The organism is Blastococcus sp. SYSU DS1024, assembly GCF_054050795.1.
On the sequence record NZ_JBJHAA010000004.1, the window covers coordinates 1 to 114538 of the forward strand.

The window sequence follows — 114538 nt, forward strand, 5'->3', positions numbered from 1 at the left end:
CCCCACCCCACCGCCCCCCACGCCGGGGGGGCGGGGCGGGGGGGGGGGGGGCGCGGGGGCGGCGCCCCCCCCCCCCCCCCCCCCCCCCCCCCCCCCCCCCCCCCCCCCCCCCCCCCCCCCCCCCCCCCCCGGACCGTCAGACGGCGTTGTTCTCCTTGCCACCGGTGGTGGCGGGGACGTCCTCGACCGGGGCGACCTCGCCGACGGTGACCTCGGCCGGCTGCGCCGGGGTCTCCGGCAGCGGGGTGGCCGTGGCGTCGGCGTCGGCCGGCGCGGCAGCGGCAGCGGCGTCGCCACCGCCGGTGAGCAGCTCGCGCTCCCAGTCGGCCAGCGGCTCGCCGGCGCCGACGGCCGGCTCGCCGCCGTCCTCGCGACCGGCGTTGGCCTGCGCGGCCGACCGGGCCATGAGCCCCTCGGCGACGGCGTCGGCGATGACCCGGGTCAGCACCGTGATGCTGCGGATCGCGTCGTCGTTGCCCGGGATCTTGTAGTCGACCTCGTCGGGGTCGCAGTTGGTGTCGAGGATCGCGACGACCGGGATGTTCAGCTTGCGCGCCTCGCCGACGGCGATGTGCTCCTTCTTGGTGTCCACGATCCAGATGGCGCTGGGCACCTTCTGCATGTCGCGGATACCGCCGAGGCTGCGCTCGAGCTTGGCCTTCTCGCGGCTGAGGACCAGCTGCTCCTTCTTGGAGAGGCTGACCAGCACGCCGGTCTGCTCCTGGTCCTCGAGCTCCTTGAGGCGCTGGAGGCGCTTGTGCACGGTCTGGAAGTTGGTGAGCATGCCGCCCAGCCAGCGCTGGTTCACGTAGGGCATGCCGACGCGCGTGGCCTGCTCGGCGACGACCTCCTGCGCCTGGCGCTTGGTGCCGACGAAGAGGATCGAGCCGCCGTGCGCGACCGTCTGCTTGACGAACTCGTAGGCGTTGTCGATGTACCCGAGCGTCTGCTGCAGGTCGATGATGTAGATGCCGTTGCGCTCGGTGAAGATGAAGCGCTTCATCTTCGGGTTCCAGCGACGGGTCTGGTGCCCGAAGTGCACGCCGCTGTCGAGCAGCTGCTTCATGCTGACGACTGCCATATCGCAGCCTCTCTGCTTCCGCGCGCGACCGTGGTCGCGCGATTCCGGTTGTCGCGGGCACCGGGTGGTGCACCGCCCTGGCGTCCTGCGACGCCACTCACCCGGCTGGGCCGGGACCGAGGTGGCGACTGCCCCGCCGATCGGCGGGAAGAGGACGCGCGAAGTCGACCCGCTCGCACGGGCCGCACCGGACAGCATACTCGTCCACAGGCACTGCTCGTCCCGCCGGTCGGATCGCCGCCGGCATGCCACGCTGCCCCTCCGGAACCGGCCCGTCCCGCCGGTCGACGAGGAGGTTCACCCGTGAGCGTCGCCCCGGACAGCACGGAGCGCAGCCCCCGGTCCCAGACGCGGGTGCAGCGAGCTGCCCTGCTGGCGATCCTCGGGGTGCTGCCCGCCCTCGTGGCCGCCTCGATCCTGGACGACCGGCTGGCCCGCGCGCTCGCCGACGTCATGCCCTCGGACACCAGCGAGGCGCTGGGTGCCGCGGTGCTCCCGCTACTGGTCGCCCTCGCCACCGTGGCCGGCGAGCGGCGGCTGGCGCGGGGCCGCCCCTGTCCCCCGTGGCTGACCGGGCTGATCTGCGGCTTCGTCCTCGCCATGCTGGTGCTGGCGCCGCCGCCGGGACGCGGTGTCACGGAGAACTCGGTCGTGCACGACACCGTGCCGGTGTTCGTCACCGGCCAGTGGGTGGGCTACGCGGCGCTGGTCGCCGGCTGGTTCGTGACCATGCAGCTGCGCAGCGCACGCGAGGACCGGGACGTCCGGCGGGGCCGGCTCGACCTCGCGCTCCCACCCGCGCCGCCCGGCGGCCGGGGTGCGATCCTGCCCGGCCTCGCCGCGGCGTACGCCGTACCCGCCAGCGTGCTGGTGACGGTCCTCGCCGTCGGGTAGCGCGCGGCGGTGACCCCCCGCCCGTGCGCCGCCGTCCACAGCGCCGACGGTTGTCCACGGACGATGCCGGGCGCTCTCGGCCGGCCCGCGGGACGGCCAGCATCACGGGGTGCCCGTCCACGCCGTGCCGTTGGCCGTCCTGCTCCTCGTTCTGGTGACGCTGGCCGGTGTCGTCCCCGCAGCGGCCGCGCCCGAGCCGGTCGTGGGCACCCGGCCGGAGCCGATCTGGAGCCTTCCCCTGCCCGGCGAGCCCGTGGTCGGCCGCCCGTTCGAGCCGCCGCCGCACCGGTACGGGCCGGGGCACCGCGGGGTGGACCTCGAGGGGCAGCCCGGCTCCCCCGTCCTGGCTGCCGGGGACGGGGTGGTCGTCTTCGCCGGGTCCGTCGCCGGGCGGCCGGTGGTCAGTGTCGACCACCCCGGTGGGCTGCGGACGACGTACGAACCGGTGACGCCGTCGGTGGGCGCCGGCCAGTCGGTCGTGCGGGGGGCCGCGCTGGGCGTGCTGGCGGCCGGGCACACCGGCTGCCGGGCGCTCGCCTGCCTCCACTGGGGGCTGCGCCGCGGCGAGGACTACCTGGACCCGATGTCGCTCCTCCGGCCTCCGCAGATCCGGCTGCTGCCTCTCGGCGCGGAACGGCGGCCACGAGGGACGTCCGGGCAGCGGTCGGTGACGGAACGTGCACGGCGAGGAGGCGGAGGTCCCCGACGAGCCGATGCCCCGGCGCTACCGTCGGGGAGTGCGATTTGGACGCAAGCGGGGCGCGAAGTCCCGCGCGGGCGAACCGGCCGTCACGAACGAGCCGATCGAGGGTGGGCCCGTGCAGGACGGTCAGGACCCCGACCAGGTGCTCCGCGACCTGCGCCGGGTGATCGACACGTTCGGCTGGGCGGTGCTGCACGGTGGCGGCAACCCCGGCGAACCGCGCTACTCCTACACCGTGGGTCTCGCCGCCTGGCAGCACCCCGAGGTCGTCGTGGTCGGGCTGCCCTTCCCCGCCGCGGAGAAGTACCTGAATCTGGTCGGCGAGGCCGTCCGCGGCGGTGCGCGCTTCGCCCCCGGAGCGGCGACGACCGCGCTCACCGACGCCGACTCGCCCGTGGTGTTCCTCCGCGTCGAGGAGACCGAGCGGCTCACCGTGGTCGAGCAGCTCCACGGCTCCGTGGACGCGCTGCAGCTGGTGTGGCCGGACTCCACCGGCCGGCTCCCCTGGCAGGAAGGGCACCGCAACCCGCCGGGGACCCAGCCGCTGCTGGGCCCACGGCCGGACGACGCCCCGCCCCTCGGCTGAGGCGACCGGGGCGCGCCGCGATCGACCTCAGGCGATGTCGGCCAGCTTGGTCCGCAGGTGCAGGACCGCCTTGGTGTGCAGCTGGCAGATCCGGCTCTCGGTCACGCCGAGCACCCGGCCGATGTCGGCGAGCGTCAGGCCCTCGAAGTAGTAGAGCGAGACGACGACCTTCTCCCGCTCCGGCAGCTGCTCGACGGCCCGGGCCAGGAGCTGCCGGGCCTCGCCGTGCTCGGCCATCGCCTGCGGGTCCAGCGCGCTCGGGTCCCGGAGGGTGTCGCCCAGGCGCGGGGAGCCCCCGTCGTCGTCGGTGAGCAACTCGTCCAGCGCCACCACGTTGACCAGCGATAGCTGGCCCAGGAACTTCCGGATGTCCTCGACGTCCATGTCCATGGCGTCGGCGACCTCTTCGTCGCTCGGCGTCCGGTGCAGCTTGCTCTCCAGCTCGGCGACGGTGCGCTCGAAGGCGCGCGCCTTGACGCGGACCGACCGCGGGATCCAGTCGGTGTTGCGCAGCTCGTCGATGATCGCGCCACGGATGCGCGCCATCGCGTAGCTCTCGAACTTCACCTCGCGGGTCGGCTCGTAGCGGGTGATGGCGTCGATCAACCCGAACGTCCCGTAGGAGATGAGGTCGGCCTGCTCGACGTGCGCGGGCAGACCGCTGCCGACCCGGCCGGCGACGTACTTCACCAGCGGCGCGTAGTGGAGGATCAGCCGGTCGCGCAGGCCGGAGTCCCGGCCCTCGACGTACCGCGCCCACAGGTCGGCCAGCAGGGCATCGGCGTCCTCACCGGACTCGTCGATGCGATGGATGGTTGCCTCAGACACGGTCGCGCTCCTCGGTCGTGCTGCGCGGGCACCGTCCGTGGTCCCGCGTGGTCATGACTGCCGCCGCAGGTCCCGCCACCCGGCCGCCCGCCTCAGGCACGGGGATGCGCCTGGGCGTGGACCGCACGGAGCCGTTCGACCGTCACGTGCGTGTAGATCTGTGTCGTCGCGAGGCTAGCGTGGCCGAGCAGCTCCTGTACGGAACGCAGGTCCGCGCCGCCCTCGAGCACGTGCGTGGCGGCGGAGTGCCGCAACCCGTGCGGGCCGATGTCCGGCGCCCCCGGGACGCCGACCGTCGCGGCGTGCACGGTGCGACGGGCCTCGCGTGCGTCGAGCCGGCCCCCGCGCAGACCGAGCAGCAGCGCCGGGCCGGAGTCCGGGCGGGCCAGCGCCGGCCGCCCGCGGGTGAGCCAGGCGTCCAGCGCCCGCTCCGCGGGCACGCCGTAGGGCACGCTGCGCTCCTTGCGCCCCTTGCCCAGCACCCGCAGCAGCCGGCGGCCCCGGTCGACGTCGTCGACGTCGAGCCCCACGAGCTCGCTGACCCGGATGCCGCTGGCGTAGAGCAGCTCGAGGACGACGGCGTCGCGCAGCCGCGCCGGGTCGTCGGCCCCCGCCGCGGTCTCCACGAGCGCCCGGGCCTGGTCGGGGGCGAGCACGTCGGGCAGGGTGCGGAGCGCCTTCGGGCTCACCAGGCGCTGCCCGACGTCCTCGGGGGTCAGGCCGGCGCGGCGCAGCCAGGCGGTGAACGAGCGCGCCGCCGACGCGTGCCGGGCGGTGGTCGACCGGCTGTGCCCGCGGGTGCGCCCCTGGGCGAGCCAGCTGCGCAGGGCGGCGAGGTCGAGGTCGTGCGGCTGGGTGCCGCTGCGCCGGGCGAGGTGGTCCAGCAGCCGGGCGACGTCGCCGACGTAGCTGCGCACCGTGTTCGCCGACAGGTCGCGCTGCCCGGTCAGGTGCTCCTCGTAGCCGGCCAGCGCCTCGGCCAGCGCGGGCGGGAGCCCGGCGCGGACCTCATCGGTGCTGGGGGAGGCCACGAAACCACGGTCCGTCCGCGCCCGGCGCCGGTCAAGGCGCCGCGCCGGGGCGCTCGGGTGGTGGCGCGAGCCGCCAGCCGGTACCGGTCCACTCCACGAGGTCGGCGAGCTCCAGGGAGGGCAGCACCCGGAGCACCTCCAGCACGTCGCACCCCGCCGTCCGGGCCAGGCGTTCCGGGCTCACACCGGTGCGCACCGGGCAGGCGTCGAGCACCCGGGCGGCGAGGTCGGAGAGCCCGTCCCGCGGGGACGGCGGGCGCTCGACCGGGGGCGCCAGGTCGTCGCCGATGCGGCCGACCGCCTCGATGACCTGCGCGGCCGACGCGACCAGGACCGCCCGGGACTGCGCGTCCCGCAGCAGCTCGTGGCAGCCGACGGACAGCGCGCTGGTCACCGGCCCGGGCACCACCATGACCGGGCGGCCGAGCCGCCGCGCGCGCGTGGCCGTCGCCAGCGCACCCGAGCGGGCGGCCGCCTCCACGACGACCGTTCCGCAGGTCAGCGCCGCGATGAGCCGGTTGCGGACCAGGAAGCGGTGCCGCAGGGGGGCGCAGCCGGGCGGCCACTCGCTCACCAGCAGACCGGTCTCGGCGATCCGGTGGAACAGCGCCCCGTTGCCCGCCGGGTAGGGGCGGTCCACGCCGCAGGAGAGCACCGCGACCGTGGGCGCTCCCGCGGCCAGCGCTCCGCGGTGGGCGGCGCCGTCGATCCCGAAGGCACCGCCCGACACGACCATCCACCCCCGCGCGCCGAGCTGGTGGCCCAGTTCCGCGGCCACGTGCTCGCCGTAGGCGCTGGCGGCGCGGGCGCCCACCACGCCGACCGAGCGGGCCGTCACCTCGTCGAGCCGGGCCGGCCCGCGCACCCAGAGCGCGACGGGCGGGACGAGCGCCAGCGTGCGGTCGGTCTGGTGCCTCCGGTCGAGCGGTTCGTCCGCGACCGCGACCGTGAGCGCGTGGAGCGGGAGCGCCGGCCACTCGTCGTCCTCCGGTACGACCAGCCGGGCGTCGCACCGCTCGGCGCGGCGCAGGTCGGCCAGGCTGGCCTCCTCCTCCGCGCGGGCGCCGACGAGCGAGCGGATGCCGGCCGGTGCGACACCGCTCCGCAGCCGCCGCACCGCCTCGACCGGGCCGACGTCGTCGACGTAGCGCCAGAGGTCGACGGTGCCCGGTTCCACCGCCCGGGTCAGCCACGCCCGTGCCCGGCGGACCCCCGGGTGCACCACCCCGGCCACCGACGGTGCGGCGGCGGCGTCCTCCAGGTCCTCCTCGAGCGTGGTCACGCCGCCGCCCGCTGCAGCCGCATGCCGAGGGCCTCGGCGACGTCGTCGGCGTGCGGGACGGCCCGGCCGGCGAGGTCGGCGACCGTCCAGGCGACCCGCACCACCCGGTCGAAGCCCCGCACGGAGAGGGCGCCGCGCTCCAGCGCCCGCTCGGCCAGCCGCAGCGCCGGACGCGGGATCGCGAACCGCTCGCGCAGCAGGCGGCCGGGCACCTCGCTGTTGAGGGCGTGGCCGGTGCCGGCCAGCCGCTCCCGCGCCGTGGCACGCGCCCGGGCCACCCGCTGGGCGACGACGGCGGTCGGCTCCGGGGCGGGCAGCCCGTCCAGCCAGGCCGCCCGGGTGACCGGGGGGAGCTCGACCCGCAGGTCGACCCGGTCGAGCAGCGGACCCGACAGCCGCGACTGGTAGCGCCGCCGTTCCAGCGGGCTGCAGGTGCACGCGGTGTCACCGGCGGCGGTGGCGCACGGGCACGGGTTCGCGGCCAGCACGAGCTGCGCACGGCACGGGAACGTGGCGGCGCCCGCGGCCCGCTGGATGGTCACGTGCCCGCGCTCCAGCGGCTGGCGGAGGGTGTCCAGCACCGCGCGGGGGAACTCGGGCGCCTCGTCCAGGAAGAGCACGCCGCGATGGGCCCGGCAGAGCGCGCCGGGCCGGATCTGGCCGGAGCCGCCGCCGATGAGCGCCGCCATCGTCGCCGAGTGGTGCGGCGCCTCGAACGTCGGCCGGGTGACCAGCGGCGCGTCCGGCGGGAGGGTGCCGGCGATGGAGTGGATGGCGGTGACCTCGAGCGCCGCCTCCTCGTCCAGCGGCGGGAGAAGCCCGGGAAGGCGCTCGGCGAGCATGGTCTTGCCGGCGCCGGGCGGCCCGGACAGGAAGAGGTGGTGCCCGCCCGCCGCGGCGACCTCCACCGCCCGGCGGCCCGCGGCCTGCCCGACGACGTCCCCGAGGTCGGGCACCGGCGGCTGCGCAGGCACCGCGCCCCGGATGTGCGGCACCAGCCGCTCGGCACCCGTCAGGTGGGCGACGAGCTGGGTGAGCGTGCCGACGGCGAGCACCTCGACCCGCTCCACCAGGGCGGCCTCGGCGGCGTTCGCGGCGGGGACGACGACCTGGGCGTGCCCGGCCCGCGCGGCGGCCAGGACGGCAGGCAGGACTCCGCGGATGGCGCGCACCGATCCGTCCAGCCCCAGCTCGCCGAGGAGCACGAGCCGGTCCACGGCCCGCCGCCGCACCGCGCCGGCAGCGGCCAGCACCGCGGCGGCCAGCGCCAGGTCGAACCCGCTCCCCTGCTTGGGCATCGAGGCCGGGGACAGGCCGATGGTGACCCGGCGGGCGGGGAACTCACCCCCGGCGTTCGCGATCGCCGCGCGCACCCGGTCGACCGACTGGCGGACCACGGCGTCGGGCAGCCCGACCAGGACGACGCCGGGCAGCCCGGCGGCGATGTCCACCTCGACCTCGACCATCGCGCCGCGGACCCCGGCGAGCCCGACCGACCACGTGCGGGCGAGGGTCACGAGAACGCCCCGCGCAGATGGGTGACGACCGCCGGGCGCTCCCGGTGCGCCAGCACGCCCACGACGTCGAACCGCACCTCCGGCGCGTGCTCGTCGTGGGCCGCCAGCCAGCGCTGCGCCAGGACCCGCAGCCGCCGCTGCTTGGCCGGAGTCACCGCCTCGACGGGATGGCCGTAGCCGGTGCCGGCCCTGGTCTTCACCTCGCAGAAGACCAGGGCGTCGCCCTCCCGGGCGACGAGGTCGAGCTCGCCCTCGCGGCAGCGCCAGTTGCGGTCGAGCACGCGCAGGCCCGCGTCGGTCAGGTAGGCGACGGCGATCCGTTCACCGCGGGCGCCGAGTTCAGTGGTGGGAGGCACCCGTCGACCGTGCCGCTCCGGGGCCGGCGGGCGAGGAGACGACGGCGATCTGTGGACGGCGCCGCCGGGTGTGGACGGCTACGGCAGGCGTGGGCCGTCCGGCAGCTCGAGGTCGGGCTTGTCGAGCTCCTCGACGTTGACGTCCTTGAACGTCAGCACCCGCACGTTCCGCACGAACCGGGCGGGGCGGTACATGTCCCACACCCAGGCGTCGGAGAGCTTGAGCTCGAAGTAGACCTCTCCCCCGGCCTCCCGCACCTGCAGGTCCACGGAGTTGGCCAGGTAGAACCGGCGCTCGGTCTCCACCACGTAGGTGAACTGCCGGACGATGTCCCGGTACTCGCGATAGAGCTGCAGCTCCATCTCGGTCTCGTACTTCTCGAGGTCTTCGGTGCTCATCGGTCCTCGGTGCTCGTCAGGGCTCGGGACACAGGGCGCATGGCCCCATCATCGACCATGCCGGTGCGGCCGGTCAGGTGGGTGGTCCGCGCGGCGTGCAGGTCGCGGGCCCGGGCGACGTTGACGTACCGCATCCGGTGCTCCGGGCAGGGGCCGTGCCGCTCCAGCGCGGCGGTGTGCACGTCGGTGATGTAGCCCTTGTGACCGGCGAAGTCGTACTCGGGCCAGCGCTCGTGCAGGTCGGCCATGATCCGGTCGCGGGTGACCTTGGCGAGCACCGAGGCGGCGGCGACGCAGGCCGCCACCCGGTCGCCCTTCCACACCGCCAGCCCGGGGCGGGCGAGCCCGGGCACGGGGAAGCCGTCGGTCAGCACGTAGTCCGGTCCGGGGTCGAGCGTGCAGACCGCGCGGCGCAGCGCCTCGATGTTGGTGACGTGCATGCCGCGCGCGTCGAGGTCGTCGACCGGCAGGACGACGACCGACCACGCCACCGCCCGGTCGACGATCTCGTCGTAGGCGCGCTCCCGGGCGGCCGCGGTGAGCAGCTTGGAGTCCGCCAGCCCCGGCACCCGGCCCCGGCGTCCCGCGGGCAGGATGCAGGCCGCGGCGACCAGCGGGCCGGCGCAGGCGCCGCGGCCGGCCTCGTCGGCACCGGCGACGGTCTCGAAGCCGCGGCGGCGCAGCGCGCGCTCCATGTCCCACAACGCGTCGGGCCGGTCGTCGGCGACCGTCCTCCGGGCACGCACCGCCGGCGCGGATCGAGGGTGGGTGGGACGAGCGGTCATCGCGGCACGACAGTACGACGACGCGACGACGTCCTTCCCACCCCGGACGCCCCGCGGGCCGGCTCCCAGGGATCGGGAGCCGGCCCACGGAGCCGTCGGAGGATCGGTCAGAGGTCGGCGGTCGCCTCGGGGGCGGGCGCCGGCAGCGAATGGGCTCCACAGGTGCAGCCCGGTGTGCGGTTGGAGAGCACCAGCGAGACCGCGTGGGCCCGGTCGCGGGCACCCAGCTTGCGCAGGATGGCCTTGACGTGGGACTTGACGGTGTCCTCGCTGATGAAGAGGTTGCGGCCGATCTGCCGGTTGGACTGCCCCTGGAGCAGCTCGTCCAGGACGTCCTGCTCGCGGCGGGTCAGCGGCACCTCGGGGGCGAACGGCTTCGCCGCGGGCACGGCCGAGGGCTCCACCCGGCGGATCTGCGGGTCGACGACGACCCGGCCGGCGCGGGCAGCCAGGACCGCCCAGCCGAGCAGCGTCGGGGACGTGTTGATCATCAGGTAGCCGCGGATGCCGGCGGCCAGGGCCTCGTTGACCACGGCCGGGTCCTCCGAGGTCGCCAGGGCGATGATCGCGACGCGGGGGAAGCGGCGGCGCAGGTCGCGGCAGGCGTTCAGCGTGGCCGGGCGGCCGGAGCCCAGCTCCACCACGACCGCGTCGGGGCGGGCGGTCTCGACGAGGGTGAGGGCCCGCCGCAGCTCGCCGGGCGTGCCCACCGCCTGCATGCCGGCGGTCTCGTTGATCATGCTGACCAACCCGCGACGCAGGACGGGCGCGTCGGCGAGGAGGAGCACGCGGGTGATACCGCGCGCGGTGCTCGCCATGGGTGCGGACACGACTGACTCCGTTTCACTTCCGAGTAGGTGCAATCTCTGCATCGGAAGGGTGAAACGGTTGCTTGAATGCTTTTCCAACGATTTCTTCAACCGTTGTCGGCGCGCGAAAGGGTGCATGCGCGAGTCACGCCGGTAACGGCGCGACCATTACCGGGAGGGTGCGGCGCTCCGGGTCCGCCGACGCCAGCGCCAGGCGCTGCTCGGCGCGGCGCCCGCCAGCCCGGCCGCCCACGGCAGCACCGCCACCACCGCCGCCCCGGCCGGGGCCGGCGCACCGGCGGGCGCGGCAGGCGCGCCGGCCGACGCCTCGACGCCCTGGATGTCCGGGGAGGCCAGCAGCCCGAACCGGTCCAGCGGCCAGACGATCAGCGCCGCCTTGCCGATGACGTCGTCGACGGCGATGGTGCCGGCGTACTCGTCGCCCATGTGCGAGCGCGAGTCCGCCGACGCCGAGCGGTGGTCGCCCATCACCCACAGCCGCCCCTCGGGCACGGTCACCGGCCCGAACGCCCGGTTCTCGATGGGCGTGTCCTCGAAGATGTAGGGCTCCTCGAGCGGCTCGCCGTCCACGGTGATCCGGCCCTCGGGGTCGCAGCACTGCACCGTCTGACCCTCGGTGGCGATCACCCGCTTGACGAAGTCGTCCTCGCTGGGTGGCGCGACGCCGATGGTGCGGCCCACCCACAGCAGCGCGCCGGTGAACCAGTTGCCCGGCTCCTCCACCGAGATCTCCGGCGTCCAGGTGTCGGGACCGCGGAAGACGACGATGTCGCCGGGCTCGGGCTCGCCGAACCAGTACGGCACCTTGTTGACCAGCACCCGGTCACCGGTGCAGCCGGCGCAGCCGTGCAGGGTCTGCTCCATCGACCCGGAGGGGATGAAGAACGCCTGCACGAAGAAGGTCTTGACCACCAGGGCCAGCACGAAGGCGATCAGCAGCAGGACGGGCAGCTCCCGCAGGAGCGACCCCTTCTTCGCGCCCTCGTCCCGGCGCCGGCCGGGCTGCTCGGAGGCCGGAGCGCCGCCGGGCGTCTCGGCGGGCTCGTCGGGTTCGCCCGGAACGACGTCGGCGGGCCCCCCGGGCCGGTCGCTGCTCATCGAGAGCAAGCGTACGGCGCGGGGGACCCGCCGGAGATCCAGCCGGCCGGGCCGGCTGCAGGCGTGTCCTCGCGAGGAGGTCAGCGCGCGACGGGCTCGCGCTTCTCCTTGATCTTGGCGGCCTTGCCGCGCAGCTCGCGGAGGTAGTAGAGCTTGGCGCGGCGCACGTCACCGCGGGTGAGCACCTCGATCTTCTCGACGACCGGGGTGTGCACCGGGAAGGTGCGCTCCACGCCGACGCCGAAGCTCACCTTGCGCACGGTGAAGGTCTCGCGGATGCCACCGCCCTGACGGCGGATGACGACGCCCTGGAAGACCTGGATGCGGGAGCGGTTGCCCTCGATGACGCGGACGTGCACCTTGACGGTGTCACCCGGGCGGAACGAGGGGATGTCGTCGCGCAGCGAGTCGGCGTCGAGTGCGTCCAGGGTGTTCATCTCGGCAGTCCTCAGTCTCAGATGGCTCGTTCTCGGTTCGGACAGCGGAACGCCCCGGCTGTCCGTTCCGGGGTGCTGCGGCTCCGGTGCGGAGCTCCCGACAGCCCGGCCGTCGGTCAGCAGCGACTCTCTACTGTGCCACATCGTCACCCGACGGTGCGCGGCGGCCCCGTCCACGGGCCCGCCCGCAACTCGGTCACCAGCGCGGGCAGCTCGGCCGGCACGAGGTCCACGCCCGCCGCCAGTTCGTCGGTCGTCCACCACCGGTGCGGCTCGTCGGCCAGCACCTCGAGCTCGGTCAGCGCCCCGGGGACGACCTCGTGGACGACGTCGCGCAGCACGAAGAAGGTCTCGCGGGTGTCGTAGACCTGGTCGCCGAACGGGCCGACGTGCCGCCGCAGCCACACCGGTCCCTCCAGCGCGGCCGGATCGACGTGCAGCCCGATCTCCTCGGCCAGCTCCCGGGCTGCGGCCGCGCGGAGGGTCTCGCCGTCCTCCACCCCCCCACCGGGCGTGTACCAGAACAGCACCTCGCCGGGCGGGACGGAGGGGTCGGGGAGGCGCGCGCCGAGCAGCAGCACCCGGCCGGCCGGGTCGAGGACGACCACCCGCGCCGTCCTGCGCAGGACCGGCCGGTCAGTCACCGGCCAGCGCCGCCCGCTCGGCGTCGGTGAGCGCGTCGCCCGGCAGGGCGGCGAGCAGGTCGGGACGGCGGGTGGCGGTGCGGCGCAGCGATTCGGCCCGGCGCCAGCGGTCGATCTCGGCGTGGTTGCCCGACAGCAGGACCGGGGGCACCTCGTGGCCCCGCCAGGTGACCGGCCGGGTGTAGGACGGGCCCTCGAGGAGGCCGTCGGCGTGCGAGTCGAACTCCACGGACTCGCGGTTGCCCACGACACCGGGGATGAGCCGGGTGACGGCCTCGGTCATAACCAGCACCGCGGACTCCCCGCCGGCGAGCACGTAGTCGCCGATCGACACCTCGGAGACGGGGCCGGCGTCGGCGGCCCAGTCGGCGACCCGCTGGTCGATGCCCTCGTAGCGGCCGCAGGCGAAGATCAGCCCCGGCTCGGTGGCCCACTCCGCGGCCATGCGCTGGGTGAAGGGCCGCCCGGCGGGGGTGGGGACGACCAGCCGGGTGCCGGGCGGGCGGACGGCGTCCAGCGCGCGGCCCCACGGCTCGGGCTTCATGACCATGCCGGGGCCGCCACCGTAGGGGGCGTCGTCGACGGTGCGGTGCACGTCGTCGGTCCACTGCCTCAGGTCGTGCACGCCGACGGTGACCAGGCCGCGCTCGATGGCCTTGCCGAGCAGCGACTGGCGCAGCGGCGCCAGGTACTCGGGGAAGATCGTGACGACGTCGATGCGGAAGGCGTCACTCAGTGCACCCAGTTCGCTCCCGCGGGCCGCTCCGCTCCTCGCTCGTTCCTCGCTGCGATGCTCACGCCCCTGTCCGCTCACAGGTCGAGCAGCCCCTCCGGCGGATCGACCACCAGGAAGCCGCCGGCTACGTCGACGGTGGGCACGATCGCCGAGACGAACGGGATCAGCACCTCGCCCCCCTCGACACGGCGCACGACCAGCAGGTCCTGCGCCTCGTGCCGGACGGCGGTGACCTCGCCGAGCACCGAGTCGTCGGTCAGCCGCGCGGTCAGGCCGACCAGCTGGTGGTCGTAGAACGAGTCGGGCTCCTCGATCTCCGGCAGGTCGGCGACCCGGACCAGCAGGAGGGTGTTGCGCAGCTCGTCCACGGCCTCGCGGACGTCGTAGACCGCACCGGCCGGATCGGCCAGCTGCAGCAGCAGGGTGCCGCTGTGCCACCGCTTGTCGACGACGGTGAGCGGGCCCCGGTCGGCCGGGTCGGTGAGCAGCACCGCGCCGGGGGCGAAGCGGAGGTCGGGGTCGTCGGTGCGGACCTCGACGGTGGCAAGACCACGGACACCGTGGGGCCGGCCGATGCGGCCGACCACCACGGTGTCGGTGGGTTCGTCCTGTGTCACGTGCTCGCGCTCGAAGAGCTCGTGCTCAGCGCCCGTCGGTGTCGACGACGTCGACCCGCAGGCCCCGTCCGCCGACCCCGGTCATCACCTGGCGCAGCGCCTTGGCGGTGCGCCCGCCGCGACCGATGACCTTGCCGAGGTCGTCGGGGTGCACCCGGATCTCGAGGGTCTTGCCGCGGCGGTTGGTGAGCAGGTCCACGGTGACGTCGTCGGGGTTGTCGACGATGCCCTTGACCAGGTGCTCGAGCGCTTCTTCGAGCACGTCTTACTCGGCCGGCGTCTCGGCCGGAGCAGCCTCGGCCGCGGGGGCCTCGGCGGCGGGGGCCTCGGCGGCGTCTGCCTTGGGAGCGTCGGCCTTGGGGGCGGCCTTCTTCTTCGGGGTGGTGGCGCCGGCGGTCGGCTCGTCCATGCCGGAGCGGACGGCGGCCTCGTAGAGGGCCTTCTTGTCCGGCTTGGGCTCGGCGACCTTCATCGGGGCCGGGGCCGGCTCGCCCTTGAACTTCTGCCAGTCACCGGTGACCCGGAAGATGGCGGCGACGGCCTCGGTCGGCTGCGCGCCGACACCCAGCCAGTACTGCGCCCGCTCGGAGTCGACCTCGATGAAGGACGGGTCCTCCTTCGGGTGGTACTTGCCGATCGTCTCGATCGAGCGGCCGTCGCGCTTGGTGCGGGCGTCGGCGACGACGATGCGGTAGTACGGCGCGCGCATCTTGCCGAGGCGCATGAGCTTGATCTTGGTTGCCACGGTGTGTGGTGTTCTCCTCGAACGCGTTTCGGTGCTCGCCGGAACGACGTGTGGGGGTACGCCGGGGCGGAGCCAGGGACACGCACGTCACCGGTGAGAGGGCCGCCGACGCCGTGTTCGACCGACCATGATGCCAGACGGCCGGAGGGGGCGGGAACGCAGCCGGGTCGGGCCGGGCGAGCGCCCCGACCGCCGCCGCCGGCCGACGTCCTCCCTCACCGTGGAGCGTCCTCCCCCACCGCAGACCATGAGGGAGGACGCTCAACGATCAGGTTCCCTGATCGTGGCCGCGATCAGCCGCGGACGGCGGAGACCACCCGGGCGGCGGCGCCGTCGACCGGGATCTCCTCGCGCTCGCCGGACTTCCGGTCACGCAGCTCCAGGACGCCGTCGACCAGGCCGCGGCCGACGGTGACGATCGTCGGCATGCCGAGCAGCTCGGCGTCCTTGAACTTCACGCCGGGGCTGACCTTGGGCCGGTCGTCGTAGAGCACGGTGAGGCCCTGCCCCACCAGCTCGCGGGCCAGCGCCTCGGCGGCTTCGAAGATCGCGGCGTCCTTGCCGGTCGCCACGATGTGCACGTCGGCCGGGGCGACCTCGCGCGGCCAGACCAGGCCCAGCTGGTCGTGGGTGGACTCGGCGATCGCGGCGACGGCGCGGGAGACGCCGATGCCGTAGGAGCCCATGGTGACGGTGACGAGCTTGCCGTTCTCGTCGAGCACCTTGAGGTCCAGCGCCTCGGCGTACTTGCGGCCCAGCTGGAAGATGTGGCCGATCTCCACGCCTCGGGCGAGCTCCAGCGGCCCGGAGCCGTCTGGCGCGGGGTCGCCGGCGAGCACCTCGGCGGCCTCGATGACGCCGTCCCAGGTGAAGTCGCGCCCGGCCACCAGGTCGAACACGTGCTTGCCGGGCTGGTTGGCGCCGGTGACCCAGCGAGTGCCGGTCACCACGCGCGGGTCGACGAGGTAGCGGATCCCCGACTCGCTCTTGCTGCCGAGCGCCTGCGGGCCGATGTAGCCCTTGACCAGGGCGGGGTGCTTGTCGAAGTCGGCGAAGGGCTCGACCTCGGCGGGAGCGACCTGCGCCTCCAGCCGCTTGAGGTCGACCTCGCGGTCGCCGGGGATGCCGATGACCAGCGGCTCGCGGGTGCCGTCGGGGTGCACCAGCAGGACGACGACGTTCTTCAGCGTCGAGGCGGCGGTGTAGCCGGCGTCGGGGAACATCTCCTGCGCGACGGCGACCAGCGTCTCGATGGTCGGGGTGTCGGGGGTGTCCTCGACGTGCGCCTCGGGCAGGCCCTCGAGCGGGATCTCGTCGGGGACGACGGTGGTGACCGCCTCGACGTTGGCCGCGTAGCCGCCGGGCGAGCGGACGAAGGTGTCCTCACCGATCGCCGTCGGGTGCAGGAACTCCTCGCTCTTGGAGCCGCCCATGGCGCCCGACATCGCCGAGACGATGGCGTACTCCAGGCCCAGGCGGTCGAAGATGCGGATGTAGGCGTCCCGGTGCGCGGCGTAGGACTTGTCGAGCCCGGCGTCGTCGACGTCGAAGGAGTAGCTGTCCTTCATCGTGAACTCGCGGCCGCGCAGCAACCCGGCCCTCGGCCGTGCCTCGTCCCGGAACTTGGTCTGGATCTGGTACAGCGACAGCGGCAGGTCCTTGTACGACGAGTACAGGTCCTTCACCAGGAGGGTGAACATCTCCTCGTGCGTGGGGCCGAGCAGGTGGTCGACGCCGCGGCGGTCCTTGAGGCGGAACAGGTTGTCGCCGTACTCGGTCCAGCGGCCGGTGGCCTCGTAGGGCTCCTTGGGCAGCAGCGAGGGGAAGTGCACCTCCTGGGCGCCCATCCGTTCCATCTCCTCGCGGACGATGCGCTCGACGTTGCGGAAGACGCGGAAGCCCAGCGGCAGCCAGCTGAACCCGCCGGGGGCAGCCCGCCGGATGTAGCCGGCGCGCACGAGCAGGCGGTGGCTCGGGACCTCGGCGTCGGCCGGGTCGTCCCGAAGGGTCCGCAGGAACAGGGAGGACATCCGCAGCAGCACGGGAGAAGTCTCCCAGGCTGCGGTAGGCCGGCGTCCACGGGACCGGCTTCGCGCGGCCGACGGCCGGGTGGGACCCGTCAGGCGGGTTCGGGCACCCCGCCCGGGTCGCCGCCGGGGTCCTCGGGCGAGGGCTCGACCGGCGCGGGCGGCAGCGTGTCGGGCGTGTCGGGCAGGAGCTCGCCCGGGTCGTCGGGCGCGGGCTCGGTCGGGTCGATCGGGGGGCCCGGTTCCGGGAGTGGCGTGACCATGCGACGAGTCAACCAGCGTCGCCGCCCGGTCGGCACGTCGTGACGGAGCGCCGTCCCCGCCTGCCCGGCTGCCGTGGCCTGCGTCGCAGGCGCCGCCGGTGGGCGCGGCGTGGCTACGATCGAGCAGGTCAGAGGCGCGTCGACACACCCCCGCCGCGGGGCCGACCCGGGAGCGAGGAAGTCAGTGGGCCGAGACCGCCAGCAGGACGATCGTGCCGGCCGTCCGCTCCCCCCGCGGCTCGACCCGCGCGCCGGCGTCCCGCCGCGTTCCCGCGCCGGGGCGAGCTCTGCCGGCCTCCGGGCGCGGGGTGGCCGCCGCCGTCTCGTGGTCGGCAGCCGGATCGTCGCCGGGCTGCTCTCGGTGCTGCTCCTGGCCGGCTCCGGCTGGGGGTGGTACCTCGGTCAGGTCGCCGACGCGACGGTCAACCGGACCGACGCCATCCCCACCGACGGCAACGACGACAGCGGGGACGTCGGCGAGGCGATGAACCTGCTGCTGGTCGGCAACGACAGCCGAAGCGCGCTCACCGAGGAGCAGCTGGCCGAGCTGCAGGCCGGCACCGACTCCGGCATCAACACCGACACGATGATCCTGGTGCACGTCCCCGCCGACGGCTCGCGCGCCTCCTTCGTCTCCTTCCCCCGCGACTCCTGGGTGGAGATCCCCGGCCACGGCATGGACAAGCTCAACGCCGCCTACGCCTACGGCTACGCCGCCGCCGACGACGACGCCGGCGAGAGCGCCCGCCAGGCCGCCGGCGCCCAGCTGCTGGTGCGCACCATCAGCCGGCTGACCGGGCTGCAGATCGACCACTACGCCGAGGTGGACCTGCTCGGCTTCTTCGAGCTCAGCACGGTCGTGGGCGGCGTCGAGGTCAACCTCTGCGAGCCCGTGGACGACCGCGAGTGGTCCGGCGCGTACTTCCCCGCCGGCCCGCAGACGATCAGCGGCGCGGACGCGCTGAAGTTCGTCCGGCAGCGCCACGGGCTGCCCGGGGGCGACTTCGACCGCATCGTCCGCCAGCAGGTGTTCATCGCCGGGGTGCTGCGCAAGATGCTCTCCGAGGACGTGCTGCTCGACCTCGGCAAGCAGCGGGAGCTGGTCCAGGCCGCCGCCGAGTCCCTGACGGTGGACGAGGACCTGAACCTGCTGCAGCTCGCCGAGCAGATGCAGTCGGTCACGACGGGCAGCATCGAGTTCCAGACCGTGCCCAACCTCGGGATCGACCGGGAGGGCAGCGCGTCGATCGTCCGGCTCGCCGACGAGACCACCCTGCGCCAGTTCTTCGCGCAGCTGTCGGCCGAGCCCGAGGAGGCAGCGGCGGAGGGCGCCGACCCGCCGGAGCCCGTCGACCCCGCCGAGGTGGCGGTCGCCGTCTTCAACGGCTCCGGGACCAGCGGGCTGGCGGCCCAGGCGGAGACCCAGCTGGAGGCCGAGGGCTTCTCGGTGGGCTCCACCGGGAACGCGGACTCCTCCGACTACGAGCAGACCGAGATCAGGTACGCCGCCGGCGACGAAGCCCTCGCCGCCACCCTCTCGGCCGAGATCCCGGGCGCCCTCACCCGGGCCGTCGACGACGCCACCCCGGGCACCGTGCAACTGGTCCTCGGCTCGGACTTCAACGGCATCGGCCAGGCGACGGACGTCCCGCCGCAGGTGGCCGAGGCCGAGGAGGACGCCCGCACCGCCGCCGACACCGGCTGCATCAACTGACGCCCGCGCGGGCGCGCGCAACGACCGCCCGTCAGGCGACGACGCGGCCGCGCAGGACGGTTCGTTGCGGTCGCTGCAACGAGTCGAGGTCGGCGCGCGGGTCGGTCTCGTAGACGACGACGTCGGCGCTCGCCCCCTCCTCGATCCCGCGCAGCCCCAGCCACTCCCGCGCCCGCCACGAGCCCGCCGCCAGTGCCGCCTCGGCCGGGATGCCGGCCTGGCACAGCGCCCGGATCTCGTCGGCGATGACCCCGTGGTCGATGCCCCCGCCGGCGTCGGTGCCGGCGAACACCGGGACGCCCGCCTCGTAGGCGGCCCGCACCACCGCACCGGAGTTCGCGTACAGCCGCCGCATCGTGCTGGCGTAGCTGGGGAACTTCTTCTCCCCCGCCGCCGCGAACCCGGGGAAGTTCTCCACGTTCACCAGCGTCGGGACGACGGCGGTGCCGCGGCGGGCCATCTCGCCGATGAGCTCCTCGGTCAGCCCGGTGCCGTGCTCGATGCAGTCGATCCCGGCCTCGATCAGCGCCGGCAGCGCATCGGTGCCGAAGGTGTGCGCGGTGACCCGGGCCCCCTCCTCGTGCGCGGCCGCGATCGCCGCGGCGACGACGTCGGCCGGCCACTCGGGCGCGAGGTCACCGACCGACCGGTCGATCCAGTCGCCGACCAGCTTCACCCAGCCGTCGCCCCGGCGGGCCTGGATCCGCGTCTGCTCCACCAGGTCGTCGGGCTCGATCTCGATGCCGAGGCCCGGGATGTACCGGCGGGTGCGGGCGATGTGCCGCCCGGCCCGGATGATCGTCGGCAGCTCCGGGTCGCCGTCCAGCTCCCGGGTGTCGACCGGCGAGCCGCAGTCGCGCAGCGCCAGCACCCCGGCGTCCCGCTCGACCAGCGCCTGGGTGCGGGCGTGGGCGAGGTCCTCGACGTGCCCACCGCCGCGGGCGATGCCGACGTGGCAGTGCGCGTCGACCAGCCCGGGCAGCAGCCAGCCGCCGCGGCTGACCGTCTCCGCGCCCGGTACCGGCTCGAAGGTGAACCGCCCGTCGCGCACCCAGACGTCGCGGTGCTCCCCCTCGGGCAGCACCACACCGGACAGGTGCAGCGACGGCAGCGTGCTCACCGGCCGGGCCGCTCGTCCTTGAACTGGTCGAAGTTCAGCTTGGTGAGGTCGGGCAGCCCCTGCCCCGGGGGCAGCCCCGGCATCCCGGCACCGCCGAAGGGGTTGGCCCCGCCGGGGAAGCCCGCGCCGGGCGGGAGACCGGGAGCGCCCACCGGCCGCCGGGCCGGGCCACCCTTGCCCTTGCCCTTCTTCCCCTTGCCCTTCTTCGACTGCGCCTGCATCTGCCGTCCGCGGGCCTTCTTCGACATCGGGCCCATACCGGGCAGCCCCATGCTGCCGGCCATCTGGCCCATCATCTTCTGGGCCTGGGCGAACCGCTCCAGCAGGCCGTTGACCTCGGTGACGGTCACGCCCGAGCCGTTGGCGATGCGCACCCGGCGGGACGAGTTGATGATCTTCGAGTTGACCCGCTCCTCGGGCGTCATCGACTGGATGATCGCCGCCGTGCGGTCGAGGTCGCGGTCGTCGACCTGCTTGAGCTGTTCCTTCATCTGCCCCGCGCCCGGGAGCATGCCGAGCAGGTTGGCGATGGGCCCCATCTTGCGGATCGCCATCATCTGCTCGAGGAAGTCCTCGAGGGTGAAGCCCTCGCGGGAGGCCAGCTTGCCCGCCATCCGTTCGGCCTGCTCGGCGTCGAACGTCCGCTCGGCCTGCTCGATCAGCGTGAGCATGTCGCCCATGCCGAGGATGCGCGAGGCCATCCGCTCGGGGTGGAAGACGTCGAAGTCGCTGAGCTTCTCGCCGGTGGAGGCGAACATGATCGGCTGGCCGGTCACGTACCGGACCGACAGCGCGGCACCACCGCGGGCGTCGCCGTCGAGCTTGGTCAGGACGACGCCGCTGAAGCCGACGCCCTCCTGGAACGCCTGCGCGGTCGTGACGGCGTCCTGGCCGATCATCGCGTCGACCACGAACAGCGTCTCGTCCGGCCGCACGGCGTCGCGGATGTCGGCCGCCTGCTGCATCAGCTCGGCGTCGATGCCCAACCGGCCGGCGGTGTCGACGACGACGACGTCGTGCATGGTGCGGCGGGCGTGCTCGATCGAGTCGCGGGCCACCTGCACCGGGTCGCCGACCCCGTTGCCCGGCTCCGGCGCGAAGACGTCGACCCCGGCCTGACCGGCCACGATCGACAGCTGGTTCACCGCGTTCGGGCGCTGCAGGTCGGCGGCCACCAGCAGCGGCGTGTGCCCCTGCGACTTCAGCCAGCGCCCCAGCTTGCCGGCGAGGGTCGTCTTACCGGCACCCTGCAGACCGGCCAGCATGATCACCGTCGGCGACTGCTTGGCCAGCCGGATGCGTCGGGTCTCGCCGCCGAGGATCTGGATGAGCTCCTCGTTGACGATCTTGACGACCTGCTGCGCCGGGTTCAGCGCCTGGGAGACCTCCGCGCCCCGGGCGCGCTCCTTGACCGCGCCGATGAACGCCCGCACCGCGGGCAGCGCGACGTCGGCCTCCAGCAGCGCGATGCGGATCTCGCGCGCGGTCGAGTCGATGTCCGCGTCGGACAGCCGGCCCTTGCCGCGCAGGCCGGTGAACACCTTGTCCAGGCGGTCGGAGAGGGTCTCGAACACAGCACGTCCTCAGCAGTCACGGGCGCGGGCTCGCCGCGCCACCTGTCTCCCAGCGTATCGAGGGAGCGCCGGGGGCGTTCAGGCCGCGCGGGCGGAGCCGACCTCGATGCGCGGTACGGCCGTCTGACCGGTGACGATCGCGGTGCCGCAGTCGGCGCACGCCCACTCGGGGCACTCGCCGCCGTCCTCGGTGTGCCCGTCCACGCAGGGCGGCTGCACGAACTCACGGTCGTCCGCGCAGGACGGGCAGGGCCAGTGGCGGCTCTCCACGAATCGGCTCCTCTCGGCAGATGGGACCGGTCCTTCCCGATCCACCTCGACCGTCGCACGGACCTCCGACAGAACCGGGTAGCTCAGGACGGCGTGTTGGGCCCGATCGCCGCGGCCGGGGCCCGGGTGGCCGCGATCAGGGCCGCGTCCACCCGTTGCCGCTGCTCCGGGTCCACCGGGGAGCCGGCGGGATCGGCCACGTAGAAGCAGTCCACCGCGTCCCCGCCGAGCGTCTCGATCCGGGCCGACGTGACGTCCAGCCCCTCGGCCGCGATCGCCGCGGTCAGCCGGTACAGCAGCCCCGCCCGGTCCCCCGCACGCACCTCCACGATCCCGGTCGCCCGGCCGCTGACCTCGTGGTTGTGCCAGGAGATCCGTGGTGGCGCGGAGCGGGTCTCCTGGTGGTAGTCGACCTCCCGCTGCCGCAGCCGCTCGGGCAGCGAGAGCGTGCCCTCCAGGGCTGCGCGCACGCCGTCGGCGAGGATCTCCGGCACCGGCGCCCGCCCGAACCGGGGGCGCACCGCGAACACGCCGGTGCCGTAGCCGTCGGCCACGGTCATCTTCGCGGCCCGCACGTCGAGCTGGTTCAGCGCGAGCACGCCGGCGCAGGTGCTGAGCAGCCCCGGCCGGTCCGGGGCCCCGATCGTCACCTGCTGGCCGTCGGCCACCTCCTCGATGCCGACCGTCACGCCCCGCGTCGCGCCCGGGATGCCCGGCGCGAGCACGGTCACCTGCGCCCGCGTGGCCGGGTGCAGCACCGGCTCCGGCTCGCTCAGCGGCGCGCCCCCGAGCTGCGCCTGCACCCGGGCCACCAGCGCCGCGACCAGGTGCGCCTTCCACGGCGACCACGCCGACGCGCTGGTGGCCGCGCCGTCGGCCTGCGCCAGCGCGTGCAGCAGGTGCAGCACCGAGGCGTCGCGGCCGATGGTGTCGGCCACCCGCTCGACCGTCGCCGGGTCGTCGATGTCGCGCCGGGTCGCCGTCACCGGGAGGAGGAGGTGGTGGCGCACGAGCGTGCCGAGCGTGGCGACGTCGGCCTCGGCGAAGCCCATCCGCGCACCCATGGCGGCGGCGACCGGCTCACCCACCTCGCTGTGGTCACCCGGCCAGCCCTTGCCGATGTCGTGCAGCAGCGAGGCGACCAGCAGCAGGTCGGGCCGGTCGACGTCACGGGTCAGCTCGGCCGCCGCGGCCGCGGCCTCGATCAGGTGCCGGTCGACGGTGAAGCGGTGCCAGGGGTGGCGCTGCGGCAGCGACCGGATGCGGTCCCACTCCGGCAGCAGGCGGGCGAACAGGCCCTCCTGGTCCAGCTGCTCCAGCACCGGCACGGCGGACCGGCCGCTGGCCAGCAGCCGGAGGAAGGACCACCGGACCTCCGCCGGCCAGGGCTCCGGCACCGGCGGGCTGTGCACCGCGAGCACCTTGAGCGTGTACGGCGACAGGAGCAGGTCGGCCCGGGCGGCGGCCGCCGCGGCCCGCAGGAGCAGCCCGGGATCGGCGGCGGGGCGGGCGTCCCGGGCGAGCACCACCTCGTCGCCCTGCCGGACGACGCCGTCGGCCAGCGGCTCCCGCCGCACCCGGCGATAGCGGCCCCGCGGACGGCGGACCAGGCCGGCCTCCACCCGGCGCCACGTCTCGTCGGCGACGAACGCCAGCCGCCGTCCGGCCAGGCTCACCTCGCGCAGCAGCACGTCCTCGTCGGCCAGGCCGAGCGCGGCGGCCACCGCCCGCTGCTCCTGGCGCACGAGGACGTCGGCGGCCCGTCCGGACCGCCGGCGCAGCTCGTCACGCACGTCGAGCAGGAACGCGTAGGCCTGCTCGACCTCCGCGGCGGGCTCGTCGGCGAGCTGGGCGGCGGCCGCCGCGCGCAGCACCTGCCCCTCGCGCAGCCCGCCGTAGGCCTCCTTCAGGTCGGGTTCGAGCAGGAAGGCGAGCTCGCCGAGCCGGCGGCCGCGCTCACGCCGCAGATCGCGCAGCTGCGGCAGGAGGCGTGAGGCATGCTGCCGCCAGCTGGCCAGGGTCGCCGTCCGCAGCCGGGCGGCCAGCCCGGCGTCGCCGGCCACCAGCCGGGCGTCGAGCAGCCCGAGCCCGGCCTTCACGTCGGTGGAGGCGACGGCGACCGCCTCGGAGACCGAGCGCACCGAGTGGTCCAGCCGCAGGCCGGCGTCCCATACCGGGTACCAGAGGGCGTCGGCGAGGGCGGCGACCTCGGGCCGGTCCTCGTGCACGAGGACCAGGTCCAGATCGCCGTGCGGCGGGGGCTCCCGGCGGCCGAGGCTGCCGACGGCGACCAGCGCCACGCCGTCGGTGCCGGTCCGGGGCGGCGACCCCCCGCGGCGGGTGTGCGGCGGCGGGGTGCCGGCCACGGCGTCGTCCAGCAGCCCGGCGAGCCACCCGTCCAGGGCCGCCACGCGCTCGGCGCGGCTCAGGCCCGGCAGCGCCTCGGTGTCCAGCACGGCTCTCCCTCGGTACGGCCCGGATGGAAGGCGTCGGCCGGGGGGCAGGCGATCCCACCACCCCGGCCGACGGAAGAAGGACCCCCTGCTCCCCGCAGCTCGCACGCTCGCCGCGGGCCCCTGCAGGGGGCCGGGGCCCTCAGCTACAGGGCGTCGTCGCCGCGCTCCCCGGTGCGGACCCGGACGACCTCGTCGATCGTCGTCACCCACACCTTCCCGTCGCCGATCTGGCCGGTGGAGGCCGCCTCGACGACGGCGTCCACGACCCGGGCGGCGTCCAGCTCGCTGACGACCACCTCGATGCGGACCTTCGGCACGAAGTCCACCTGGTACTCGGCGCCGCGGTAGACCTCGGTGTGACCCCGCTGGCGGCCGAAGCCCTGGACCTCGCTGACGGTGAGCCCGGCGATGCCGATCAGCTCGAGGGCGTTCTTGACGTCGTCGAGCTTGAACGGCTTGACGATCGCGGTGACCAGCTTCATGCCCTGATCCCTTCCGTGTTCCGGGCCTCGGCGCGCGCCTGGCCGGCCATTGGGGCGGTGGAACCGCTGCTGCCGAGGGAGGCGAGGTCGTAGCCCGACTCGGCGTGCACGACGGTGTCGATGCCGGTGACCTCGTCGTCCTCGGTGAGGCGGAAGCCCATCGTCTTCTGGATGACGAATCCGATGACCAGCGTAAGGACGAAGGAGAAGACCAGGACGGCCACCGCCCCGACGACCTGCCGCCAGAGCTGGTCGACGCTGCCGCCGTAGAAGAGGCTCTCCACGCCGGCGGGGGCGTCGGGGTCGGCGAAGAAGCCGATGGCGATGGTGCCCCACAGGCCGCCGACCAGGTGGACGCCGACGACGTCGAGCGAGTCGTCGTAGCCGAGCTTGTACTTCAGGCCCACCGCCAGGGCGCAGAGCGCACCGGCGATCGCGCCGATGACGATCGCGCCGATCGGCGAGACCGCCGAGCACGCCGGCGTGATGGCGACCAGACCGGCGACCACACCGGAGGCGGCGCCCAGGGACGTGGAGTGCCCGTCCCGCATCTTCTCGACCAGCAGCCAGCCGAGGATCGCCGCACCCGTGGCGACGAGGGTATTGACCCAGACCACCGAGGCGGTGTTGTCGGCGGCCAGCGCGGAGCCGGCGTTGAAGCCGAACCAGCCGAACCACAGCAGCCCGGCGCCGATCATGACCAGCGGCAGGTTGTGCGGCCGCATGGCGTCCCGGCCGAAGCCGCGCCGCTTGCCCAGCACCAGCGCCAGCGCCAGGCCCGCCGCACCGGCGTTGATGTGCACCGCGGTGCCGCCGGCGAAGTCGATCGCGGCCAGGTCGTTGGCGATCCAGCCGCCGACCACGTCGTCACCGTCGAAGGCGAAGACCCAGTGCGCCACCGGGAAGTAGACGATGGTCGCCCAGATGCCGGCGAAGACCATCCAGGCACCGAACTTGGCGCGGTCGGCGATCGCACCGGAGATCAGCGCGACGGTGATGATGGCGAAGACGGACTGGAAGCCGACGAAGGCCATCGTCGGGAGCGCGGCGTCGGTGTCCTCCATCAGGCCGTCGAGCCCGAAGTACTCGAAGGGGCTGCCGAGGAGGCCCCCGCCGATGTCGTCCCCGAACGCGATCGAGTAGCCCCAGAGCACCCAGAGCACGCTGATCAGCGCCAGGGCCCCGAAGCTCATCATCATCATGTTGAGGACGCTCTTCGCGCGGACCATGCCGCCGTAGAACAGTGCGAGGCCTGGGGTCATCAGCAGCACGAGCGACGCACTGGTGAGGATCCAGGCGGTATTGCCGGTGTCGAGCACGGCAACCTCCTGTGTCGGGTCGTCGGCCGGGCGGCCGTATCGGTGAGCTCGCGACCTCCGTGCGAGGAGGGCGACGCGGCGTTCACCGTGCCGGGCCCGTGTTTCCGGCGACGTCGGCGCCACGTTTCGGGGTCGTGAACTCCGCGACGCGTGTCCCGGCCCCGCGTTGCGGGCGTGTTGCGCCGACCCGACCGTGTGACCCGTCGCACCCTCAGGGGGCGCGCGAACCCCTCCGGCTGCTCACCAGGCCCGCCCCGGGGTCACCCCTCGCCGACGAGGCCCTCGGCGAACGCCCTCGGCTCGAACGGCGCCAGGTCGTCGGGGCCCTCGCCGAGCCCGATCAGCTTCACCGGGATGCCCAGCTCCTGCTGCACCCGCACGACGATGCCGCCCTTCGCAGTGCCGTCGAGCTTGGTGAGCACCACGCCGGTGACCTCGACCGCCTCGGTGAACACCCGGGCCTGCACGACGCCGTTCTGCCCCGTGGTGGCGTCGAGCACCAGCAGCACCTCGGTGACCGGCGACTGCTTCTCCACGACCCGCTTCACCTTGCCCAGCTCGTCCATCAGCCCGGACTTCGTGTGCAGCCGCCCGGCGGTGTCGACCACGACGGTGTCCACCTCGGCCTCCATGCCGGTGCGCACCGCCTCGAAGGCGACGGCGGCGGGGTCGCCGCCCTCGCGGCCGCGGACGGTGAGCACGCCCACCCGCTCGCCCCACGTCTCCAGCTGGTCGGCGGCCGCGGCCCGGAAGGTGTCGGCCGCACCGAGGACGACGCTCTTGCCGTCACCGACCAGCACGCGCGCGAGCTTGCCGACCGTGGTCGTCTTCCCGGCGCCGTTGACCCCCACGACCAGCACCACGCCGGGCCGGCCCTCGTGCCGGGCGGTGCCGAGCGTCCGGTCGAGGTCCGGGCCCAGCACCGCGGTGAGGTTGTCGACCAGGAGCTCGCGGAGCTCGGCCCCGGAGGCGGTGGCCAGCACCATCGACTGGGTGCGCAGCCGCTCGACGATCTGGGTCGTGGCCGCGACGCCGACGTCGGCGGCCAGCAGGGTCTCCTCGATCTCCTCCCAGTCGTCCTCGGTCAGCTTCTCGCGGGCCAGCACGGTGAGCAGGCCCCGCCCCAGCGAGGACTGCGAGCGGGCCAGCCGCGAGCGCAGCCGCACCAGCCGTCCCGCCGAGGGCGCCGGGGTCTCGAACACCAGCCCCGGCTCGGGCTCGGCCGGGGGCAGCTCCACGGCCGGCGGAGCCTCGGGGACCACCGCGTCGGGCTGGTCCTGCAGGCCCAGCCCCGACGCGGTGGCACCGGTCGGCCGAGGCTGGTCGACCGGCGGAGCGGGGGGCCGGGGGCGGGTCAGCGTCGTGCCGCTGGCGGCGTCGTCGTCGAGCCGCGTCGTCCGCCGCCCACGGCCGACGAGCAGGCTGACCCCGGCGATGAGGGCGACCAGCAGGATCGCGATCGCGATCAGCACGAATTCCATGCCCCGAGTCTTCCAGCCGCCGCCCGGCCGGCACCTCCGGGACACCGGGTGCCCGCACCTGGGGACGTAGGCCAGGCTGTCCCCATGCCGCCCTCCGTTCCCAGCGCCCCCGCCCTCGTGCTGGGCCCCCTCCTGCGGCACGTCGACCCCGTCTCCGCCACCGTCTGGGTCGAGACGGACCGGCCGTGCGAGGTCGACGTGCTGGGGCGGCGGGCCCGCACCTTCGCGGTGAGCGGCCACCACTTCGCGCTGGTGCTGGTGGAGGGGCTCGCGCCCGGCAGCACCACGCCCTACGAGGTGCGGCTCGACGACGTCGTCGTCTGGCCACCGGTGGAGAGCGGCTTCCCGCCCAGCCGCATCCGCACCCCCGGGCGGCCCGGCCCCTTCCGCCTCGCGTTCGGGTCCTGCCGGTACGCCAGCGCCCGGACGGTGGAGGACTCCGAGGGCATCCCGCCCGACGCCCTCGACCTCTACGCCCGGCAGCTCGCCGCCCGGCCGGAGGACGAGTGGCCCGACGCGCTCGTCCTGCTCGGCGACCAGGTCTACGCCGACGAGCTCACGAAGCGCACCCGCGGCTGGCTGGCCCGCCACCGGGAGCGGGCGCAGCTCCGCCGGGCGCCGCGCGCGCAGGTCGCGGACTTCGAGGAGTACACGCAGCTCTACGTGGAGTCGTGGCGGGACCCGGAGGTGCGCTGGCTGCTCTCCACGATCCCGTCCTCGATGATCTTCGACGACCACGAGATGATCGACGACTGGAACACCTCGGCCGCCTGGCGGCGGACGATGCACGCGAAGGACTGGTGGCGCGGCCGGATCACCGGCGGCCTGATCAGCTACTGGGTCTACCAGCACCTGGGCAACCTCAGCCCGCAGGAGCTGGCCGAGAACAAGGTGTGGCGCGCGGTCCAGGACCTCGCCGACGCCTCCGCGGACGCCCCCGTCGACGCGGAGCCGATCCTGCGGGCGATGGCCGTCCGCGCCGACGAGGACCCCACGAGCGTGCGCTGGAGCTTCGTGCGGCACTGGGGCGACGCCCGGCTGGTCATGGTCGACAGCCGCGCCGGGCGGGTGCTGGAGGAGGGCCGCCGGCGCATGCTCGACGACGACGAGTTCGACTGGGTCGAGGCGGCGATGCGGCAGGCCTCCGCCGACGGCGTGCAGCACGTGGTGATCGGCACGTCGCTGCCGTGGCTGCTCCCCCACGCCGTCGACTCGCTCGAGCGGTGGAACGCCACCCTGAACCTGCGCCACCACGGTCGGCTGCGGGGCCGGCTCGCCGAGCTGGTGCGCCAGCTGGCCGACCTCGAGCACTGGGCGGCCTTCGGGCACTCCTTCGACCGGCTCGGCCGGGCCGTGCTCTCGGTGGCCCGGGGTGAGCACGGGCCGGCCCCGGCGACCACCCTGGTGCTCTCCGGCGACGTGCACCACGCCTACTCGGCGGAGGTCGTGACACCGGCGGGGCTGACCTCGCGCGTGCACCAGCTCACCGTCTCGCCGCTGCACAACCAGGCGCCGCACCCCATCAAGGTCGCCTTCCGGATCGGCTGGAGCCGGCGCGCCCGGCGGTTCACCGAGCGGCTGGCCCGCTGGGTCGGCGCCGAGCCCGCGGGCCTGGAGTGGCAGAAGCAGGCCGGCCCGTACTTCGGCAACCAGATCGGTGAGCTGGTCCTCCACGGCCCGGAGGCCCGCTTCGTCCTCTCCGTGAGCGAGCGGGGCTCCGCCGCGCTGAGCGAGGTCGCCGACATGCAGCTGTCCGAGCCTGAGAGGGTGGCGAGGTGACGAAGCCGGCCCCCGGTCCCGACCAGCCGCCGATCCCGGTCCGCCTGGTCACGTTCAACACCCACCACGGCGTGGGTGCCGACGCGCGCCACGACCTGCCCCGGCTGGCCTCGCTGCTGGCCTCGGTCGACGCCGACGTCATCTGCCTGCAGGAGGTCGACCGCCACTTCGGGCCGCGCAGCGAGGAGGTCGACCAGGCGCTGCTGCTCTCCCGGGCGCTGGACATGCAGCTGGCCTGGGGCCCGGCGATCGACGAGCAGCGACCCGGTGACCAGCCGCCCCGGCAGTACGGCAATGCCCTGCTGTCGCGGTTGCCGATCCTGATCAGCGACGTCCACCCCCTGCCCGGCAGCGGCGAGCCGCGCAGCGCGCTGCGGACCATGGTGGAGCTCGACGGGGGCGCGCTGTGGGTCACCGCGACGCACCTCACCACCCGGTCGGCCGAGGAGCGCGCGGCGCAGGTGACCGCGCTGGCCGGGCTGCACACCGAGTCGATGGACACCGGCGTCCTGGTCGGCGACTTCAACGCCGCACCCGACGCCCCGGAGCTGGACGCGCTGCGTCAGCGGTTCACCGACGCCTGGCGGCTGGCCCGGGCCCGCGACGACCAGGGCGCCGGGTGGCGGTTCTGGCAGGCCGACGCCGGCCACACCCATCCGGCGCGGTCGCCGCACCGGCGCATCGACCAGGTCTGGGTCTCGCCGGGGATCGCCGTCGCCGGGGCCCACGTGCTCGATGCCGACGGCGCCTCGGACCACCTGCCGGTCGTCGTCGACCTGGAGGTCCGCTCCGGGGTCTGAGCGGGCCGGGCGCGGCTAGCATCCGCGAGATGCCGGGGCCGACAGCGGAGACCGCCGGGCGGGGCCGCACGCTCGCCCAGGTGTACCGGCGCTTCGGTGCGGAGGCAGCCAGGACGTCACCGCTGCAGTCGCGCGTCGCCGTGGCGCTGAGCGGGTCCGCCGCCGCGTCGCGCGCCCTCGAGGCCGCGCCGGCACGGGCCCGGCGCCCCGAGGCGGTCCTCGCCGCGTTGCACGACCTCGCTCTCGCCGGGCGCGCCCCCGCGCTCGCTGCGGCCCACGCCACCGGGGACGGCGACGCCGCCGCAGCCGCAGCGCTCGACACGCTGCTGCGGAGGACCGACGAGGTCGTGGCCCTCGCTGGACGCCGGCGGCCGCGCACCGACGGCACCGGCGCCTGCACCGTCCTCCACCCGGCCGTCGCCGAGGCGGCGCACCGGGCGGGCGCCGAGGTGGTCGGGCTGGTCGACGTCGACTGCGCGGCGGGGCTCCGGCTCGCCGTCGACCGCGTCGGCATCACCTACGGCGCCGGGCCACCGCTGGGCGACCCGGCGTCCCCCGTGCAGCTGTCCTGCTCGGTCGTGGGTGACCGGCCCGTCCCGACCCGGCCCGTACCCGGGGTCGTCGCCCGGATCGGCATCGACCCCGATCCGCTCGACGTGACCGACGCGGACGACGCCCGGTGGCTGCGCGCCTGCCTGCCGCCGGACGACGCGGAGCGGCGCGCGCGGCTCGACGCGGAGCTGGCACTGGCCGTGGCGGCCCCACCGGTGCTGCTGCGGGGCGACGCCGTCGAGCTGCTGCCCGACGCCGTCGCCCGGGTGCCCGCGGAGGCGCTGCCCGTGGTCGTCACGGCGTGGGCGCTGTCGCGCCTCCCGCCCGAGAGCCGCCTGCGCTTCCTGCACCGCCTCGACGAGGTGGCGGCCCACCGGCCGGTCGCGTGGGTGTCGGCGGAGGGCGTCGGTGTCGCACCGGCGGTGCCGACGCTCGGCGACCGCCGCGCCTCCGGCCACAGCATCCTCGGCCTGGCGCTGCTCGACGGGCCGTCGCTGCGGGTGGAGGCCGTCGGCCGCTGCTGGTCGCGTGGCCGGTTGCTGGCCTGGCTGGCCGGCACCTAGGCGGTCTCGAGCTCCCGCAGCCGCTGGCTGATGACGCCGGTGATCCCGTCGCCGCGCATGCTCACGCCGTAGAGCGCGTCGGCGATCTCCATCGTCCGCTTCTGGTGCGTGATGATGATCAGCTGCGACGTCGACCGCAGCTGCTCCACCAGCACGAGCAGCCGGCCCAGGTTGACGTCGTCCAGCGCCGCCTCGACCTCGTCGAGCACGTAGAACGGCGACGGCCGCGCCCGGAAGATCGCCACGAGCAGCGCGACCGCCGTCAGCGACCGCTCCCCGCCCGACAGGAGCGACAGCCGCTTGACCTTCTTGCCCGGTGGCCGGGCCTCCACCTCGACGCCGGTGGTCAGCATGTTCTCCGGGTCGGTGAGCACCAGCCGGCCCGAGCCCCCCGGGAAGAGGGTGGCGAAGACCTGCTCGAACTCCCGCGCGACGTCGGCGAACGCTGCGGCGAAGACGTCGTGGATGCGCCCGTCGACCTCGCGGACGACGGTGAGCAGGTCCCTGCGGGTGGTCTTGAGGTCCTCCAGCTGGGTGGCGAGGAAGGTGTGCCGCTCCTCCAGCGCCGCGAACTCCTCCAGCGCCAGCGGGTTGACCTTGCCCAGCGTGGCGAGATCGCGCTCGGCGCGGGCCACCCGCCGTTCCTGGACGGCGCGCTCGTAGGGCACCGGGTCGGGTGCCGGCTCCCCCGCCGACTCCGCCTCGGCCACCTGCTGCGGCGACGGCGGCACCGGCGCGGCCGGCCCGTACTCGCCCAGGAGGGTGGGCAGGTCGACGCCGAACTCCTCGGCTGCCCGGGTCTCCAGCGTCTCGATGCGGTAGCGCTGCTCGGTCCGCGCCACCTCGTCGCGGTGCACCTCGTCGGTGAGCCGGTCGAGCTCCGCGGTGGCCGCGCGCACCCGGCTGCGGACCTCCAGGAGCTCGGCCTCGGCGCCGCTGCGCGAGGACGCGAGCGCGTCGCGTTCGGCTGCGGCGCGGACCAGGGAGCGCTCGAGCGCCGTGAGCGCGGCCTCGGCGTCGGTGCGCACCGCCGCGGCGACGGCCGCGCCGCGCTGCCGCGCCGCCCGTTCGGCCGCGGCCCGCTCGCGGGCGGCCCGCTCCTGCCGGGCCTGCCGGCGCAGGGACTCCGCCCGGCCCTGCAGAGCCCGCGCCCGCTCCTCGGCGGTGCGGACGGCGAGGCGGGCCTCCGTCTCGGCCTGCCGGGCGGCGGCCACCTCGGCGCGCAGGCGGTCCCGCTCCTCGGTGGGCGGCTCCTCCTCGACGGGCGCCGCCTCCGCCGCGGCCAGCTGCTCCGCCAACCGGGTCAGCGTCTCCTGGGCCTGCTCCAGCGCCTGCTCCGCCCGCACGCGGGCGGCCAGCGAGCGCTCGGCCTCCGATTCCGCCGACCGCGCCGCGGCACCGAGCTCGGCCAGCGCCGCCGCCTCCGCGGAGCGGGTGCGGTCGGCGGTCTGGCGGGCGGCGAGCGCCTCCTCGACGGCGGCGGACCGCGCCTGCGCCTCCTGCCTCGCGGCGGCCAGCTGCTCGGCGAGCTCGGCGGCCCGGGCCGACGCGGCGGTCAGCTCGGTGCCCGCCTCCTCGACGCGGCGCCGCAGCTCCAGGTTGGAGGGCGCATCGGCCTGCCCGCCGAGCGCCCAGTCGGCGCCGAGGAGGCTCCCGGTCGCGGTGACCGCACGCACCCGGGGGTGGGTGCGCACCAGGGCGACGGCGGCGTCCAGGTCGGCGACCAGCGCCACCCGCTCCAGCGCCCGGGCCAGCGCCGGGCGCAGCGCCTCGGGGGCCTGCACGGCGTCCAGCGCCCACCGGGCCCCTCCCGGGAGCTCCGGCCAGCCGTCCCGCGGGACCGGCGGCAGGCCCCCGGTCACGAACAGGCCGGCGCGCCCGCCGTCGGTGCGGGTGAGGTGGTCCAGGACCGCGGCGGCCTCGGCCACCCCGGCGACGACGACGGCCTCGGCCATGCCGCCCAGGGCGGCCGCGACGGCCACCTCGTCGCCGGGGGCGACGGTGAGCTGCTCGGTCACCGGGCCGACGACACCGGGCAGGCCGGCGCCGAGCACCGCGGCGGCGCCGTCGGCGGGGGTGAGCCCGAGGGCGAGCGCGTCGCGGCGGGCCTGCCAGGACGCCCGGTCCCGTTCGGCGGCGCGCTCGGCCTCGGCCAGCTCGGTCACCCGGCGGGCCGCGGCGGCGTGCGCGGCGACGGCGTCCTCGTGCGCGGCGACGAGGGCGAGGTCGGTGTCCTCCTGCTCGGCGACCTGACCCCGCCGGGCGGCCAGCCGGTCGGCGGCGGCCTCGGCGCGGTCGGCGGCCTCGCGGGCGGCGACGGTGAGCCGCTCGATCTCCGCCTCCCCGGCGTGCACGCGGGAGCGCGCCGCGGCGACCTGACCGGAGAGCCGGGCCAGGCCCTCCCGGCGGTCGGCGAGCGCGCGGGCGGCAGCGACCCAGGCCTTCTCGGCGGCGGCCAGCGCCGCTTCCAGCTCCGCCCGGCCCGCCACCACGGCCGAGAGGCGCTCGCGCGCGGCGGCCAGGCCGGCCGCCAGCTCCGTCTCGGTGGCCGCGACCCGGTCGGCCTCGGCGTCCAGCTGGTCGGGGTCGCGCCCGGTCGCGGCGGAGGGGGCGGCGGCCGAGAGGTGCCGGTGCCGCTCGGCAGCCAGCTGGGCGACGCTGCGGAACCGCTCCCCCAGGGCCGAGAGCCGGTACCAGGTGTCGGAGGCCGCCTGCAGGCGCGGCGCGCTCGCCGCCAGGCCGCTCTCCAGCTCCGCCTCGCGCCGGGAGACGACGGAGAGCTCGCGCTCGACGACGGCCCGCCGCTCGCGGGCCGCGGTCTCGTCGGCCACGTCGCGGTCGAGGGCGTCGCGCAGCTGCACCAGGTCGTCGGCGAGCAGCCGCAGGCGCGCGTCGCGGAGGTCGGCCTGCACCCCCGCGGCGCGGCGGGCGACCTCGGCCTGCCGGCCCAGCGGCTTGAGCTGGCGGCGCAGCTCGGCGGTCAGGTCGGCCAGCCGGTCGAGGTTGGCCTGCATGCCGTCGAGCTTCCGCAGCGCCTTCTCCTTGCGCTTGCGGTGCTTCAGGACGCCGGCGGCCTCCTCGACGAAGGCGCGACGGTCCTCGGGGCGGCCGGAGAGGACGGCGTCGAGCTGGCCCTGGCCGACGATGACGTGCATCTCGCGTCCGATGCCGGAGTCGCTGAGCAGCTCCTGGACGTCGAGCAACCGCACCTTGTCGCCGTTGATCTCGTACTCGCTCTCACCGGAGCGGTACATGCGGCGGGTGATCGACACCTCGGTGTACTCGATCGGGAGCGCGCCGTCGGAGTTGTCGATGGTGAGCGTCACCTCCGCGCGGCCCAGCGCCGGCCGCCCCGCGGTGCCGGCGAAGATGACGTCCTCCATCTTGCCGCCGCGCAGGCTCTTGGCCCCCTGCTCGCCGAGGACCCAGGAGATGGCGTCCACGACGTTGGACTTGCCCGACCCGTTCGGGCCGACGACGGCGGTGATGCCGGGCTCCAGCCGCAGCGTGGTGGCGGACGCGAAGGACTTGAAGCCCTTGAGCGTCAGGCTGGAGAGGTGCACGGGACGTGGACTCTAGCCCGGTCGCCGCGCGGGCGGGTGCGGCGCGAGGCCGGTGGTGCGCCTGTGACGGATCAGGTCGTGAGCTGGGAGGACGGGCTACGCGAGCGCGGGCTCGGCGGTGTCGCCGGTCATCGAGAGCAGCTCGTGCGCGATGGCGGCGTCCCGCTGGGCACGCAGCTCGGCGAGCTCCTGCTCCAGCCGCCGCACCCGGGCCCGCAGGGCTGCGTTCTCCTCGAACACCCGGAGCTCCGCAGGGGTGACGACCGAACCGAACAGGGCCTTGGCCATGGCTGTGACGGCCTTTCGAGAGCGAGAGGGGGTGACCGGCGCCCCGGTATACGGTCGGCGCGGGCTGGATGCTCCCAGGGTGACACCACCGTCGACGCCGGTCAACGGCGACGGGGCGGGGACCCCGTATCGGGGGGATGTCGCCTTCGTCACGCCGTGGTGAAGCCCGACAGCCCCTGCACCGTCCCGGTGCGCACGTCGACGTCGGTCACCCGCCCCGGGGCGTCCGGACCGTCGAGGGCGGCGACGAGGTCGCGCACAGCCTGCTCGGGGCCCTCGGCGACGACCTCGACCCGGCCGTCGGGCAGGTTCCGCGCGACCCCGGCGAGGCCGGCCTCGCGCGCCAGGCCGCGCACGAACCAGCGGTAACCGACGCCCTGCACGCGGCCGGAGACCAGCGCCTCGACCCGGACGGTCACGCCCGCCGCGCTCTCGGCCGGGGCTGGCACGCCGGGCAGCTGTAGCTCGACCGGTTCATGAACGACTCGCGGCGGATCGGCGTGCCGCAGCGGGGGCACGGCCGGTCCTCCTGACCGTAGACGGCGAGGAACCGGCTGAAGTAGCCGCTCTGCCCGTTGACGTCGACGTACAGCGAGTCGAACGAGGTGCCGCCCTGGGCGAGGGCCTCGCCGAGCACGTCCCGCACGCCGTCGAGCAGATCGGCCACCTGCGCCCGGGTGAGCCGGTCGGTCGGCCGGGCGCCGTGCAGGCGGGCTCGCCACAGCGCCTCGTCGGCGTAGATGTTGCCCACCCCGCCGATGAGCGTCTGGTCCAGCAGGGCGCGCTTGACCTCGGTGCGGCGCCGGCGCAGCGCGGCGGTGAACGCGTCGACGTCGAAGGATGGGTCGAGCGGGTCGATCGCGATGTGCGCCAGCCGCGACGGCACCCCGCCCTCCTCGGGAACGTCCTCCACCGCCAGCCCCCCGAAGGTGCGCTGGTCGACGAAGCGCAGCTCGCGCCCCCGGTCGGTGAAGGTGAAGCGGGCCCGCAGGTGGGTCTCGTCGGGGGCGGACGGCTTCTCGACGAGCAGCTGGCCGCTCATGCCGAGGTGACCGACGAGCGCCTGCCCCGTCGGTGCCCCGCCGGCCTCGGCCAGCGGCAGCCACAGGTACTTGCCGCGGCGGTGGGCAGCGGTGAGGGTGCGCCCGGTGACCGCCGCCACGAAGTGGTCGGCGCCCTCCAGGTGACGGCGGACGGCCCGGGGGTGGTGCACCTCCACGGTGGCCACGGTGCGCCCGGCCACCCACTGCTCCAGCCCCCGGCGCACGACCTCCACCTCGGGCAGCTCGGGCACGGGGCTACTCCTCCGACAGCGAGCGCCAGGCGGCCTCGGCGGCCTCCTGCTCGGCGGCCTTCTTGGTGCGGCCGACGCCGGTCCCCCGCACGATGCCGGCGAGCAGCACCTCGGCCCGGAACGTCTTGGCGTGGTCGGGCCCGTCGTCGTCCACCTTGTAGACGGGCGCCCCCAGCCCCTGCGCCGCGCCGAGCTCCTGCAGGCTGGTCTTCCAGTCGAGGCCGGCGCCACGCGTGGCCGCCTCGACCAGCAACGGGTCGAACAGCCGGTGCACGACGGCGGACGCGGTGTCCAGCCCGCAGCCCAGGTGCACCGCGCCGATGAGGGCCTCCATGGCGTCGGCGAGGATCGAGTCCTTCTCGCGGCCGCCGGTGGTCTCCTCGCCCCGGCCGAGCAGCAGGTGCGGGCCGAGCCCGCCGTCGCCCAGGCGCCGGGCGACCCGGGCCAGCGACGTCATGTTGACCACCGAGGCGCGCAGCTTGGCCAGCTGCCCTTCGGGGAGGTCGGGCTGGCTGCGGTACAGCTCGTCGGTGACGACGAGCCCGAGCACCGAGTCGCCGAGGAACTCCAGGCGCTCGTTGGTCGGCAGGCCACCGTTCTCGTAGGCGAACGACCGGTGGGTCAACGCCAGCGGCAGCAGCCCACCCGGCAGCGCGACGCCGAGCGCGTCGAACAGCCAGGTGGCGGCGCGCTCCGCGTGCTCCGCGCCGCCCGGAGGCGCCGCGGGGACGCGACCGTCGACGGCATCCCCGTCAGGATGCCGCTCGGCGGCCGTCGTCCCCATGGCGGTGCGGGTGCGGGAGGTCAGACCGACAGGACCTGGCGGCCGTCGTACTGCCCGCAGGTCGGGCACGCCTGGTGCGGGGGCTTGAGCTCGCCGCAGGCGCGGTTCGGGCACGGCGACAGGGTCGGCGCGCTGGCCTTCCACTGCGACCGGCGCATGCGGGTGTTGGCACGCGACATCTTCCGCTTCGGAACGGCCACGATCAGTTCTCCTCTGGGGTGGTGGAATCGCCGGGGGTGCCCGGCGAGGAAGCAGTGGTGCCGAACTTCGCCGCGAGGCCCGCCCAGCGGGCGTCGACGACCTCGTGAGCGTGATCGGCGGGCAGATCGTCCAGGCGCTGACCGCAGTCGACGCACAAGCCGGAGCAGTCCTCGGTGCAGACCGGGGCCAGCGGGAGGCTCAGGACGACGACGTCGCGGGCGAGCGGCTCCAGGTCGAGGAAGTCGCCCTCGATCCGGCGGACCTCGTCCTCCTCGCTCGTCGCCTCGGTGGTGCTGCCCGAGTAGGCGTACAGCTCCTGGACGTCGAGGCGGAGGACGTCCTCGATCGGCTCCAGGCAGCGCGCGCAGGAGCCCGCGACCGGGACCGAGAACTCGCCGGTGACCAGCACGCCCTCCATGACCGACTCCAGCCGCAGGTGCAGGTGGACGTCGGCGGCCTCGGGCACGCCGAGCAGCTCGACCCGCCAGTCACCGGGGGCGGGCGCGGTCCGGTCCAGCTCCTGCATCGACCCCGCCCGCCGGCCCAGCTCGCGGAGGTCGACCTTCCAGGGGTTGGCCGAGGGACGCCGGTCCTCGTGAGGCACGGCGCCGGAGCGGTTCGGCGAAGCAGCAGGCATGTCGGTACTCGCGGTCGGGAGCAGGGGAGGGTGGACGGCCGGGCGCGAAGCCGACGGCCGGACCAGGGATCGAGACTACCCGATCCCGTGCCGGCGCTTCCGAAGGCGGGAGCGGCCCCCTTCAGGATCCCGCCGTGAGCCTGCGAACGGCGGGGGAAGGGGGTCCTTCTAGGCGTCCCGCAGGGTGCTGCGGGCCTTGTCCACCGAGCGCAGCATCCGCTCCAGCGTCCCGCCGAACTCGGCCAGCCGACTGTCGACGTACTCGTCGACCTCCGCACGCATGCGCGCCACGTCGGCGGCGGTCTGTGCACCCAGTTCGTCGGCGCGCGAGACGGCCGTGCGGTAGACCTCGGTCTCGGTCATCAGCCGTTCGTGCTCGGCGTGGGCCTCGGCGATGAGGGCGGCCCGGTGCTGCTGACCCTCGGCGACCAGCGCCTCGGCCTCGGCTTCGGCCTCCAGCAGGATCTGCTCGGCGTCGGCCTGGGCCTGGGCCAGCAGCTCGTCGCGCTGCCGCCGGGCCGTGCCGACGATCTCGTCGCGCTGCCGCTTGGCCTGGGCGAGGAGCTGCTCGCTGTCCGCACGGGTCCGGCCGGTGAGCCGCTCGGCCTCGGCCTGCGCCTGCTGCAGGATCTCGGTCCGCTGCTCGACGATCGCGCCGGCGGCCTGCACGTCCTCCGGCAGCGACTCGCGCAGGTCGTCGAGCAGGTCGAGCACGTGGTCGCGGGGCACCATGCACGAGCTCGACATCGGCACGCTGCGGGCGTTCTCGATGACCGTGGTCAGCTCGTCCACGGTCTCGTAGAGGCGGTAGACCACCTCGGTGGTGTGGCCGCGCCCGGGCCGGGTCACGAGCGCGCCTCGCGGGCCCGCTCGCGCAGCCGGTCGTCGACGGCCTTGGGCACCAGCCGGGAGACGTCCCCGCCGAAGGTGGCGATCTGCTTGACCAGGCTGGAGGAGAGGTGGCCGACCTGCGGGGCGGTCGGCACGAACAACGTCTCGATGGCGGCCAGCTCGCGGTTCATCTGCGCCATCTGCAGCTCGTACTCGAAGTCGCTCACCGCCCGCAGCCCCTTGACGATGACCGGGATGTCGTGGCTGCGGCAGTAGTCGACGAGCAGGCCCTGGAAGCTGTCCACCCGCACGTTGGGCAGGTCGGCGACGGCATCGCGGAGCAGCTCCATGCGCTCGTCGACGGAGAACAGCCCCGCCTTGCCCGGGTTCACCAGCACCGCCACGACCAGTTCGTCGTAGAGGCCGGCGGCCCGGTAGATGACGTCGACGTGCCCGTTGGTGACCGGATCGAAGGAACCTGGGCAGACGGCACGCCTCACGGACGCCGACCGTACCGGAGCACGGCCTCGCCGTAGCGCCGCTCGCGCAGACCTTCCAGGGGTGTCGGCCACTCCCACGCCCGTTCCCGGCTGGACCGCTCGACCACGACGACGCCGCCGGGCGCCAGCCACTCTCCCGCCACCAGGGCCCGGAGCACCTCGTGGACCTCCTCGGTCGGCGTGGCGTAGGGCGGGTCGGCGAGCACGACGTCGAAGACCTGCGGGGCCGGGCCGGCGACGACGGTGGGGACGGAGCCCGCCACCACCCGCCCCCCGGGCAGTCCGATCGCCGCCAGGTTGGCCCGCAGAACGGGGAGCACCTTCGGGCCGGACTCGACGAACACCACGGTCGCCGCCCCGCGGGAGAGCGCCTCCAGGCCCAGGGCACCGGAACCGGCGTAGAGGTCCAGCACCGCGGCCCCCTCGAGGTCGACCAGCGTGCCGAGGGAGTTGAACAGCGCCCCGCGGGCCTTGTCCCCGGTCGGGCGGACCCCCGCCGGCGGCACCTGCAGACGCCGGCCACCGGCGAGCCCCGCGATCAGCCTCGTCACGCCTTCTCCAACCACTCGGCGCGCTCGTCGCTGGCCAGGGCGGCGACCTCGGCGGCGAGACCGGGGTGGTCGGCCAGCCCTCGCTCGGTGGACAGCAGGGCGGTCGCCTCGGCCCGCGCCTCGGCGATGAGCTCCTCGTCCTCCAGGAGCGAGAGCAGCTTGATGCCCGACCGCCGGCCGGACTGGGCGGCGCCGAGGACGTCACCCTCCCGCCTGGTCTCCAGGTCCAGCCGGGCCAGCTCGAAACCGTCGGAGGTCGAGGCGACCGCCGTCAGCCGCTGCCCCGTCGGCGACGACGTCGGGGCCTCGCTGACCAGCAGGCACAGCCCGGCGTGCTGCCCCCGGGCCACCCGGCCGCGCAACTGGTGCAGCTGGCTGACGCCGAACCGGTCGGCGTCCATCACCACCATGACGGTGGCGTTCGGCACGTCGACGCCGACCTCGATGACGGTGGTGGCCACGAGCACGTCGAGCTCCCCCGCGGCGAACGCGCGCATGACGCCGTCCTTCTCCTCGGGGGTCATCCGCCCGTGCAGGACGGCGAGGCGCAGCCCGGCCAGCGGGCCGGCGCGCAGCGCCTCGGCGACGTCGAGGACGGCCAGCGGGGGTCGGCGGTCGCTGCGGGCGTCGTCGTCGGGCGGCGCGCCGTCGGCGTCCTCCGGCTCGTCCCCGGGCAGGTCGCCGATGCGGGGGCAGACCACGTAGGCCTGCCGGCCGGCGGCGACCTCCTCGCGGAGCCGCTCCCAGGCCCGGTCGAGCCAGCCGGGCTTCTCCACGACCGGGACGACGGAGCTGGCGACGCCCCCCCGGCCGCTGGGCAGCTGCCGGAGGGTGGAGGTCTCCAGGTCCCCGTAGACGGTCATCGCCACGGTCCGCGGGATCGGCGTGGCGGTCATGACCAGCACGTGCGGGGGCCGGCTCCCCTTGGCCCGCAGCGCGTCCCGCTGCTCGACGCCGAAGCGGTGCTGCTCGTCGACGACGACCAGCCCGAGGTCGGCGAACTCGACGCCCTCCTGCAGCAGGGCGTGGGTGCCGACGACGATGCCGGCCCGCCCCTCGGCGACCTCGGCGCGGGCCTCGCGGCGGGCGGCGGCCTTGAGCGAGCCGGTGAGCAGGGTGACGCGGGTGCCGGCGGGGTCGCCGTCGAGCTCACCCGCGCGGCCCAGCGGCCCGAGGAGGGCGCGGATGCCGCGGGCGTGCTGGGCGGCGAGCACCTCCGTCGGCGCGAGCAGGGCGGCCTGGCCGCCGGCGTCGACGACCTGGGCCATGGCGCGCAGGGCGACCACGGTCTTGCCCGACCCGACCTCCCCCTGCAGGAGCCGGTGCATGGGCTGGTCCCGGTCCAGCTCGGCGGCCAGCTCCTCCCCCACCGCCCGCTGGCCCTCGGTCAGGGCGAAGGGCAGCGCGGCGTCGACCGCGTCGAGCAGCCCCCCGGGCGTGCGCGGCCGCGCCGTGCCCGGCTCCAGCGCGGCGGCCCGGCGGCGGGCGGCGAGCGTGAGCTGGAGGGTGAGCGCCTCGTCCCACTTCAGCCGGCGCTCGGCGCGCTCGACGTCCCGGCTGGTGGTGGGGCGGTGGATGTCGAGCAGCGCCGCCGGCAGCGACAGCAGGCCGTGCCGGGTGCGGATCTCCTCCGGGAGCGGGTCGGTGACCAGGTCGGCGAGGTTGCCCGCGCCGCCGAGCAGCAGCTTCACCGACTTCTGGATGACCCAGCTGGAGACGTCCTTGCTCGCCGGGTAGATCGGCACCAGCTCGCGCGCCCAGTCGTCGTCGTCATCGTCGCCGCTGAGCAGGTGCATGTCGGGGTGGGTGAACTGCAGCTTGCCCTGGTAGCTGCCCACGGTGCCGGCGAACATCCCCCACACCCCGGGCGCCAGGCGAGCGTGCTTGTGGCTGAAGAAGACGAGCTTCATCGTGCTGGCGCCGTCGCCGACGGTGACCTCGGTGATCGTGCCGCGCCGCTGCCGCATGGGCCGGGTGCTGACGGTCCTCACCTGGGCGAGCACCGTCACCCGGTCGCCGGGCTGGAGGTCGTCGAGGCGGGCCATCTCCCCGCGCCGGGCGTAGCGGCGGGGGTAGTGCCGCAGCAGGTGGCGCACCGTGTGCAGGCCCAGCTGCTCGGCCATGCCGGTGGCGGTCTTGGGCCCGAGCACCCGCGCCAGCGGCGTCTCCAGGGTCACCGCCACGTCACTCGACCCCGATCTGCAACGGGATCGAGCTGGGGCCCCCGCCGTAGCGGACCACCTCGACGGTGGGGTGCACCGTCGCGAGGTGGTGGCAGACCTCGTCGCCGAGCGCCTCGTCGGGGCCGACGACGAGGGTGGCCATCTCCCCGCCCGCCGAGAGCAACCGGTCGAGCAGGTCGCAGGCGACGGCGGCGAGCTCCGCGCCGATCACGACGACGTCCCCCTCGGCGGAGCCGAGCACGTCCCCCGGATGGCAGCGACCGGCGGAGGTCAGCGCCTCCTGGTCGGCGACGGTGAGCTCGGCCCAGCGGGTCGCCGCCGCGGCCTCGGCCATGGTGATGACGTCGTCGCCGAAGCGCTGCTGCGGATCGGCGACCGCCACGGCGGCCAGACCCTGCACCGGGGAGCGCGTGGGCACCACGCCGACCTCGCGCCCGGCCTCCCGCGCCCGGGCGGCCGCGCGGGCGGCGACGGCGTGCAGGCCTTCGTCGTTCGGGAGCACCACCACCTCCTGGGCGGCGGCGGCGACGATCTCCTCGTACAGGTCGTCCTCGGTGATCCCCCCGATGTCGCAGACGACGACGCGGACACCCTCGGCGCGGAAGAGCTCGGCCAGGCCGTCGCTGTGCACCGCCGCGACGGCCGTGCGCAGGCCCGGCACCGGCGCGGCCGGAGGCACCGGCGCCAGCGGGGTGACCGTGATGCGGTGCGGGCGGCCGGCCTCGATGCCGGCCTCGATGGCGGCACCGACGTCGCTGACGTGCACGTGCACGTTCCACTCGCGGCCGGTCGGCGTGTCCACGCCGACGACGACGAGGCTGTCGCCGAGCTCGGCGAGGCGCGCGTGCAGCCGGGCGACCGCCGTCTCGTCGGCGTCCGCGAGGAGGTACTGCACCTCGCTGCCCGGCCCGGGCGGCGGCTGGTGCGGGGCGTGCTCGGCGCCGTGCCGGTGGGGCCGGGAGCCGTCGCGGCGGGCCAGCGCCGGGCGGACCGGATGCACTCCGGTGACCGTGCGCACGAGGGCGTCCAGGACGATCGACAGCCCGGCTCCGCCGGCGTCGACGACCCCGGCCTCGCGCAGCACGGCGAGCTGGCCGGGGGTCCCATCCAGGGCGAGCCGGGCACCGTCGGCCGCGGCCACGACGACGTCGGCCAGCGCCGCGCGCCCGTCGTCGACGGCCGCCACGGCCGCCTCCCCGGCGGCCCGGGCGACGGTGAGGAAGGTGCCCTCCTCGGGGTCGGCGACGGCGGTGTAGGCGCTCTCGGCGGCCTTGTGCAGCGCGGCGGCGAAGGCCGGGCCGTCGGCCGGGGGCTCACCGGCGAGGTGGTCGGCCAGCCCGCGCAGCAGCTGGGCCAGGATGGTGCCGGAGTTGCCGCGGGCGGCCAGGACCGCGCCGCGGGCCACGACCGCCCAGCTGGACTCGCCCGGGGCCGCCGCGTCCAGCGCCGCCCGCGCGCCCTCGGCGGTGTGCAGGAGGTTGGTGCCGGTGTCCCCGTCGGGCACGGGGAAGACGTTGAGGTCGTCGAGCCGCGCCCGGGAGTCGGACAGCGCCTCGACCGCGGCCCGGCACCACTGACCGACCGCGGCGTCGTCCAGCGCCGTCAGCACGCGAGGAGGTTACCCACCCGGCCCGACAGCGCCCGGGCGCTGCGGGCCGCGGCAGTGCCGGTGGCAGGCATCTCCGGAGGGGGCTGCGACATCCCGCCCGGGAAGCGGTTAGACTGCTGGACGGTCTTGATGCGGGTGCTGCCTTGCCCCGCCGTCTGTGAACGATTCTTCTGGGAGTGATCCACCGTGGCTGCCGTGTGCGATGTGTGTGGCAAGGGCCCCGGTTTCGGTATGTCGGTGTCGCACTCGCACCGCCGCACGCCGCGCCGTTGGAACCCGAACATCCAGTCCGTGCGGGCGCTGATCGCCCCCGGCAACCGTCGCCGGATCAACGCGTGCACCTCGTGCATCCGCGCCGGCAAGGTCGCCCGCGCGTGACACAGGCCCCCTGAGGGGGGCGCGAGAACATCGAGGAGCCCCGGAGGTCATCGACCTCCGGGGCTCCTCGCGTGTGCCTCAGCGCCCGATGCCGCGTCCCCGCGCGGCGGTCACCACGAGGTCCACGACGGTGTCCAGCGGGAGCTCCGTGCTGTTCACGACCAGGTGGTAGTGGCCGGCCGCGGCCGGGTCGCAGCGGTAGAAGTGCCGCACGTACGCCTCCCGCGCCCGGTCGTTCGCGGCCATCTCGCGCGCCACCTCCTCGCGGGGCCGCCCCGACCGCGCCACTGCCGCGGCCAGCCGCCGGTCCCGCGGACCGTCGAGCCGGACGTGCAGCGCGTCGGTCCGGTCGCGCAGCACCATCGCCGCGGCGCGGCCGAGCACCACCCCGCCGCCGCCCGCCGCGATCTCGCCGAGCACCCGCTCGGTCTGCTCCCGGTAGGCCCGCGCGTCGGGCAGCGGTACCCCGGGCACGACCCCGCCCACCGGGTCGGGCATCGTCCCGAGCGAGGCCACCAACCGCCAGAGCCCGCGGACCACCGTCTCGTCGTTGGCCTCGGCCTCCTCCACCGGCACCCCCAGCCGCCCGGCCACCTGGGCGGGGATCGCCCGGTCGTGGAACGGCAGGCCCAGGCGTGCCGCCACGGCGGGTCCGACCTCCGCTCCCGCGGCGCCGTAGGGCGCCGAGAGGGTCACGATGCCCACGTCGTCTCCTCCCCGCTCCCGGAGAGCGGCAGGTCCTTGCCGAGGAACACGGCCTCCGGCGAGCATGCGTAGACGCCGTACCCCTGGACGGGGACGTACCCCAGCTCCCGGTACAGCGCGACCGCCTCCGGCTGCCGCTGCCCCGTGTTGAGCACCACGGACCGGTGGCCGGCCCGGGCGGCGGTGGACTCCAGCTCCGCCATGATCACCTGCGCGAGGCCGCGGCGGCGGAACGCCGGTGCCACGTAGACCCGCTTGATCTCCACACCGCCCGGCGGGTAGACGCGCCACGCCCCGCACCCCGCCGCCGCGCCGCCCACCTCGGCCACGAGGAAGAGCCCGGCCGGCGGCAGGAACTCCGCCGGGTCGACGACGGCCTCGTCCCGCCCGCCGTACCGGCTCACGTACTCCTGCTGGACGGCCTCGACCAGCTCCTGCGCCGCGGGCTCGTCGTAGGGCACCGGCCGCAGCCGGGCCACCGACCCGTCCCGCAGCACCCGCTCAGCCGAAGTGCACATGCCCTGCCCGCTCCGCTCCCACGGCCGCCAGCACGTCCGCGGCGGCGACGCCGTCCACCCGCACCCCCGGCCGGGGCTTGCCGGGGCGCACGACCCCGATCGCCGTCCACCCCGGCGGGAGCGCCACCTTCCGCGGGAACGTGGCCACCAGCGCGTGGTCCTCCCCGCCGGTGAGCACCCACGCCACCGGGTCCACGCCCAGCGCCGACCCCACCTGCTGCAGCGGGCCCACCGGCTCCAGGCAGGCCCGCACGAGGGCGCCGCGGTCCAGGTCGAGGACGACGCCGCTGGCGTCGGCCAGGTGCCCGGCGTCGGCCACCAGCCCGTCGCTCACGTCGCACATCGCGGTGGCGCCGGCGTCGGCCGCCACCTGTCCCGCCGCGTACGGCGGGGTGGGGCGGCGGTGCGCCGCCACCACGGCCAGCGGGCTGGTGAAGCCCCGCCGCAGCACCGCCAGCCCGGCCGCCGACCACCCCAGCCGCCCGGCCAGCGCCACGACGTCGCCGGGGCGGGCACCCGAGCGCAGCACCGGCGCCCGCCCGCCGAGGTCGCCCAGCGCGGTCACCGACACGACGATGCCGGTGCTGTCGGGCGCGGCCGCCACCGTGTCCCCGCCGACGACGGCGGCCCCCGAGCCGGCGCACTCCTCCGCCAGGCCGGTGGCGAGCCCCTCCAGCCAGCTGGTGGGGGTGTCCGGCGGGCAGGCCAGCCCGACCACCAGCGCCGTCGTCCGGGCGCCCATCGCGGCGACGTCGGCCAGGTTGGCCGCGGCCGCCTTGTGCCCCACGTCCTCCGCCGAGGACCAGTCCCGCCGGAAGTGCCGCCCCTCCACCAGGACGTCGGTGGTGACGACGACCCGCTGGTCGGGCGTGCGCAGCACCGCGGCGTCGTCGCCGGGGCCCACGTCGGCGGCCGGGGCGGTGCCGGACCGCGCCAGCACCCGGGCGATCACGCCGAACTCCCCGACGACCCGCACGCTGTCGGCCGGATCGCCGCGCGGGACCAGGGGGCGGGGTCGGCTCATCGATGCTCTCCAGTCGCTGCGGTAGGTTTCCGACGAGTCCGCCAGCCGGCGGGGACGACGTCTCGGCACTGTTGCCGGAGGAAGGATCTCCCGTGGTCCACGCCTACATCCTCATCCAGACCGAAGTCGGCAAGGCCGCCCAGGTCGCCTCGACGATCAGCGAGATCAGCGGCGTCACGAAGGCCGAGGACGTCACCGGCCCGTACGACGTCATCGTCCGCGCCGAGGCCGACACCGTCGACGAGCTCGGTCGGCTCGTGGTCGCCCGGGTGCAGTCGGTCGACGGGATCACCCGGACGCTGACCTGCCCGGTCGTCAACATCTGAGCACTCGCTCCGTGGATCCGCTGCGCCGGGCCGCGATCCTGATCACGGCGATCACGCTCCCGGTGGTGATCGCGCTCGTCGTGCTGGTCAACGTGCGCGGCGAGGAGACCACCTCCGCACCGGAGGGCCCGGCCGAGATCGAGGGCGCCGCCCCCGTCCGCCCCGAGGACCTCCCGGTGCTCGAGGTGGACACGCCGGAGATCACCCCCGAGGCCGAGGAGCACTGCCCCGCGCTGATGGAGAACCTGCCGCTGGAGCTGGCCGGGGAGCCGTCGCGCCGGGTGCGGTCCGAGAGCCCCTTCGTCTACGCCTGGGGCGAGCCGGCCGCGGTGCTCACCTGCGGCGTCGAACGGCCGGAGGGGTGGACCGTCGGCGCGTCGGCCATCCAGATCAACGGTGTCCAGTGGCACGTCGACACCAGCGACCCCGACGCCACGGTCTGGACGGCGGTGGACCGCCCCGTCTACGTCGAGATGCGGCTGCCCGCCGGCGTCGACAGCGCCCCGGTGACGGCGCTGACCGTGCCGCTGGCCGAGGCGCTCCCCTACCAGGAGCCCACGCCGGGCCCCTGAGGCCGCTGGAGCGCTCACCCGGGCGGCAGCAGGTCCAGCTGGGCCTCCAGCACGGCGCCGACCTCCCGCACGGCATCGGGGACCGATCCGGCCACGGAGGTCACCGAGACGCTGAAGACGCCGTGCCAGCACCAGGCGAACGCCGCCGGGTCGAGCAGCCCCGCCGCCGGCACGGGCGCGTCCACGGTGAGCAGGCGGCAGTTGGCGGGCAGCTCGGGTGGGTCGACGCCGAGGACGCCCCCGTACAGCTCCGTGTCGTTGCGGGCCAGGTCCTCGGCGTAGGCCCGGGCACCGGCCCGCTGCTCGAACTGGTCGACGAACACGCCGGTCATCGGGCCGGACTCCCGGCCCCAGAAGCGCTCCCACCCGTACCGGTAGCCGTAGCTCTCCAGCACCGCGAGCTCGCGCTCCGGATCGGGCGCGTAGCCGGCGACGTCCTCCAGCCGTTTGGGCCCGGCCGGTGGGTCCAGCTCCTCGTCGCGGAGCCGCGGCAGCCCCGAGGGCACCTCCCGGACGATGAGCTCCTCGAGCTCCGCCGGGGAGGACGGCCGGTCCGACGGCGCCGCGGCGGTGGGGACGCCGTCGACCGTGCGCCCGCACCCGCTCAGCAGCGCGGCGGCGACCACGACCACGAGGACGACCCGGGAGCGGGTGGCCGCCGCGTTCCCCGGACCCGGCCGCCCCGCGGTCACCGGCCCGGCCGCGCTCCGTCGGCGAGCGCCCCGCTCACCAGGCGGTCCACCAGGTCGGCGAAGTCCACGCCGGTGGCCGCCCACATGCGGGCGAACATCGAGATCGGGGTGAACCCGGGCATCGTGTTCACCTCGTTGATGACCAGCCGGTCCGCGCCGTCGGGGCCGGCGCCGAGGAAGAAGTCGACCCGGGCCAGCCCGCGGCAGTCCAGGGCGAGGTAGGCACGGCGTGCGGCGGCCTGCACCGCGGCGAGCTGCTCCGGGGTGAGGTCGGCCGGGATGTCGAACTCCGCGGCGTCGTCGAGGTACTTGGCCGCGAAGTCGTACCAGTCGACCCCCGGCCGCAGCCGGATCTCGGCGGGCAGGCTCGCCTCCGGCAGCCCCGTGCCGCGGGCGGCGAGGACGCCGCACTCGATCTCCCGGCCCGGGACGGCCGCCTCCACGATCACCTTCGGGTCGACCGCGGCGGCCGCCGCGACGGCCGCCGGGAACTGTGCCCAGTCGGTGACCTTGCTGATGCCGATGCTCGACCCGGCGCGGGCCGGCTTCACGAAGACCGGCAGACCGAGGCGCTCCCGCCCCTCCTCGTCGAGCACCGCGGGGTCGGCGCAGACCGCGCCGTGCTCGTCGCGCAGGACGACGTGCTCGCCCTGCGGCAGGCCGGCCGCGGCCAGGAGCTTCTTGGTGAACTCCTTGTCCATGGAGGCGGCGCTGGCGAACACCCCGGACCCCACGTAGGGCAGCCCCGTCATCTCCAGCAGCCCCTGCACCGTGCCGTCCTCGCCGAACGCCCCGTGCAGGACCGGGAAGACGACGTCGACCTCGGTGAGCGCCCGGCCGACCGCCGCGCCGGGCTCCAGGACGGCCAGGCCGCGCGCCTCCGGGTCACCGACCAGCGAGACCGCCGTCCCGCCGGTGACCTCGGGCAGCGCGCCGTCGGTCGGGGCGAGCTGCTGGCCGGGGTCGGGCAGCACCCAGCGCCCGTCCCGCGCGATGCCGACGGGGACCACCTCGTACCGCTCCGGGTCGAGCGCGGCCATGACGCTGCCGGCCGAGATGCAGGAGATGGCGTGCTCCTCGCTGCGCCCCCCGAAGACGACGGCCACACGCACCCTGCCCTGCTGTCCGCTCATTGCCGCGACCCTAAACCAGGGCGCGTCGCGGGCCCCGCCGCGACGTCGGTGCACGCCTCGGCCCGCCGGGCCGACCGAGGTGTGGCAGCCTCGTCGCGTGCACGATGACGCAGCCATCGAGACGGCGCCCGGGGCGGTGCGCTCCTCCGGCTCGCCCGGTTTCTCCCTGCGCCTGCGCCTGGCCGGCGCAGCGGTGCACCTGTACACCGCCAGCGGCTCGGTGCTCGGCCTGCTGATCGTGCTGGCGGCGTTCGAGGGCGACGTGGTGGTCGCCCTGTGGCTCATCCTCGCGACGCTGGTCATCGACGGCACCGACGGGATGCTGGCCCGGCGGTTCCGGGTCAAGGAGACGATCCCCTGGCTCGACGGCGCCCGGATGGACGACATCGTCGACTACCTGACCTACGCCTTCGCCCCCATCGTGCTGCTCTGGACGACCGACCGGCTGCCCGGCGGTGCCCTCGGGTGGATCCTGGCCGCGCTGCCGCTGCTGGCCTCCTGCTACCAGTTCTGCCGCACCGATGCGAAGACCGAGGACCACTACTTCCTCGGCTTCCCCAGCTACTGGAACGTGGTCGCCTTCTACGCGATCATCCTCGACATCGGCACCACCGGCGCCGGCATCGCGCTCGCCGTCCTGACCGTGCTGGTGTTCGTGCCGGTCAAGTACGTCTACCCGTCGCGCACCAAACTGCTGCGGGGCGTGAACCTGGGGCTGGCGGCGGTCTGGCTCGTCGCCTTCGCCGTGCTGATCGTCCAGTACCCCGACCCGCACCCGGCGGTCGTCGTGCTGAGCCTGGTCTACCTCGTCTACTACTTCGGCGTGAGCATCTGGCTCACCGTCGCGGGCAGCCGCCGCCGGAGCGCGTCAGCCGAGCGCGTCGAGCGCGCGGGCTAGGTCGGCGACCAGGTCGGCGGTGTCCTCGATCCCGCAGGACAGCCGCACGAAGCCCGCGGGCACCGCGTCCCCGCCCCACTGCGCGCGCCGGTCGATGGTGCTGTGCACGCCGCCGAAGCTCGTCGCCGCCGCCCACAACCGGCTCTCCGCCAGCACCCGGGCGACCGCGGCCTCGTCGGGCAGCTCCGCGGACACCACGCCGTTCGGGCGCAGCATCTGGCGGGCGGCCAGCGCGGACGACGGGTCGCCCGCCCGCCACGGCCAGCGCAGGTTCGTGACGGCCGGGTGCCCGGCGAGCAGCTCGGCGACCGCCGCCGCGTTCGCCGCCTGACGGGCCAGCCGCAGGTCCAGGGTGCTCATCGACCGGTGCCCGAGCCATGCCTCGAACGGCCCCGGCGTGCTGCCGGTGCGGTCGCGGAAGCCCTTCACGGCCGCGTACAGCTCCTCGTCGGTCACGGTCACGTGCCCGAGCAGCACGTCGCTGTGCCCGGTGAGCGCCTTGGTGTCGCTGCCCACGGTGAGGTCGGCCCCCAGCGCCAGGGGGCGCTGACCCAGCGGGGTGGCGGTGGTGTTGTCGACCGCGACCAGCGCGCCGGCGGCGTGCGCGGCCGCCGCCACGGCCGCGATGTCGCAGACGTCCAGCTGCGGGTTGCTCGGCGTCTCCAGCAGCACCATGCGGGCGCCTGCGAGCCCCCCGTCGGCGGCGACGCGCCCGATCTCCGGCGTGGGCACGTACTGCACCTCGATGCCGAAGCGGGCCAGCTCCTCAGCGGCGAGCAGGCGGGTCGTGTAGTAGCCGTCCGACGGCAGCACGACGCGGTCACCGCTGCGGGTGGGGGCCAGCACCGCGGCGGTGAGCGCCGCCATCCCGGTGGCGAAGGAGAGGCAGCGGCCGCCGTCGAGCTCCCCGACGGCGTCCTCGAAGTGCCGCAGCGTCGGGTGCTCGGTCCGCGCGTAGGCGTCGGCCCCGCCGGCCCGCGGTGGCTGGTCCCCGAGGTGGAAGGGGGCGGCGAACACCGGCGAGGGCCGCATCGGCTCACCCGGCGCCGCGGGCCCCTCCCCCGCGCGCACCGACCTGGTCCCGTCGCCCCATCCACTGCCCACGTCCGCAGACTTCATCACTCCGACTTCGCCTCGCGCGACATGATCTGCCGCACGATCCGGCCGGGCGCCTCGCCCTCGTGGCACACCCGGACGACCGCCTCGGTGATCGGGACGTCGATCCGGTGCGCCCGGGCCAGGTCGAGCACCGACCGGCAGCTCTTCACGCCCTCCGCCGTCTGCCGGGTGCTCTGCTGGACCTCCTCGACCGTCATGCCGCGCCCCAGCTTCTCGCCGAAGGTGCGGTTGCGCGACAGCGGCGAGCTGCAGGTGGCCACCAGGTCTCCCAGGCCCGCCAGCCCCGCGAAGGTGGCCGGCTCGGCCCCCAGCGCGAGCCCCAGCCGGGTGGTCTCCGCCAGCCCCCGGGTGATGAGCGAGGCGCGGGTGTTGTCCCCGAAGCCCAGCCCCTCCGCGATGCCGCAGGCGAGGGCGATGACGTTCTTCACCGCGCCCCCCAGCTCACAGCCGACCACGTCGGGGTTGGTGTACGGGCGGAAGTAGGGGGTGTGGCAGGCCGCCTGCAGGACCGCCGCCCGATCGGCGTCCGCGCACGCGATCACCGTGGCGGCCGGCTGCTCCTCGGCGATCTCCCGGGCGAGGTTCGGGCCCGACAGCGCCGCCACCCGCGCCGCCCTGGCGCCGGTGATCTCGCAGATCACCTCGCTCATGCGCTTGGTGGTGCCGAGTTCGATGCCCTTCATGAGCGAGAGCAGCGTGGCGTCCGGGGGCAGCAGCTCCCGCCAGGACGTGAGGTTGCCGCGCAGCGACTGCGAGGGCACCGCCAGCACGACGACGTCGGCGCCGTCCAGCGCCTCGGCCGGGTCGACCGTCGCCCGCAGCCGGTCGGGCAGGCGCACACCCGGCAGGTAGTCGGGGTTCTCCCGCTCGTCGGTGATGGCCCCGACGAGCTCGGGCCGCCGCGCGTGGAGCCGGACGTCGCAGCCTGCGTCGGCGAGCACCTTGGCGAACGTCGTCCCCCAGGACCCGGCCCCCAGGACCGCCGCCCGCGTCACGCGGCGCTCCCGGGGAGGTCGCCGTGCCGGTCCCGCCGGGGAGCGGGGTGGATCGCACGCGGCGCGGGTTCCCCGCGCAGATCGGCCAGCTGGTCGCGGACCCGGGACATCATCAGCTCCGTCGTCTCCCGCAGCAGCGCGGGCTCCAGGGGGCGGCCCGCGCGCACCTCGGCCCGCGCCGCGGAGAGGTCGATCGGCTCGCCGACGAGGTAGTCGGCGGGCGTGCGGAACCGCAGGTGCAGCTCCTTGGTGTGGTAGTCGTGCACCCGGTGCGGCCCCCACTGGGCGACCGGGACCACCACGGCGTCGGTGGTGAGCGCCAGGTGCGCCGCCCCCGTGCGCGCCTGCATCGGCCACCAGTCGGGGTCCCGGGTCACCGACCCCTCTGGGTAGACGACGACGATGCTGCCCGCCCGCAGATCGGCCTCCGCCGCCGCGAGCGCGCTCCGCGCGGCGCTGGAGAACCGGGCGACGGGGATCTGCCCGGTCGCCCGCAGGATGGTGCCGGCCAGACCCCTGAACACCGCCTCCTTGGCCAGGAAGTGCGGGATCCGGCCGCGGTCGAAGACCAGGCGGGCGCAGGCCAGCGGGTCCAGCACCGACACGTGGTTGGCCACCAGGAGCACCGGCCCGGTCAGGGGGATGCGCTCGGCGTGGTGGTAGCGCAGCCGGAACAGCAGCGAGGACACCGGGTAGATCACGAGGATGCACAGCCACAGCGGGAAGGAGATGCGCCCCCGGGTGCGCCACTTGCCGGAACGGCGGGCACCGCGTGCGCGCACCGGTCCGGTCGCGCTCGTCCCCCGCGAGGACGTCTCGTCCGACACCGGCTCCCCTCCCTCTCCTGTGAGCCAGCCCATGATCGACCCGAGCCTCGGCGCGGGGAGCACCGGGTCCCGGCCGACGGGGTCCCGGGGCACCGTGTGCTGACATTGTCGCCGTGTCCAGGTGGTCGGTCGTGGTCCCGGCGAAGCGCCTCGCCGCCGCCAAGACCCGGCTGCGGCCGCTCACCGCCGTCCCCGGCGGCGACCACGGCGCCCTTGTCCTCGCCCTGCTGGCCGACACCGTCGCCGCGGCGCTGGCCTGCGAGCGGGTCGGGTCGGTCGTGGTCGTCACCGACGAGCCGGAGGCCGCCGACCTGGTGCGCGGGCTCGGCGCCCGCACGGTGCCCGACGAACCTGACCGCGGCCTGAACCCCGCGCTCGAGCACGGCGCGGGGAGCGCCCCCGGGGACGCCGTCGCCGCGCTCTCCTCCGACCTGCCCGCCCTCCGCCCGGTGGAGCTGGCCGAGGCGCTGGCGGTGGCGGAGGCGGCGCCCCGCTGCTTCGTGGCCGACGCCCAGGGAACGGGCACCACCCTGCTGACCGCCCTCGGCACCCCGTTGCACCCGCGGTTCGGTCGCGGCTCCGCCGCAGCCCACGAGGCCGGCGGCGCGGTGCGGCTGACCGGCGCCTGGCCCGGCCTGCGCCGCGACGTCGACGTCCCCGCCGACCTGCGGGCAGCGCTGGCGCTGGGGACCGGCCCGCGCACGTCGGGGCTGGTGCGGGGCTCGCCGTCGCTCGCGAGCCGGGTCGGTACGGCACGATGAGGGAGTGGCAACAGAGAGCGCTCCCCGGACCGAGGCCCTCCCCGTCGACCGCTACCTGAACCGAGAACTGTCCTGGCTGGACTTCAACGCCCGCGTGCTCGAGCTCGCCGAGAACGACTCGCTGCCGCTGCTGGAGCGGGTCAAGTTCCTCGCCATCTTCGCGAGCAACCTCGACGAGTTCTACATGGTGCGCATCGCCGGTCTGAAGCGGCGGCAGAGCACCGGCCTCACCGTCCGCTCGCCCGACGGGCTGACCATCCGCGAGCAGCTGGAGCGGGTGACCGCCCGCACCCGCGAGCTGGTGCAGCGGCACTCCGACGTCTTCAACAAGGACGTGCTGCCCCGGCTGGAGGAGGCTGGGATCCGGATCGTCCACTGGGAGGACCTGGAGGACGACGCGATGCGCCGGCTCCGGGACTACTTCCGCGACCAGGTCTTCCCGGTGCTCACGCCGCTCGCCGTCGACCCGGCGCACCCGTTCCCCTACATCAGCGGCCTGTCGCTGAACCTCGCGGTGTCGGTGCACGACCCGGACACCAACGCGCCCCGCTTCGCGCGGCTCAAGGTGCCGAACAACGTGCCGCGGTTCGTGCCGGTCGCCACGCAGGACGACACGGTGGTCTTCCTCCCGCTCGAGGACCTCATCGCCGCGCACCTGCCCCAGCTCTTCCCGGGGCTCGACGTGCTCGACCACCACTTCTTCCGCGTCACCCGCAACGCCGACGTCGAGGTCGAGGAGGACCGCGACGAGGACCTGCTGCAGGCGCTGGAGCGCGAGCTCGCCCGGCGCCGGTTCGGCCCCGCGGTGCGCCTCGAGGTCGCCGAGCCGATGGACCCGCGGATCCTCGACGTGCTCATCTCCGAGCTCGAGGTCTCCCCCGCCGACGTCGTCCACGTGCCCGGGCTGCTCGACCTGGCCTCGCTCATGGCGCTCTACGACCTCGACCGACCCGAGCTCAAGGACGAGCCCTTCGTGCCGGCCACGCACCCGCGGCTGTCCGAGGGCGAGACGCCCAAGAGCGTCTTCGCCACCCTCCGCGAGGGCGACGTCCTGGTCCACCACCCGTACCACTCGTTCGCCACGAGCGTGCAGCGGTTCATCGAGCAGGCCGCCGCCGACCCGGACGTGCTGGCCATCAAGCAGACGCTGTACCGCACCTCCGGCGACTCCCCGATCGTCTCGGCGCTGATCGAGGCCGCCCAGGCCGGCAAGCAGGTCGTGGTCCTCGTCGAGATCAAGGCCCGGTTCGACGAGGAGGCCAACATCAGCTGGGCCCGTTCGCTGGAGCGGGCCGGCTGCCACGTCGTCTACGGGCTGGTGGGGCTGAAGACCCACTGCAAGACGGCCCTCGTGGTCCGCCGCGAGCAGGGCGTGATCCGGCGGTACTGCCACATCGGCACGGGCAACTACAACCCGAAGACCGCCCGCATCTACGAGGACCTCGGCATCCTCACCGCCGATCCGCGCGTCGGCGCCGACCTCACCGACCTGTTCAACGTGCTCACCGGCTACTCGCGGCAGACCAACTACCGGACGCTCATGGTGGCGCCGCACGGCGTCCGCAACGGGCTGATCGAGAAGATCCGCCGCGAGGCCCGGAACGCGCGCGAGGGGCGCCCCTCGGGCATTCGCATCAAGGCGAACTCCATCGTCGACGAGCGGCTCATCGACGCGCTCTACGAGGCCTCGCAGGCCGGTGTGCCGGTGGAGCTGTTCGTCCGCGGCATCTGCGCGCTGCGGCCGGGCGTCCCCGGCCTGTCCGAGACCATCCGGGTGCGCTCGATCGTCGGCCGGTTCCTCGAGCACTCCCGGGTGATCTCCTTCCTCAACGGCGGCGACCCGGAGTGGTGGATCGGCAGCGCCGACCTCATGCACCGCAACCTCGACCGCCGGGTCGAGGTGCTGCTGCGGGTCTGCGACGAGGCGGCACGCAGGCAGCTGGAGGAGACCCTGCGCCCGGCCATGGAGCCCGGCGTGCGGTGCTGGGAGCTGCGCAGCGATGGGCAGTGGGACCGGCTGGACGGGCGCGACTACCAGGCCGAGCTGATGCACCGGATCCATGAGCTCGCCGGCTGAGCCGCGGCCCGTCGCGGCCGCCGGCGGCGTCGTGTGGCGCCCGGCCGGGGACGACGGCATCGAGATCGCCGTCGTCCACCGGCCCCGCTACGACGACTGGTCGCTGCCGAAGGGGAAGCTCGACCCCGGCGAGCACGCGCTGGCCGCCGCGTGCCGCGAGGTGGTCGAGGAGACCGGGCTCCGCATCGTCGCCGGACGCCGCGGGCCGACGACGCAGTACGCGGTCGACGGCGTCCCCAAGCACGTGGACTACTGGCTCATGCGCTGCGTCGGGGGGTGCTTCGCCGCCAACGACGAGGTGGACGAGCTCCGCTGGCTCGCCCCCGACGACGCGAGCGCGCTGGTCACCCACGAGCACGACCGGCTGGTGATCACCGACGCCGCCCGCACCGACGTGCCGCGCGAGGTGAGCCTGCTGCTGGTCCGCCACGGCCGCGCCGGGAGCAAGCAGGAGTTCGACGGCCCGGACGACCAGCGCCCGCTGGACGACAAGGGCCTGCGGCAGGCCGAGCAGCTGGCCGACGCGCTGGCGTGGTTCGCCCCGGACGACGTGCTCAGCACCCCGAAGGTGCGCTGCACGCAGACGGTGGCGCCGCTGGCCGAGCGGCTGGCCGTGGACGTGTGCCCGTCACCCCGGATGGGCGAGGAGAACTTCGCCGACGACCCGCAGGCGGGGATGGCGCTCGTGGCGGAGCTCCTGGAGCGCCCGGGGGCGACGGTGCTGTGCAGCCAGGGCGGGGTGATCCCCTCGGTGCTCCAAGCCCTCGGGGTGCACGGCCACGGCGTCCGCGGCCTGCTCCCGCCGGCCGCCAAGGGCAGCGTCTGGGCCCTCGGCGGCCGGCCGGGCGCGCTGGTCGCGGACTACTACCGCGACTTCGAGCCCGACCCGGACGCCCCGTTGCCTCAGCGCGCGGGCAGCGCCGCCGGGAGCCAGGCCGGGCGCGCCGCCTCGTAGGCCTCGACGTCGTCGAGGTGCCGCTCGGTGAGGCCGACGTCGTCGAGCCCCTCCAGCAGCCGCCACCGGGTGTAGTCGTCGATCTCGAACGGCACCGCCACGTCGCCGTAGGTCACCTGCTTGGCCTGCAGGTCGACCGTCACCGGCGTCGCCGGGTCCGCCTCGATCGCGGTCCACAGCGCCTCCACCTCGGCCTGCGGCAGCACGACCGTCAGCAGCCCCGACTTGGTCGAGTTGTTGCGGAAGATGTCGGCGAACCGGGAGCTGATGACGACGCGGAAACCGCCGTCGAGCAGCGCCCAGTTGGCGTGCTCGCGGGAGGAGCCGGTGCCGAAGTCGGGGCCGGCCACCAGGATCGAGGCGTCGGCGTACTCGGGCTTGTTGAGCACGAAGTCCGGCTCGTTGGTCCGCCAGGCGATGAACAGCCCGTCCTCGAAACCGGTGCGGGTGATCCGCTTGAGGTACTCGGCCGGGATGATCTGGTCGGTGTCGACGGCGCTGCGGCGCAGCGGCGCGGCGGTGCCGGTGTGCGTGGTGAAGGCGTCCATGGCTCAGGCTCCGATCAGGTCGGCGGGGGCGGTGAGGCGGCCGGTGAGCGCCGTGGCGGCAGCGACCGACGGCGAGACCAGATGGGTGCGCCCGCCCTTGCCCTGACGGCCCTGGAAGTTGCGGTTGCTGGTCGAGGCCGAGCGCTCGCCGGGCTTGAGCTGGTCGGGGTTCATGCCCAGGCACATCGAGCACCCCGCACCCCGCCACTCGGCGCCGGCCTCCACGAAGACCTTGTCCAGGCCCTCGGCCTCGGCCTGCAGCTTCACGCCGACCGAGCCGGGGACGACGAGCATGCGGGTGTCCGGGTCGATCTTCCTGCCCTGCAGGAAGGCCGCGGCGGTGCGCAGGTCCTCGATCCGGCCGTTGGTGCAGGAGCCGAGGAAGACGGTGTCGACCTTGATCTCGCGCAGCGGGGTGCCGGGGGTCAGCCCCATGTAGGCCAGCGCCTGCTCGGCGGCCCGCCGCTCGCCGTCGTCGTCGAACTGGGCCGGGTCGGGCACCACGCCGTCGATCGGCAGGCCCTGGCCGGGGTTGGTGCCCCAGGTGACGAACGGCGTCAGCGTCGATGCGTCCAGCGTCACCTCGCGGTCGAAGACCGCGCCGTCGTCGGTGCGCAGCGTGCGCCAGTGCTCGACGGCGGCGTCCCAGTCGGCGCCCTGCGGTGCGTGCGGGCGCCCCTGCAGGAAGTCGAAAGTGGTCTGGTCGGGGGCGATGAGGCCCGCCTTCGCGCCGGCCTCGATCGACATGTTGCAGATGGTCATCCGGGCCTCCATCGACAGCGCCTCGATGGCGCTGCCGCGGTACTCGATGACGTGTCCTGCCGCACCGTTGGTGCCGATCTGGGCGATGACGGCCAGGATGATGTCCTTCGCCGAGACCCCGGTAGCCAGCTCGCCGTCGACGGTGACCGACATCTGCTTGGGCCGGTACTGCGGCAGGGTCTGGGTGGCCAGCACGTGCTCGACCTCGCTGGTGCCGATGCCGAAGGCCAGCGCCCCGAAGGCGCCGTGCGTGGAGGTGTGGCTGTCCCCGCAGACGATGGTCATGCCGGGCTGGGTGAGGCCCAGCTGCGGGCCGATGACGTGCACGATGCCCTGGTCGCGGTCACCCATCGGGGCGAGCCGGATGCCGAACTCCGCGGCGTTCCGGCGGAGCGCGTCGACCTGCGCCCGGCTGATCGGGTCGGCGATCGGCTTGAGGATGTCCAGGGTCGGGACGTTGTGGTCCTCCGTGGCCATCGTCAGGTCGGGTCGACGCACCGTGCGCCCGGCGGCGCGCAGGCCGTCGAAGGCCTGCGGGCTGGTGACCTCGTGCACCAGGTGCAGGTCGATGTAGAGCAGGTCGGGCTCCCCCGACGTGCTGCGCACGACGTGGGCGTCGTAGACCTTCTCGGCCAGGGTCTTCGGCACGGGCGCGTCCCCTTCGGGTGACTGGTCGATCCCGAGTTGCCTGTCTCACTCTTCGGGATGCGAGTATTGCTGTGTGGGACAGCCTAACCCGGTCGCGGTTCTGGACAAAGCAGTGTCGATCCTGCACGCCGTCGCGCAGGAGCCGGCCACCCTCGCCGAGCTCGTCGCGCGCACCGGCCTGCCCCGGGCCACCGCCCACCGGCTCGCCGTCGCCCTCGAGGGGCACCGCCTCGTCCGGCGCACCGACAGCGGCAGCTGGGCACCCGGTCCGGCGCTGGCCGAGCTGGGGCGGACGACCGCCGACATCGGCGAGATTGCCGCACGCCACCTGGTCACGCTGCGGGACGCCACCGGCGAGAGCGCCCAGTTCTACGTGCGCGACGGCGCGACGCGCGTGTGCGTGGCCGCCGCCGAGCGGACCAGCGGCCTGCGCGACACCGTCCCGGTCGGCGCCCGGCTACCCATGACCGCAGGCTCGGCGGCGCACGCGCTGCTGGCGTTCATGCCCGCCGACGAGGTGACCCGCCTGCTCCCCTCCGCCAGCTTCACCGCGCGCACGCTGCTCGACGTGCGCCGCCGAGGCTGGGCGCACAGCGTGGCCGAGCGCGAGGCCGGCGTGGCGTCGCTGTCGGCCCCCGTCCGCGACGGCAACGGGTCGGTGCTGGGTGCCGTCTCGATCTCGGGACCGGTGGAGCGCCTGGGCCGGCGCCCCAGCCCCGAGGTCATCGGCGCCGTGCTCGACGCCTCGGCGGCCATCGCCCGCGCCGCCCGCTGATCGTCGCTGGATCGATTCTACGAACTTCCGTATTCTGCCGGTGTGACCGATGCCGACCGCTTCCGGGAGATCGAGGAACGGCTGACCGCCCTCGAACGCGCGCTGCCGCATCGAGGCGTCGACCCGCCGGGCGACGTCGAGCGGTTCTGGGCGCTGGACGGCCTCGCCGAGGACGCGGCCGCCTTCCCCGGAGGCGCCGTCGTCTACGCGGGCTCGGTCCGCCTGCCCAGCGGAGAGCAGTACGCCTGGCAGCGCACGCACGCCGCGGAGGACGCACTCGGCGACGGCTCGGCCGACGCGGAGCTCGCCGCCGAGCTGTCCGCGCTGGCGCACGCGGTCCGGCTGCGCCTGCTGCGGGAGGTGCTGAGCGGCACCCGCACGACCGCCGGGCTCGCCGCGCTCCCGGGGCTGGGCACGACCGGTCAGTTGCACCACCACCTCCGCCAGCTCACCGCCGCCGGATGGCTCCGCGCCACCGCTCGCGGGAGCTGGGCCGTGCCGGCCGAGCGCGTGGTCCCGCTGCACGTCGTCCTCGCGGCGGTGTCGTCGTGAACCCGCGTGTCCTCGCGGCCCGGTGCCGCGCCCCGCTGGCACCGGCCGGCGTCCTGCTCATCGCCGTCGGTGGGAGCGGCGTGCCCGCGGCCGCCCTCGCCGGGTTCCTGCTCGTCGTCGGGTTCCTGGTGCTGGACCGGGTGCGGCCGCCCGAGCACCCGGTCACGGTGGTCGAGCCGCCGGTCGCGGGCCGGTGGCGGGCCGTCAACTCCCCCGCCTCCGGGGTGCCCTCGCACGGCACCAACGGGCTGGGCCAGACGTGGGCGATCGACCTGGCGGCCGAGCCCGGCGACGGGGCGCGTCCCGCGTTCGGCTCCGGCGGTCAGTGGCGGCGGCCGACCGACTACCCGGCGTTCGGCCGGCCGGTGCGCTCCCCCGTCGACGGCCTGGTCGTGCGGGTCCACGACCGCCGTCGCGACCACCGGGCGCGCAGCGGGTGGGTGTCGCTGCTCTTCCTGCTGCTCGTCGAGGGCTTCGTGCGCCAGGTGGCCGGCGCCCGGTGGATGCTGGGCAACCACGTCGTCGTCCGCCGGGACGACGGCACCCACGCCGTCCTGGCCCACCTGCGCCGCGGCTCGGTGCGGGTGGCCGTCGGCGACCGCGTCGCAGCCGGGCAGCAGGTCGCGGAGTGCGGCAACTCCGGCAACAGCAGCGAGCCGCACCTGCACGTCCAGCTCACCGACTCCGCCCGCGTGGCCACGTCCTGCGGCCGCCCGATGATCTTCCGCGCGGGGGCACCGGACGGCTCCGACGGGCTCCCGGCCAACGACGGGCTGCTCGAGACCTGACCCCCGCCGCTGCCGCGACCGGGAACGGCGAGAGCCCCCGACCGGGTGGTCGGGGGCTCTCGATCGCGTAGCCCCGAAGGGATTCGAACCCTCGCTACCGCCGTGAGAGGGCGGCGTCCTAGGCCGCTAGACGACGGGGCCGTGCGGGAGACATCTTGCCATGCCCGTCCCCGCTCCCCGCAGCGGGGTGCCGGGAACGGCGAGAGCCCCCGACCGGGTGGTCGGGGGCTCTCGATCGCGTAGCCCCGAAGGGATTCGAACCCTCGCTACCGCCGTGAGAGGGCGGCGTCCTGGGCCGCTAGACGACGGGGCCGTGCTGTGTCACTGCTGTACTGCAAGAGGAACCAGGCTTCCTCGCTGGGGTACCAGGACTCGAACCTAGACTAACGGAACCAGAAACCGTCGGGCTGCCAATTACCCCATACCCCATGGGTAGCACCTCGCGGCGCCGGAGAGAACTGTACCCGACGCTGCGCGGGTGGGTGGCACCACCCCCCGGTCGGCTGGTCAGCGGGCCGTGGCGGACGCCGCTGCCGGCGGGAGGCGCAGGTCGAGGGCCGGCGTGCGCAGCTGCGGCCGCGCCCGCCGCCGCCAGCGGGCGACGAGCAGGACGTAGCCGCCGAAGCCCACCGCGGTGAGCGTGAGCGACACCGGCACCAGCCCCGCCGGCACCACGTCCGTGGCCACGGCGTCACCCAGCAGCGCCACCAGCAGGAACAGCACCACGTTGTTGACCGCGTGCAGGACGACAGCGGCCTCGAGGCCGCCGGTCAGCCCGACCACGGCGGAGGCGGCGAGGGCGAAGGCGAAGCGGTCGAGGAAGGTGGCGAGGTCCGGCGGGAGGTGCGCGAGGGAGAAGAGCGCGCCGGTGACCACCGCGGCCACCACCGCACCGACGCGCGGGGCGCTGATCCAGCCGGCGATCGCCTGGCTGAGGTAGCCGCGGAACAGGTACTCCTCGGCCGCGGACTGCAGCGGTGTGGTGAGCAGGACGACGGCCAGCAACCAGCCCCACGAGGGGACCGGCCCCGTCACCTCGACCCCCTCCGCGGTGACCCCGAGGAGCACGGAGAGGCCGATCACGACCCCGATCGAGGCCAGCGCCAGCAGCGTCAGCCGGGGCAGCAGCCGCCACCGGAACCGGGCGAGCACCGACGACGACCAGCCGGGGCTCATGCCGTGCGCCACCGCCCAGGCCAGCCACACCACCGGGATGCCCACGGCCAGGGTCGCGTTGGTGACCAGCAGCGTTCCGGGGTCGGTGAGCTCGATCAGGGCCAGGTCGGGGCTGAGGCCGGTGAGGATGCCGATCACGCCGAGCAGCGCGCCGGCCACCAGGAAGACCACCCCGAGCAGGAGCAACCCCAGCAGCGGCCGCCACCAGGCCCAGTCGCGGGTCCGCATGATGCGCAGGTACGGCTGCGGGACGTCGTGCGGCGGCGTGCCCGGCGGGAGGGCCCACCCGGCCGGGGGGACGGGCGCCGGGGGGAAGTGCGCCGGCGGGAACGGGCCAGGGGCGTACGCACCCGGCGGGAACGCACCAGGGGCGTACGGACCCGGGGCGTACGGACCCGGGGCGTACGGACCCGGGGCGTACGCACCCGGCCGGAACGGCGCGGGGGGCTGCGGCCAGGGCGGGACCGGGAACCGCCCCGGTTGCGGCCGCAGGGTCGGTGGCGGCCCGGTGTACGGCTCGTCGGCCGGACCGCCACCGGGCCCCGGGAAGGTCATCCAGCCGTCGCGACCGTGCGGGCCGCCGCGAGCCGGGCCATCGTCCGCTCGCGCCCGAGCAGCTCCATCGACTCGTACAGCGGCGGGGACACCGTGCGCCCGCTGACGGCGACGCGCACCGGCCCGAAGGCCTGCCGCGGCTTGCGCCCCAGGCCCTCGACGAGGGCCTCCTTGAGCGCCTGCTCGATGGCCGGGGTGCTCCACTCCGGCAGCTCGCGCAGCGCCGCCGTCGCCGCGTCCAGCACCTCGACGGCACTGTCCCCCGCGAGCTGCTTCTCCGCCGCCTGGGGGTCGATGGTGACCTCGTCGACGAACAGGAAGCCCAGCAGCCCCACGGCCTCGGAGAGCACCACCATGCGCTCCTGGGCCAGCGGCGCGATCGCCCGCAGCACCGACTCCTGCTCGGCGGTGGGCGGCTCGGCGACCAGCCCGGCGCCCGCCAGGTACGGCACCACCCGAGCGGTGAACTCCTCGACCGGCAGGGCGCGCAGGTGGTTGGCGTTGATCGCCTCGGCCTTCTTCAGGTCGAACCGGGCCGGGTTGGCGCTCACCCGCGTGACGTCGAAGGCCTCGACCAGCTCCGCCGTCGAGAAGATGTCGCGGTCCTCGGCGATCGACCAGCCCAGCAGCGCCAGGTAGTTGACCAGCCCCTCGGGGAGGAAGCCGCGCTCCCGGTAGACGTCGAGGTTGGACGTGGGATCGCGCTTGGACAGCTTCTTGGTGCCCTCGCCGGTGACCAGCGGGAGGTGGCCGAAGCGGGGCGTGCCCTGCGCCACGCCGATGTCGGTGAGCGCCGCGTACAGCGCCAGCTGGCGCGGGGTCGAGGGCAGCAGGTCCTCGCCGCGGAGGACGTCGGTGATGCCCATCAGGGCGTCGTCGACCGGGTTCACGAAGGGGTAGAGCGGGGCGCCGTTGCCGCGCACGAGCACGAAGTCGGGCACCGCACCCGCGGCGAACCGCACCTCGCCGCGCACCAGGTCGGTCCAGGTGAGGTCCTCGTCGGGCATCCGGAGCCGCAGCACCGGGGACCTGCCCTCGTCGCGGAAGGCCCGCTTCTGGGCGTCGGTGAGGAACCGGTCGTGGTTGTCGTAGCCGAGCTTGGGGTCCTCGCCGGCCGCGCGGCGCCGGGCGTCGACCTCCTCGTTGGTCGAGAACGACTCGTAGGCGTGACCGGCCTCGAGCAGTTTCGCGGCCACCTCCCGGTAGACGTCGTGCCGCTCGGACTGCCGGTACGGGCCGTTCGGGCCCCCGACCTCCGGCCCCTCGTCCCAGTCCAGCCCGAGCCAGCGCAGGCTGTCGAGCAGGTGCCGGTAGGACTCCTCGGAGTCGCGGGCGGCGTCGGTGTCCTCGATGCGGAAGACGAACGTGCCACCGTGGTGGCGGGCGTGCGCCCAGTTGAACAGGGCCGTGCGGATCAGCCCGACGTGGACCAGCCCGGTCGGCGACGGGCAGAAGCGGGTGCGGACGGTCATCGGGCGCCACCGGCGGTCGAGACGGCGTCGGCCGCCGTCACGGTGTTGGAGAGCGTGCCCAGGCCCTGGATGCTGCACGCCACGGTCTGGCCGGGGCGGATCGGGCCCACGCCCGAGGGGGTGCCGGTCAGCACCACGTCGCCGGGCAGCAGGGTCATCACCTGCGAGATGTAGGAGATGAGGGTGGGGACGGCGAAGAGCAGCTGGCCGGTGCGGCCGGACTGGCGGCGCTCGCCGTCGACGTCGCAGGTGATCTCCAGGTCGGCGGCGTCGAGACCGATCCCGGCCAGGTCGGTCTCGATCCAGGGACCGAGGGGGCAGAAGGAGTCGAAGCCCTTGGCGCGGGTCCACTGCCCGTCGCTCCTCTGCATGTCCCGCTCGGTGACGTCGTTGCCGATCGTGTAGCCGAACACGCTGCCCAGCGCCTGCTCCGGCGTCACGTTCCGCGCCCCGCGCGCGCCGATCACGACGGCGAGCTCGACCTCGTGGTGGACGTTGGTGCTGCCGGCCGGAATGCGGATCGCGTCACCGGGGCCGATGACCGACGTCGAGGGCTTGAGGAACAACAGCGGCTCCCCCGGCGCGTCGCCGGTGCCCATCTCCTTCACGTGCTCGGCGTAGTTCTTGCCGACGCACACCACCTTGCTCGGCAGGATCGGCGAGAGCAGCCGGATGTCGGCCTGGGCGAACCGGGCGCCGGTGAAGGAGATCTGGCCGAAGGGGTGGCCCTCGATCTGGGCCACCTGGCCGTCTCCGTCGAGGACGCCGAAGGACATGCCCTGAGGACTGGCGAAACGGACGATGCGCACGAGCCGAGGTTAGTCGCGCGCCGTTCCGCCTATCGTCCGCCCATGGCCTGCCGGTTCAGCGAACTCGTCGTCGACAGCCGCGACCCCGAGGCGCTGGCCGCCTTCTGGGCCGCCGTCCTCGACTACCAGGTCCTCGGCCGGGAGGAGGACGGCTCGGTGGAGATCGGCCCGGCGGCCGGCTTCGGCGGCGTGGCGCCCACGCTGGTGTTCGGGCCGGTGGCCGACCCCACGCCCGGGAAGTGCCGCCTGCACATCGACGTCAGCCCGACCGACCGCGACCAGGACGCGGAGCTGGAGCGGCTGCTGGCGCTGGGCGCGACCCGGGCGGACGTCGGGCAGAGCGGGGACGAGAGCTGGCACGTCCTCGCCGATCCGGAGGGCAACGAGTTCTGCCTGCTGAGGACGCGGCTGGAACCGCTGTAGGCGGGGGTGGACGGCAACTGGCCGGTGTGTCGCGGCGAGTGGGGCCCGGAGGGTCCCGGGCAGCCGTGACGACGGGGCTCCGCGCAACCGGTGGACGGCAACTGGCCGCGGTGTCGGCCGGAGGCCGACAATGTGCTGGTGATCCTGATCGTCGTGAAGTTCCCCGTCCGCCCCGACCGCGCCGACGAGTGGGCCGGGTTGGCCGCCGACTACGCGCGCGCGGTGAACGCCGAGGAGGGCTCACTGTTCTTCGAGTGGTCGCGGAGCCTGGAGGAGCCCGACACGTTCGTCTGCGTCGAGGGCTTCCGCGACGCCGATGCGGGCGCCGCCCACGTGGCCACCGACGCCTTCAAGCGCTTCGTCGAGCAGGCGCCGGACCTGGTCTCCGCGCAGCCGCAGATCATCTACGTGGACGCGCCCGGCGTCGCCGGGTGGGGCCCGATGGGTGAGATCCAGCCGCGCTGACCCGCAGGTGAAGCCGTTCCTGCTGCTGTCCTCCCGCCCCGAGGACGAGGCGGCCGACGAGGAGCACGCCTCCTTCCTGCGCTGCACCGCCCTGCCCCCCGGGCGGCTGCACCGCATCCGGCTGGAGGCCGGGCCGTTGCCGGCGCTGGACCTCGACGAGTACGCCGGGGTCTTCCTCGGCGGCGGGCCGTTCAACTCCTCCGACGCGGAGAAGTCCGCCGTCCAGGTGCGGGTGGAGCACGAGGTCGGCCGCCTGCTCGACGAGATCGTCGAGCGGGACCTCCCCTTCTTCGGCGCCTGCTACGGGATCGGCACCCTCGGCACCCACCAGGGCGGCGTCGTCGACGGGACGTACGCGGAGCCGGTGTCGGCGGTGGAGGTGGGCCTCACCCCGGAGGGGCGGGACGACCCGCTGCTGGCCGGGGTGCCCGACCGGTTCGCGGCCTTCGTCGGCCACAAGGAGGCGTGCCGCGTCCTCCCGCCGACCGCGGTGCTGCTGGCCTCGTCGGCGACGTGCCCGGTGCAGATGTTCAAGGTGAAGGAGAACGTCTACGCCACCCAGTTCCACCCGGAGCTGGACGTGGCGGGGATCGTCCAACGGGTGCGCATCTACCAGCACGCCGGCTACTTCGCGCCCAGCGAGGTCGAGGCGGTCGTCGCGCGGCTGACCCCCGCGGTGGTGACCGCGCCCGGCCGGCTGCTGGCGAACTTCGTCGCCCGCTACGGCTGAGGGCGGCGCAGCACCGCGTAGGTGAGGGCGTCGACGAGCGCGTGCCACGAGGCCTCGACGATGTTGGCGTGGACGCCGACGGTGGTCCACTCCCCCGCCCCGTCGGTGGTGTCGATGAGCACGCGGGTGGTGGCGCTCGTGCCGCCCTTCCAGCCCAGGATGCGGACCTTGTAGTCGGCCAGGGAGACGTCGGCCAGCTGCGGGTAGCGGTGCACCAGCGCCTGGCGGAGCGCGTTGTCCAGGGCGTTCACCGGGCCGTTGCCCTCGCCGGTGCTGATGATCCGCTCGCCGTCGACGTGCACCTTGACCGTCGCCTCGCTGACGACGACGCCGTTGCCCCAGTGCTCGACGGAGGTGCGGTAGCTCTCCAGCTCGAACAGGGGCGGCGGCGCCTCCGGCAGCTGAGAGCGCAGCAGCAGCTCGAAGGAGGCGTCGGCGGCCTCGAAGGACCAGCCGTCGGCCTCCAGCACCTTGACCTGGTCGACGACCCGGCCGATGGCGTCGGACTGGCCGGTGAGGTCGACGCCGAGCTCGCGCCCCTTCAGCTCGACCGAGGCCCGCCCGGCCATCTCGGTGACGAGGATGCGCATGTCGTTGCCCACGACCGCGGGGTCGAGGTGGTTGTACAGCTCCGGGCTGACCTTGATCGCGCTGGCGTGCAGCCCCGCCTTGTGCGCGAACGCCGAGGCGCCCACGTAGGGCTGGTGGTCGTCGGGGGCGATGTTGGCCAGCTCGGCGATCGCGTGGCTGACCCGCTGCAGCTCCGGGAGGCACTCGGCGGGCACCGCGGGGATGCCCATCTTCGTGACCAGGTTGGCGATCAGCGCGAACGTGTCGGCGTTGCCGGCCCGCTCCCCGTAGCCGTTCGCCGTCCCCTGCACGTGGGTGACGCCGGCCTCGACCGCGGCCAGGGTGTTGGCCACGGCGCACCCGGTGTCGTCCTGGCAGTGGATGCCCAGCCTGCCGTCCACGCGGGATGCCACGTCGGCGACCACGCGCCCCACCCCCATGGGCAGCATGCCGCCGTTCGTGTCGCACAGGACGCCCACCTCCGCCCCGGCGTCGAACGCCGCCCGCAGCACGCGCACCCCGTAGTCCGGGTCGGCGGCGTAGCCGTCGAAGAAGTGCTCGCAGTCGAGGAACACCCGGCGGCCGTGCGACACGAAGAAGGCGACGGTGTCGGCCACCATCGCCAGGTTCTCCTCCAGGGTGGTGCGCAGCGCCTCCCGCACGTGCCGCACGTCGGACTTCGCCACCAGGCAGACCACCGGCGTCTCCGCGTCGAGCAGGGCGCGGACCTGCGGGTCGTCGGCCACCGCGACGCCGGCCTTGCGGGTGGACCCGAACGCCACCAGCTGGGCGTGCTCGAGCTTCAGCTCGGTCCGCGCGCGGGCGAAGAACTCGGTGTCCTTGGGGAGGGCACCCGGCCAGCCACCCTCGATGAACCCGACGCCGATCTCGTCCAGCAGCCGCGCCACCGCCAGCTTGTCGGCGACCGAGTAGCTGACCCCCTCCCGCTGGGCGCCGTCGCGCAGCGTGGTGTCGAAGACGTGGAAGTCGGTCTCGGTGGTCACGGTGTCTCCCGGGGAGTGGCAAGGGGGCGAACACGAAAAAGACCCCCCGGGTACGGGAGGTCTGCGCGCAGTCGGGGAGGTGACTGCGCGCTAGGCGATGATGATCGTGCCGCTGGTGTGCATCGCCGACCATGAAAGCACGGGAGGCGCGGTGCGCGGCACCCCGTCCCGGAAACCGGGCGACGACCTGCCACCCGCGCTGGTACCCACTCCTGGTGATCCCCACCGACTGGACCCCCGTGCACCGCCCCGCCGACGGCGAGCTGGTGGGCTGGCTGGCACCGGACGGCACCGAAGGGCTGTGCGCCCCGTGCTGCTGACCGGCGCTCCCCTGACCGGCCCCCGGTCCGCCGGCGACGCCGCGGCGCTGCTGCGCACCGAGGGGCTGCGCGCACTGGACCGGCGGTGGTGGGCCCGGCTGCCCGAGCCTCTCCCCACCGGCGGCTTCGCGGCCGGGGAACCGGGCGAGGACTGGACCTGGCAGCCGGTCGTGCTGGTGGAGTCCTCCCCCACCGGCTGCACGGTGCGCCCGAAGTGGCCCGCCCCGGGCGAGACCGGACGCGCCGTCCTGCCGGTGCCGGTCGGCCTCCTGCTGCGGGAGGAACCGCCGGGGTGAGTCAGCCGCCCGCGAGCGCCGCCAGCCGGTCGCCGACGTCGGCCGTGCGGATCGCCGCCTGCGGGTCGCGGGTGGAGAGGTCGAAGGCGACGGCGGCGTCGACCTTGCGCGCCTGCTCGGTGCGGCTCAGGTGCTCCAGCAGCAACCCGACCGAGAGCACGGTCGCGGTCGGGTCCGCGATGCCACGACCGGCGATGTCGGGGGCGGAGCCGTGCACCGGCTCGAACATGCTCGGGTTGGCTCCCGAGGCGTCGAGGTTGCCGCTGGCCGCCAGGCCGATGCCCCCGGTCACCGCGGCCGCGACGTCGGTGACGATGTCGCCGAAGAGGTTGTCGGTGACGATGACGTCGTAGCGGCCCGGGTCGGTGATGAAGAACATCGACGCGGCGTCGACGTGCTGGTAGGCGACGGTGACCTCCGGGAACTCGACCGACACCTCCTCCACGATCCGCGACCAGAGCCCGCCGGCGTGGGTCAGCACGTTGGTCTTGTGGATCAGCGTCAGGTGCTTGCGCGGGCGCGCCACGGCCCGCTCGAACGCGTAGCGGACGACGCGCTCCACCCCGAAGGCGGTGTTCAGGCTGACCTCGGTCGCGACCTCCTGCGGGGTGTCCTTGCGCAGCACCCCGCCGTTGCCGACGTAGGGGCCCTCGGTCCCCTCGCGCACGCACAGCATGTCGATCGGGCCGGGCTCGACCAGCGGGCTGCGCACACCGTCGAACAGCTTCGCCGGGCGCAGGTTGACGTGGTGGTCCAGCTCGAAGCGCAGCCGCAGCAGCAATCCGCGCTCGAGGATGCCCGGCGGCACGCTCGGGTCACCGATGGCACCGAGCAGGATCGCGTCGTGCTGGCGCAGCTCGTCGAGCACCGTGTCCGGCAGCAACTCCCCCGTCCGCTGCCACCGCGCAGCACCGAGGTCGTAGGGGGTCGTCTCCAGGTCGGGGGCGACCGCGCGGAGGACCTTGAGCCCCTCCGCCACGACCTCGGGTCCGATGCCGTCTCCGGGGATCACTGCCAGGCGCATGGGAAGGGACCCTAGGTCAGGGGGTGGAGTGGTCGGCGGGCCGGGCCGCGCGTGGCCCGGCCCGCCGGGTCCTTGCTCCCGTGTGGGCGCACCGACATCCTGGGCACCGAAGCCGGCGTGGGCCGGCCCCGACGGAGGAGAACCGTGAGCCAGTCCGACGACGAGGGTCGCACCGATCCCCAGTCCTCCGCTCCTGGGAACGGGCAGGACCACGGCCAGCCCCCGTACGGGCAGGGGCAGTACGGGCAGCAGCAGTCAGGTCAACCCCAGTACGGGCAGCAGCAGTACGGGCAGGGCCCCTACGGCCAACCGCAGTACGGGCAGCAGCAGTACGGGCAGCAGCAGTACGGGCAGCAGCAGTACGGGCAGGGCCCCTACGGCCAGCCGCAGTACGGGCAGCCGTACGGGTCGCCGGAGCCCTACGGCCAGCAGTACCCGCAGCCGTACGGCCCGTACGGTGCTCCCGGCGTCCCCGCCAAGCCGGCCGGGGTGATCACCGCGGCCGTGCTCGGTTTCGTCTACGGCGCACTCGGTCTGCTGATCACCTTCTTCCTCCTGCTCGTCGGTGCGGCCGCCAGCGGCGCCGGCGGCGGGCTGGACGAGGAGATCCCGGGATTCGGGGCGGTGACCGGTGCCGTCGGGGGCGTGCTGATCGGCTTCGGCGTGCTGGCGCTGGCCTGGACGGTCGTCATGATCTGGGGCGCGGTCTGGGCACTCACCGGCCGCAGCCGGGTGCCGCTGCTGGTCGGCGGCTCGATCGCCCTGGTCTTCACCACCATCGGCCTCCTCGGCACCCTGGCCGAGGGCACCGCCGGCGATGTCGTGGTGAACTCGGTCTTCTTCCTGGCTGCCCTGGCGATCGTCGTCCTGCTGGCGATGAAGCCGGCCACGCAGTTCTTCGCCGCGCACCGCTACCGGCGTACCGGTCGCTGAACCGGGTGCTTCCGCACGGGAGGAGACCGTTCGGCTCTGCCGGACCCCCGTACAGGTGTGAGGATTGCTACGACCCGTCGTCCGTCGGCCACGACGGATCCCCGAGCAGGAGGTAGCTGCCATGTCCGGCCCCACCCCCGGTTCCGATCCCGACTATCCGCAGGGAGGTGCGCCGCAGGGGCAGCCCGGCTGGGGCCCGCCGCCCGGCCAGCAGCCCGGCCAGGGGTACGGCCAGGGTCCGGGATACGGCCAGCAGCCCGGCGGGTACCCCGCCGCCCCGGCCGGCTACGGGCAGGCACCCACCGGCCAGCGCCCGGGTCAGGTGACCGCGGCCGCCGTCATCGGGGTGGTCATCGGCGGACTGGGCACCCTCGGCGGACTGCTCACCCTCTTCGCGATCGGGGCGGTCTTCGAGGTCGACGCCCTGCTCGGCATCCTGGCGCTGCTGTCGTTCGCGGCCGCCGTCGTCCTGCTGATCGGCGGCATCCAGGTGCTGCGCGGGCAGGACCCGAAGCTGCTGCTCCTCGGCAGCTACGCGTCGATCGGCCTGCAGCTGCTGTACCTGCTCTGGAGCCTGGTGCAGGAGGAGGGCTTCGTCTTCACCGGGCTGCTCGGCTTCGTGCTGCCGATCCTGATCGTCGTGCTGCTGCGCACCGGCCAGTCCCAGCAGTACTTCGCGGCGCGGGGCCAGTCCGTCTGAGCCCTACCGAACACGAGACGGCCCCCGCTGCGTGCGCAGCGGGGGCCGTCGTCGTCGTGCGGCCCGGATCAGTTGCGGGCGGCCGTACCGGTGTAGTCGTCGGACGCCGACACCCAGCTCATCAGGCCGCGCAGCTTGCGCCCGGTCTCCTCGATCGGGTGCGCCTCGGCTGCGGCCCGCTTGGCCTTGAAGTCGGGCGCGCCGGCGTCCTGGTCGGCGATGAACGCCGCGGCCCAGGAACCGTCCTTGATCGCGCCGAGGACCTCCTTCATCGACTCCTTGACCCGGGCGTCGATGACCTTGGGGCCGGAGGTGTAGTCGCCGTACTCGGCGGTGTCCGACACCGACCAGCGCTGCTTGGCGATGCCGCCCTCGTACATGAGGTCGACGATCAGCTTGAGCTCGTGCAGGCACTCGAAGTAGGCGACCTCGGGCTGGTAGCCGGCCTCGGTGAGGGTCTCGAACCCGGCGGTGATCAGCGCGCTGGCGCCACCGCAGAGCACCGCCTGCTCACCGAAGAGGTCGGTCTCGGTCTCCTCGGCGAAGGTGGTCTTGATGACGCCGGCCCGGCTTCCACCGATGCCCTTGGCGTAGGAGAGCGCGAGCGCCTGCGCGCTGCCGCTGGCGTCCTGCTCCACGGCGATCAGACAGGGCACGCCCTTGCCGTTCTCGAACTCGCGGCGCACCAGGTGGCCGGGGCCCTTCGGGGCGACCATCGCGACGTCGACGCCGGCCGGGGGCTTGATGTAGCCGAACCGGATGTTGAAGCCGTGGCCGAAGAACAGCGCGTCGCCGTCCTGGAGGTTGGGCTCCACCGACTCGGCGTAGAGGTGCCGCTGCACGTGGTCCGGCGCCAGGATCATGATGAGGTCGGCCTCGGCGGCCGCCTCGGCGGGCGTGACCACCCGCAGCCCCTCGGCCTCGGCCTTGGCGCGGCTCTTGGACCCCTCGGGCAGGCCGACGCGGACATCGACGCCGGAGTCGCGCAGCGACAGCGCGTGGGCGTGCCCCTGGCTCCCGTAGCCCAGGACGGCGACGGTCCGCCCCTGGATGATCGAGAGGTCGGCGTCGTCGTCGTAGAAGATCTCGGCGGCCATGCTGGTGGTTGTTCCCTTCGGTTGGAGGTGCGAAGACTCAGGCGGTGCGCTCGACCGGGCGCAAGGTACCGGCGCCGGACATCGCCCGCGGCCCCCGGCCCAGGGCGACGGTGCCCGACTGGGCCATCTCCTTGATGCCGAGGGGGGCGAGCACGGCCAGCAGCGCCTGGAGCTTGTCGGGCGTCCCGGTGGCCTCGAGGGTCACCGTGTCGGGGTTGACGTCGACGACGCGGGCGCGGAACAGCTCCGCGGTCTGCAGCACCTGGGTGCGCTCGGCCATCGGCGCGCGCACCTTCACGAGCAGCAGCTCGCGCTGGACGGCGGCCTCGCCGTCCAGCTCGACGATCTTGATGATCTCGATCAGCTTGTTGAGCTGCTTGGTGATCTGCTCGAGCGGCTGGCTCTCCGCGTCCACGACGATCGTCATGCGCGACAGGTCGGGGTTCTCGGTCGGCCCGACGGCGAGGGACTCGATGTTGAAGCCGCGGCGGCTGAACAGCGCCGAGACGCGGGCCAGCACGCCGGACTTGTTCTCGACGAGGACCGACAGGGTGTGACGGGACATGGTGGCGCTCCTCAGACCTGACCGTCGCCGAAGACCGGGCGCAGGTCGCGCGCGGCCAGGATCGCGTCGTTGCTGGCGCCGGCGGCGACCATCGGCCACACCTGGGCGTCGGCTCCGACGACGAAGTCGATGACCACCGGCGCGTCGTTGATGGCCATCGCCTTCTCGATGACGGCGTCGACGTCGTCCTTGCTCTCGCACCGCAGCCCGACGCAGCCCAGCGCCTCCGCCAGGGCGACGAAGTCGGGGATGCGCACCGGCTTGGGCGAGCCGTCGGGGTTGCGCGCGTGCAGCCTGGTGTTGGAGTAGCGGCCCTCGTAGAAGAGGGTCTGCCACTGCCGGACCATGCCGAGGTTGCCGTTGTTGATGACGGCGACCTTCACCGGGATGCCCTCGATGGCGCAGGTGGCGAGCTCCTGGTTGGTCATCTGGAAGCAGCCGTCGCCGTCGATCGCCCACACGGTGGTGTCGGGGCAGCCGTACTTGGCGCCCATCGCCGCCGGGACGGCATAGCCCATGGTCCCGAGGCCGCCGCTGTTGAGCCAGGTGCCCGGCTTCTCGTAGCTGATGAACTGGGCTGCCCACATCTGGTGCTGGCCGACGCCGGAGGTGTAGATCGCCTCCGGACCGGCGATCGCACCCAGCCGCTCGATGACGTACTGCGGCGACAGCGCGCCGTCCTCGGGCCAGTCGTAGCCGAGCGGGTAGCGCTCCCGCCAGTCGTCGAGCTGCGCCCACCACGCCGCCAGGTCCGGCGTGCGGCCGGCCGCGTGCTCGGCGCGGAGGGCCTCGACCAGCTGCGCGATGGTCTCCTTGGCGTCGCCCACGATCGGCACGTCGGCCTTGCGGTTCTTCCCGATCTCGGCGGGGTCGATGTCTGCGTGGACGACCAGGGCGTCGGGCGCGAAGCTGGACAGCTCGCCGGTCACCCGGTCGTCGAACCGCGCCCCCAGCGCCACGATCACGTCGGACTTCTGCAGGGCGGTCACCGCCGCGACCGTGCCGTGCATACCCGGCATGCCCAGGTGCTGGGCGCTGCTGTCGGGGAACGCGCCCCGGGCCATCAGCGTGGTGACGACGGGCGCTCCGGTCAGCTCGGCGAGCTCGGCCAGCTCCTCGGTCGCCTGCGCCTTGAGCACACCGCCGCCGACGTAGAGCACCGGGCGGCGGGCGCCGGCGATCAGGGTGGCCGCCTCGCGGACCTGCTTGCCGTGCGGGCGCGTCGTCGGCTTGTAACCGGGGAGGTCCAGCCGCGGTGGCCAGGTGAAGTCGGTGGTCGCCTGCAGGACGTCCTTGGGGATGTCGACCAGGACGGGGCCGGGGCGGCCGGTGGAGGCCAGGTGGAACGCCTCGGCGATGCGCTGCGGGATCTCCTCCGCCGTCGTCACCAGGAAGTTGTGCTTGGTCACCGGCATCGTGATGCCGCGGATGTCCGCCTCCTGGAAGGCGTCGGTGCCGATGGCCGCGCTCGGGACCTGGCCGGTGATCGCGACGATCGGGACCGAGTCCATGTAGGCGTCGGCGAGCGGGGTCACCAGGTTGGTGGCACCGGGGCCGGAGGTGGCCATGCAGACGCCGACCCGGCCGGTGGCCTGGGCGTACCCGGTGGCCGCGTGCCCGGCGCCCTGCTCGTGCCGGACGAGGACGTGGTGGACCTGCGAATCGAACAGCGGGTCGTACGCCGGGAGGATCGCCCCGCCGGGGATGCCGAAGACGACGTCGACACCGACCGCCTCGAGGGACCGGACGAGGCTCTGCGCGCCGGTGATGCCGGTGGCCGGCTGGGCGGCGGCCTCGGCCACGGAGCGGGCCGTGGTCTCGACGCCGGTCAGCGCGGCGGCGGCCTCGCGGGTGGCGGCCTCGGGGAGGGGGGCCTCGTTCGGGGTGCTGGTCATCGCGCGGATCTCCTGTGCCTTGCGGCGTGGTGCGGGCTGGTGCGACGGGCGGCGTGCTCGCTGTGCGGCGGATCACGGCCAACAAAAAACCCCTCGTGCCCCGGGCACGAAGGGTCAGCGCGTCGGTCGGTGACCGGACGCGCTAGGCGAGTACGAGGACGCCGCAGGTGCGGGCGTCGGCGAGCATGCTGGTGCGAGGCACGGGGACACTGTGCGCCTGCCGACGCCCCTGCGTCAACCGTCGCGTCCCACCATGTGGACGCCGGCGTCCAGATTCGGCGATCCCGGCTCGGTCGCGTCGAGGATGGAGTCGTCGAACGAGGCGAGCAGCGCACGCAGCTCGGCGAACGGCATCGGCCGCCCGAAGAGGTAGCCCTGCAGGTAGCGGCAGTCCATGGCCTGCAGGTGGGCCAGCTGCGCCTCGGTCTCCACGCCCTCCGCGACGACGTCCATGCCGAGCGTGCGGCCGAGCTCGACGACGGCGGCCACGAGCGCGCGCCCCCGGGGGCCGGTCTCGATGCCGGCCACGAACTCGCGGTCCATCTTCAGGATCTGCACCGGCAACCGGGCCAGGTAGGCCAGCGAGGACCATCCCCGCCCGAAGTCGTCGAGCGAGAGGACGACACCCATGCCGCGGAGCGTCTCGAGGTCGCCGAGCACCCCCTCGTGCGCGTCGAGCAGCACCGACTCGGTGATCTCCAGGACCAGCTTGCTCGGGGGCAGCTGGGCGGCGGTGAGCGCGGCGGCCACGTCCGGGGCCAGGCAGCCCGCCTGCAGGTGGCGCACGGAGACGTTCACGCCCATCTGGACGTCCCAGCCGTCGGCCAGGAGCACGGCCGCGTGCTCCGTCGCCACCCCGAGCACCCAGCGCTGCAGCGGCACGATCAGCCCGTCCTCCTCCGCCAGGGGGATGAACTCGTCCGGCGGCACGGTGCCCAGGAGCGGGTGCTCCCAGCGCACGAGCGCCTCCAGCCCGAGCACGCGGCGGTCGCGCACGCCGACGACGGGCTGGTAGAGCACGCGCAACTGCCCCTCGGCCAACGCCACGGGCAGGTCCCGGGCCAGTCGGGTGCGGCGCACCAGCGCCGCGTCGATGGCCTCACCCGAGGAACGGACGCAGCGCTTGCCGGCGGCCTTGGCCGCACGCAGGGCGAGATCGGCCTGCCGGACGGTGTCCGACGCGTCGGCGACGGGGTCGAGCTCGGCCAGGCCGATGCTCCCCGAGACCGCGAACCGCGGGCCGATGCCCTGCCCGTCGGCCGACGGCGCCCGGAACGGCCGGTCGAGCGCCACGACCAGCCGCTCGGCGAGCCCGGTCGCCTCCTCGAGCCCCCCGGGCACCAGCAGCGCGAACTCGTCCCCGCCGAGGCGGGCGACGAGGTCCTGCGCCCGGGCGCCGTCGCGCAGCAGATCGGCCACCTGGGCGAGCAACTGGTCGCCGGCCTCGTGCCCGGCGACGTCGTTGACGGCCTTGAAGCCGTCGAGGTCGACCAGCAGCACGCAGCCGGGGTGCCCCTCGGCGGCGCGTGCCCGCGCCTCGTCCAGGGCGGCGAGGAACCGGGCCCGGTTGGGCAGCCCGGTCAGGTAGTCGGTGTACGCCATGCGCTCCAGCTCCCGCTGGGTGGTCCGGCGGGCGGTGACGTCGCGCAGGTGGAGCACCACGCTCTCCCGCAGCCCGGACCCCGGCACGCCCGCCCGCGCGGCACCGGACAGCTCGACGTCGCGCCGGGCCCCACCGCGGGTGCGCAGCCGCACGGTCGGTGGCAGTGCGGCGGGATCCGCCGGCACCCGCCCGGCGAGCACGTCCTCGAGCACGTCGTGGTCGTCGGGGTCGACCAGGTCGGCCAGCAGGCGGCCGGTGAGCTCCCGTTCCGGCCACCCGAGCTGGCCGTCCGCCGCGCCGGAGACCCAGCGCACCCGGCCGCCGCCGTCCAGCACCACGGTGACGTCCTCGGCGCTGGCGGCCAGCGCACGGAAGTAGGCCTCGGTCTGCAGCAGCCGACGGGTGAGCCGGCCACCGTCGACGACCCACAGCAGGCTGCGCATCGAGGTGCAGACGACGAGCACCCCGATCGCCACCTGCTCGAGCAGGGTGAACGCGTGCCCCGCGTTCAGCGCCACGACGACCACCCCGGCGACCCCGTAGGCCGTCGCGTGGCTGACGGCCAGGCCGAAGAGCGGGAGGCCGTCTGCTCCCCGGCCCTGCTGCGGGAGCCGCCCGGGGTCGGTGTCCACCGCCCGGACGCCGGCCGCGAGCATCGCGGACCAGGCGATGCCGATCAGCAGGTCCGAGACCGTCTCCCCCAGCACCTGGGCCATGGCGGTCACGACCGCGACGACCGCCGCCGCGACCGCCGCCGCCAGCAGCCACAGCGCCGGACGCCGACGGGACGCGGGTGCGCGGGAGACGACCATCAGCGCGACCGCGCAGAGCAGCGCACCGCCGGCGGGATAACCCATGTTCTGCAGCACGCCGGTGGCACCGCCGCCGCGGACGCCCGACCGGGAGAGCACGAGCCCGGTGAGGAGCACGACCGCGACCAGCACGATGGCGCCGTCGAGGAGCTCCCGCACGCCGGCCCGCCCGCTCCGGTGCGGCAGCAGCAGGAGGCAGGCCGCGAGGCCGAGGGGCAGCGCGAGGACCTGCGGCACGTGGGCCACCGCGCCGTCCACGACGCCGAGGAAGCGGCCGGCCGCCAGCAGCACGGCGGCCGCAGCCGCGGCCTGCCACGGCCGGCGCGCGGCGCGGTCCAGCCGGGCAGCGTGCCCGCGGACGACGAGGGCGGCGGCGAGCGCGGCGAGCCCGAGCAGGACGGTCAGCGCGTGGTCGGCGCCCGCACCCAGGCCGGGACGGGCGGCGCCGCCGAGGAGCGCGAGCACGGCGAGCCCGACGTAGAGGACCACCGATTCGCGCCGCTCCCGCGCGGACGCGGTCGACGGCAGCGCGACGGACGGGCAGCTGCGCGGCGGTGCGGCGAACGGCAGAGCCGCGAACGGTTCGGGCAGCGACGGCGCGCCGCCGTCCCGTCGGCGCGCGTCGGAGTCCACGACCCTCTGGTCGGCAACGACCCCGGGACGGTGGACCCGCCACCGTCCCGGGTTCACCCCAAGGGGGGTCAGCCGCAGATGGCGCCCTGGGCCGCCGAGCCGACCAGCTTGGCGTACTTGCCGAGGACGCCGGTGGTGTAGCGCGGCGGCAGCGGCGCCCAGCCCTCGGCCCGGCGGGCCAGCTCGTCGTCGTCGACCAGCAGGTCGAGCGTGCGGGTCGTCAGGTCCAGCCGGATCCGGTCACCGTCGCGCACGAAGGCGATCGGGCCGCCGTCGGTCGCCTCCGGGGCGACGTGGCCGATGCACAGGCCGGTGGTCCCGCCGGAGAACCGGCCGTCGGTGAGCAGGAGGACGTCCTTGCCCAGCCCTGCCCCCTTGATCGCGCCGGTGACGGCGAGCATCTCCCGCATGCCCGGCCCGCCCCGAGGGCCCTCGTACCGGATGACGACGACGTCCCCGGCCTGCAGCGTGCCCTCGGTGACGGCGTCCATGGCCCCCTGCTCGCCGTCGAAGACCCGGGCGGTGCCCTCGAACACGTCCGCGTCGAAGCCGGCCGACTTCACGACCGCGCCCTCGGGGGCCAGCGAACCGCGGAGCACCGAGAGCCCACCGGTCGCATGGATCGGGTCGTCCATCGCGTGGATGATCGCGCCGTCGGGGTCCGGCGGGGCGATGTCGGCCAGGTTCTCGGCCATCGTCTTCCCGGTGACCGTGAGCACGTCGCCGTGCAGCAGACCGGCGTCCAAGAGGGCGCGCAGGACCACCGGAACCCCGCCGACGCGGTCGACGTCTGTCATGACGAACCGGCCGAAGGGCTTGACGTCGGCCAGGAGCGGGGTGCGGTCGCCGATCCGGTTGAAGTCCTCGAGCTCGAGGTCCACCTGCGCCTCGTGCGCGATCGCCATGAGGTGCAGGACGGCGTTGGTCGAGCCGCCGAGCGCCATGACGACGGTGATGGCGTTCTCGAACGCCTTCTTCGTCATGATCTGGCGCGCGGTGATGCCCTTGCGCAGCAGGTTGACCACCGCTTCACCGGAGGCGACCGCGTACGCGTCGCGCCGGTTGTCGGGGGCCGGCGGGGCGGCGCTGCCGGGCAGGGCCATGCCCAGGGCCTCGGCGACGCTGGCCATCGTGTTGGCGGTGTACATGCCACCGCAGGAGCCCATGCCCGGGCAGGCGGCCTTCTCGATCGCGTCCAGCTCGTCCTGGGTGATCAGCCCGCGGGCGCAGGCACCGACGCCCTCGAAGACGTCGATGATCGTGAGGTCCCGGTCGCCCAGCTTGCCGGGCATCGTCGATCCCGAGTACAGGAACACGCTGGCCAGGTCGAGCCGCGCCGCGGCCATGAGCATGCCCGGCAGGGACTTGTCGCAGCCGGCCAGCAGCACCGAGCCGTCCAGCCGCTCGGCGAACATGACGGTCTCGACCGAGTCGGCGATGACCTCGCGGGACACCAGCGAGGCGCGCATCCCCTCGTGCCCCATGGAGATGCCGTCGGAGACCGAGATGGTGCCGAACTCCAGCGGGAAGCCGCCGGCGGCGTGCACCCCCTCCTTGGCCCGCTTGGCCAGCCGGTCCAGCGACAGGTTGCACGGGGTGATCTCGTTCCAGGAGGACGCGACGCCGATCTGCGGCTTGGCGAAGTCGTCGTCCCCCATGCCGACCGCACGCAGCATCGCGCGCGCCGGGGCCTTCGCCAGCCCGTCGGTCACCTCGTAGCTGCGGGGCTTGAGCGGGCTGTGCGTCGCACTCGCCGGCTCGTTTCCAGGGATGAGGTCCTCGCCGATCGTCACGAGCGGCGATGGTAGGCCCGTCGCCGGACCGACCGGGGGGCGCGGGTGGGAGGATCGCCGTCCGTGACCCCTCCCGCCCGCTTCCGGATGAACCGGAGCGCGCTGCTGCCCGTGATCCTGCTCGCCCTCGGCATCCTCCCCACCGCCCTCGTCAGCGGGTGGACCCTCCTGCTGCTGCTGGTCCCGGTGGTCGTGGCCGCCTGGGTCCTGCGGAGCGGGGTCGACGTCGACGACCGCGGCATCACCGCCCGCTCGTTCGTGGGGTCCCGGACCGTGACCTGGCCCGAGCTGGCGGGCGTCCGTCTCGGCCGGCGCGGCGAGCTGTGGCTGGTGACGACGAGGTCGACCGAGGTGCGGCTGCCGGTGCTGCGGGTGCGTGACCTGCCGCGCCTGGCCGCCGCCTCGGGCGGCCGCCTCGACGATCCTTCCGCCCGCCCCGTGGGTCAGTAGTCGCCGACGACGTTGGCCAGCGGCCGGCCGGCGAGGATCCGGCCGATCTGCTCGGTGACCGCCGCCGTGGCCCGCTCACGGGTCGCCGGCACCTCCCCGCCGACGTGCGGGGTGAGCAGCAGGTTGGCCGCACCCCACAGCGGGTGGCCCTCCGGGAGCGGCTCGGGATCGGTGACGTCGAGGGCCGCGCGCAGCCGCCCGGAGGAGAGCTCGGCCAGCAGGGCCCCGGTGTCCACGACCGGACCGCGGGCGGCGTTCACCAGCAGGGCGCCGTCGGGCATGGCGGCCAGGAAACGTGCGTCGACCAGCCCGGTGGTCTCCGGGGTCAGGGGCACGAGCAGCACGACGACGTCCGCCTCGGGCAGCAGCTCCGGCAGCTCCGCCACCGTGCGCACGCCCTCGCGCGGGCGGCGCGCCACGTAGGTCAGGTGCACGTCGAAGCCCGCGAGCATCCGGCCCACCGTGACCGCGATGTCACCGGCGCCGACGACCAGCACCCGCGCGCCCACCAGTGACCGGCGCGTGGCGAACGACCACCGCCCGGCGGCCTGCTCGCGGACGAAGAACGGCAGCCCGCGCTGGGCGGCGAGCGTCGCCGCCACGACCCACTCGGCGGTCGCCGGGGTGTGCGCGCCCCGGGCGTTGCACAGCACGACGCCCTCGGGCACCCGCCCGGCGAACCCCTCCGCCCCGGCGCTGGTCAGCTGCACCAGCCGCAGTCGCGGCAGCGCGTCGAGGAAGCCCTCCGGCGGCGGGGCGGAGCCACCGCCGGCCACCCAGACCTGGGCCTGCGCGGGCTCACCGCGGGGAGGGCCGTCCGCCGGCGTCACCCGGTGCGCCCGCACCCGCGGCGACAGCGCCTCCACCACCTCGGCCAGGCGCCGCGAGGGCACCAGCACGTGCAGGGTCTCGTCGGCCGTCAGCTCCAGCGTCGTCACCGCCTCACGCTAGCCAGCGCCGGGCCCACGCGTGCACGCCGACGGCGCGTCCACCGCACGTACCCTGGGCCGGGTGAGACCGACGAGGGCGCGGCGCGCGCCGGGGGTGGTCACCGCCCTCCTCGCCGGAGCGCTGCTGGCCGGCTGCGGCGGGGGTGGCTACGAGCCCGCCGGCCCGTTCCGGCCGCTCCCGGAGGGCGCCCCGCCCCAGGTGGGTCCGCCGCCGGCGACCCTGCCGCCGCCCGCGGACCCCGCCCAGCCGGGCTCGGGCGAGGAGGCCGGCGACCCCAACGTGGTCGCCACCGGGCTCAGCGTGCCCACAGGTCTGGTGCTGCTGCCCGACGGGTCGGCGATCGTCGGCGAGCGGGACACCGGCCGTCTGCTGCAGGTCTTCCCCGACCGGTCGCCGGCGCGGGAGCTCATGACCGTGCCGGAGCTGGACACCAGCGGCGACGGCGGGCTCCTGGGCCTCGCCCTCTCCCCCACCTTCGCGGAGGACGGGCTGCTGTTCGCCTACGTCACCACCGCGACCGACAACCGCGTCGTCCGGTTCCCCATCGGGGGGACGCCGAACCCGGTGCTGACCGGCATCCCGCGCGGCGAGACGGGCAACGGCGGCGGCCTGCTCACCGGAGCCGACGGCCACCTCTACGTCGGCACCGGGGACGCCGGGGACCCGGCGCTCGCCGCCGACCCGGGCTCGCTGGCCGGCAAGGTGCTGCGCATCGACGTCTTCGGCCGGGCGGTCGGTGGGAGCAGCCCGGTGCACAGCAGGGGCTACCGCGACGTGACGGCGCTCTGCCAGGACCAGGAGCGGCTCTACGCCACCGACGAGTCCCGTCAGGGCCCCGACGAGGTCGACGTCGTCCAGGAAGGGGCGGACGGCGCACCGCTGCTGACGGTGCCGGCCGACGAGGGTGGCCTCGGCGGCTGCGCAGTGGCCAACGGAACGGTGTTCCTGGGCGCGCTCGACGGGCAGCGGGTGCACGTGATCACGCTCGACGAGGACGGCGTCCCGGTCGAGGGGGCCGCCGACGAGGTGCTCGGCGACCGCTACGGCCGGCTGCGCACCGTCGTCCTCGACCCCGAGGGCGCGCTCTGGGTGACGACGTCCAACCGCGACGGTCTCGGTGCCCCGGCCGACGACGACGACAAGGTGCTGCGGATCCGTCCCCCCGGCGGCCAGCCGAACTCCCCGCTGTGACACCGCGGTCCGCCGGACCGCACCGCTGTGACACCGCGGTCCTCCGGACCGCACCGCGGCCAGGAGCCGTCCCCCTGCTGACCTGAGCCGGATCCGTCGTCCCCGCCGGGAGCCCTCCGGGCCCCGCGCCGGGGACGACCCCGCTCAGGTCAGGCGCTCCTCCAGCATGCGCTTCACCGTGGCGGCATCGGCCTTGCCGCGCGTGGTCTTCATGACCGCGCCCACCAGCGCCCCGATCGCCTGCACCTTGCCGCCGCGCACCTTGTCGGCGACGTCGGGGTTGCCCTCGATGGCGGCCTCCACCGCGGCGACCAGCTCGTCGGACTCCCCCATCACCGCGAGGCCGCGGGACTCCACGACCGCCGCCGGACCACCCTCACCGGCCAGCACGCCGTCCAGCGCCTGGCGGGCCAGCTGGTCGTTGACCGTCCCGGCCTGGACCAGCCCCGCCAGCTCCGCCACCTGGCGCGGCGTGACCGGTAGCTCCGCCAGCTCGACACCGGCGTCGTTGGCCCGGCGGGCCAGCTCGCCCAGCCACCACTTGCGGGCGTCGGCCGGCGAGGCACCGGCCGTGACCGTCTCGGCGACCAGGTCGACGGCGCCCGCGTTGGCGATCCACGCCATCTCGGTGGCCGACAGGCCCCACTCCTCCTGCAGCCGGGTGCGGCGGGCGGCGGGGAGCTCGGGCAGCGCGGCGCGCAGGCCCTCGATCCACTCCTCGTCCGGGGCGAGCGGCACGAGGTCGGGCTCGGGGAAGTACCGGTAGTCGGTGGCCTCCTCCTTGCTGCGGCCCTCCGAGGTGCTGCCGGTGTCCTCGTGGAAGTGCCGGGTCTCCTGCACGATGCGCTCGCCGACGTCGAGGACTGCGGCCTGGCGGCGCATCTCGTAGCGGACGGCCCGCTCGACCGAGCGCAGCGAGTTCACGTTCTTGGTCTCGGTGCGGGTGCCCCACTCGAGGCTGCCGATCGGCGCGAGCGAGGTGTTGACGTCGCAGCGCAGGTTGCCCTGCTCCATGCGCACCTCGGAGACGCCGAGGGTCAGCAGGATCGCGCGCAGCTCGGTGACGTAGGCCCGGGCCACCTCGGGGGCCTTGGCGCCGGTCCCCGGGATCGGGCGGGTGACGATCTCAACCAGCGGGATGCCGGCGCGGTTGTAGTCGACCAGCGAGTGGTCGGCCCCGTGGATGCGCCCGGTGGCGCCACCGACGTGCAGGTTCTTGCCGGTGTCCTCCTCGATGTGGACGCGCTCGATCTCGACGCGGTAGGTCTCGCCGTCGACCTCGACGTCCAGGTGACCGGCCGTGCACAGCGGCTCGTCGTACTGGCTGGTCTGGAAGCCCTTGGGGATGTCCGGGTAGAAGTAGTTCTTCCGGGCGAAGCGCGACCACGAGGCGATCCGGCAGCCCAGGGCCAGCCCGATGCGGATGGTGGACTCGATGGCGGCGGCGTTGACCACCGGCAGCGAGCCGGGCAGGCCCAGGCAGACCGGGCAGGTCTGCGTGTTGGGCTCGGCGCCGAACGTGGTGGAGCAGCCGCAGAACATCTTCGACGCGGTGCCCAGCTCGACGTGGGTCTCCAGACCAATGACCGGCTCGTAGCGGGTCAGGACCTCGTCGAAGCCGACCAGGGTGTCGCTCATGAGGGGTTGTCCTCCTTCGGGGCGGCCGGACCCGGCTGCTGGCGGCCGGTCACCACGGCGCCGACGGCGGTCAGCACGCCGAGCACCAGGAAGACGGCGAAGACGGCACGGCCGGTGACGGCCCAGCCGACGATCCCGGCGAGGACGACGAAGGCGGTGAGGGCCCAGGCGGCCTTGAGCGGGCCGTTCACGCCGCACCGCCGATCGCGTCCAGCAGCGCGTGGCCGCGGGCCGCGTCCTGCGCGGTCTCCAGCGCGGCCGCCACCCGGTAGCAGCGGTCGTCGGCCAGGGCAGGCGCCATCACCTGGAACCCGACCGGCAGGCCCTCGGAGAGCCCGCACGGCACCGAGATGGCCGGGATGCCCGCGAGGCTGGCCGGCAGCGTGCACAGGTCGGCGGCGTACATGGCGATCGGGTCGTCCACCCGATCGCCCAGCGACCACGCGACGGTGGGGCTGGTCGGGCTGACCAGCACGTCGACGTCGTCCCACGCGGTGGTGAAGTCCCGCGTGATCAGGGTGCGCACCTTCTGGGCCTGCCCGTAGTAGGCGTCGTAGTAGCCGGCCGACAGCGCGTAGGTGCCGAGGATGATCCGGCGCTTCACCTCGGGGCCGAAGCCCTGCTCACGGGTCAGCGCCATGACCTCGTCGAGGTCGCGGCTGCCGTCGTCGCCGACCCGCAGGCCGTACCGGACGCCGTCGAAGCGGGCCAGGTTGGACGACGCCTCGCTCGGCGCGATCAGGTAGTACGCCGGCAGGGCGAGGTCGAACGCCGGGCAGGAGACCTGCCGGACCTCCGCGCCCATGCTCTCCAGCAGGGCCACCGCCTCCGCGACGCGTGCCAGCACCCCGGGCTCGTAGCCGTCGGTGTGCCCCTCCCCGCCGAGCTCGGTGACGACGCCGACGCGCAGGCCGGCCAGGTCGCCCTCGGCGCCGCGGCGCGCCGCCTCGGCGAGCACGGGCACCGGTGCGTCGATGCTCGTGGAGTCCAGCGGGTCGTGCCCGGCGATGGCCTCGTGCAGCAGCGCGGCGTCCAGCACCGTCCGCGTCATGGGGCCGGCCTGGTCGAGGCTGGAGGAGAACGCGATCAGCCCGTAGCGGGAGACCGACCCGTAGGTGGGCTTGTGGCCGACCAGCCCGGTGACGGCGGCCGGCTGGCGGATGGACCCGCCGGTGTCGGTGCCGATGGCCCACGGGGCCAGCCCCGCGGCGACCGCGGCAGAGGAGCCACCCGAGGAGCCACCCGGGACGCGGTCGGTGTCCCACGGGTTGCGGGTGAGCTGGTAGGCGGAGTTCTCGGTCGACGAGCCCATCGCGAACTCGTCCATGTTGGTCTTGCCGAGCAGCACGGTGCCGGCGGCCTTGAGCCGTGCCGCGAGCGTCGCGTCGTAGGGCGGCCGCCAGCCCTCGAGGATCTTGGAGCCGCTGGTGGTGGGCACCCCTTCGGTGACGACGACGTCCTTGAGGGCCAGGGGCACGCCGGCCAGCGGCCCGAGCTCGGCGCCGGCGGCGCGGGCGGCGTCGACCTGGCCGGCGGCCTGCAGCGCGGCCTCGGCGTCGACGTGCAGGTAGGCGCCGATCGCGGCGTCCTGGCCGCTGATCCGCTCGAGGTACGCGCGCGTCACCTCGACCGAGCTCACCTCGCCGGCCTGGAGCGCCTCGCTGAGGGCTGCGGCGCTGGTCGTCGTGATGTTCACGCCTCCTCCCCGAGGATCCGCGGGACCCGGAAGCGGTCGTCCTCCGCGGCGGGGGCACCGGCGAGGACGACGTCGCGGGGCAGGCTGGGCCGGGCGGCGTCGGGGCGCATGACGTTGGTCATGGGCACGGCGTGCGTGGTCGGGGCGACCTCGGCGACGTCGGCCTTGCCGACCTGGGCCACGGCGTCCAGCACGGCGGCGAGCTGGCCGGCGAAGAGGTCCAGCTCCTCGTCGCTCACCGCGAGCCGGGACAGGTGCGCCAGGTGGGCCACCTCGTCACGGGTCAGTCGACCCTTCGGGGAGGGGGTGCTCATGCTGCGGCGGAACTCCACTTCGGCGGTGCCCGGCGGCCCGCTCTCGGCCCGGGGCGTGACCGGGCCACTCTACGTGGGGGCCCTCGGAGGCCGGTCAGCGTGAGAGGCTCACCCCGATCGCGATCGACGGAGATCGAACAAGGACCCCCTTCTCCCCACCGCTCGCAGGCTCGCGGCGGGCCCCGGAAGGGGGCCATGGGGCCCATGACCCGGAGGAACCGTGTCCTATCTCCTGCGCCTCGTGCTGCCCGACCGTCCCGGCATCCTCGGTGCAGTGGCGACCGCGCTGGGCACCGCGGGCATCGACATCGTCTCGCTGGACGTGCTCGAGCGGGGCAACGGCATCGCGGTCGACGACGTCGTCGTGGACCTGCCGGGCGACCGGTTGCCCGACAGCCTCATCACCGTGGCGCAGGCGGTCGAGGGCGTGCGGGTGGAGTCGCTGCGCCCGTTCGCCGGGCCGCTGGACACCCACCGCGAACTGGACCTGCTGGATGCGCTCACCCGCGGCGATCGCCCGCCGACCGAGCTGCTGACCGCGTCGTTGCCGCGGGTGTTCCACAGCGGCTGGGCGGTGATCCTCGACGACTCGGGGCAACCGGCCCCGCTGGCCGAGGGTGCGGTGCTCGCGGCCTCGGATGCGGCGCCGGCCTTTCCCGGCCTCACCCTGCCGTGGCTGCCGCTGGACGGCCCGCGACTGCTGCCCAGCGACGGGCCCTGGCTGCCCGAGCGCTGGCAGGAGATGGCCATCGAGATGATGGCCGTGCCCTACGGCGCCGGTCGGGCCATCGTGCTCGGCCGCTCCGGCGGCCCCGCCTTCCGCCGGTCGGAACTGCTCCGCCTGGCCCACTTCACCGGGATCGCGACGACGGTGGCCCACCTGCCGCCCACCTGACATCGCTCTTCCCACCACCTCCTCCAGAGCCCGGGTCCGACCCCTTGCCGCGTGCACACTGACGCCGCCCCCAGCCCGCTGACCTGCGGAGATGAGTTCCCACGCCTTGCGGCGACTCGTCCTCGAACATATGATCGAACACATGGTGGAGAGTGCGACGCGGATGGCTGCGGAGTCCGCAGCCGTCGGCGACCGCGCTGCGTCGGTCGCACCACCGGCCGGATGGGCCACCGGTCCGCTGGGTGCTGTGCAGGCAGCGGACCGGGAGATCGCCCGCCAGACCGCACTGCGCGCCCGGGCGATCGCCGAGTTCGCCGCCACCCGTCCGGCCTCGGCCGATCGTCCGGCGGGCCAGCCGGGGGCCATGAGCGAGGAGCGCCGAGCCGCCCGGGCGGAGGTGCTGGCCGATGTCAGCGAGTGGGCGGCGCAGGAGCTGGTGGTGGCCCTGTCGATCTCCACCCAGGCGGCCGAGCAGCTGCTGACGCGATCGCTGACGCTGGTGCACCGGCTCCCGGCGACGTTGGCCGCGCTGGAGCGCGGGGAACTCCACCCGGGGCACCTCTGGCCGATGCTCGAGCGGGTCGCGCCGATCGCCGACGCGGCGAAGCGAGCCGCCGTGGAGCGCGAGCTGCTCCGGTGGATGGCCGGCCGGGTGACCACACCGGCGCAGCTCGGCGCCAAGGCGCGCCGGCTCGGCCTGGCCCGGGATGCAGGCGACGAAGCGGCCCGGCTCGCCGCGTCCCTGCGCGAGCGAGGCGTCTCCGTCCGACCCGATCGGCGCGAGGGCATGGCGATGCTCGGCGCCCTGCTCACGGTGCCCGAGGCGCAGGCGCTGCTGGATGCGCTGGGCCGGTACGCCGACGTCCTTGACGGCCCGGACGATCGCAGGACGCGCGGTCAGAAGATGGCCGACTGCCTGCTCGACCTGGTGCTCCGGCCGGAGGAGAACGACCTCCCCGCCGTTCAGGCGCAGCTGACGGTCGTCGCGGGCGTGCGAGCCCTGCTCGGCGGGGACGCCCTCGGCGAGATCGGTGGTGAGCCGGTGCCCGCCGAGGTGGTGCGTGCCCTCGCCCGCGCCCTGGGCCTGCTGCCCGGGTCGGCGCCGGATCCCTGCGCCGAGGGCGCCACGACGGCCGTGGCCGGCCACTCGCCGACAGGAGATCGCCGGGCCGACAGCCGGCCGGAGGACGTCCACGGCACCGACTCCCGACCCGATGACGTCTGCCCCACCGACGCCTGGCCGCTGGACACCTGGGCCATGGAGTGGCGGGAGGCCGACGAGCGGTGGTGGGCGGAGGTCGAGGCCCGCGCTCTCCGGGGCGAATGGGACGGTGCGGACCACACCCCGGAGAACGAGCTCCTTCGGCGGTGGGCCGAGGAGGCACCCTTCGAGGCCTGGCTCGAAGCAGCCGGGGCGTTCTCCGATCCGGCGCCAGATCCCGACCCTGGAGCGGACGGGTCCCCCGATCCCGACCTCGGACCGCCGGAACCGCTTCGCGGCCCCGATCCCAGCCGTGACCCGGAACGCGACCCCGGCCCGGAGGTCGGACGAAGGACGGGCGACGGCGACGGCGACGGCGACGGCGACGGCGACGGATCCTCTCGCTGGGCCACCGCGCACGGTTCCCTGCAGGCTGCCGCGGGCGCCCTGCTCGGCCTCGACCGGGCGATCGGTCACGCCCGCCGGGTGGTGGCCGACGCCCAGCGCGCCGACCGCGAGGACGAGAGCGCGTGGCTGCGCAGCGCCGCCGGCCGGATCACACGTGCGCCGAGCGATCTCGAGGCCTGCGCCGAGGCCGGGGAGAGCCGCCGGGAGGCCCTGGCCGCGCTGCTCGATGCCAGCGGCGGCGGGGCGCTGGTCGACCGGCCGCGGATCGCGGTGGTCGACGAGCTCACCGGCGCGCTGCTCGCGCTCACCGACGGCCGGGAGCTCCGCCGCCTGGCCCACTGCGGCGACGCCGCCTGCCGCCGCGCGCCGGGCCGGTGCGACCACGACCTGAGCGACCGCCCCGGTCTCGGCCCGCCGCCGGCGAGCGACGGGTACCGCCCCGGCGCCGCACTCGACCGGTTCCTGCGCGCCAGGGATCGCCGCTGCCGCTTTCCGGGCTGCCGTCGCCCTGTCCCCCGGGGCGGTGAGCTGGACCATCACAGGCCCTACCCCGACGGACCGACCAGCGCGACCAACCTCACCGGCTTCTGCACCGGCCACCACCGGGGCAAGCACCAGGCGCCCGGCTGGACCTACGACCTCGCAGCCGACGGCACCCTCACCGTCACCACACCGACCGGCATGGTCGCGACCACCACTCCCCCGCCGTTCTGACCCACGTCACCCCGACGGTCAGCACCCACCCCTACCCTCCGCCGACATGGGCACCGGACCGTTCTGGGACGTCGTCGAAGGCCGCGCCGAGGCACCGCCGGCTGCCCGGTTGCTCGGTTTCCGGCTCGTCGCCGTCGACCCGGAGGCACGCACCATCGAAGTCGTGTTCACGGCCACCGAGCAGTTCCTCAACCCGGTGGGGCACGTGCAGGGCGGGATGCTCGCCGCGATGCTGGACGACACCATGGGACCGGCGCTGGTGGCGACTCTCGGCGAAGGCGAGTGGGCCCCCACCACGGATCTCCACGTGCAGTTCCACCGACCCGCCCTGCCCGGCACGCTCACCGGCCGTGGCCGCGTGGTGCGCCGCGGTGGGGCGATCGCGTTCCTCGCCGGCGAGTTGCTCGATGCCGACGGGCACACCGTCGCCACCGCGATCGCGACGGCGACGGTGCGGAAGGGCTGATCACTCGCTGCTGTCGCCGATGGCCGCCATCTCGCGGGCGGCCTCCGGCCCCTGCTCCAGCAGCACCCGGAAGCCGTCGTCGTCCAGGATCGGCGCCTTCACCTGCACCGCCTTGTCGTACTTGCTGCCCGGATCGGCACCCACGACGACGAAGCCGGTCTTCTTCGACACCGAGCCGGTCACCTTGCCGCCCCGCTCCTGGATCGCCGCGATCGCCTGATCGCGGCTGAAGTCACGCAGCGACCCGGTGACGACCACGGTGACGCCGGTCAGCGGTCCCGGCGGCGCGTCCTCCGCCGCGTCGGCCATGCGCACCCCGGCCTGCCGCCACTTCTCCACGACCTCGCGGTGCCAGTCGACGGCGAACCAGTCGCGCACCGACCTCGCGATCGTGGGCCCGACGCCGTCCGCGGCCGCCAGCTCCTCCTCACTCGCGGCGATGATGCGGTCCATCGACCGGAAGTCGCGGGCCAGCGCCTGGGCGGCGGTGGGGCCCACGTGCCGGATGGAGAGCGCGACGAGCACCCGCCAGAGCGGGACTTCCTTGCGGGTCTGGAGGTTGGTCAGCAGCTTGCGCCCGTTGGCCGACAGGGCTCCGTCCTTCTTCGTGAAGAAGGCGCTGCGGCACAGCGCCTCCTCGTCGAGGAAGAACAGATCGCCCTCGTCCGTGAGCAACCTGCTCTCCAGCAGCGCGACCGCCGCCTCGTAACCGAGGTTCTCGATGTCGAAGGCGCCGCGCCCGGCGACGTGGAAGACCCGTTCCCGCAGCTGCGCCGGGCAGGACCGGGCGTTGGGGCAGCGGATGTCGGCGTCGCCCTCCTTCTCCGGCCGCAGCTCGGTGCCGCACTCGGGGCAGCGGGTCGGCATGACGAACTCGCGCTCGTCGCCGGTCCGGGCCGCGACCACCGGGCCCAGCACCTCGGGGATCACGTCGCCGGCCTTGCGGATGACGACGGTGTCTCCGATCAGCACACCCTTGCGCTTCACCTCGCTGGCGTTGTGCAGGGTGGCCAGCTGCACCGTGGAGCCGGCCACCTTCACCGGCTCCATGAAGGCGAACGGCGTCACCCGGCCGGTGCGCCCGACGTTGACCCGGATGTCCAGGAGCTTCGTCGTCGCCTCCTCCGGCGGGTACTTGAACGCGATCGCCCACCGCGGCGCCCGGGAGGTCGACCCCAGCCGACGCTGCAGCGCCACCTGGTCCACCTTCACCACGACGCCGTCGATCTCGTGCTCCACCGAGTGGCGCTGCTCGCGGTAGCGCTCGATGAAGGCCCACACCCCTTCGAGGTCGGGGACGACCTCGAAGCGGTCGCTCACCGGCAGCCCCAGCGCGCGCAGGCCCTCGTAGGCCGCCGACTGCCGCTCCGGCTCGAACCCCGTCCGGGCACCCAGCCCGTGGACGACCAGCCGCAGCGGGCGGGACGCGGTGACCTTCGGGTCCTTCTGCCGCAGCGAGCCGGCCGCGGCGTTGCGCGGGTTGGCGAACGGCGGCCGCCCCTGCTCCACCATGGCCGCGTTGACGTCGGCGAACGCCGCCACCGGGAAGTAGATCTCGCCGCGGACCTCGAGCAGCTCCGGAACGTCCTCCCCGGTGAGCTGCTGCGGGACGTCGCCCATCGTGCGGACGTTGGCGGTGACGTCCTCCCCGGTCACCCCGTCGCCCCGGGTGGCGGCACGCACCAGGCGCCCCCGCTCGTAGACCAGGTCGACGGCGACCCCGTCGACCTTCAGCTCGCACAGGTAGCTCGCCCCCGCCGCGCCCTCCCGCTCGGCGCGCGCCGCCCAGGCCGACAGCTCGTCGCTGCTGAAGGCGTTGTCCAGGCTCTGCATGCGCTCCAGGTGCTGCACCGGGGCGAAGGTCGCGGTGAAGCCGCCGTTGACCTTCTGGCTGGGCGAGTCCGGGGTGACCAGGGCCGGGTGCGCGGCCTCGATCGCCTTGAGCTCGGCCATCAGCTCGTCGTACTGGCCGTCGCTGATCAGCGGCTCGTCGCGCACGTAGTACGCGAAGGCGTACCGGTCCAGCTCCTCGGAGAGGTCGCGGTGCCGGGTGCGGACGTCGTCCGGGACCTCGGTGAGGTCCTCCCGGTCGGCCACCGGGGTGACGGACGGTTCGACGAGGTCGGCGTCGGTGCTCACGGGCGAACGGTATCCGGCGGGTACGACGGTCAACCGGCGCTCACCCGGCCGGGCGCGGCACCCAGGTCGGCGAGCTGCGCTGAGGAGCTACTCCGGCAGCAGGTACTTCGCGGCCTCGCGCACCTGCCGCATCGCCGCCCGGGCGTAGGACGGCGTCGCCCCCGCGAGTCCGCAGGCGGGGGTGAGCGTCACCGCCTCGGGCAGCCGCTCGGCGGCGAAGCCCAGCTCGCTCCACCACGCCTGCACCCGCGACGCCGTCGCCTTCGGAACCGGCAGCGGGGCGTCGGTGCCCGGGACGACGCCCGGCAGCAGGTGCACCCCGGCGTCGACCGCCTCACCCACCGCGTCGAGGTCCTGGACCAGGCCCAGGTCGAACGAGAGGCCGGCCGCGCCGGCGGCCCGGAACAGGGCGAGCGGCATGCGCGGCGCGCAGCAGTGGACCACCACGGGGCCGGGCAGCGCCCGCAGGACGGCGGCCAGCTCCTGCTCGACCGCGTCGGCGGCGACCGCCGGGAGCTTCCCGAAACCGCTGGCGGTCGGCAGCCCGCCCTGGAGCACCGCGGGGACCGACGGCTCGTCGAGCTGGACCACGATCCGCGCGCCGGGGAGCCGGGCCTGCACGGCCGCCACGTGCGCGGAGAGCCCCTCGGCCAGCGACTGGCCCAGGTCGCGCCGCGCCCCGGGATCGACGACGGCCCGGTCCCCCCGGGTGCGCTCCAGCCCCGCGGCGAGCGTCCACGGCCCCGCGGCCTGCACCTTGAACGGCCCCGTCCAGTCCTCGGCCACGTCGTGCAGCGCGTCGAGGTCCCGGGCGAGGAACTCCTCGGCCCGCTGCTGGTCGATCCCGGGCCGCGGCACCAGCCGCCAGCCCGAGGGCGTGAGGTCGACGGCGAGGTCGACCAGCAGGGCGGCGGTGCGGCCCAGCATGTCGGCCCCGGCGCCCCGGCCGGGTAGCTCGGGGAGGTGGGCGAACCCCGGCAGCTCCCCCACCACGGTGCGCGCCGCCTCGGCAGCGTCGCCGCCGGGCAACGACCCGACGCCGGAGGCGGGGCCCCACGCCCCGGGTGCCGGACGCCCGCTCTCGGTCGATGCAGCCATGCGCACGACGCTAGTCCGCCGGTCGGACGCCCCCCGCGACGGTCGGCGGATCAGCAGGCCGACCGCTCCGCGGTGGCCACCACCTGGGCCGGTGCCGGCGGGTCGACCGGCGACCGGGCGGCGAGGTACTCCACCAGCGCGTCCGACAGGTCCGGCCCGCGGACCGTCCCGACGCCGGTGGTGAAGGCCGTGTACCCGTCGCTGCCCGCCCGCAGGTGCGAGGTCAGCGCGATCCGGTAGCTCCCCTCGGGATCGACCGGCCGGCCGCCGAGCACGAGCGAGCACGGGTCCACGCGGTCACCGGCGGGGCGCTCGGGGTCGTAGGCGTACGCGACACCACCGGAGACCTCGAGCGGGAACGGCCCGAGCCGGCCGTCGTCGGTGAACTGCTGCTCGAGCGCTCGCCGGACCGCCGCCCCGGAGACGGTGACGACGTCGACGGTGTAGGGCAGCGACGCGACGGCGTGGACGTCCCGGCGCCGGACCTCCCCGCTGCCGGCCCCACCCGGCACCACCAGGTCGGCGCGGATGCTCCCGCTGCTGGTGAAGGCCGCGACCGGCGGCGCCCCGGCGACCTCGGCGGTCGCGGCCGCCAGCATCGCGTCGCCGACGAGCACACCCAGCGGGGACGACGGGCCGGGTCCGCGCCGGACGTCCCCGGTCAGCACGGCGACCGGGGTGTCGGCCCCGCTCTCCTCCGCCCGGTTGCTCCAGTGCTCGACGATCCGCGCCACCTCCGGGTCCGGTTCGGCGCGGAGGACCGGCACGACGGACGACGTCAGGGTGCCCCGCCGCACGTCCCCGTCGGCGCCTACGACGAACCGGAGGTCGACGACGGCCGTCCCGTGGGCGCCCCCCTGCACGACGGGGCGCGGGGCGCCGGCGGGGTCGGGGAGCCGGCAGTCGTAGGAACCGTGGGTGTGGGCGCTGATGACGACGTCCACCGCCGGGGTCACCGCCGCGTTGATCTCCTCGACGGCCGTACCGCCCAGGTCACCGGCGCACTCGTCGTAGGCCCCCTGCTGCGCCCCACCCTCGTGGACCAGCAGCACGATCGCCTCCACGCCGCGGTCCTGGAGCTCCCCGGCGTAGCGGTTCACCGCCTCCGCCTCGTCGCCGAACTCGTAGCCGGCGATCCGGGAGGGCAGCACCATCTGGGGCGTGTCGGCGGTGACGACCCCCACGATGCCGATCTCGACACCGCCGGAGGTCTGCACCACGGCGTAGGGCGGCAGGATCGGCTCGCCGGTCCGCTGGTCGACGACGTTGGCCGCCAGGTAGCCGAACTCCGCGCCGCGGAAGGAGCGCCCGGTGCTGTCGGCGAAGCACCCCGTCTCCTCGACCTCGACCCCCGCGCACGCCTCCACGTCGTCGGAGAACTGGCCGTCGCTGGCGGACGAGAGCCGCAGCAGCTCTCGCACCCCGCGGTCGAACTCGTGGTTGCCGACCGCGGTGAAGTCCAGCCCGAGCTGGTCGAGCACCTCGATGGCGGGCTCGTCGCGGAACGCACCGGGGGCGAACGGCGAGGCACCGACCAGGTCGCCGGCCCCGAGCGTGAGCGAGTCCTGCGGGTCCCCGCCGAAGTCGGCCCGCCGGTCCGCCAGCGTCCGGGCCAGGTGCGCCGCGCCACCGACGAGCTGGGGACCGTCGTCCTCGGTGCCGGGCCGCCCGTCGGCCCCCGGGCCCGGGGTGCCCGTCTCGAGGGTCCCGGCAACCCCGCGGGGCGGGCGCAGCTGGCCGTGGAAGTCGTTGATCGCCAGCAGCTGCACCGACGTGTCGGCGAGCGGGGCCGGGCTCGCGCTGGTCGCCGCGACGCCGTCGTCCGCCGCAGGCGCCGCGGAGCTCCGGCAGCCCACCAGGAGGAGCAGCGCGAGGGCCAGCAACGGCACGCCCGCACGGCGGCACGGGAGCACGTGACCTCCTCGACGGAGCGGACCTGCCACCAACACGATCACGCTCCCCGGATGCCCGCCAGTCGGGAACCAGCAGGGCGAGCGGCCGGAGGCCGGTCCCCCGTGGTGCGGGGAACCGGCCTCCGGTCTGCGTGCCCGGTCGGGGCGGCGCCTCAGCCGAGCGTGAAGGCGGTGGTCGCCGACTCACCCGAGGTGCCGGTCACCGTCACCGTGTACTCGCCGGCCGGCAGCCTCTTCGGCACGGGGAACCGGATCACCGCGGTGCCCTGCGCGTCGGTCCGGCCCTCGGCCAGACGGCGCCCGTCGGACAGCACCGCGGTCACCTTCTCGCGGGGACCGAAGTCCGCCACTGTCACCGAGACCACGTCGCCGCGGTCCGGGGTGGTCGTGGAGAGGGTGGCCGTGGCGTCGCACGGGCCGGCCACGGCGCTCATGCCGTCGGCGACCGCCGGCGGCTGCGCCGGGGCGTCGGTGCCGCTGAGACCGGTGGCCACCGGCGGGAGGGGGAAGCTGCCCGGCTGGCCGTGGTCGGCCGCCGGCGGGGCGACCGGGCCGGGAGCCGCCTCGAAGTAGGCGACGGCGGTCTCGACGTCGACCGGACCCGTGGCGGGGTCCGTCCCGTTGGTGAAGGCGGTGAAGGAGTCACCGCCGGCGATCAGGAAGGAGTTCGCCGCCACCCGGTAGCCGGCCGCGGGGTCGATGACCTCGGCCGGCTGCGGGCCGGAGCCGTCGGGGTCGAGGGTGATCGACGCCGGGTCGACCCGCTGCCCGTAGGGGTTGGCGGTGTCGAAGCGGTAGGAGAAGCCCTCCGAGGTGCCCAGCCGCAGCGTGCTCGCGCGCGGCTGGTCGGCCTGGAACTGCTGCTCCAGCACCGCGCGGATGTCGGCCCCGGTCAGGGTGATCGCGTTGACCGTGTTGCCGAACGGCTGGACGGTGAACAGCTCGGCGTAGGTGACCTCGCCGGCCTCGATGTCGGCGCGCAGGCCGCCGGGGTTCATGAACGCCAGCACCGGGTCGCCGTAGGCGGGGTCGCCCTGCAGCGCCTCCAGCTGCATCTGCGCCACCAGGTTGCCCAGGCTCGACTCGCCGTCCCGGACGGGTCGGAACACCGGCTGCCCCGTCGTCGGGTCGGTGGTCCAGGTGCCGGCGCGGCGGATGTCCTCGCTGGCGGTGCCGACGACGCGGTCACCCGCCTCGGCGGACCGCTCGTCCCAGTACTCCACGATCGCCGCGATCCCGGCGTCCGGGTTGTCGCGCAGCACCGGGACGTTCGCCGCCCGGTAGTCGCACCCGCGCTGCACGTCACCGGTACGGCCGTCCAGCGTCAGCCGGATGTCGCTGACCATGCGGCCGTAGGAGCCGGCCTGGGTGATCAGCCGCGGCTGGCCGGCGGGGTCGGCCACCAGGCAGGAGTAGCTCGCGTGGCTGTGCGCGCTGACGATCAGGTCGACGGCCGGGGAGACCCGGTCGTTGATGTCGACGACCGGGCCGGTCAGCTCGTCGCAGCCGTTGTAGCCGGCCGCGTCCTCGCCGGTGTTCTCCCCGCCCTCGTGCAGGAGGACGCCGATGGCCTGGACGCCCTGCTTCTGCAGCTCGGGGACCCAGCGGTTGACCGCCTCGGCCTCGTCGCCGAAGTCGACGTCGGCGATGCCGGTCGGGGAGACGATGGTCGGGGTGGTGTCGGTGACCACCCCGATGAGGGCGATCTTCTTGCCACCGGCCACGTCGAAGACCTGGTACGGGGGGAGGATCGGGTCGTCCGTGCCCTTGGCGTAGACGTTGGCCGCCAGGTAGGGGAAGTCGGCGCCGCGGAACGCGTCCCCGGTGCTGTCCTCGAAGCAGCCGGTCACCCCGACCTCGACGCCCTCGCACGCCTCGACGTCGTCGGTGAAGGTGCCGTCGGTGGCCGCCGAGATGCGGCGCAGCTCGTCGGTGCCACGGTCGAACTCGTGGTTGCCCACGACCGAGACGTCCAGGCCCAGGGCGTTGAAGACCTCGATCGTCGGCTCGTCCTGGAAGACGCTGGAGTCGAACGGCGAGGCACCGATCAGGTCGCCGGTGCTGACGAAGAGGGACGAGTCGTCGTCACCGCCGGACTGCACGAAGGCGGCCCGGGTCTCCTCGACGGTGCTCGCCAGGCTCGCGGCGCCGCCGACCAGGACGGTGCCGTCGTCGGCGGTGCCGGTGACGCCGTCGGGGCCGGGGCCCTCACCGGTGACCAACGTCGCGTCGCTGCCCGTGGTGTCGGAGATCCGGCCGTGGAAGTCGTTGATCGCGAGGAGCTGGACCGGGACGTCGGCGTAGCGGTCCGGGGCGGGGGCGGCCGAGGCCGCGGCCGGCAGGCCCACCACCACGGCCGACGCCGCCAGGGTGGCGGTCAGGGAGACGCGCGTTCTGCGCACGGGAGGTCCTCCAGAAGGGCGTGCGGGACCAGGCCGCCGGGAGGGACGGCCTGCGGGTGCGGTGCACGGGGTCGAGTTGCGCGCTCGCGATCGGGGAGACGGTTCGCGAGAAAGCTAGCGGGCGGCCCGACTCATGCCAAGGCCCCGTGACGAACCGTTCCCCCGAGTTCACCGGTGGTTCGGATCGCGGCCTGCCCGAGCACCCGGTCACCGCGCTCGGCGTCGGGCTCGTAGAGCACCGCGGACTGCCCGGCGGCCACCCCGCGCTGCTCGTCGTCGAGCCGGATCCGCAGCCCGCCGGCATCGTCGGCGGTCACGGCGCAGGGCACGGGCGTCCCGTGCGCCCGCAGCTGCACCTCCGCCCGGAACGGCAGCACCGGCGGCTCCCCGGTCCACGTCGGGACGCCGGTGACGACGAGCTCCACACCGGCGAGGTCGGCGGTGCCGATGGTCACCGTCCGGGTCACCGGCTCGATGCCCAGCACGTAGCGCGGACGCGAGTCACCGGCGCTGACCCCGAGGCCGCGCCGCTGGCCGACGGTGAAGCCGTAGGTGCCGTCGTGCTCGCCGACGGTCGCCCCGGTGGCGGCGTCGACCACCGGCCCGGGGCGGCTGCCCAGCCGGCGGGCGAGGAACCCGCGGGTGTCGCCGTCCGGGATGAAGCAGATGTCGTGCGAATCGGCCTTGGTGGCGACGGCGAAGCCCCGGTCCGCCGCGATCTCCCGCACGCGGTCCTTCGTCATGCCTCCGAGCGGGAACATCGCCGCGGCCAGCTGCTCCGCGGTCAGCACGCCCAGCACGTAGGACTGGTCCTTCGCGGCGTCGACCGACCGGCGCAGCTCGCCGTCGACCAGCCGCGCGTGGTGGCCGGTGACGACGGCGTCGAAGCCGAGCGCCCGCGCCCGGTCCAGGACGGCGGAGAACTTGATCTTCTCGTTGCAGCGCAGGCAGGGGTTCGGCGTGCGACCGGCCGCGTACTCGGCCACGAAGTCCTCGACCACGTCCTCGGTGAACCGATCGGCCATGTCCCAGACGTAGAACGGGATGCCGAGCTCGTCGGCGACCCGCCGGGCGTCGTGGGAGTCCTCGACGCTGCAGCACCCGCGCGCCCCGCTGCGCAGCGTCTGCCGGTCCGGGGAGAGCGCCAGGTGCACCCCGGTGACGTCGTGGCCGGCGTCGACGGCGAGCGCCGCGGCCACGGCGGAGTCCACTCCCCCGCTCATCGCGGCCAGGACCCGCACGGTCAGCGCCGTCCCATGCCGGCGCGGCGGGCACGCTCGACCACGGGAGCGATCACCTCGAGCAGGGCGTCGACGTCGTCGTCGGTGGTGGTGTGCCCGAGGCTGAACCGCAGCGAGCTGCGCGCCCGGTCCGGGTCGGCGCCCACGGCCAGCAGGACGTGGCTGGGACGGGCCACCCCGGCGCTGCACGCCGACCCGGTCGAGCACTCGATGCCGCGGGCGTCCAGCAGCATGAGGAGCGCGTCGCCCTCGGCGCCGGGGAACGACAGGTGGGCGTTGCCGGGCAACCGGCCGGGGCCGGAGCGCACCAGGTCGTCGAGCGGGGCGCCGTTGAGCTGCGCGTCGGGCACCTGCGCGGCGACGCCGGCCACCAGCCGGTCGCGCAGCCGGGCCAGGTCGGCAGCCCGCTCGACGCGGCCCTCCACCGCCGCGTGCGCGGCCACCGCCAGCCCGACGATGGCGGCGACGTCGAGGGTGCCGGAGCGGACGTCGCGCTCCTGACCACCGCCGTGCAGCAGCGGCGTGCACTCGGCATCGCGGCGCAGCAGCAGGGCGCCGGCGCCCATGGGGCCGCCCAGCTTGTGCCCGGTCATCGTGAGCGCGTCGACCCCGCTGGCGCCGAAGTCGACCAGCACCTGCCCGACCGCCTGCACCGCGTCGGTGTGGAAGGGGACGCCGACGCCGTGCGCGGTGGCCGCGAGCGCGGCGACGTCGCTGACGGTGCCGATCTCGTTGTTGGCCCACATGACGCTGGCGACCGCGACGTCGTCGCCGTCGCCGAGCGCCTCGGCGAGCGCCTGCGGGGTGACCCTGCCCGTCGGCTCGACGGGCAGCCAGGTGACCTCGGCACCCTCGTGCTTGGCCAGCCACTCGACGCTGTCCAGGACGGCGTGGTGCTCGGCCGGGCTGACCACGACCCGGCGACGGCGGGAGTCGGCCTCGCGACGGGCCCAGAACAGCCCCTTGATCGCGAGGTTGTCGCTCTCGGTGCCGCCGCCGGTGAACAGCACCTCCGACGGCCGGGCGCCCAGCGCCTCGGCCAGCCGCTCGCGGGCCTGCTCGGCGGCGCGGCGTGCGGCCCGGCCGCTGGCGTGCAGCGACGAGGCGTTGCCCACGCGGCCGAGCTGCTCGGTCATCGCGGCGAGCACCTCGGGCAGCATCGGCGTGGTCGCCGCGTGGTCGAGGTAGACCGGCTCCGAGTAGGTCATGACGCGCTCAGGGTAGACGCGGGAACGGCCGGGGCCGCTGTCGCCGTCGGGGAACCACCCGCACGCGGGGCGAGCACCGCGCCGGTGACCGCGACGGCCGAGAGCACTCCCACCCCGGCCACGACCGCCAGCGGCATCGTCAGCGCGCCGGTGACCGCGACGGCGACGAGGACCCCGACCACGCCGACGCAGAGCGCGGCGCCGGTGACGTCGGCGATCTGGAAGGCCGCGGAGTCCGCGCCGCGGGTGGCGTCGGACGAGCGGTCCAGCAGCAGGACGCTGAGGCTCGGCATGCCCAGGCCCATGCCGAGCCCGGCCACCGCCCAGCTCGCGTAGGCCGGCCAGCCGCCGATGCCGGGGACGGCGATGGCCGCCGTGGCCAGCAGACCCGCGGTCAGGACCGCGAACCCGAGCCGCAGCAGGCGCACCCGCGACCAGTGCGGGTTGCGCCCCTGCAGCTGCGAGGCGGTGGCCCAGCCCAGGGCGCCGGCGGTGAGCGGGATCCCCGCGGCGGTGGCCGAGTAGCCGTGCAGCTCGGTGAGGGCCAGCGGGAGCAGGGCGTCCATGCCGAAGAACGCTCCGGCCAGCAGGCCGCGGCCGGCGACCACCGCGGGCAACCCCGGCCGGGCGACGGCGGTACCCGGGGGCAGCAGCGGGCGCAGGCCGAGGACCAGGGCGAGCAGCCCGGCGACGGCGAGCCCGGCGGCCAGGAGGTCCAGGCGCTGCCCGGCGTACTGCAGCGCGCCGATGCCCACGCCGGCCAGCAGCGCCCACCAGCGGCGGGCGGACACGGGGGCCGCGGCCGCGCCCGGCCGGGGCAGCGCGCGGACGGCGGGCAGCACCAGGCCGAGGCCGAGGAGGATGAGCGGCAGCAGCCCGAGGAAGACCAGCCGCCAGCTGAGGTGGGTGGTGAGCAGCCCGGCGACGACCGGGCCGATCAGCGCCGGCAGCACCCAGGCCGCGGCGAACGCGCCGAACAACCGGGGCCGCAGCCCAGGGGCGAACGCCTGCCCGGCCACCACGTACAGCGAGACGGCGATGACGCCGCCGCCGACGCCCTGCAGCGCCCGCGCCGCGACGAACACCGCCATGTGCCCCGAGACGCCGGCGGCGAGCAGCCCCGCCGCGAACACCGCCACACCGGTCAGCAGCGCGACCCGCGACCCGCGGCGGTCACCGAGGTCACCGCCGAGCACCATCCCGACGACGGAGGCGACCAGGAAGGCGGTGAACGGCCACGCGTACCAGGCGAGCCCGTCGAGCTCCGCCACCGCGGTCGGCATCGCCGTCGCCACCGCCATCGCCTCGAAGGCGACGAAGGTGACCAGCATCAGCAGCCCGGCGGTGGTCAGCCGGTGCGCCCGGTCGAACAGCGTCGGGGGCGCTCCGGTCTCCACGCCGTGCGCAACCACCCGCGCCCCCGGCTGCTTCCCGGTCCCCCGACACGCGTCGAGCGCCGACCCCCGGAGGGATCGGCGCTCGACGGCGATGTGCTGCGGCCCCGCGGGGCCCGCCCCTACTTCCGGGCGTTGATCTGCTCGGTGGCGGCCGGCACGACCGTGTTCAGGTCGCCGATGACACCGAAGTCGGCCAGCTCGAAGATCGGGGCCTCGGGGTCCTTGTTGATGGCCACGATGGTCTTCGAGGTCTGCATGCCGGCGCGGTGCTGGATGGCACCGGAGATGCCGACGGCCACGTACAGCTGCGGCGAGACGGTCTTGCCGGTCTGCCCCACCTGGAAGCTGTGCGGGTAGAAGCCGGAGTCCACCGCGGCGCGGGAGGCGCCGACGGCACCGCCCAGCGAGTCGGCCAGGGCCTCGATGATCGAGAAGTTCTCGGCACTGGCCACACCGCGGCCACCGGAGACGACGATCGAGGCCTCGGTGAGCTCGGGGCGGTTGCTCTTCTGCTCGACGACGCGCTCGACGACCCGGACCTGCTTGGCCGCGTCGCTGATCGACACCGACACGGGCTGCTCGGCCCCGGCGGCCGGAGCCGGCTCGGGGGTGACCGAGTTGCCGCGCAGCGTGTAGACCGGCGTGCCGGTGGTGACCTTCGAGTGGACGATCGTCGCCCCGGCGAACGCGGCCTGGGTCGCGGTGCCGTCGGCGGCGATCTCGGTGACGTCGGTCAGGAAGCCGCTACCGGTCTTGACGGCCAGGCGCGCGGCGATCTCCTTGCCCTCCGGGGAGGACGGGATGACGACGGCGGCCGGCGACTTCTCGCCCACCAGCTGGGCGAGCACCTCGGCCTTGGGGGCCACGAGGTAGTCGTCGATGTCGGCCGACTCCGCCACGTAGACGGTGGCCGCGCCGTACTCGGCGAGCTGGTCGCGCACGCCGGCCGCGGTGCCGGGGGCGCCGAGGACGACGGCCGAGGGCTCACCGAGCGCGCGGGCGGCGGTGAGGGCCTCCAGGGTGGTCTTGCGGACGCCGCCGCCGGCCGGGTTGAGCTCGGCCAGGACCAGAACCTCTGCCATGGGTTTCTCCTCTTCCTTCGATCCGGGCCGGGCTCAGACGATCTTCTGGCTGGCGAGGAAGTCGACGAACTTCTGCGCGCCGTCGCCCTCGTCGGGAACCTTCACGCCCTCGCCCTTCGGCGGACGGCCGGCGAAGTCGAGCACCTGGGTGGTGGCGTTGGCCAGGCCCACGGTGGAGGCGTCGACGCCGAGGTCGGCCAGGGTCTTGGTCTCGACCGGCTTCTTCTTCGCGGCCATGATCCCCTTGAACGAGGGGTAGCGCGGCTCGTTGATCGTGTCCCAGGTGGAGATGATCGCGGGCAGCGGCGCCTCGAGGGCCCAGTAGCCGCCGTCGGTCTGGCGCTCGACCTTGGCGGTGCCGCCGTCGATGGTGACCTTGCGGGCGCCGGAGAGCTGCGGGATGCCCAGGCGCTCGGCCAGCAGCGCGGGCATGACGCTCATCTGGCTGTCGGTGGCCTCGGCCCCGCACATGACCAGGTCGTACTCGAGCTGCTGCAGGGCGGCGGCCAGGACGGCGCTGATCTGCGACGCGTCCGAGCCGTGGATCGCCTCGTCGCTGACGTGGACGGCCTTGTCGGCGCCCATGGACAGCGCCTTGCGGATGGCGTCCGTGGCGTCGTCGGGGCCGACGGTCAGGACGGTGACCTCCCCGCCCTGCGCCTCCTTGATGGTGAGCGCCTCCTCGATGGCGTACTCGTCCATCTCGTTGATGACGTTGTCCGCGGTGGCGCGGGCGACGGTGTTGTCCGACGCGTCGAGCTTGCGCTCGCTGCCGGAGTCGGGGACCTGCTTGACCAGAACGACGATGTTCATCGCCAGACCTACCTCCGCGATGGGGTCGGGGGCACGGGCACGGGGCCCGCAGGCACTCACAAAGAGATCTGCACCGATCATGGAGGCTACTGCTCGGTAACGGCGCGGCGGGACGAGGGGCGGGTGAGCCGGATCACGCTCCGCCGCGAGGTGACTCAGGCCACTCCCCGGTCCGGGCGAACCGGCGCAGCGTCTCCGCGTGCGGGGCCAGGTCCAGACCCTGCGCCGCCACCCAGTCGTCGGAGTAGTAGGTGCGCGCGTACCGCTCGCCGCCGTCGCACAGGAGGGTCACCACGCTCCCCTGCCGCCCGGCGGCGACCATCTCGGCGACCAGCGCGAAGGCGCCCCACAGGTTCGTGCCCGTCGAGCCCCCCGCCCGGCGTCCGGTGACCTGCTCCAGGTGCCGCATCGCGGCCAGCGACGCTGCGTCGGGCACCGCGATCATCCGGTCGACGATGGTCGGCACGAACGAGGGCTCCACGCGCGGCCGCCCGATGCCCTCGATGCGCGACGGCGTCCCCGTCGTCCAGCCCGGCTCACCGGCCGCGTAGGCGGGGAAGAAGGCGGAGTTCTCCGGGTCGACCACGGCCAGCCGCGTGGGGTGCCGCCGGAACCGGAGGTACCGGCCGATGGTGGCGCTGGTCCCCCCGGTGCCGGCCCCGACCACGACCCACTCCGGCACCGGGTGCCGCTCGGCGGCGAGCTGCTCGAAGATCGACTCGGCGATGTTGTTGTTGCCGCGCCAGTCGGTGGCGCGCTCGGCGTAGGTGAACTGGTCGAGGTAGTGCCCCCCGCACTCGTCGGCCAGCCGGCGGGCCTCGTCGTACATCTCCGGCGCCCGGTCGACGAAGTGGCACCGCCCGCCGTGGAACTCGATGAGCGCCACCTTCTCCGGGCTGGTGGACCGCGGCATCACCGCGATGAAGGGCAGGCCGAGCATCCGGGCGAAGTAGGCCTCGCTCACCGCCGTCGACCCGCTGGAGGCCTCCACGACCGTGCTGCCCTCGGTGATCTGCCCCGAGCACAGCCCGTAGAGGAACAGCGACCTGGCCAGCCGGTGCTTGAGGCTGCCGGTCGGGTGGGTGGACTCGTCCTTGAGGTAGAGGTCGACCCCCCACTCCGGCGGCAGCGGGTAGACCAGCAGGTGGGTGTCCGCGCTGCGCCGCGCGTCGGCCTCGACGGCCGAGACGGCGCGGTCGACCCACGCCCGGCCGCCGGGGTCGGACCGGTCGATGTCCGCGCGGTGCTCGGTCACCGCAGCATGATCGCGCACGCCGGCGGGATCACCGCGGGCAGACGCACCCCCGCGCGCCGGCGTGGGCCCGGGTCGCCGCGCAGAAGCGCAGCGAGATCCGGTCGTGCCCGGCGAGCGGGTGCGGGCAGGCGGTGCAGGAGAGGGCTCCGGCAGGCTGCTCGGTGGCGACCGGGTGGGACAGGACGGTGGTCATGGCGGAACCTGACTCGGCCGGGGCTACCGGCACGCAACGGGGTGCTCCCGGCCCGGCAGCGGCTCGGACGGCCGGTGCGCGACGTGGACGGGGACGCACCCGACGCTACGCCCCGTCGGCTCCGGGCTCGGCCGGCACGACCAGCACGGGACGGTCTGCGGGGGTCACCGTGACGGCGGCGCCGGGGGTCAGCTGCCGGCTTCCGGCGCTGGCGACGTCGATCCGCACCTCGACGCCGCCGGGCAGCGCGACGAGCACGCGGGTGGAGGCGCCGGAGAAGGTGCGGGTCACCACGCGCCCCGGGCCCGCCGGATCGGCGGCGACCAGCAGCGACTCCGGCCGGACCAGCGCGACGACCGGCCCTCCGGAGGGGGTCGCCCCCGTCACCGGGCGGCGGACGCCGAGGAGCTCCACCGCGCCGCCGGACAGGACCGCGGGCAACCGGTTCATCGTGCCGACGAACTCCGCGACGAACGCCGTGGCGGGGCGCTCGTACAGCTCGTCGGGGCTCGCCACCTGCTCGAGCCGGCCCGCACGCATCACCCCGACCCGATCGGCCACCGAGAGCGCCTCGGCCTGGTCGTGGGTCACGAACACCGTGGTGATCCCGAGTTCCAGCTGGATCCGCCGGATCTCCTCGCGGAGCTGGACCCGGACCTGGGCGTCCAGCGCGGACAGCGGCTCGTCGAGCAGCAGCACCTGGGGGGCGACGGCCAGCGCGCGGGCCAGCGCCACCCGCTGCTGCTGCCCCCCGGAGAGCTGGTGCGGGTACCGGTTCCCCCGGTCGGCGAGGCCCACGAGCTCCAGGAGCTCGGCGGCCCGGGCCACCTGCTCGGCCTTGCCGCGGCGGCGCACGCGCAGCCCGAAGGCGACGTTCTCCGCGACCGTCAGGTTCGGGAACAGGCTGTAGGCCTGGAAGACCATGCCCATGTCCCGCTTGCTCGGGGGCACGTCGGTGACGTCGCGGCCGTCGAGCAGGACCCGCCCACCGTCGGGGCGGTCGAAGCCGGCGATCGCCCGCAGCGCCGTCGTCTTGCCGCAGCCGGAGGGGCCGAGCAGGGCGAGGAACTCCCCGGCGGCGATGTCCAGGTCCAGCCCGTCGAGGGCGACGACGGAGCCGTACCGGCGGGTGAGCCCGTCCAGGCGCACGGCGACGCCGGCCCCGGCGGTGGCGGCCCGGTCCTGCGTGAGCGCGGAGGCGGTGGTCATGAACTCTCCTTCGGGCCCCGGCGCCGGTCGAGCGCGGAGATCAGCAGCAGCAGCAGCCAGGTGAGGACCAGGGAGAGCACCGACACCGCGACCGAGAGCTGCGGCTGGGACCCCGAGATGCGCACGATCCAGGTGGGGAAGGTCTCGAAGCCGAGGATGGAGGCGACGGTGAACTCGCCGAGCACCAGGGCGACGGTGAGGAACGCCGCGTTGAGCACCGACGTGCGCAGCACCGGCAGCACGACCGAGACCAGCACCCGCGGCCAGGAGGCGCCCAGGTTGCGGCCGGCCTCGGTCAGGGTCCGCAGGTCCGCGCCGCGCACGCCGGCGTCGAGCGCGCGGTAGACGAAGGGCAGGGCCAGCACGACGTAGACGAGGACCAGGATCCACGGCAGCGAGGGGCGCTGGAGCGCGAACATCGCCTCGGCCAGCGGGGTCCCGTAGAAGTGGTCCGGCGCCCAGGCCAGCACGCTGCGCACGCCGACGACCAGCGCGATCGGGGGCACCACCAGCGGGGCGAGGGTCAGCAGCTCGACGGTCGTGCGCAACCGGGGCAGGCGCAGCTCGACGAGCACGATCGTCGGCACCATGAGCAGCAGCGCCAGGACGGCGGTCAGGCCGGCCAGCAGGAGCGAGCGCCCGAACGCCTCGGCGAACCCCTCGGCCCCCGGGATCGCGCCGTAGACGCGGCCGGTGACCCCGCCCTCGACGCGGTCCCGGACGGTGTACCAGAGCGAGGCCCCGATCGGCACGAGGAAGTACAGGCCGAGGAGGACGAGGACGCCGATCCGCCAGGCACCGGCGCCGCGCCGTCGCGCCGGGCGCACCGGGGTGTCGGGCGGCACCGCGCCGCCGTCGGCGACGCTCTCGGCCAGCGCGGTCACGTCAGCCACCGCTGGGTGCGCCGCTGGACCCAGGCGTAGAAGACCATGACCAGGCCGACCAGCACGACCATGCCCAGCGCCAGCGCCTTGCCGAGGTTCTCCGCGCCGACGACGACGTTGCTCGACAGCGCGTCGGCGATCTGCAGGGTCACCAGCGGCACGCTGCTGCCGACGAGCGCCCGCGCCGTGGCGTAGGCGGCGAAGGCCGAGGCGAAGAGCAGCATCGTGGCGCCGAGCACCGGCGGCAGGAGCACCGGCCCCCCGACATGGCGCCAGTACTGCCAGCCGGTGGCCCCGAGGTTGTCGGCCGCCTCCCGCCACTGCGGGCGCAGGGCCTCCAGCGCCGGGATGATCGTCAGCACCATGAGCGGGATCAGGAAGTAGAGGTAGACCAGCGCCAGGCCGGTCATGGAGGTGAGCGAGAACCCGCCCAGCCCCAGCCCGAGGGTGTCGCCCAGGAAGGCGGTCACCACTCCCTGGCTGCCGATGGTCGCGAGGAAGGCGAAGGCCAGCGGGATGCCGCCGAAGTTGGCGAGCACGCCCGAGGCCGTGAGCACCAGCCGGCGCAGCAGGCGGCCGCGCTTCGCGCGCAGCACGGCCATGGCCAGCGCGAGCCCGAGGACGGCGCTCAGCACCGCGGTGACGGCCGACAGCTGGAGGCTGCCGAGGTAGGCGCGGCGGTAGGGGCCCTGGGTGATCTCGGCGATCGAGCCGGTGGACCAGGTCTCCTGGAAGGTGACCGGGTCGGTGGCGCGGAAGGCCTCCACCGCGAGCACGCCGATCGGCAGCAGCAGGAAGACGGCCACGTACAGGAAGAACGGGACCGCACCGAGGAACGGCAGCGCGCGGACGCGCCGGCCCCTGCGACGAGGGGCCGGCGCGACCGGTGCGGCGGCGGTGGTGCTCAGCCCGACATCTCCGCGTTCCAGCGCTCGCCGACGACCTGCTGGGCCGCGGTCTCCTGCTCCTGGGTCGGGAACTCCGCCGTCCCCTCGACCTCGGGCAGCGCCGATAGCGCCTCGGCGTCGGCGGTGCCGGCCTCCTCCATGACGGGGAGGCGGACCGGGCGGGCCCCACCGTTGAGCCAGATGTTCTGGCCCTCGTCGCTGTACAGGAACTCCTGCCACAGCCGGGCGGCCGCCGGGTGCGGGGCGTACCTGCTGATGGCCTGGCTGTAGTAGCTGCCGAACAGCCCGTCGGAGGGCACGGCGACCTCCCACGTCGTGCCGGATGCCGCCAGGTCCTCGGTGTAGGAGGCGTTGAGGTAGTCCCAGTCGAGGACGATCGGGGTCTCACCGCTCTCGACGGTCGCGGGGGTGCTCTCGACGGGGTTGAAGTTGCCGGCCTCCTTCAGCTCGACGAAGAAGTCGATGCCCGGGCCGATGTCGTCGAGGCTGCCGCCGTTGGCCAGCGCCGCCGCCCACACGCCGCCGAACGCGGCCGCGGCCTGGGTCGGGTTGCCGTTCAAGGCCACCTGGCCGGCGTACTGCGGGTCGAGCAGGTCGGCGAAGGTGGTCGGGCACTCGCCGACGATCGTGGCGTTGCAGCCGATCGAGAGGTAGCCGCCGTAGTCGTTGTACCAGTGGCCGTCGGCGTCCTTCTGGTCCTCGGGGATGTCGTCCCAGGTCTCGACCTGGTACGGGGCCAGCAGGTCCTGCTGCTGCGCCTGCCGGGCGAAGGCCGTGCCGAGGTCGAGCACGTCGGGGGCCCGGTCCTGGCCACGCTGGCTCGTGACCGCGTTGATCTCGTCCTGGCTGGAGCCGGTGGGGTTGGCCGAGTTGATCTCGATCCCGTACTTCTCGCTGAAGGTGTCCAGCATCGTGCCGTAGTTGGCCCAGTCCTCGGGCAGTGCGATCACGTTGAGCTCGCCCTCGGCCTGCGCGGCCTCGACGAGCGCCTCCATGCCGCCGCCGTCCTCGGCGGACGTGGCGGTGGCCCAGTCCGAGCCGCTGCCGCCGGAGCCGCCCTCCTCGGAGCCGCAGGCGGTCAGGGCCAGCCCCGCCGTCACGACCGTGACGGCGACCTTCATGGTGCTGCGTCGCACTAGTCCTCCTGGTGTGGTGCCGCGCTGCGCCCGGGCCCCGTTGACCCCGGTCGGACGGCCTCGGGCATTGTGGCGGACCCGGTCGCCCGATGCCGGGTACTGGCAGGTGACGCTTCGGTGATCTTCCGGCGGCGGACCGATGCGTTCAGCGCCCGGTGAAGGTCGCCTTCCCCGGGCCGCTCTCCAGGAAGGAGCGCATCCCGGACTTCTGGTCCTCGGTGTCGAACAGCTCGGCGAACAGCCGGCTCTCCAGGTCCAGCGCCTGGTCGATCGGCAGCTCCAGGCCCTCGTCGATCGCCCGCTTGGCCGCCGCCAGGGCCAGCGGCGGGCCGGCGGCGAGCTTGCGGGCCATGGCGAGGGCGGTGTCGTACACCTCGGCGTCGGGGACGACGGCGTCGGCCAGCCCCATCTCCAGGGCCTCCTCCGCACCCACGTGGCGGCCGGTGAACACCAGGTCCTTGGCCTTCGCCGGGCCGACCAGCCGGGCCAGCCGCTGGGTGCCGCCGGCGCCCGGGATGACGCCGAGCAGGATCTCGGGCTGGCCGATCTTCGCGCCCGCCCCGAGCACGCGGAAGTCGGCGCACAGGGCCAGCTCGTAGCCGCCGCCGAGGGCGTAGCCGGTGACGGCGGCGATGACCGGCCGCGGGATCCGCGCCACCGCGCGGAAGGAGTCCTGCAGCTCCCGGCCCCACGCGGTCATGCCGGTGGCGTCGAGCTGCGACATCGCCTTGATGTCGGCACCGGCGGCGAACACCCGCTCCCCGCCGTAGATGACCACGGCGCGCACGTCGTCGCGCTGACCGGCCTCCAGCGCCGCGGCACGCACCTCCAGGTGCAGTTGCTCGTCGATCGCGTTCATCTTCGGCCGGTCGAGCCGGATGGTGCCGACTCCGTCCTCCACCTGCAGGGTCACGAACTCGGGCGTCGATGCCATGCCGGGCACCTTAGCGAGCGCGCCTCGCGGTGAAGCGCCCGTCGGTGCGGGTCAGCTCGAGCGGGAGCCCGAAGGTGTCGGACAGGTGCTGCGCGGTGAGGACGTCGTCGGCCGCACCGGAGGCCACGACCTCACCCTCCCGCAGCAGCAGCGCGTGGGTGTAGCCCGGCGGGATCTCCTCGACGTGGTGCGTGACCAGCACCTGCGCGGGCGCGTAGTGGTAGCGCGCGAGGTCCGACAGCCGGGCCACCAGGTCCTCGCGCCCACCCAGGTCGAGCCCGGCACCGGGCTCGTCGAGCAGCAGCAGTTCGGGGTCGGGCATCAGCGCGCGGGCGATCTGCGTCCGCTTGCGCTCCCCCTCGCTGAGCGTGCCGAAGGGCCGGTGCGCGTACTGGGCGACGCCCCACTGCGCCATCAGCATCCCCGCCCGGGTGAGGTCGTGGACGTCGTAGCGCTCCCGCCAGCGGCCCACGACGGCGTAACCGGCGGACACGACGACGTCACCGGTCCGCTCCGCCGGCGCGATCCGCTGGGCGAGCGAGGCGCTGGTCAGCCCGATGCGGGGCCGCAGCTCGAAGACGTCGACGGCCCCGAGCGTCTCGCCCAGCAGCTGCACCTCTCCCCGGGTCGGGTGCAGCTGCGCGGCCGCCAGCTGCAGGAGCGTCGTCTTCCCCGCCCCGTTGGGCCCGAGCACCACCCAGCGGTGGTCCTCCTCCACCGCCCAGTCGACGCCGCGGAGCAGGTGGTTCTGGCCCCGGACGACGTCGACCCCGGTCATCCGTACGACCGCCCCCTCGGGGGCGTCAGGGTTCGCCACGCCCCCATCCAACCAAGCGCCGCGGCGGTCGGTGCGCCCGCTCCGGGCGAGGACTTGGCACGATCGCCCGGTGACCGATCTCCCGGCCGCCGGCCACCCGCTCCTCGACGTGCTCCCCGGCGCGCCAGCCCCCCTGGGCGCGGTGTGGGACGGCCGCGGGACGAACTTCGCGCTGTGGTCGGCCGGCGCCTCCGCCGTCGACCTGTGCCTGTTCGACCCCGACGGCGCCGAGCACCGGCACCGCCTCGAGGAGACCACCCACCAGGTCTGGCACGGCCGTCTCCCGGGCATCGGCCCGGGGCAGCGCTACGGCTACCGCGTGCACGGCGGGTACGACCCGTTCTCGGGGCAGCGGTTCAACCCCGCCAAGCTGCTGCTCGACCCCTACGCGCGGGCCGTCGACGGCGAGCTCCGGCTGCACACCGCGCTCTTCGGCCACCCGTCCGGCGCACCGGACTCCGCCGTCCCCGACGACCAGGACTCCGCACCGTACGTGCCGCGCGGCGTCGTCGTGCACGACCCGTTCCCCTGGGACGGGGACCGCCCGCTGCGGCGATCGTGGTCCGACACGGTCATCTACGAGGTGCACGTCAAGGGCGCGACCGCCCGCCACCCCGGTGTCCCGCCGCACCTGCGCGGTACCTACGCGGGCCTCGCCCACCCGGCATTCGTGGAGCACCTGCTCGCGCTCGGCGTCACCGCGGTGGAGCTCCTGCCGGTGCACTCCTTCGTCAGCGAGCCGCACCTCCTGCGGCGCGGGCTGACCAACTACTGGGGCTACAACACCCTCGGCTACTTCGCCCCGCACGCCGCCTACAGCGCCTCCGGCAGCGCGGGGGGCCAGGTAACCGAGTTCAAGACGATGGTGAAGGAGCTGCACGCCGCCGGCATCGAGGTGATCCTGGACGTGGTCTACAACCACACCGCCGAGGGCGACCACACCGGGCCGACGCTGTCGTTCAAGGGCATCGACAACCCCGGCTACTACCGCCTCGACGGGGAGAACCCGGGCCGCTACACCGACTACACCGGCTGCGGGAACACCCTCGACGTGCGCCGGCCGGCGGTCCTGGGGCTGCTCATGGACTCGCTGCGCTACTGGGTCACCGAGATGCACGTCGACGGGTTCCGCTTCGACCTCGCCTCCGCGCTGGCGCGCTCCATGCACGACGTCGACCGGCTCTCGGCCTTCTTCGACGTCGTGCACCAGGACCCGGTGGTCAGCCAGGTCAAGCTGATCGCGGAGCCGTGGGACATCGGCCCCGGCGGCTACCAGGTCGGCAACTTCCCGCCCCCGTGGACGGAGTGGAACGGCAAGTACCGCGACACCGTGCGGGACGTGTGGGCGGGCGCCCACGTCGGGGTGCGCGACCTCGCCTACCGGCTGACCGGCTCCTCGGACCTCTACCGCTCCGACGGCCGCCGGCCGTTCGCCTCGGTCAACTTCGTCACCGCGCACGACGGCTTCCCCGTGCGCGACCTGGTCACCTACGAGCACAAGCGCAACGAGGCCAACGGCGAGGAGAACCGGGACGGCGAGAGCCACAACCGGAACTGGAACTGCGGCGTCGAGGGCCCCACCGACGACCCCGAGGTGCTCGCCCTGCGGGCGCGCCAGGTGCGCAACCTGCTGGCCACGCTGCTGCTCTCCACCGGGGTGCCGATGCTCACCGCCGGGGACGAGCTGGGCCGCACCCAGGGGGGCAACAACAACGCCTACTGCCAGGACAACGAGCTCTCCTGGCTGGACTGGGAGAACGCCGACGAGGACCTGCTCGCCTTCGTCACCCGGCTGGTCCGGCTGCGGCGCGGCGCCCCGGTGCTGCGGCAGGAGGCGTTCTTCGAGGGCCACGAGCTGGCGGGGACCGAGGGCACCCGGGACCTCGCGTGGTTCGCCCCGGCCGGCGGCCAGCTCACGACCGGCGACTGGTTCGACACCGGCCTGCAGACCGTCGGCATGTACCTCGACGGCCGCGGCATCCGGCACCGCGACGAGCACGGCCACCCGGTGCTCGACGACTCCTACCTGGTGCAGCTGCACGCCGGCCCCGAGCCGGTGACCGTGACGCTGCCCGGGCCGCCGTGGGCCGACGGCTACGAGCTGGTGCTCTCCACCGAGTACGCCCGCGGCACCCCGCCGGCGCTCACCTTCCTGCCGCCCGGGCCGGTGGAGCTGCCCGGCCGGTGCGTCTGGCTGCTGCGGGTCGAGCGCCGGCCCTGAGACGCCGAGAGCCCCGGTCCGACATCGGACCGGGGCTCTCGGGAAGGGGGGCTACTCCTCCGGCTGCTCGAAGGTGATGACCGTCCAGCCGAGCAGCAGGCGGTCGCCGTCGGAGAGCGGGTGCGCCACCCCCGGCTCGAGCTGGGTCCACTCGGTGGCCTCGGGGCCGGCGACGTGGGTGCCGTTGAGCGAGCCGAGGTCGACCAGCGAGACCTCGCGGCCGCTGCGGGTCAGCGCCGCGTGGGCCGAGGAGAGCACGTTCTGGGTGTCGGCGATCGGGACCGCGCGGGCCGAGCCGCTGGAGACCATCTCGTGGTTGTCGGGACGCCGGCCGAGCACGAGGTCCTCGTCGATGGTGACCACCATGCCGTCGTCGAACCGCAGGATCGGCGTGGCCTCGGTCGACTCGGGGCGCCAGAAGGCGGTCTGCTCACCCGAGTCGGGCTGGGCCGCCGACGCCGAGGCGCCCCGGCCTGCGCCGAAGCCCGCGTCCGTGCCCGCCGAGAACGACGACTGCGCCGGGGCCGCGGCCGCGGCTGGGGCCGGCGCCGCGGTGCCGGCCAGGTGCAGCGTGGCGCCACCGCCGGGCACGGTGCCCTCGACCAGGTCGTAGCTCACGCCCGGCGGGGTGCGCGGCGCCGACTGACCCGGGCCCACGTAGAGCGACTGCCCCAGCGAGAAGCCGGTGGCGAGGGTGCCGCCCTCGACCGACGACCCGGAGACCGGGACGCCGTCGACGGCCGGCTGTCCCTTGCCCGCCCACAGCGCGACACCGGTCCCGGCGTCGGCGGTGAGGACGAGGGCGAAGGACACGCTGCCGGAGGCGAGCGAGCTCAGCTGACCGGCGACGGCGGTCAGGACGCGGTCGGCCCCGGGACCCGTCACGCCCAGGCAGGCGTGCAGGGCCGACACGAGGGCGGGCGAGCCGGGAGCGTCGACCCACAGCAGGCCGCCGCCACGGCGGGCGACGACGGCATCTCCGGGGAGCACTTCACAGCGGTCGGGCATGGCGTCCAGCCTAGTGATGCACGAGCGTCTTGGCTGGCCGCGGGCCACCGCCACGCCGGGGCGCGACGACATCACACGAGGTCACTGTGGCCGGCGTGGCTCGAGTGCCCGCTGGTTCCCCGTCAGGCGGTGCTCACCACGCCGAGCTCCGCCGGATCGGCGAGGTGCTCCGAGTGCGGGAGGACGCGCACCGTGTAGCCGAAGGCGCCCGTCCGCTCCAGCGGAACCGTGGCGGTGAACCAGTGCCGCGACCCGTCAGTGTGCTCGTGGGCCATGGGCACGGTGGTCACCTCGTGCAGCCCGTCGGCGTCGTCGACCCGGCCGTAGGCCGCCTGCACCTGGACGTCGCCGGGCTGCAGCCCCGGCAGCTCGACCTCGGCCCTCAGCGCGAGGGTCGACCCGATCTCCGGGGTGTCGCCGGCGCCGGTCGCCTCGACGTGGGCGACGCGCACGTCGTGCCACTGGGACAGCAGGTGCGCCCGCCACGAGGCCTCGGTGCGCGCCGGCGCGTAGCCGTCGGCGGCCATCGCCCGGGCCGAGCCGGCCGCCGGCACGTACAGCCCGCGGACGTAGTCGCGGACCATCCGGGTGGCCAGGACCTTGGGGCCGGTCTCGCGCAGGGTGTGCCGCACCATCTCCACCCAGCGCCCCGGCACGCCGTCGCTGTCCCGCTCGTAGAAGCGCGGCAGCACCTGGGTGCTCAGCAGCTCGTAGATCGCCCGGGCCTCCACCTCGTCGCGGCGCTCGGGGTCGGCGACGCCGTCGGCGGTGGGGATCGCCCAGCCGTTCTGCCCGTCGAACCACTCGTCCCACCAGCCGTCGCGGATGGAGAGGTTGAGCCCGCCGTTGAGCGCGGCCTTCATGCCCGAGGTGCCGCAGGCCTCCAGCGGGCGCAGCGGGTTGTTCAGCCAGACGTCGCAGCCCCAGTAGAGGTAGCGCGCCATCCCGATGTCGTAGCCGGGCAGGAACGCGATCCGGTGGCGGATCTCCGGGTCGTCGGCGAACTCCACCATCTGCTGGATGAGCCGCTTGCCGCCGTCGTCCGCGGGGTGGCTCTTCCCGGCGATGACCAGCTGCAGCGGCCGCTCGGGGTCGAGGAGGAGGGCCTTGAGCCGCTCCGGGTCGCGCAGCATCAGCGTCAGCCGCTTGTACGAGGGCACCCGGCGGGCGAAGCCGATGGTGAGCACGTCGGGGTCGAAGGCGGTGTCGGTCCACCCCACCTCCGTCTCGGTCGCCCCGCGGGACAGCGCGGTCTCCCGGATGCGCCGGCGCACCTCGTCGACGAGGCGGCCGCGCAGCGTCCGCCGGGTCGCCCAGAGCTCGGCGGCGGGGATGCGGTCCACGCCGTCGAAGTGGACCGGCCCGTCGACGGACACCGGATCGCCCTGGCTGGAGGTCTGGGTGCCCATCTCGACCAG

109 protein-coding genes, 3 tRNA genes and 1 pseudogene (1 of these 113 cut by a window edge) are annotated in these 114538 nt (G+C 74.7%); 29 read left to right on the forward strand and 84 right to left on the reverse strand.

Going from position 1 to position 114538, the window contains the following annotated elements; all coding sequences use genetic code 11:
* Positions 1–136 precede the first annotated feature (136 nt).
* Positions 137–1081, reverse strand: coding sequence for a 30S ribosomal protein S2 (rpsB, locus tag ACI79S_RS04850; RefSeq protein ID WP_456592314.1), 945 nt, complete (start codon positions 1079–1081; stop codon positions 137–139).
* Between the two features lie 303 nt (positions 1082–1384).
* Here rpsB and ACI79S_RS04855 point away from each other — a divergent pair, with 303 nt between their 5' ends.
* The 3 genes and pseudogenes from ACI79S_RS04855 (at position 1385) to ACI79S_RS04865 (ending at position 3264) form a co-directional block, all read left to right on the forward strand.
* Positions 1385–1975 (forward strand): hypothetical protein, encoded by a 591-nt coding sequence (locus tag ACI79S_RS04855; RefSeq protein ID WP_456592315.1) that lies wholly within the window; start codon positions 1385–1387, stop codon positions 1973–1975.
* Between the two features lie 310 nt (positions 1976–2285).
* A pseudogene (locus ACI79S_RS04860) lies at positions 2286–2546 on the forward strand (peptidoglycan DD-metalloendopeptidase family protein); the annotation flags it as partial.
* Between the two features lie 247 nt (positions 2547–2793).
* A complete protein-coding gene (locus ACI79S_RS04865) occupies positions 2794–3264 on the forward strand; it encodes a DUF4262 domain-containing protein (RefSeq protein ID WP_456592316.1) in 471 nt (156 codons plus the stop codon).
* A gap of 27 nt (positions 3265–3291) precedes the next feature.
* Here the strand turns inward: ACI79S_RS04865 and whiG are convergent, their stop codons facing one another.
* The 17 genes from whiG to ACI79S_RS04950 all read right to left on the reverse strand — a co-directional run bounded on the left by whiG (position 3292) and on the right by ACI79S_RS04950 (position 16859).
* Entirely contained in the window at positions 3292–4092 is an 801-nt protein-coding gene (gene whiG / locus ACI79S_RS04870) for an RNA polymerase sigma factor WhiG (RefSeq protein WP_456592317.1), read from the reverse strand.
* Between the two features lie 92 nt (positions 4093–4184).
* A complete protein-coding gene (locus ACI79S_RS04875; RefSeq protein ID WP_456592318.1) occupies positions 4185–5123 on the reverse strand; it encodes a tyrosine recombinase XerC in 939 nt (312 codons plus the stop codon).
* Between the two features lie 31 nt (positions 5124–5154).
* On the reverse strand, positions 5155–6405 hold the full coding sequence (gene dprA, locus ACI79S_RS04880; RefSeq protein ID WP_456592319.1) for a DNA-processing protein DprA: 1251 nt from the start codon (positions 6403–6405) through the stop codon (positions 5155–5157).
* The gene (locus ACI79S_RS04885) at positions 6402–7922 is read right to left on the reverse strand and encodes a YifB family Mg chelatase-like AAA ATPase (protein ID WP_456592320.1); all 1521 of its coding nucleotides are present in this window, start codon (positions 7920–7922) and stop codon (positions 6402–6404) included. The genes dprA and ACI79S_RS04885 overlap by 4 nt, the downstream gene beginning before the upstream one ends.
* Positions 7919–8278, reverse strand: coding sequence for a YraN family protein (locus tag ACI79S_RS04890; RefSeq protein WP_456592321.1), 360 nt, complete (start codon positions 8276–8278; stop codon positions 7919–7921). The genes ACI79S_RS04885 and ACI79S_RS04890 overlap by 4 nt, the downstream gene beginning before the upstream one ends.
* A 78-nt stretch (positions 8279–8356) precedes the next feature.
* The gene (locus ACI79S_RS04895; protein WP_135146486.1) at positions 8357–8677 is read right to left on the reverse strand and encodes a DUF2469 domain-containing protein; all 321 of its coding nucleotides are present in this window, start codon (positions 8675–8677) and stop codon (positions 8357–8359) included.
* Positions 8674–9462 carry a ribonuclease HII gene (locus ACI79S_RS04900; protein WP_456592322.1) on the reverse strand — a complete coding sequence of 263 codons (789 nt, stop codon included), beginning with the start codon at positions 9460–9462 and terminating at the stop codon, positions 8674–8676. Before ACI79S_RS04900 ends, ACI79S_RS04895 begins: the two co-directional genes overlap by 4 nt.
* Positions 9463–9569: 107 nt before the next feature.
* On the reverse strand, positions 9570–10292 hold the full coding sequence (locus ACI79S_RS04905; RefSeq protein ID WP_456592323.1) for a LuxR C-terminal-related transcriptional regulator: 723 nt from the start codon (positions 10290–10292) through the stop codon (positions 9570–9572).
* 147 nt (positions 10293–10439) lie between these two features.
* Positions 10440–11390, reverse strand: coding sequence for a signal peptidase I (gene lepB / locus ACI79S_RS04910; protein WP_456592324.1), 951 nt, complete (start codon positions 11388–11390; stop codon positions 10440–10442).
* 80 nt (positions 11391–11470) lie between these two features.
* On the reverse strand, positions 11471–11827 hold the full coding sequence (rplS, locus tag ACI79S_RS04915) for a 50S ribosomal protein L19 (protein ID WP_284492750.1): 357 nt from the start codon (positions 11825–11827) through the stop codon (positions 11471–11473).
* Between the two features lie 146 nt (positions 11828–11973).
* Positions 11974–12471, reverse strand: coding sequence for an NUDIX hydrolase (locus tag ACI79S_RS04920; protein WP_456592325.1), 498 nt, complete (start codon positions 12469–12471; stop codon positions 11974–11976).
* Positions 12464–13285, reverse strand: a complete 822-nt coding sequence (gene trmD / locus ACI79S_RS04925; RefSeq protein WP_456592326.1) for a tRNA (guanosine(37)-N1)-methyltransferase TrmD — start codon at positions 13283–13285, stop codon at positions 12464–12466. The genes ACI79S_RS04920 and trmD overlap by 8 nt, the downstream gene beginning before the upstream one ends.
* Positions 13282–13824, reverse strand: a complete 543-nt coding sequence (rimM, locus tag ACI79S_RS04930; RefSeq protein WP_456592327.1) for a ribosome maturation factor RimM — start codon at positions 13822–13824, stop codon at positions 13282–13284. The genes trmD and rimM overlap by 4 nt, the downstream gene beginning before the upstream one ends.
* Before the next feature lie 25 nt (positions 13825–13849).
* The gene (locus ACI79S_RS04935) at positions 13850–14086 is read right to left on the reverse strand and encodes an RNA-binding protein (protein WP_113799223.1); all 237 of its coding nucleotides are present in this window, start codon (positions 14084–14086) and stop codon (positions 13850–13852) included.
* A gap of 3 nt (positions 14087–14089) precedes the next feature.
* Positions 14090–14569: a 30S ribosomal protein S16 gene (gene rpsP, locus ACI79S_RS04940; RefSeq protein ID WP_456592328.1), complete on the reverse strand. Its 480-nt coding sequence runs from the start codon at positions 14567–14569 to the stop codon at positions 14090–14092.
* Between the two features lie 293 nt (positions 14570–14862).
* On the reverse strand, positions 14863–16611 hold the full coding sequence (locus ACI79S_RS04945; protein WP_456592329.1) for a proline--tRNA ligase: 1749 nt from the start codon (positions 16609–16611) through the stop codon (positions 14863–14865).
* Positions 16612–16688: 77 nt separating this feature from the next.
* On the reverse strand, positions 16689–16859 hold the full coding sequence (locus ACI79S_RS04950; protein ID WP_456592330.1) for a hypothetical protein: 171 nt from the start codon (positions 16857–16859) through the stop codon (positions 16689–16691).
* Positions 16860–17184: 325 nt separating this feature from the next.
* Here ACI79S_RS04950 and ACI79S_RS04955 point away from each other — a divergent pair, with 325 nt between their 5' ends.
* The gene (locus tag ACI79S_RS04955; RefSeq protein WP_456592331.1) at positions 17185–18573 is read left to right on the forward strand and encodes an LCP family protein; all 1389 of its coding nucleotides are present in this window, start codon (positions 17185–17187) and stop codon (positions 18571–18573) included.
* A gap of 31 nt (positions 18574–18604) precedes the next feature.
* Here the strand turns inward: ACI79S_RS04955 and ACI79S_RS04960 are convergent, their stop codons facing one another.
* The 7 genes from ACI79S_RS04960 to ftsY form a co-directional block, all read right to left on the reverse strand.
* On the reverse strand, positions 18605–19693 hold the full coding sequence (locus tag ACI79S_RS04960) for an amidohydrolase family protein (RefSeq protein WP_456592332.1): 1089 nt from the start codon (positions 19691–19693) through the stop codon (positions 18605–18607).
* Positions 19690–21267 carry a signal recognition particle protein gene (gene ffh, locus ACI79S_RS04965; RefSeq protein ID WP_456592333.1) on the reverse strand — a complete coding sequence of 526 codons (1578 nt, stop codon included), beginning with the start codon at positions 21265–21267 and terminating at the stop codon, positions 19690–19692. Before ffh ends, ACI79S_RS04960 begins: the two co-directional genes overlap by 4 nt.
* Before the next feature lie 78 nt (positions 21268–21345).
* Positions 21346–21537, reverse strand: coding sequence for a hypothetical protein (locus ACI79S_RS04970; RefSeq protein ID WP_456592334.1), 192 nt, complete (start codon positions 21535–21537; stop codon positions 21346–21348).
* A gap of 83 nt (positions 21538–21620) precedes the next feature.
* Positions 21621–23993, reverse strand: a complete 2373-nt coding sequence (locus tag ACI79S_RS04975) for a [protein-PII] uridylyltransferase (RefSeq protein ID WP_456592335.1) — start codon at positions 23991–23993, stop codon at positions 21621–21623.
* Between the two features lie 143 nt (positions 23994–24136).
* Positions 24137–24475 carry a P-II family nitrogen regulator gene (locus ACI79S_RS04980; RefSeq protein ID WP_135146504.1) on the reverse strand — a complete coding sequence of 113 codons (339 nt, stop codon included), beginning with the start codon at positions 24473–24475 and terminating at the stop codon, positions 24137–24139.
* Positions 24472–25794, reverse strand: coding sequence for an ammonium transporter (locus tag ACI79S_RS04985; RefSeq protein WP_456592336.1), 1323 nt, complete (start codon positions 25792–25794; stop codon positions 24472–24474). Before ACI79S_RS04985 ends, ACI79S_RS04980 begins: the two co-directional genes overlap by 4 nt.
* Before the next feature lie 260 nt (positions 25795–26054).
* On the reverse strand, positions 26055–27275 hold the full coding sequence (ftsY, locus tag ACI79S_RS04990; protein ID WP_456592337.1) for a signal recognition particle-docking protein FtsY: 1221 nt from the start codon (positions 27273–27275) through the stop codon (positions 26055–26057).
* Positions 27276–27359: 84 nt separating this feature from the next.
* Here ftsY and ACI79S_RS04995 point away from each other — a divergent pair, with 84 nt between their 5' ends.
* Genes ACI79S_RS04995 through ACI79S_RS05005 form a run of 3 tightly spaced genes read left to right on the forward strand, consistent with a single transcriptional unit; the run spans position 27360 to position 30969 of the window.
* Entirely contained in the window at positions 27360–29054 is a 1695-nt protein-coding gene (locus tag ACI79S_RS04995) for an alkaline phosphatase D family protein (protein WP_456592338.1), read from the forward strand.
* Entirely contained in the window at positions 29051–29854 is an 804-nt protein-coding gene (locus tag ACI79S_RS05000) for an endonuclease/exonuclease/phosphatase family protein (protein WP_456592339.1), read from the forward strand. Before ACI79S_RS04995 ends, ACI79S_RS05000 begins: the two co-directional genes overlap by 4 nt.
* A gap of 29 nt (positions 29855–29883) precedes the next feature.
* Positions 29884–30969, forward strand: a complete 1086-nt coding sequence (locus ACI79S_RS05005) for a DUF2332 domain-containing protein (protein WP_456592340.1) — start codon at positions 29884–29886, stop codon at positions 30967–30969.
* On the opposite strand, the gene smc is transcribed toward ACI79S_RS05005, so the two are convergent.
* The 12 genes from smc to ACI79S_RS05065 all read right to left on the reverse strand — a co-directional run bounded on the left by smc (position 30966) and on the right by ACI79S_RS05065 (position 43410).
* Entirely contained in the window at positions 30966–34532 is a 3567-nt protein-coding gene (smc, locus tag ACI79S_RS05010; protein WP_456592341.1) for a chromosome segregation protein SMC, read from the reverse strand. The two genes, ACI79S_RS05005 and smc, sit on opposite strands and share 4 nt — an antisense overlap.
* Before the next feature lie 96 nt (positions 34533–34628).
* Positions 34629–34820, reverse strand: a complete 192-nt coding sequence (locus ACI79S_RS05015) for a hypothetical protein (RefSeq protein ID WP_456592342.1) — start codon at positions 34818–34820, stop codon at positions 34629–34631.
* 149 nt (positions 34821–34969) lie between these two features.
* Positions 34970–35239: an acylphosphatase gene (locus ACI79S_RS05020; protein ID WP_456592343.1), complete on the reverse strand. Its 270-nt coding sequence runs from the start codon at positions 35237–35239 to the stop codon at positions 34970–34972.
* Positions 35236–36114, reverse strand: coding sequence for a bifunctional DNA-formamidopyrimidine glycosylase/DNA-(apurinic or apyrimidinic site) lyase (gene mutM, locus ACI79S_RS05025; protein ID WP_456592344.1), 879 nt, complete (start codon positions 36112–36114; stop codon positions 35236–35238). The genes ACI79S_RS05020 and mutM overlap by 4 nt, the downstream gene beginning before the upstream one ends.
* Before the next feature lie 4 nt (positions 36115–36118).
* The gene (rnc, locus tag ACI79S_RS05030; RefSeq protein ID WP_456592345.1) at positions 36119–36898 is read right to left on the reverse strand and encodes a ribonuclease III; all 780 of its coding nucleotides are present in this window, start codon (positions 36896–36898) and stop codon (positions 36119–36121) included.
* A gap of 20 nt (positions 36899–36918) precedes the next feature.
* Positions 36919–37098, reverse strand: a complete 180-nt coding sequence (gene rpmF / locus ACI79S_RS05035; protein ID WP_456561099.1) for a 50S ribosomal protein L32 — start codon at positions 37096–37098, stop codon at positions 36919–36921.
* A 2-nt stretch (positions 37099–37100) separates the two neighbouring features.
* Positions 37101–37703, reverse strand: coding sequence for a YceD family protein (locus tag ACI79S_RS05040; protein ID WP_456592346.1), 603 nt, complete (start codon positions 37701–37703; stop codon positions 37101–37103).
* Positions 37704–37904: 201 nt separating this feature from the next.
* Positions 37905–38585 carry a hypothetical protein gene (locus tag ACI79S_RS05045; protein ID WP_456592347.1) on the reverse strand — a complete coding sequence of 227 codons (681 nt, stop codon included), beginning with the start codon at positions 38583–38585 and terminating at the stop codon, positions 37905–37907.
* Positions 38582–39067, reverse strand: a complete 486-nt coding sequence (gene coaD, locus ACI79S_RS05050) for a pantetheine-phosphate adenylyltransferase (RefSeq protein WP_456592348.1) — start codon at positions 39065–39067, stop codon at positions 38582–38584. Before coaD ends, ACI79S_RS05045 begins: the two co-directional genes overlap by 4 nt.
* Positions 39064–39618, reverse strand: a complete 555-nt coding sequence (gene rsmD, locus ACI79S_RS05055) for a 16S rRNA (guanine(966)-N(2))-methyltransferase RsmD (protein ID WP_456592349.1) — start codon at positions 39616–39618, stop codon at positions 39064–39066. Before rsmD ends, coaD begins: the two co-directional genes overlap by 4 nt.
* Positions 39615–41801 carry an ATP-dependent DNA helicase RecG gene (gene recG, locus ACI79S_RS05060; protein WP_456592350.1) on the reverse strand — a complete coding sequence of 729 codons (2187 nt, stop codon included), beginning with the start codon at positions 41799–41801 and terminating at the stop codon, positions 39615–39617. The genes rsmD and recG overlap by 4 nt, the downstream gene beginning before the upstream one ends.
* A gap of 1 nt (position 41802) precedes the next feature.
* Positions 41803–43410: a DAK2 domain-containing protein gene (locus ACI79S_RS05065; RefSeq protein ID WP_456592351.1), complete on the reverse strand. Its 1608-nt coding sequence runs from the start codon at positions 43408–43410 to the stop codon at positions 41803–41805.
* A 195-nt stretch (positions 43411–43605) separates the two neighbouring features.
* Between ACI79S_RS05065 and rpmB the strand changes: the two genes are divergently transcribed.
* Entirely contained in the window at positions 43606–43788 is a 183-nt protein-coding gene (gene rpmB, locus ACI79S_RS05070) for a 50S ribosomal protein L28 (RefSeq protein ID WP_454970731.1), read from the forward strand.
* 78 nt (positions 43789–43866) lie between these two features.
* Here rpmB and ACI79S_RS05075 read toward each other — a convergent pair whose 3' ends face one another.
* Genes ACI79S_RS05075 through ACI79S_RS05085 form a run of 3 tightly spaced genes read right to left on the reverse strand, consistent with a single transcriptional unit; the run spans position 43867 to position 46035 of the window.
* Complete coding sequence (locus tag ACI79S_RS05075; RefSeq protein WP_456592352.1) at positions 43867–44493, reverse strand: cytidylate kinase-like family protein; 627 nt, start codon at positions 44491–44493, stop codon at positions 43867–43869.
* Complete coding sequence (locus tag ACI79S_RS05080; protein ID WP_456592353.1) at positions 44481–45011, reverse strand: GNAT family N-acetyltransferase; 531 nt, start codon at positions 45009–45011, stop codon at positions 44481–44483. Before ACI79S_RS05080 ends, ACI79S_RS05075 begins: the two co-directional genes overlap by 13 nt.
* The gene (locus tag ACI79S_RS05085) at positions 44995–46035 is read right to left on the reverse strand and encodes a thiamine-phosphate kinase (protein ID WP_456592354.1); all 1041 of its coding nucleotides are present in this window, start codon (positions 46033–46035) and stop codon (positions 44995–44997) included. The genes ACI79S_RS05080 and ACI79S_RS05085 overlap by 17 nt, the downstream gene beginning before the upstream one ends.
* A gap of 92 nt (positions 46036–46127) precedes the next feature.
* Here ACI79S_RS05085 and ACI79S_RS05090 point away from each other — a divergent pair, with 92 nt between their 5' ends.
* On the forward strand, positions 46128–46361 hold the full coding sequence (locus ACI79S_RS05090) for an Lrp/AsnC ligand binding domain-containing protein (RefSeq protein ID WP_224500414.1): 234 nt from the start codon (positions 46128–46130) through the stop codon (positions 46359–46361).
* Between the two features lie 11 nt (positions 46362–46372).
* On the forward strand, positions 46373–46933 hold the full coding sequence (locus ACI79S_RS05095) for a DUF3515 domain-containing protein (RefSeq protein WP_456592355.1): 561 nt from the start codon (positions 46373–46375) through the stop codon (positions 46931–46933).
* Between the two features lie 14 nt (positions 46934–46947).
* Here ACI79S_RS05095 and ACI79S_RS05100 read toward each other — a convergent pair whose 3' ends face one another.
* Both ACI79S_RS05100 and ACI79S_RS05105 read right to left on the reverse strand, forming a co-directional pair.
* Positions 46948–47625 (reverse strand): hypothetical protein, encoded by a 678-nt coding sequence (locus ACI79S_RS05100; protein ID WP_456592356.1) that lies wholly within the window; start codon positions 47623–47625, stop codon positions 46948–46950.
* Positions 47622–48758, reverse strand: a complete 1137-nt coding sequence (locus ACI79S_RS05105) for a D-alanine--D-alanine ligase family protein (RefSeq protein ID WP_456592357.1) — start codon at positions 48756–48758, stop codon at positions 47622–47624. The genes ACI79S_RS05100 and ACI79S_RS05105 overlap by 4 nt, the downstream gene beginning before the upstream one ends.
* 97 nt (positions 48759–48855) lie before the next feature.
* On the opposite strand from ACI79S_RS05105, the gene ACI79S_RS05110 reads away from it, so the two are divergent.
* On the forward strand, positions 48856–49656 hold the full coding sequence (locus ACI79S_RS05110; protein ID WP_456592358.1) for a CDP-alcohol phosphatidyltransferase family protein: 801 nt from the start codon (positions 48856–48858) through the stop codon (positions 49654–49656).
* Here ACI79S_RS05110 and ACI79S_RS05115 read toward each other — a convergent pair.
* From ACI79S_RS05115 to ACI79S_RS05125, 3 genes are read right to left on the reverse strand one after another with little or no spacing between them, the layout of a single operon-like run.
* On the reverse strand, positions 49627–50775 hold the full coding sequence (locus ACI79S_RS05115) for a cystathionine gamma-lyase (protein ID WP_456592359.1): 1149 nt from the start codon (positions 50773–50775) through the stop codon (positions 49627–49629). The genes ACI79S_RS05110 and ACI79S_RS05115 overlap by 30 nt on opposite strands.
* Positions 50775–51770, reverse strand: a complete 996-nt coding sequence (locus ACI79S_RS05120) for an NAD(P)H-dependent glycerol-3-phosphate dehydrogenase (RefSeq protein WP_456592360.1) — start codon at positions 51768–51770, stop codon at positions 50775–50777. The genes ACI79S_RS05115 and ACI79S_RS05120 overlap by 1 nt, the downstream gene beginning before the upstream one ends.
* Positions 51767–52597, reverse strand: a complete 831-nt coding sequence (locus tag ACI79S_RS05125) for a lysophospholipid acyltransferase family protein (protein WP_456592361.1) — start codon at positions 52595–52597, stop codon at positions 51767–51769. The genes ACI79S_RS05120 and ACI79S_RS05125 overlap by 4 nt, the downstream gene beginning before the upstream one ends.
* Positions 52598–52710: 113 nt before the next feature.
* Between ACI79S_RS05125 and cofC the strand changes: the two genes are divergently transcribed.
* Genes cofC through ACI79S_RS05140 form a run of 3 tightly spaced genes read left to right on the forward strand, consistent with a single transcriptional unit; the run spans position 52711 to position 56390 of the window.
* Entirely contained in the window at positions 52711–53358 is a 648-nt protein-coding gene (cofC, locus tag ACI79S_RS05130) for a 2-phospho-L-lactate guanylyltransferase (protein ID WP_456592362.1), read from the forward strand.
* A 4-nt stretch (positions 53359–53362) separates the two neighbouring features.
* Entirely contained in the window at positions 53363–55435 is a 2073-nt protein-coding gene (locus ACI79S_RS05135) for an RNA degradosome polyphosphate kinase (RefSeq protein ID WP_456592363.1), read from the forward strand.
* Positions 55419–56390, forward strand: coding sequence for an NUDIX hydrolase (locus ACI79S_RS05140; protein ID WP_456592364.1), 972 nt, complete (start codon positions 55419–55421; stop codon positions 56388–56390). The genes ACI79S_RS05135 and ACI79S_RS05140 overlap by 17 nt, the downstream gene beginning before the upstream one ends.
* On the opposite strand, the gene leuD is transcribed toward ACI79S_RS05140, so the two are convergent.
* Together leuD and leuC are read right to left on the reverse strand one after the other, a co-directional pair.
* On the reverse strand, positions 56339–56938 hold the full coding sequence (leuD, locus tag ACI79S_RS05145) for a 3-isopropylmalate dehydratase small subunit (protein WP_456592365.1): 600 nt from the start codon (positions 56936–56938) through the stop codon (positions 56339–56341). The two genes, ACI79S_RS05140 and leuD, sit on opposite strands and share 52 nt — an antisense overlap.
* A 3-nt stretch (positions 56939–56941) precedes the next feature.
* The gene (leuC, locus tag ACI79S_RS05150) at positions 56942–58348 is read right to left on the reverse strand and encodes a 3-isopropylmalate dehydratase large subunit (protein WP_456592366.1); all 1407 of its coding nucleotides are present in this window, start codon (positions 58346–58348) and stop codon (positions 56942–56944) included.
* A 112-nt stretch (positions 58349–58460) separates the two neighbouring features.
* Between leuC and ACI79S_RS05155 the strand changes: the two genes are divergently transcribed.
* Genes ACI79S_RS05155 through ACI79S_RS05165 form a run of 3 tightly spaced genes read left to right on the forward strand, consistent with a single transcriptional unit; the run spans position 58461 to position 60463 of the window.
* Entirely contained in the window at positions 58461–59123 is a 663-nt protein-coding gene (locus tag ACI79S_RS05155; protein ID WP_456592367.1) for an IclR family transcriptional regulator, read from the forward strand.
* Between the two features lie 42 nt (positions 59124–59165).
* The gene (locus tag ACI79S_RS05160) at positions 59166–59675 is read left to right on the forward strand and encodes an ArsR/SmtB family transcription factor (RefSeq protein ID WP_456592368.1); all 510 of its coding nucleotides are present in this window, start codon (positions 59166–59168) and stop codon (positions 59673–59675) included.
* Positions 59672–60463, forward strand: a complete 792-nt coding sequence (locus tag ACI79S_RS05165; RefSeq protein WP_456592369.1) for a M23 family metallopeptidase — start codon at positions 59672–59674, stop codon at positions 60461–60463. Before ACI79S_RS05160 ends, ACI79S_RS05165 begins: the two co-directional genes overlap by 4 nt.
* A 68-nt stretch (positions 60464–60531) precedes the next feature.
* Here ACI79S_RS05165 and ACI79S_RS05170 read toward each other — a convergent pair.
* From ACI79S_RS05170 to ACI79S_RS05195, 6 genes are all read right to left on the reverse strand, one after another.
* Positions 60532–60604, reverse strand: a tRNA-Glu gene (locus ACI79S_RS05170).
* A 99-nt stretch (positions 60605–60703) separates the two neighbouring features.
* Positions 60704–60776 (reverse strand) — tRNA-Glu (locus ACI79S_RS05175).
* A gap of 44 nt (positions 60777–60820) precedes the next feature.
* A tRNA-Gln gene (locus tag ACI79S_RS05180) sits at positions 60821–60892 on the reverse strand.
* A 78-nt stretch (positions 60893–60970) separates the two neighbouring features.
* Complete coding sequence (locus tag ACI79S_RS05185) at positions 60971–61867, reverse strand: CPBP family intramembrane glutamic endopeptidase (protein WP_456592370.1); 897 nt, start codon at positions 61865–61867, stop codon at positions 60971–60973.
* A gap of 323 nt (positions 61868–62190) precedes the next feature.
* A complete protein-coding gene (gltX, locus tag ACI79S_RS05190; protein WP_456592371.1) occupies positions 62191–63666 on the reverse strand; it encodes a glutamate--tRNA ligase in 1476 nt (491 codons plus the stop codon).
* Positions 63663–64475, reverse strand: a complete 813-nt coding sequence (locus ACI79S_RS05195; protein WP_456592372.1) for a fumarylacetoacetate hydrolase family protein — start codon at positions 64473–64475, stop codon at positions 63663–63665. Before ACI79S_RS05195 ends, gltX begins: the two co-directional genes overlap by 4 nt.
* 42 nt (positions 64476–64517) lie before the next feature.
* On the opposite strand from ACI79S_RS05195, the gene ACI79S_RS05200 reads away from it, so the two are divergent.
* The 3 genes from ACI79S_RS05200 (at position 64518) to ACI79S_RS05210 (ending at position 66093) form a co-directional block, all read left to right on the forward strand.
* The gene (locus ACI79S_RS05200; protein ID WP_456592373.1) at positions 64518–64898 is read left to right on the forward strand and encodes a VOC family protein; all 381 of its coding nucleotides are present in this window, start codon (positions 64518–64520) and stop codon (positions 64896–64898) included.
* 138 nt (positions 64899–65036) lie between these two features.
* Entirely contained in the window at positions 65037–65363 is a 327-nt protein-coding gene (locus ACI79S_RS05205; protein WP_456592374.1) for a putative quinol monooxygenase, read from the forward strand.
* A 7-nt stretch (positions 65364–65370) separates the two neighbouring features.
* On the forward strand, positions 65371–66093 hold the full coding sequence (locus tag ACI79S_RS05210) for a glutamine amidotransferase (RefSeq protein WP_456592375.1): 723 nt from the start codon (positions 65371–65373) through the stop codon (positions 66091–66093).
* Here ACI79S_RS05210 and cimA read toward each other — a convergent pair.
* On the reverse strand, positions 66084–67667 hold the full coding sequence (gene cimA / locus ACI79S_RS05215; RefSeq protein WP_456592376.1) for a citramalate synthase: 1584 nt from the start codon (positions 67665–67667) through the stop codon (positions 66084–66086). The genes ACI79S_RS05210 and cimA overlap by 10 nt on opposite strands.
* Positions 67668–67968: 301 nt before the next feature.
* On the opposite strand from cimA, the gene ACI79S_RS05220 reads away from it, so the two are divergent.
* A complete protein-coding gene (locus tag ACI79S_RS05220; protein ID WP_456592377.1) occupies positions 67969–68283 on the forward strand; it encodes a hypothetical protein in 315 nt (104 codons plus the stop codon).
* Between the two features lies 1 nt (position 68284).
* Here ACI79S_RS05220 and ACI79S_RS05225 read toward each other — a convergent pair whose 3' ends face one another.
* The gene (locus ACI79S_RS05225) at positions 68285–69307 is read right to left on the reverse strand and encodes a 3-isopropylmalate dehydrogenase (protein ID WP_456592378.1); all 1023 of its coding nucleotides are present in this window, start codon (positions 69305–69307) and stop codon (positions 68285–68287) included.
* A gap of 144 nt (positions 69308–69451) precedes the next feature.
* Between ACI79S_RS05225 and ACI79S_RS05230 the strand changes: the two genes are divergently transcribed.
* On the forward strand, positions 69452–70240 hold the full coding sequence (locus ACI79S_RS05230) for a hypothetical protein (RefSeq protein ID WP_456592379.1): 789 nt from the start codon (positions 69452–69454) through the stop codon (positions 70238–70240).
* Positions 70241–70361: 121 nt separating this feature from the next.
* Entirely contained in the window at positions 70362–70940 is a 579-nt protein-coding gene (locus ACI79S_RS05235; protein WP_456592380.1) for a hypothetical protein, read from the forward strand.
* 68 nt (positions 70941–71008) lie between these two features.
* Here ACI79S_RS05235 and ilvC read toward each other — a convergent pair whose 3' ends face one another.
* From ilvC to ilvD, 5 genes are all read right to left on the reverse strand, one after another.
* The gene (gene ilvC / locus ACI79S_RS05240; RefSeq protein ID WP_456592381.1) at positions 71009–72037 is read right to left on the reverse strand and encodes a ketol-acid reductoisomerase; all 1029 of its coding nucleotides are present in this window, start codon (positions 72035–72037) and stop codon (positions 71009–71011) included.
* A 37-nt stretch (positions 72038–72074) separates the two neighbouring features.
* Positions 72075–72602, reverse strand: coding sequence for an acetolactate synthase small subunit (gene ilvN, locus ACI79S_RS05245; protein WP_091933248.1), 528 nt, complete (start codon positions 72600–72602; stop codon positions 72075–72077).
* Between the two features lie 11 nt (positions 72603–72613).
* Complete coding sequence (locus ACI79S_RS05250; RefSeq protein WP_456592382.1) at positions 72614–74497, reverse strand: acetolactate synthase large subunit; 1884 nt, start codon at positions 74495–74497, stop codon at positions 72614–72616.
* Positions 74498–74731: 234 nt separating this feature from the next.
* Entirely contained in the window at positions 74732–77545 is a 2814-nt protein-coding gene (locus tag ACI79S_RS05255; protein ID WP_456592383.1) for a putative bifunctional diguanylate cyclase/phosphodiesterase, read from the reverse strand.
* A gap of 68 nt (positions 77546–77613) precedes the next feature.
* Complete coding sequence (ilvD, locus tag ACI79S_RS05260) at positions 77614–79338, reverse strand: dihydroxy-acid dehydratase (protein ID WP_456592384.1); 1725 nt, start codon at positions 79336–79338, stop codon at positions 77614–77616.
* 63 nt (positions 79339–79401) lie between these two features.
* Here ilvD and ACI79S_RS05265 point away from each other — a divergent pair, with 63 nt between their 5' ends.
* Complete coding sequence (locus tag ACI79S_RS05265) at positions 79402–79788, forward strand: PH domain-containing protein (RefSeq protein WP_456592385.1); 387 nt, start codon at positions 79402–79404, stop codon at positions 79786–79788.
* On the opposite strand, the gene ACI79S_RS05270 is transcribed toward ACI79S_RS05265, so the two are convergent.
* Positions 79782–80726, reverse strand: a complete 945-nt coding sequence (locus ACI79S_RS05270; RefSeq protein ID WP_456592386.1) for a 2-hydroxyacid dehydrogenase — start codon at positions 80724–80726, stop codon at positions 79782–79784. The genes ACI79S_RS05265 and ACI79S_RS05270 overlap by 7 nt on opposite strands.
* A 73-nt stretch (positions 80727–80799) precedes the next feature.
* On the opposite strand from ACI79S_RS05270, the gene ACI79S_RS05275 reads away from it, so the two are divergent.
* Positions 80800–81930 carry a PQQ-dependent sugar dehydrogenase gene (locus tag ACI79S_RS05275; protein ID WP_456592387.1) on the forward strand — a complete coding sequence of 377 codons (1131 nt, stop codon included), beginning with the start codon at positions 80800–80802 and terminating at the stop codon, positions 81928–81930.
* Between the two features lie 144 nt (positions 81931–82074).
* Here ACI79S_RS05275 and gatB read toward each other — a convergent pair whose 3' ends face one another.
* Genes gatB through gatC form a run of 4 tightly spaced genes read right to left on the reverse strand, consistent with a single transcriptional unit; the run spans position 82075 to position 85578 of the window.
* Positions 82075–83568, reverse strand: a complete 1494-nt coding sequence (gene gatB / locus ACI79S_RS05280) for an Asp-tRNA(Asn)/Glu-tRNA(Gln) amidotransferase subunit GatB (protein WP_456592388.1) — start codon at positions 83566–83568, stop codon at positions 82075–82077.
* Positions 83565–83759 (reverse strand): hypothetical protein, encoded by a 195-nt coding sequence (locus ACI79S_RS05285; RefSeq protein WP_456592389.1) that lies wholly within the window; start codon positions 83757–83759, stop codon positions 83565–83567. Before ACI79S_RS05285 ends, gatB begins: the two co-directional genes overlap by 4 nt.
* Positions 83756–85264, reverse strand: a complete 1509-nt coding sequence (gatA, locus tag ACI79S_RS05290) for an Asp-tRNA(Asn)/Glu-tRNA(Gln) amidotransferase subunit GatA (RefSeq protein ID WP_456592390.1) — start codon at positions 85262–85264, stop codon at positions 83756–83758. Before gatA ends, ACI79S_RS05285 begins: the two co-directional genes overlap by 4 nt.
* Positions 85261–85578 carry an Asp-tRNA(Asn)/Glu-tRNA(Gln) amidotransferase subunit GatC gene (gene gatC / locus ACI79S_RS05295; protein ID WP_456588867.1) on the reverse strand — a complete coding sequence of 106 codons (318 nt, stop codon included), beginning with the start codon at positions 85576–85578 and terminating at the stop codon, positions 85261–85263. Before gatC ends, gatA begins: the two co-directional genes overlap by 4 nt.
* A gap of 220 nt (positions 85579–85798) precedes the next feature.
* Between gatC and ACI79S_RS05300 the strand changes: the two genes are divergently transcribed.
* The 3 genes from ACI79S_RS05300 to ACI79S_RS05310 all read left to right on the forward strand — a co-directional run bounded on the left by ACI79S_RS05300 (position 85799) and on the right by ACI79S_RS05310 (position 89262).
* Entirely contained in the window at positions 85799–86473 is a 675-nt protein-coding gene (locus ACI79S_RS05300; RefSeq protein ID WP_456592391.1) for an ACT domain-containing protein, read from the forward strand.
* 247 nt (positions 86474–86720) lie between these two features.
* A complete protein-coding gene (locus ACI79S_RS05305) occupies positions 86721–88796 on the forward strand; it encodes a DUF222 domain-containing protein (RefSeq protein WP_456592392.1) in 2076 nt (691 codons plus the stop codon).
* Between the two features lie 46 nt (positions 88797–88842).
* Positions 88843–89262 carry a PaaI family thioesterase gene (locus ACI79S_RS05310; protein WP_456592393.1) on the forward strand — a complete coding sequence of 140 codons (420 nt, stop codon included), beginning with the start codon at positions 88843–88845 and terminating at the stop codon, positions 89260–89262.
* On the opposite strand, the gene ligA is transcribed toward ACI79S_RS05310, so the two are convergent.
* The 17 genes from ligA to ACI79S_RS05395 all read right to left on the reverse strand — a co-directional run bounded on the left by ligA (position 89263) and on the right by ACI79S_RS05395 (position 109891).
* On the reverse strand, positions 89263–91401 hold the full coding sequence (ligA, locus tag ACI79S_RS05315) for an NAD-dependent DNA ligase LigA (RefSeq protein ID WP_456592394.1): 2139 nt from the start codon (positions 91399–91401) through the stop codon (positions 89263–89265).
* An 87-nt stretch (positions 91402–91488) separates the two neighbouring features.
* A complete protein-coding gene (locus ACI79S_RS05320; protein WP_456592395.1) occupies positions 91489–92499 on the reverse strand; it encodes a methionine synthase in 1011 nt (336 codons plus the stop codon).
* A 50-nt stretch (positions 92500–92549) separates the two neighbouring features.
* On the reverse strand, positions 92550–94388 hold the full coding sequence (locus tag ACI79S_RS05325) for a bifunctional metallophosphatase/5'-nucleotidase (protein WP_456592396.1): 1839 nt from the start codon (positions 94386–94388) through the stop codon (positions 92550–92552).
* 176 nt (positions 94389–94564) lie between these two features.
* Positions 94565–96814 carry a 5'-nucleotidase C-terminal domain-containing protein gene (locus ACI79S_RS05330; protein WP_456592397.1) on the reverse strand — a complete coding sequence of 750 codons (2250 nt, stop codon included), beginning with the start codon at positions 96812–96814 and terminating at the stop codon, positions 94565–94567.
* Between the two features lie 131 nt (positions 96815–96945).
* Positions 96946–98055, reverse strand: coding sequence for a tRNA 2-thiouridine(34) synthase MnmA (gene mnmA / locus ACI79S_RS05335; protein ID WP_456592398.1), 1110 nt, complete (start codon positions 98053–98055; stop codon positions 96946–96948).
* Positions 98056–98057: 2 nt separating this feature from the next.
* On the reverse strand, positions 98058–99263 hold the full coding sequence (locus ACI79S_RS05340; protein ID WP_456592399.1) for a cysteine desulfurase family protein: 1206 nt from the start codon (positions 99261–99263) through the stop codon (positions 98058–98060).
* Entirely contained in the window at positions 99260–100660 is a 1401-nt protein-coding gene (locus tag ACI79S_RS05345) for an MFS transporter (protein ID WP_456592400.1), read from the reverse strand. The genes ACI79S_RS05340 and ACI79S_RS05345 overlap by 4 nt, the downstream gene beginning before the upstream one ends.
* 119 nt (positions 100661–100779) lie before the next feature.
* Positions 100780–101742, reverse strand: a complete 963-nt coding sequence (locus ACI79S_RS05350) for an electron transfer flavoprotein subunit alpha/FixB family protein (protein WP_456592401.1) — start codon at positions 101740–101742, stop codon at positions 100780–100782.
* Between the two features lie 33 nt (positions 101743–101775).
* On the reverse strand, positions 101776–102555 hold the full coding sequence (locus ACI79S_RS05355; protein ID WP_456592402.1) for an electron transfer flavoprotein subunit beta/FixA family protein: 780 nt from the start codon (positions 102553–102555) through the stop codon (positions 101776–101778).
* A 133-nt stretch (positions 102556–102688) separates the two neighbouring features.
* Positions 102689–103810 carry an L-cysteine desulfhydrase Cds1 gene (gene cds1 / locus ACI79S_RS05360; protein WP_456592403.1) on the reverse strand — a complete coding sequence of 374 codons (1122 nt, stop codon included), beginning with the start codon at positions 103808–103810 and terminating at the stop codon, positions 102689–102691.
* Positions 103811–103838: 28 nt separating this feature from the next.
* Positions 103839–104003: an RGCVC family protein gene (locus tag ACI79S_RS05365; protein ID WP_456592404.1), complete on the reverse strand. Its 165-nt coding sequence runs from the start codon at positions 104001–104003 to the stop codon at positions 103839–103841.
* 105 nt (positions 104004–104108) lie between these two features.
* Positions 104109–105212: an ABC transporter ATP-binding protein gene (locus ACI79S_RS05370; protein WP_456592405.1), complete on the reverse strand. Its 1104-nt coding sequence runs from the start codon at positions 105210–105212 to the stop codon at positions 104109–104111.
* Entirely contained in the window at positions 105209–106105 is an 897-nt protein-coding gene (locus ACI79S_RS05375) for an ABC transporter permease (RefSeq protein ID WP_456592406.1), read from the reverse strand. The genes ACI79S_RS05370 and ACI79S_RS05375 overlap by 4 nt, the downstream gene beginning before the upstream one ends.
* Complete coding sequence (locus ACI79S_RS05380; protein ID WP_456592407.1) at positions 106093–106902, reverse strand: ABC transporter permease; 810 nt, start codon at positions 106900–106902, stop codon at positions 106093–106095. Before ACI79S_RS05380 ends, ACI79S_RS05375 begins: the two co-directional genes overlap by 13 nt.
* 98 nt (positions 106903–107000) lie before the next feature.
* Positions 107001–108140, reverse strand: coding sequence for an extracellular solute-binding protein (locus ACI79S_RS05385; protein ID WP_456592408.1), 1140 nt, complete (start codon positions 108138–108140; stop codon positions 107001–107003).
* A gap of 145 nt (positions 108141–108285) precedes the next feature.
* Positions 108286–109074: an enoyl-CoA hydratase/isomerase family protein gene (locus tag ACI79S_RS05390; protein WP_456592409.1), complete on the reverse strand. Its 789-nt coding sequence runs from the start codon at positions 109072–109074 to the stop codon at positions 108286–108288.
* A 10-nt stretch (positions 109075–109084) separates the two neighbouring features.
* Positions 109085–109891 (reverse strand): ABC transporter ATP-binding protein, encoded by an 807-nt coding sequence (locus ACI79S_RS05395; RefSeq protein WP_456592410.1) that lies wholly within the window; start codon positions 109889–109891, stop codon positions 109085–109087.
* 70 nt (positions 109892–109961) lie between these two features.
* Here ACI79S_RS05395 and glgX point away from each other — a divergent pair, with 70 nt between their 5' ends.
* On the forward strand, positions 109962–112112 hold the full coding sequence (gene glgX, locus ACI79S_RS05400) for a glycogen debranching protein GlgX (RefSeq protein ID WP_456592411.1): 2151 nt from the start codon (positions 109962–109964) through the stop codon (positions 112110–112112).
* A gap of 51 nt (positions 112113–112163) precedes the next feature.
* Here the strand turns inward: glgX and ACI79S_RS05405 are convergent, their stop codons facing one another.
* Both ACI79S_RS05405 and glgP read right to left on the reverse strand, forming a co-directional pair.
* Complete coding sequence (locus ACI79S_RS05405) at positions 112164–113120, reverse strand: FHA domain-containing protein (protein ID WP_456592412.1); 957 nt, start codon at positions 113118–113120, stop codon at positions 112164–112166.
* 122 nt (positions 113121–113242) lie between these two features.
* Positions 113243–114538 carry the 3' portion of an alpha-glucan family phosphorylase gene (gene glgP, locus ACI79S_RS05410; protein WP_456592413.1) on the reverse strand. The gene runs 1254 nt beyond the window's last position, so the window shows 1296 of its 2550 coding nt (coding positions 1255–2550); the start codon falls outside the window, past its right edge; it ends in the stop codon at positions 113243–113245.

Bases quoted from the DNA above. Each gene is read 5' to 3' on its own strand.
- ACI79S_RS04895 (WP_135146486.1), bottom strand. From the start codon at position 8,677: ATGAGCACCGAAGACCTCGAGAAGTACGAGACCGAGATGGAGCTGCAG.
- ACI79S_RS05105 (WP_456592357.1), bottom strand. From the start codon at position 48,758: ATGAGCGGACAGCAGGGCAGGGTGCGTGTGGCCGTCGTCTTCGGGGGG.
- ilvN (WP_091933248.1), bottom strand. From the start codon at position 72,602: ATGTCCCGTCACACCCTGTCGGTCCTCGTCGAGAACAAGTCCGGCGTG.
- ACI79S_RS05185 (WP_456592370.1), bottom strand. From the start codon at position 61,867: ATGCGGACCCGCGACTGGGCCTGGTGGCGGCCGCTGCTGGGGTTGCTC.
- ACI79S_RS05250 (WP_456592382.1), bottom strand. From the start codon at position 74,497: ATGACCAGCACCCCGAACGAGGCCCCCCTCCCCGAGGCCGCCACCCGC.
- gatC (WP_456588867.1), bottom strand. From the start codon at position 85,578: ATGAGCACCCCCTCCCCGAAGGGTCGACTGACCCGTGACGAGGTGGCC.
- ftsY (WP_456592337.1), bottom strand. From the start codon at position 27,275: ATGGAATTCGTGCTGATCGCGATCGCGATCCTGCTGGTCGCCCTCATC.
- ACI79S_RS05340 (WP_456592399.1), bottom strand. From the start codon at position 99,263: ATGACCTACTCGGAGCCGGTCTACCTCGACCACGCGGCGACCACGCCG.
- gltX (WP_456592371.1), bottom strand. From the start codon at position 63,666: ATGACCGTCCGCACCCGCTTCTGCCCGTCGCCGACCGGGCTGGTCCAC.
- ACI79S_RS05370 (WP_456592405.1), bottom strand. From the start codon at position 105,212: ATGACCACCGCCTCCGCGCTCACGCAGGACCGGGCCGCCACCGCCGGG.
- ACI79S_RS05115 (WP_456592359.1), bottom strand. From the start codon at position 50,775: ATGAAGTCTGCGGACGTGGGCAGTGGATGGGGCGACGGGACCAGGTCG.
- ACI79S_RS05235 (WP_456592380.1), top strand. From the start codon at position 70,362: ATGTCCGGCCCCACCCCCGGTTCCGATCCCGACTATCCGCAGGGAGGT.
- ACI79S_RS05200 (WP_456592373.1), top strand. From the start codon at position 64,518: ATGGCCTGCCGGTTCAGCGAACTCGTCGTCGACAGCCGCGACCCCGAG.
- rplS (WP_284492750.1), bottom strand. From the start codon at position 11,827: ATGAACACCCTGGACGCACTCGACGCCGACTCGCTGCGCGACGACATC.
- ACI79S_RS05355 (WP_456592402.1), bottom strand. From the start codon at position 102,555: ATGAACATCGTCGTTCTGGTCAAGCAGGTCCCCGACTCCGGCAGCGAG.
- ACI79S_RS05085 (WP_456592354.1), bottom strand. From the start codon at position 46,035: ATGAGCCGACCCCGCCCCCTGGTCCCGCGCGGCGATCCGGCCGACAGC.
- ACI79S_RS04980 (WP_135146504.1), bottom strand. From the start codon at position 24,475: ATGAAGCTGGTCACCGCGATCGTCAAGCCGTTCAAGCTCGACGACGTC.
- rpsB (WP_456592314.1), bottom strand. From the start codon at position 1,081: ATGGCAGTCGTCAGCATGAAGCAGCTGCTCGACAGCGGCGTGCACTTC.
- ACI79S_RS04995 (WP_456592338.1), top strand. From the start codon at position 27,360: ATGCCGCCCTCCGTTCCCAGCGCCCCCGCCCTCGTGCTGGGCCCCCTC.
- ACI79S_RS05405 (WP_456592412.1), bottom strand. From the start codon at position 113,120: ATGCCCGACCGCTGTGAAGTGCTCCCCGGAGATGCCGTCGTCGCCCGC.
- ACI79S_RS05365 (WP_456592404.1), bottom strand. From the start codon at position 104,003: ATGACCACCGTCCTGTCCCACCCGGTCGCCACCGAGCAGCCTGCCGGA.
- ACI79S_RS04950 (WP_456592330.1), bottom strand. From the start codon at position 16,859: ATGGTCACGCCACTCCCGGAACCGGGCCCCCCGATCGACCCGACCGAG.
- ACI79S_RS05080 (WP_456592353.1), bottom strand. From the start codon at position 45,011: ATGTGCACTTCGGCTGAGCGGGTGCTGCGGGACGGGTCGGTGGCCCGG.
- ACI79S_RS05140 (WP_456592364.1), top strand. From the start codon at position 55,419: ATGAGCTCGCCGGCTGAGCCGCGGCCCGTCGCGGCCGCCGGCGGCGTC.
- ACI79S_RS05005 (WP_456592340.1), top strand. From the start codon at position 29,884: ATGCCGGGGCCGACAGCGGAGACCGCCGGGCGGGGCCGCACGCTCGCC.
- lepB (WP_456592324.1), bottom strand. From the start codon at position 11,390: ATGAGCAGCGACCGGCCCGGGGGGCCCGCCGACGTCGTTCCGGGCGAA.
- ACI79S_RS05320 (WP_456592395.1), bottom strand. From the start codon at position 92,499: ATGGCTGCATCGACCGAGAGCGGGCGTCCGGCACCCGGGGCGTGGGGC.
- ACI79S_RS04900 (WP_456592322.1), bottom strand. From the start codon at position 9,462: ATGACCGCTCGTCCCACCCACCCTCGATCCGCGCCGGCGGTGCGTGCC.
- ACI79S_RS05225 (WP_456592378.1), bottom strand. From the start codon at position 69,307: ATGCGCCTGGCAGTGATCCCCGGAGACGGCATCGGACCCGAGGTCGTG.
- ACI79S_RS05310 (WP_456592393.1), top strand. From the start codon at position 88,843: ATGGGCACCGGACCGTTCTGGGACGTCGTCGAAGGCCGCGCCGAGGCA.
- rnc (WP_456592345.1), bottom strand. From the start codon at position 36,898: ATGGGGACGACGGCCGCCGAGCGGCATCCTGACGGGGATGCCGTCGAC.
- ACI79S_RS05350 (WP_456592401.1), bottom strand. From the start codon at position 101,742: ATGGCAGAGGTTCTGGTCCTGGCCGAGCTCAACCCGGCCGGCGGCGGC.
- ACI79S_RS05015 (WP_456592342.1), bottom strand. From the start codon at position 34,820: ATGGCCAAGGCCCTGTTCGGTTCGGTCGTCACCCCTGCGGAGCTCCGG.
- leuD (WP_456592365.1), bottom strand. From the start codon at position 56,938: ATGGACGCCTTCACCACGCACACCGGCACCGCCGCGCCGCTGCGCCGC.
- gatB (WP_456592388.1), bottom strand. From the start codon at position 83,568: ATGAGCGACACCCTGGTCGGCTTCGACGAGGTCCTGACCCGCTACGAG.
- ACI79S_RS05390 (WP_456592409.1), bottom strand. From the start codon at position 109,074: ATGGCATCGACGCCCGAGTTCGTGACCCTGCAGGTGGAGGACGGAGTC.
- ilvC (WP_456592381.1), bottom strand. From the start codon at position 72,037: ATGGCCGCCGAGATCTTCTACGACGACGACGCCGACCTCTCGATCATC.